102 protein-coding genes, 2 tRNA genes and 4 pseudogenes (2 of these 108 cut by a window edge) are annotated in these 115343 nt (G+C 46.2%); 53 read left to right on the top strand and 55 right to left on the bottom strand.

The features are described from left to right. Together kdsB and EE116_RS08580 are read left to right on the top strand one after the other, a co-directional pair. Nucleotides 1-93, top strand: partial view of a 3-deoxy-manno-octulosonate cytidylyltransferase gene (gene kdsB, locus EE116_RS08585; RefSeq protein WP_122874055.1) — the final stretch only. 627 nt of this gene lie to the left of the window's left edge; the window shows 93 of its 720 coding nt (coding positions 628-720); the start codon falls outside the window, past its left edge; its stop codon occupies nucleotides 91-93. Nucleotides 94-139: 46 nt separating this feature from the next. Then, nucleotides 140-505 carry a nitrous oxide-stimulated promoter family protein gene (locus tag EE116_RS08580; protein ID WP_122874054.1) on the top strand — a complete coding sequence of 122 codons (366 nt, stop codon included), beginning with the start codon at nucleotides 140-142 and terminating at the stop codon, nucleotides 503-505. Nucleotides 506-1227: 722 nt separating this feature from the next. Here the strand turns inward: EE116_RS08580 and EE116_RS08575 are convergent. The 6 genes from EE116_RS08575 to dsbD all read right to left on the bottom strand — a co-directional run bounded on the left by EE116_RS08575 (nucleotide 1228) and on the right by dsbD (nucleotide 9412). Continuing rightward, nucleotides 1228-3675, bottom strand: a complete 2448-nt coding sequence (locus EE116_RS08575) for a hypothetical protein (RefSeq protein WP_122874053.1) — start codon at nucleotides 3673-3675, stop codon at nucleotides 1228-1230. Between the two features lie 156 nt (nucleotides 3676-3831). After that, the gene (locus EE116_RS08570) at nucleotides 3832-4122 is read right to left on the bottom strand and encodes a hypothetical protein (RefSeq protein ID WP_122874052.1); all 291 of its coding nucleotides are present in this window, start codon (nucleotides 4120-4122) and stop codon (nucleotides 3832-3834) included. A 166-nt stretch (nucleotides 4123-4288) separates the two neighbouring features. Then, on the bottom strand, nucleotides 4289-5686 hold the full coding sequence (locus tag EE116_RS08565) for a hypothetical protein (RefSeq protein WP_122874051.1): 1398 nt from the start codon (nucleotides 5684-5686) through the stop codon (nucleotides 4289-4291). Nucleotides 5687-5848: 162 nt separating this feature from the next. Then, on the bottom strand, nucleotides 5849-7153 hold the full coding sequence (locus tag EE116_RS08560; RefSeq protein ID WP_122874050.1) for a tyrosine-type recombinase/integrase: 1305 nt from the start codon (nucleotides 7151-7153) through the stop codon (nucleotides 5849-5851). Nucleotides 7154-7366: 213 nt separating this feature from the next. Then, a tRNA-Gln gene (locus tag EE116_RS08555) sits at nucleotides 7367-7440 on the bottom strand. A gap of 91 nt (nucleotides 7441-7531) precedes the next feature. After that, nucleotides 7532-9412, bottom strand: coding sequence for a protein-disulfide reductase DsbD (dsbD, locus tag EE116_RS08550; protein ID WP_122874049.1), 1881 nt, complete (start codon nucleotides 9410-9412; stop codon nucleotides 7532-7534). 138 nt (nucleotides 9413-9550) lie between these two features. Between dsbD and ppk2 the strand changes: the two genes are divergently transcribed. Together ppk2 and EE116_RS08540 are read left to right on the top strand one after the other, a co-directional pair. Then, nucleotides 9551-10360 (top strand): polyphosphate kinase 2, encoded by an 810-nt coding sequence (gene ppk2 / locus EE116_RS08545; protein WP_002951386.1) that lies wholly within the window; start codon nucleotides 9551-9553, stop codon nucleotides 10358-10360. Nucleotides 10361-10378: 18 nt separating this feature from the next. Beyond that, on the top strand, nucleotides 10379-10558 hold the full coding sequence (locus EE116_RS08540) for a hypothetical protein (RefSeq protein ID WP_122874048.1): 180 nt from the start codon (nucleotides 10379-10381) through the stop codon (nucleotides 10556-10558). Between the two features lie 28 nt (nucleotides 10559-10586). Here EE116_RS08540 and EE116_RS08535 read toward each other — a convergent pair whose 3' ends face one another. The 13 genes and pseudogenes from EE116_RS08535 to ileS all read right to left on the bottom strand — a co-directional run bounded on the left by EE116_RS08535 (nucleotide 10587) and on the right by ileS (nucleotide 25687). Next, nucleotides 10587-11156 (bottom strand): hypothetical protein, encoded by a 570-nt coding sequence (locus tag EE116_RS08535; protein ID WP_122874047.1) that lies wholly within the window; start codon nucleotides 11154-11156, stop codon nucleotides 10587-10589. Nucleotide 11157: 1 nt separating this feature from the next. Further along, the gene (locus EE116_RS08530; protein ID WP_122874046.1) at nucleotides 11158-11439 is read right to left on the bottom strand and encodes a hypothetical protein; all 282 of its coding nucleotides are present in this window, start codon (nucleotides 11437-11439) and stop codon (nucleotides 11158-11160) included. Next, nucleotides 11384-12553, bottom strand: coding sequence for an MFS transporter (locus EE116_RS08525; protein WP_122874045.1), 1170 nt, complete (start codon nucleotides 12551-12553; stop codon nucleotides 11384-11386). The genes EE116_RS08530 and EE116_RS08525 overlap by 56 nt, the downstream gene beginning before the upstream one ends. A 258-nt stretch (nucleotides 12554-12811) precedes the next feature. Further along, a pseudogene (locus EE116_RS08520) lies at nucleotides 12812-14352 on the bottom strand (flavocytochrome c). A gap of 213 nt (nucleotides 14353-14565) precedes the next feature. Continuing rightward, on the bottom strand, nucleotides 14566-15237 hold the full coding sequence (locus tag EE116_RS08515) for a cytochrome c3 family protein (RefSeq protein ID WP_122874044.1): 672 nt from the start codon (nucleotides 15235-15237) through the stop codon (nucleotides 14566-14568). Next, entirely contained in the window at nucleotides 15234-15674 is a 441-nt protein-coding gene (locus EE116_RS08510; RefSeq protein ID WP_002947156.1) for a cytochrome c3 family protein, read from the bottom strand. The genes EE116_RS08515 and EE116_RS08510 overlap by 4 nt, the downstream gene beginning before the upstream one ends. Before the next feature lie 277 nt (nucleotides 15675-15951). Further along, a complete protein-coding gene (locus tag EE116_RS08505) occupies nucleotides 15952-17508 on the bottom strand; it encodes a flavocytochrome c (RefSeq protein WP_122874043.1) in 1557 nt (518 codons plus the stop codon). A 423-nt stretch (nucleotides 17509-17931) separates the two neighbouring features. Then, a pseudogene (locus tag EE116_RS08500) lies at nucleotides 17932-18743 on the bottom strand (carbon-nitrogen hydrolase family protein). Beyond that, nucleotides 18736-18930, bottom strand: coding sequence for an exodeoxyribonuclease VII small subunit (xseB, locus tag EE116_RS08495; RefSeq protein WP_122874042.1), 195 nt, complete (start codon nucleotides 18928-18930; stop codon nucleotides 18736-18738). Before xseB ends, EE116_RS08500 begins: the two are co-directional and overlap by 8 nt. Then, nucleotides 18923-20023: a homoserine O-acetyltransferase MetX gene (metX, locus tag EE116_RS08490; protein WP_122874041.1), complete on the bottom strand. Its 1101-nt coding sequence runs from the start codon at nucleotides 20021-20023 to the stop codon at nucleotides 18923-18925. The genes xseB and metX overlap by 8 nt, the downstream gene beginning before the upstream one ends. Then, the gene (gene guaB / locus EE116_RS08485; RefSeq protein WP_122874040.1) at nucleotides 20023-21471 is read right to left on the bottom strand and encodes an IMP dehydrogenase; all 1449 of its coding nucleotides are present in this window, start codon (nucleotides 21469-21471) and stop codon (nucleotides 20023-20025) included. The genes metX and guaB overlap by 1 nt, the downstream gene beginning before the upstream one ends. Nucleotides 21472-21475: 4 nt before the next feature. Next, nucleotides 21476-22834, bottom strand: a complete 1359-nt coding sequence (gene gatA, locus EE116_RS08480; protein ID WP_122874039.1) for an Asp-tRNA(Asn)/Glu-tRNA(Gln) amidotransferase subunit GatA — start codon at nucleotides 22832-22834, stop codon at nucleotides 21476-21478. Nucleotides 22835-22930: 96 nt separating this feature from the next. After that, nucleotides 22931-25687 carry an isoleucine--tRNA ligase gene (gene ileS / locus EE116_RS08475; protein WP_122874038.1) on the bottom strand — a complete coding sequence of 919 codons (2757 nt, stop codon included), beginning with the start codon at nucleotides 25685-25687 and terminating at the stop codon, nucleotides 22931-22933. Nucleotides 25688-25808: 121 nt separating this feature from the next. Between ileS and EE116_RS08470 the strand changes: the two genes are divergently transcribed. Next, entirely contained in the window at nucleotides 25809-26906 is a 1098-nt protein-coding gene (locus tag EE116_RS08470; protein ID WP_122874037.1) for a CinA family protein, read from the top strand. Between the two features lie 231 nt (nucleotides 26907-27137). Here the strand turns inward: EE116_RS08470 and EE116_RS08465 are convergent, their stop codons facing one another. Beyond that, entirely contained in the window at nucleotides 27138-27515 is a 378-nt protein-coding gene (locus EE116_RS08465) for a rhodanese-like domain-containing protein (RefSeq protein WP_122874036.1), read from the bottom strand. Nucleotides 27516-27704: 189 nt separating this feature from the next. On the opposite strand from EE116_RS08465, the pseudogene EE116_RS08460 reads away from it, so the two are divergent. The 4 genes and pseudogenes from EE116_RS08460 (at nucleotide 27705) to EE116_RS08450 (ending at nucleotide 31163) form a co-directional block, all read left to right on the top strand. After that, a pseudogene (locus tag EE116_RS08460) lies at nucleotides 27705-28678 on the top strand (Fe(3+) ABC transporter substrate-binding protein). Nucleotides 28679-28799: 121 nt separating this feature from the next. Then, the gene (locus tag EE116_RS13245) at nucleotides 28800-29579 is read left to right on the top strand and encodes an ABC transporter permease (protein ID WP_241091671.1); all 780 of its coding nucleotides are present in this window, start codon (nucleotides 28800-28802) and stop codon (nucleotides 29577-29579) included. Further along, a complete protein-coding gene (locus EE116_RS13240; RefSeq protein ID WP_241091670.1) occupies nucleotides 29555-30232 on the top strand; it encodes an ABC transporter permease in 678 nt (225 codons plus the stop codon). The genes EE116_RS13245 and EE116_RS13240 overlap by 25 nt, the downstream gene beginning before the upstream one ends. A 4-nt stretch (nucleotides 30233-30236) precedes the next feature. After that, nucleotides 30237-31163 (top strand): ABC transporter ATP-binding protein, encoded by a 927-nt coding sequence (locus EE116_RS08450; RefSeq protein ID WP_122874035.1) that lies wholly within the window; start codon nucleotides 30237-30239, stop codon nucleotides 31161-31163. A gap of 76 nt (nucleotides 31164-31239) precedes the next feature. Here the strand turns inward: EE116_RS08450 and EE116_RS08445 are convergent, their stop codons facing one another. Next, nucleotides 31240-31833 carry a hypothetical protein gene (locus tag EE116_RS08445; RefSeq protein WP_122874034.1) on the bottom strand — a complete coding sequence of 198 codons (594 nt, stop codon included), beginning with the start codon at nucleotides 31831-31833 and terminating at the stop codon, nucleotides 31240-31242. Nucleotides 31834-31912: 79 nt separating this feature from the next. After that, nucleotides 31913-32686: a hypothetical protein gene (locus EE116_RS08440; protein ID WP_163028048.1), complete on the bottom strand. Its 774-nt coding sequence runs from the start codon at nucleotides 32684-32686 to the stop codon at nucleotides 31913-31915. A gap of 100 nt (nucleotides 32687-32786) precedes the next feature. Here EE116_RS08440 and EE116_RS12480 point away from each other — a divergent pair, with 100 nt between their 5' ends. Further along, nucleotides 32787-32936, top strand: coding sequence for a hypothetical protein (locus tag EE116_RS12480; protein WP_163028047.1), 150 nt, complete (start codon nucleotides 32787-32789; stop codon nucleotides 32934-32936). Between the two features lie 580 nt (nucleotides 32937-33516). Here the strand turns inward: EE116_RS12480 and EE116_RS08435 are convergent. From EE116_RS08435 to rpoD, 5 genes are all read right to left on the bottom strand, one after another. Next, on the bottom strand, nucleotides 33517-34290 hold the full coding sequence (locus tag EE116_RS08435; protein WP_122874032.1) for an ABC transporter ATP-binding protein: 774 nt from the start codon (nucleotides 34288-34290) through the stop codon (nucleotides 33517-33519). Beyond that, a complete protein-coding gene (locus EE116_RS08430; RefSeq protein ID WP_122874031.1) occupies nucleotides 34274-35251 on the bottom strand; it encodes a FecCD family ABC transporter permease in 978 nt (325 codons plus the stop codon). Before EE116_RS08430 ends, EE116_RS08435 begins: the two co-directional genes overlap by 17 nt. Further along, on the bottom strand, nucleotides 35248-36282 hold the full coding sequence (locus EE116_RS08425) for an ABC transporter substrate-binding protein (RefSeq protein ID WP_122874030.1): 1035 nt from the start codon (nucleotides 36280-36282) through the stop codon (nucleotides 35248-35250). The genes EE116_RS08430 and EE116_RS08425 overlap by 4 nt, the downstream gene beginning before the upstream one ends. 575 nt (nucleotides 36283-36857) lie before the next feature. Beyond that, entirely contained in the window at nucleotides 36858-37208 is a 351-nt protein-coding gene (locus EE116_RS12815; RefSeq protein WP_241091669.1) for a hypothetical protein, read from the bottom strand. Nucleotides 37209-37281: 73 nt separating this feature from the next. After that, the gene (gene rpoD, locus EE116_RS08415) at nucleotides 37282-39165 is read right to left on the bottom strand and encodes an RNA polymerase sigma factor RpoD (protein ID WP_122874029.1); all 1884 of its coding nucleotides are present in this window, start codon (nucleotides 39163-39165) and stop codon (nucleotides 37282-37284) included. Between the two features lie 434 nt (nucleotides 39166-39599). Between rpoD and EE116_RS08410 the strand changes: the two genes are divergently transcribed. Together EE116_RS08410 and flgG are read left to right on the top strand one after the other, a co-directional pair. After that, entirely contained in the window at nucleotides 39600-40412 is an 813-nt protein-coding gene (locus EE116_RS08410) for a flagellar hook-basal body protein (RefSeq protein WP_122874028.1), read from the top strand. Nucleotides 40413-40996: 584 nt separating this feature from the next. After that, the gene (gene flgG / locus EE116_RS08400) at nucleotides 40997-41785 is read left to right on the top strand and encodes a flagellar basal-body rod protein FlgG (RefSeq protein ID WP_002948143.1); all 789 of its coding nucleotides are present in this window, start codon (nucleotides 40997-40999) and stop codon (nucleotides 41783-41785) included. A 269-nt stretch (nucleotides 41786-42054) separates the two neighbouring features. Here the strand turns inward: flgG and EE116_RS08395 are convergent, their stop codons facing one another. Continuing rightward, complete coding sequence (locus EE116_RS08395; RefSeq protein WP_122874026.1) at nucleotides 42055-42846, bottom strand: tetratricopeptide repeat protein; 792 nt, start codon at nucleotides 42844-42846, stop codon at nucleotides 42055-42057. Nucleotides 42847-43041: 195 nt separating this feature from the next. Here EE116_RS08395 and EE116_RS08390 point away from each other — a divergent pair, with 195 nt between their 5' ends. From EE116_RS08390 to EE116_RS08305, 18 genes and pseudogenes are all read left to right on the top strand, one after another. Next, nucleotides 43042-43704, top strand: a complete 663-nt coding sequence (locus EE116_RS08390) for an AzlC family ABC transporter permease (protein ID WP_122874025.1) — start codon at nucleotides 43042-43044, stop codon at nucleotides 43702-43704. Continuing rightward, entirely contained in the window at nucleotides 43701-44036 is a 336-nt protein-coding gene (locus EE116_RS08385) for an AzlD domain-containing protein (protein WP_122874024.1), read from the top strand. Before EE116_RS08390 ends, EE116_RS08385 begins: the two co-directional genes overlap by 4 nt. An 83-nt stretch (nucleotides 44037-44119) precedes the next feature. Beyond that, entirely contained in the window at nucleotides 44120-45166 is a 1047-nt protein-coding gene (locus EE116_RS08380; protein WP_122874023.1) for a type II asparaginase, read from the top strand. Between the two features lie 231 nt (nucleotides 45167-45397). Continuing rightward, a complete protein-coding gene (locus tag EE116_RS08375; protein WP_122874022.1) occupies nucleotides 45398-45895 on the top strand; it encodes a YfbM family protein in 498 nt (165 codons plus the stop codon). 333 nt (nucleotides 45896-46228) lie between these two features. Further along, entirely contained in the window at nucleotides 46229-46828 is a 600-nt protein-coding gene (locus tag EE116_RS08370; protein WP_122874021.1) for a LysE family translocator, read from the top strand. Between the two features lie 91 nt (nucleotides 46829-46919). After that, nucleotides 46920-47594, top strand: a complete 675-nt coding sequence (locus tag EE116_RS08365; RefSeq protein ID WP_122874020.1) for a response regulator transcription factor — start codon at nucleotides 46920-46922, stop codon at nucleotides 47592-47594. Nucleotides 47595-47611: 17 nt separating this feature from the next. After that, complete coding sequence (locus tag EE116_RS08360; RefSeq protein ID WP_122874469.1) at nucleotides 47612-48469, top strand: hypothetical protein; 858 nt, start codon at nucleotides 47612-47614, stop codon at nucleotides 48467-48469. After that, nucleotides 48450-49511 (top strand): sensor histidine kinase, encoded by a 1062-nt coding sequence (locus EE116_RS08355; RefSeq protein ID WP_122874019.1) that lies wholly within the window; start codon nucleotides 48450-48452, stop codon nucleotides 49509-49511. The genes EE116_RS08360 and EE116_RS08355 overlap by 20 nt, the downstream gene beginning before the upstream one ends. Before the next feature lie 663 nt (nucleotides 49512-50174). Then, nucleotides 50175-50657, top strand: coding sequence for a 3-isopropylmalate dehydratase small subunit (locus tag EE116_RS08350; protein ID WP_002952075.1), 483 nt, complete (start codon nucleotides 50175-50177; stop codon nucleotides 50655-50657). A 1-nt stretch (nucleotide 50658) separates the two neighbouring features. Beyond that, nucleotides 50659-51729, top strand: a complete 1071-nt coding sequence (gene leuB / locus EE116_RS08345; RefSeq protein WP_122874018.1) for a 3-isopropylmalate dehydrogenase — start codon at nucleotides 50659-50661, stop codon at nucleotides 51727-51729. Next, a complete protein-coding gene (locus EE116_RS08340) occupies nucleotides 51726-51971 on the top strand; it encodes a hypothetical protein (protein WP_122874017.1) in 246 nt (81 codons plus the stop codon). Before leuB ends, EE116_RS08340 begins: the two co-directional genes overlap by 4 nt. Then, nucleotides 51968-52489 carry a CiaD-like domain-containing protein gene (locus EE116_RS08335; protein WP_122874016.1) on the top strand — a complete coding sequence of 174 codons (522 nt, stop codon included), beginning with the start codon at nucleotides 51968-51970 and terminating at the stop codon, nucleotides 52487-52489. The genes EE116_RS08340 and EE116_RS08335 overlap by 4 nt, the downstream gene beginning before the upstream one ends. Beyond that, a complete protein-coding gene (locus EE116_RS08330) occupies nucleotides 52455-53591 on the top strand; it encodes a tRNA nucleotidyltransferase/poly(A) polymerase family protein (RefSeq protein WP_122874015.1) in 1137 nt (378 codons plus the stop codon). Before EE116_RS08335 ends, EE116_RS08330 begins: the two co-directional genes overlap by 35 nt. 250 nt (nucleotides 53592-53841) lie before the next feature. After that, the gene (locus tag EE116_RS08320; RefSeq protein WP_122874013.1) at nucleotides 53842-54321 is read left to right on the top strand and encodes a tRNA (cytidine(34)-2'-O)-methyltransferase; all 480 of its coding nucleotides are present in this window, start codon (nucleotides 53842-53844) and stop codon (nucleotides 54319-54321) included. Next, a complete protein-coding gene (locus EE116_RS08315; RefSeq protein ID WP_122874012.1) occupies nucleotides 54318-55655 on the top strand; it encodes an endonuclease/exonuclease/phosphatase family protein in 1338 nt (445 codons plus the stop codon). The genes EE116_RS08320 and EE116_RS08315 overlap by 4 nt, the downstream gene beginning before the upstream one ends. Further along, on the top strand, nucleotides 55642-55770 hold the full coding sequence (locus EE116_RS13060; RefSeq protein ID WP_277418948.1) for a hypothetical protein: 129 nt from the start codon (nucleotides 55642-55644) through the stop codon (nucleotides 55768-55770). Before EE116_RS08315 ends, EE116_RS13060 begins: the two co-directional genes overlap by 14 nt. Beyond that, entirely contained in the window at nucleotides 55767-57800 is a 2034-nt protein-coding gene (gene glyS, locus EE116_RS08310) for a glycine--tRNA ligase subunit beta (RefSeq protein WP_122874011.1), read from the top strand. The genes EE116_RS13060 and glyS overlap by 4 nt, the downstream gene beginning before the upstream one ends. Before the next feature lie 36 nt (nucleotides 57801-57836). Continuing rightward, nucleotides 57837-58094, top strand: a pseudogene (locus EE116_RS08305) (hypothetical protein); the annotation flags it as partial. 806 nt (nucleotides 58095-58900) lie between these two features. Here EE116_RS08305 and EE116_RS08300 read toward each other — a convergent pair. The 3 genes from EE116_RS08300 to EE116_RS08290 form a co-directional block, all read right to left on the bottom strand. Continuing rightward, nucleotides 58901-58987 (bottom strand) — tRNA-Leu (locus tag EE116_RS08300). A gap of 90 nt (nucleotides 58988-59077) precedes the next feature. Beyond that, nucleotides 59078-59380 (bottom strand): HU family DNA-binding protein, encoded by a 303-nt coding sequence (locus tag EE116_RS08295; protein WP_002948071.1) that lies wholly within the window; start codon nucleotides 59378-59380, stop codon nucleotides 59078-59080. Between the two features lie 120 nt (nucleotides 59381-59500). Further along, nucleotides 59501-60238 carry a YaaA family protein gene (locus tag EE116_RS08290; protein ID WP_122874010.1) on the bottom strand — a complete coding sequence of 246 codons (738 nt, stop codon included), beginning with the start codon at nucleotides 60236-60238 and terminating at the stop codon, nucleotides 59501-59503. Between the two features lie 120 nt (nucleotides 60239-60358). Between EE116_RS08290 and EE116_RS08285 the strand changes: the two genes are divergently transcribed. Then, nucleotides 60359-62605 carry a flagellin N-terminal helical domain-containing protein gene (locus EE116_RS08285; protein ID WP_122874009.1) on the top strand — a complete coding sequence of 749 codons (2247 nt, stop codon included), beginning with the start codon at nucleotides 60359-60361 and terminating at the stop codon, nucleotides 62603-62605. Nucleotides 62606-62783: 178 nt separating this feature from the next. Beyond that, the gene (locus tag EE116_RS08280; protein WP_122874008.1) at nucleotides 62784-64889 is read left to right on the top strand and encodes an FtsK/SpoIIIE family DNA translocase; all 2106 of its coding nucleotides are present in this window, start codon (nucleotides 62784-62786) and stop codon (nucleotides 64887-64889) included. Between the two features lie 392 nt (nucleotides 64890-65281). Here EE116_RS08280 and EE116_RS08270 read toward each other — a convergent pair whose 3' ends face one another. The 8 genes from EE116_RS08270 to glmU form a co-directional block, all read right to left on the bottom strand. Further along, the gene (locus EE116_RS08270) at nucleotides 65282-66226 is read right to left on the bottom strand and encodes a DUF3137 domain-containing protein (protein ID WP_122874006.1); all 945 of its coding nucleotides are present in this window, start codon (nucleotides 66224-66226) and stop codon (nucleotides 65282-65284) included. Beyond that, a complete protein-coding gene (gene truA, locus EE116_RS08265; protein WP_122874005.1) occupies nucleotides 66223-67206 on the bottom strand; it encodes a tRNA pseudouridine(38-40) synthase TruA in 984 nt (327 codons plus the stop codon). The genes EE116_RS08270 and truA overlap by 4 nt, the downstream gene beginning before the upstream one ends. Then, complete coding sequence (locus EE116_RS08260) at nucleotides 67207-68232, bottom strand: LptF/LptG family permease (RefSeq protein WP_122874004.1); 1026 nt, start codon at nucleotides 68230-68232, stop codon at nucleotides 67207-67209. It lies immediately after the preceding gene. Then, a complete protein-coding gene (locus EE116_RS08255) occupies nucleotides 68225-69046 on the bottom strand; it encodes a prepilin peptidase (protein WP_122874003.1) in 822 nt (273 codons plus the stop codon). Before EE116_RS08255 ends, EE116_RS08260 begins: the two co-directional genes overlap by 8 nt. Before the next feature lie 341 nt (nucleotides 69047-69387). Further along, nucleotides 69388-70089: a polyprenyl diphosphate synthase gene (gene uppS, locus EE116_RS08250; RefSeq protein WP_122874002.1), complete on the bottom strand. Its 702-nt coding sequence runs from the start codon at nucleotides 70087-70089 to the stop codon at nucleotides 69388-69390. Nucleotide 70090: 1 nt separating this feature from the next. Continuing rightward, on the bottom strand, nucleotides 70091-70771 hold the full coding sequence (locus EE116_RS08245) for a hypothetical protein (RefSeq protein ID WP_122874001.1): 681 nt from the start codon (nucleotides 70769-70771) through the stop codon (nucleotides 70091-70093). Then, nucleotides 70768-71943 (bottom strand): bifunctional phosphopantothenoylcysteine decarboxylase/phosphopantothenate--cysteine ligase CoaBC, encoded by a 1176-nt coding sequence (coaBC, locus tag EE116_RS08240; RefSeq protein WP_122874000.1) that lies wholly within the window; start codon nucleotides 71941-71943, stop codon nucleotides 70768-70770. The genes EE116_RS08245 and coaBC overlap by 4 nt, the downstream gene beginning before the upstream one ends. Before the next feature lies 1 nt (nucleotide 71944). After that, the gene (glmU, locus tag EE116_RS08235) at nucleotides 71945-73249 is read right to left on the bottom strand and encodes a bifunctional UDP-N-acetylglucosamine diphosphorylase/glucosamine-1-phosphate N-acetyltransferase GlmU (RefSeq protein ID WP_122874468.1); all 1305 of its coding nucleotides are present in this window, start codon (nucleotides 73247-73249) and stop codon (nucleotides 71945-71947) included. A gap of 147 nt (nucleotides 73250-73396) precedes the next feature. On the opposite strand from glmU, the gene EE116_RS08230 reads away from it, so the two are divergent. The 11 genes from EE116_RS08230 (at nucleotide 73397) to EE116_RS08185 (ending at nucleotide 87250) form a co-directional block, all read left to right on the top strand. Then, nucleotides 73397-74545, top strand: coding sequence for a PepSY-associated TM helix domain-containing protein (locus EE116_RS08230; RefSeq protein ID WP_122873999.1), 1149 nt, complete (start codon nucleotides 73397-73399; stop codon nucleotides 74543-74545). Between the two features lie 317 nt (nucleotides 74546-74862). Beyond that, on the top strand, nucleotides 74863-75630 hold the full coding sequence (locus EE116_RS08225; protein ID WP_009494312.1) for a motility protein A: 768 nt from the start codon (nucleotides 74863-74865) through the stop codon (nucleotides 75628-75630). Nucleotides 75631-75635: 5 nt separating this feature from the next. Then, a complete protein-coding gene (locus EE116_RS08220) occupies nucleotides 75636-76406 on the top strand; it encodes an OmpA/MotB family protein (protein ID WP_122873998.1) in 771 nt (256 codons plus the stop codon). Between the two features lie 11 nt (nucleotides 76407-76417). After that, nucleotides 76418-77149: a flagellar type III secretion system pore protein FliP gene (gene fliP, locus EE116_RS08215; protein WP_420886359.1), complete on the top strand. Its 732-nt coding sequence runs from the start codon at nucleotides 76418-76420 to the stop codon at nucleotides 77147-77149. A gap of 142 nt (nucleotides 77150-77291) precedes the next feature. Continuing rightward, nucleotides 77292-78608: a TolC family protein gene (locus EE116_RS08210; RefSeq protein ID WP_122873996.1), complete on the top strand. Its 1317-nt coding sequence runs from the start codon at nucleotides 77292-77294 to the stop codon at nucleotides 78606-78608. Further along, nucleotides 78605-79774, top strand: a complete 1170-nt coding sequence (locus tag EE116_RS08205; protein WP_122873995.1) for an efflux RND transporter periplasmic adaptor subunit — start codon at nucleotides 78605-78607, stop codon at nucleotides 79772-79774. The genes EE116_RS08210 and EE116_RS08205 overlap by 4 nt, the downstream gene beginning before the upstream one ends. Beyond that, nucleotides 79767-82787: an efflux RND transporter permease subunit gene (locus EE116_RS08200; protein ID WP_122873994.1), complete on the top strand. Its 3021-nt coding sequence runs from the start codon at nucleotides 79767-79769 to the stop codon at nucleotides 82785-82787. The genes EE116_RS08205 and EE116_RS08200 overlap by 8 nt, the downstream gene beginning before the upstream one ends. A gap of 315 nt (nucleotides 82788-83102) precedes the next feature. After that, nucleotides 83103-83795, top strand: a complete 693-nt coding sequence (locus EE116_RS12810; protein ID WP_241091668.1) for a PepSY-associated TM helix domain-containing protein — start codon at nucleotides 83103-83105, stop codon at nucleotides 83793-83795. Further along, complete coding sequence (locus EE116_RS12805) at nucleotides 83765-84199, top strand: PepSY-associated TM helix domain-containing protein (protein WP_241091667.1); 435 nt, start codon at nucleotides 83765-83767, stop codon at nucleotides 84197-84199. Before EE116_RS12810 ends, EE116_RS12805 begins: the two co-directional genes overlap by 31 nt. Further along, nucleotides 84196-86334, top strand: a complete 2139-nt coding sequence (locus tag EE116_RS08190; protein ID WP_122873993.1) for a TonB-dependent siderophore receptor — start codon at nucleotides 84196-84198, stop codon at nucleotides 86332-86334. Before EE116_RS12805 ends, EE116_RS08190 begins: the two co-directional genes overlap by 4 nt. Nucleotides 86335-86632: 298 nt before the next feature. Then, nucleotides 86633-87250, top strand: a complete 618-nt coding sequence (locus EE116_RS08185; RefSeq protein ID WP_122873992.1) for a tetratricopeptide repeat protein — start codon at nucleotides 86633-86635, stop codon at nucleotides 87248-87250. 148 nt (nucleotides 87251-87398) lie between these two features. On the opposite strand, the gene EE116_RS08180 is transcribed toward EE116_RS08185, so the two are convergent. From EE116_RS08180 to EE116_RS08165, 4 genes are all read right to left on the bottom strand, one after another. After that, entirely contained in the window at nucleotides 87399-88571 is a 1173-nt protein-coding gene (locus tag EE116_RS08180) for a sensor histidine kinase (protein ID WP_122873991.1), read from the bottom strand. Beyond that, nucleotides 88564-89226 (bottom strand): response regulator transcription factor, encoded by a 663-nt coding sequence (locus tag EE116_RS08175; RefSeq protein ID WP_122873990.1) that lies wholly within the window; start codon nucleotides 89224-89226, stop codon nucleotides 88564-88566. Before EE116_RS08175 ends, EE116_RS08180 begins: the two co-directional genes overlap by 8 nt. Next, on the bottom strand, nucleotides 89226-89471 hold the full coding sequence (locus tag EE116_RS08170; RefSeq protein WP_122873989.1) for a hypothetical protein: 246 nt from the start codon (nucleotides 89469-89471) through the stop codon (nucleotides 89226-89228). Before EE116_RS08170 ends, EE116_RS08175 begins: the two co-directional genes overlap by 1 nt. A gap of 64 nt (nucleotides 89472-89535) precedes the next feature. After that, on the bottom strand, nucleotides 89536-90447 hold the full coding sequence (locus tag EE116_RS08165; protein WP_122871381.1) for an AEC family transporter: 912 nt from the start codon (nucleotides 90445-90447) through the stop codon (nucleotides 89536-89538). A gap of 145 nt (nucleotides 90448-90592) precedes the next feature. Between EE116_RS08165 and EE116_RS08160 the strand changes: the two genes are divergently transcribed. The 3 genes from EE116_RS08160 to EE116_RS08150 are packed head-to-tail and all read left to right on the top strand — an operon-like array spanning nucleotide 90593 to nucleotide 95096. Then, the gene (locus EE116_RS08160) at nucleotides 90593-91804 is read left to right on the top strand and encodes an efflux RND transporter periplasmic adaptor subunit (protein ID WP_122873988.1); all 1212 of its coding nucleotides are present in this window, start codon (nucleotides 90593-90595) and stop codon (nucleotides 91802-91804) included. A gap of 18 nt (nucleotides 91805-91822) precedes the next feature. Next, nucleotides 91823-93751: a MacB family efflux pump subunit gene (locus EE116_RS08155; protein WP_163028062.1), complete on the top strand. Its 1929-nt coding sequence runs from the start codon at nucleotides 91823-91825 to the stop codon at nucleotides 93749-93751. A gap of 1 nt (nucleotide 93752) precedes the next feature. After that, the gene (locus EE116_RS08150) at nucleotides 93753-95096 is read left to right on the top strand and encodes a TolC family protein (protein ID WP_122873986.1); all 1344 of its coding nucleotides are present in this window, start codon (nucleotides 93753-93755) and stop codon (nucleotides 95094-95096) included. A gap of 110 nt (nucleotides 95097-95206) precedes the next feature. Here EE116_RS08150 and EE116_RS08145 read toward each other — a convergent pair whose 3' ends face one another. Together EE116_RS08145 and tgt are read right to left on the bottom strand one after the other, a co-directional pair. Next, on the bottom strand, nucleotides 95207-95899 hold the full coding sequence (locus EE116_RS08145; protein WP_122873985.1) for a CorA family divalent cation transporter: 693 nt from the start codon (nucleotides 95897-95899) through the stop codon (nucleotides 95207-95209). Between the two features lie 9 nt (nucleotides 95900-95908). Beyond that, entirely contained in the window at nucleotides 95909-97045 is a 1137-nt protein-coding gene (gene tgt, locus EE116_RS08140; RefSeq protein ID WP_122873984.1) for a tRNA guanosine(34) transglycosylase Tgt, read from the bottom strand. A gap of 35 nt (nucleotides 97046-97080) precedes the next feature. Here tgt and EE116_RS08135 point away from each other — a divergent pair, with 35 nt between their 5' ends. From EE116_RS08135 to EE116_RS08105, 7 genes are read left to right on the top strand one after another with little or no spacing between them, the layout of a single operon-like run. Beyond that, a complete protein-coding gene (locus tag EE116_RS08135) occupies nucleotides 97081-98484 on the top strand; it encodes a COG3400 family protein (RefSeq protein WP_122873983.1) in 1404 nt (467 codons plus the stop codon). Between the two features lie 33 nt (nucleotides 98485-98517). Continuing rightward, nucleotides 98518-99555 carry a 3-dehydroquinate synthase gene (gene aroB / locus EE116_RS08130; protein ID WP_163028046.1) on the top strand — a complete coding sequence of 346 codons (1038 nt, stop codon included), beginning with the start codon at nucleotides 98518-98520 and terminating at the stop codon, nucleotides 99553-99555. Then, a complete protein-coding gene (locus EE116_RS08125; RefSeq protein ID WP_122873981.1) occupies nucleotides 99552-101147 on the top strand; it encodes a mechanosensitive ion channel domain-containing protein in 1596 nt (531 codons plus the stop codon). The genes aroB and EE116_RS08125 overlap by 4 nt, the downstream gene beginning before the upstream one ends. Then, nucleotides 101137-102426: a tRNA (N(6)-L-threonylcarbamoyladenosine(37)-C(2))-methylthiotransferase MtaB gene (gene mtaB, locus EE116_RS08120; protein ID WP_122873980.1), complete on the top strand. Its 1290-nt coding sequence runs from the start codon at nucleotides 101137-101139 to the stop codon at nucleotides 102424-102426. Before EE116_RS08125 ends, mtaB begins: the two co-directional genes overlap by 11 nt. After that, nucleotides 102413-104080, top strand: coding sequence for an AAA family ATPase (locus EE116_RS08115; RefSeq protein ID WP_122873979.1), 1668 nt, complete (start codon nucleotides 102413-102415; stop codon nucleotides 104078-104080). Before mtaB ends, EE116_RS08115 begins: the two co-directional genes overlap by 14 nt. Before the next feature lie 15 nt (nucleotides 104081-104095). Further along, entirely contained in the window at nucleotides 104096-104635 is a 540-nt protein-coding gene (gene mog / locus EE116_RS08110) for a molybdopterin adenylyltransferase (protein WP_122873978.1), read from the top strand. 5 nt (nucleotides 104636-104640) lie between these two features. Beyond that, nucleotides 104641-105300, top strand: a complete 660-nt coding sequence (locus EE116_RS08105; RefSeq protein WP_122873977.1) for a nitrogen fixation protein NifR — start codon at nucleotides 104641-104643, stop codon at nucleotides 105298-105300. A 225-nt stretch (nucleotides 105301-105525) separates the two neighbouring features. Here EE116_RS08105 and EE116_RS08100 read toward each other — a convergent pair whose 3' ends face one another. The 10 genes from EE116_RS08100 to EE116_RS08060 all read right to left on the bottom strand — a co-directional run. Continuing rightward, entirely contained in the window at nucleotides 105526-106152 is a 627-nt protein-coding gene (locus EE116_RS08100) for a DedA family protein (RefSeq protein ID WP_122873976.1), read from the bottom strand. A 288-nt stretch (nucleotides 106153-106440) separates the two neighbouring features. Next, nucleotides 106441-107220, bottom strand: a complete 780-nt coding sequence (locus EE116_RS08095; protein ID WP_122873975.1) for a MetQ/NlpA family ABC transporter substrate-binding protein — start codon at nucleotides 107218-107220, stop codon at nucleotides 106441-106443. Between the two features lie 189 nt (nucleotides 107221-107409). After that, a complete protein-coding gene (locus EE116_RS08090; RefSeq protein ID WP_122873974.1) occupies nucleotides 107410-108189 on the bottom strand; it encodes a MetQ/NlpA family ABC transporter substrate-binding protein in 780 nt (259 codons plus the stop codon). Between the two features lie 152 nt (nucleotides 108190-108341). Continuing rightward, the gene (locus tag EE116_RS08085) at nucleotides 108342-109115 is read right to left on the bottom strand and encodes a MetQ/NlpA family ABC transporter substrate-binding protein (protein ID WP_122873973.1); all 774 of its coding nucleotides are present in this window, start codon (nucleotides 109113-109115) and stop codon (nucleotides 108342-108344) included. 257 nt (nucleotides 109116-109372) lie between these two features. Beyond that, nucleotides 109373-110047, bottom strand: a complete 675-nt coding sequence (locus EE116_RS08080) for a methionine ABC transporter permease (protein ID WP_039895157.1) — start codon at nucleotides 110045-110047, stop codon at nucleotides 109373-109375. Beyond that, nucleotides 110047-111003: a methionine ABC transporter ATP-binding protein gene (locus tag EE116_RS08075; RefSeq protein ID WP_122873972.1), complete on the bottom strand. Its 957-nt coding sequence runs from the start codon at nucleotides 111001-111003 to the stop codon at nucleotides 110047-110049. Before EE116_RS08075 ends, EE116_RS08080 begins: the two co-directional genes overlap by 1 nt. 43 nt (nucleotides 111004-111046) lie before the next feature. Continuing rightward, complete coding sequence (locus tag EE116_RS08070) at nucleotides 111047-112033, bottom strand: diaminopimelate dehydrogenase (RefSeq protein ID WP_122873971.1); 987 nt, start codon at nucleotides 112031-112033, stop codon at nucleotides 111047-111049. A gap of 59 nt (nucleotides 112034-112092) precedes the next feature. Continuing rightward, a complete protein-coding gene (locus EE116_RS12475; RefSeq protein ID WP_002952601.1) occupies nucleotides 112093-112236 on the bottom strand; it encodes a hypothetical protein in 144 nt (47 codons plus the stop codon). 41 nt (nucleotides 112237-112277) lie between these two features. Continuing rightward, on the bottom strand, nucleotides 112278-114899 hold the full coding sequence (locus EE116_RS08065; protein WP_122873970.1) for a valine--tRNA ligase: 2622 nt from the start codon (nucleotides 114897-114899) through the stop codon (nucleotides 112278-112280). A 130-nt stretch (nucleotides 114900-115029) separates the two neighbouring features. Beyond that, nucleotides 115030-115343 carry the 3' portion of an alpha-2-macroglobulin family protein gene (locus tag EE116_RS08060; protein WP_122873969.1) on the bottom strand. The gene runs 4852 nt beyond the window's last position, so 314 of the gene's 5166 nt are visible here — the last part of the coding sequence; its start codon lies beyond the right edge, outside the window — the gene reads right to left on this strand; its stop codon occupies nucleotides 115030-115032.

Here is a 115343-nt window from a genome sequence, read left to right as displayed (position 1 = left end):
CTCATGCTCGAAGTGCAAAGCGACAGCATCGGTATCGACTGCGAGGAGGATCTGCAAAGGGCGCGAGCGAAATTCGGAATTGAGGTAAATTAACGCCGCTAGCGCCGAAATTTGGTAAATTTGCCCAAAGGGAAAATGCATGACGAATGAGAAATTTACCGAGCAGGTTACGACTATGGCGAAATTTTTGCAGATTTACTGCGCTGATAAACACGCGCTAGAGCCGAAGCAACAGATAAATTTGGAGCTAATTTACAAGGGCGAAAACCTAAATCATAGCGTCCATACGCAGCTTTGCACCGAGTGCGAGCAGCTGTTTTTCTACGCTCACGAGCGTCTTTTGGCCTGTTCGCACGATATCAAGCCGAGCTGCCGCAAGTGCCCGCATCCGTGCTACGAAAAGCCTAGATGGACTCAGATGGCAAAGATAATGAGATATAGCGGCGTGAAGCTCGGCCTTGTAAAACTAAAAAAGATATTTACGTTTTCAAAAACGGCAGAGTAGGGCTCGCTAAAATAGCATGGTTAAATCCAAATTTGGTAAATGATTTGACCAAACATAGCTTCGATGCTATTTTAAAATTAACACAGAATAACTCGAAATTTTGAATTTTAGCTGGTATGCAGTGTAAATTTGCTAAAGTCAATAAGTGTTTAACAGGCTTTAATTAGTTTGGAGATTAAGTGGTTACCCTGAAAGGAAATAAACCCAAACGGCTTTCCGCGACTATTCGCAATCTCTAATATCGTCTTGTTTGGAATTATATCTAATTTTTTTGAAAATAGGGTAATTCTTAAGAGAATTTTTTGGTAAATTTTTGATTTTTGTCGTATTTTTGCGGCTTGATTTTGAAAATTTTAAAGGGTATGTATGAAAAGGTTGGGGATACCTAACCGCTTTTATTTCTTGAATATCTAACCGCTTTTATCTTTTGAATACCTAGCAGCCAATATCTTTAGAATCCCTGATAGCTTTTGTTTTTTATGGTGGGGGTATAGTCTATGCTCCGCAGGGTAGCGGTGGGGGCGGGCAAGCCCTCCCCCGTTCGCTACACCTCCTCCCCCGCCCGACTCACGTTTTTGGCGTGCGGGGGCTACCGCTGGTTAGTTTGTATAGTATACTTCGCGCGCACGCGTATGCGCGTATATATTCATCACTTATTAAGAAGCGCGACAAAAACCCGCGCGAAGCCCTAAATTTAGGGTCGCGCGCAGGTTTTAAAAACGTCAAATCATTCCCATTTCGTAGTCTTCTTTTTTCTTTTTTAGCCTCATTTGCCTCGCGTCCGCTTCTTGCTTGACGTTTTTCGCCTTTACGTCCTCAAACTTTTGTGAAGTTTCGCGTTCTGCTTGGCGTTTGCGTTCTAGCTCGCGTTCGCGGATTTTGCGGATTTCTTCAGCGTCGGCGGCGAGGTTCGGGCGTAGGGTTTGGACATAGGCGTCTAGCGTTAATTGTCTGTGCGGCGGCACGCCACTTTTTTCGTATTTTTCGATATTTTGAAGTATTTGGAGACTTAGCATTTTTTTATCCACTTCGCTATCTGCTTTTTTCCATCGCTCCAAGTCGTTTTCGATTTTCGTCCACGGGTCGCGGAAAATAGGCTCGGGTTCAGGCTCGGGCTCGACATATTTCGGGCGGTCGGGCTCGCGCGGGCGGCGCGGTTCGTAGTCGTCAAATCTGCGGCGCGGCTCGACTTGCGGCCTCGCGTAGCCGTATATGTTTAGATTGTCGTCTTTTTTCGCTATCGGCTCGGGCTCGGGTTTAGGCTCTTCGGGTTTAGGTTTAGCTTCGCTTTGCTCGCTACCGTCACTACGCTTGAGAGGCTCGATTTTAGGCTCTTCGCGGATAGGCTCGGGCTGTTTCAATTTTCCCTCGATGTCGTCAATAATGCTGAATGCGTCCTCGGGCTTTTGCTCTTCGCGCTGCTTTAGTTTTTGTTCGAGTTCGTTTATTTGCTCTAGGGCTACGTCAAGCTGTTTAGGCGTGATGATTTCCGCCGTTTTTCTAGCTGTTTTTTCTTGCTCTAGCTCGCGCTCTAGCTCCTTTTGTTTTTTGGCGTTTTTGTCCGTCAACTCCTCGATTTTTTCGTTTAGCTCTTTGATTTGCGCGGCTTGCTCGGCTATTTTTTCTTTGTCTAGCTCGGATTGTTTTTTGGCGTTTAATATGTCGTTATTTAGGTCTTTTACTTGCTGTCTAAGCGTTTTTAGCTCCTCTAGGCGGGCTTTGTTATCTGCTTCCTGCTCGGCGTATTCGCTTCGATTTGCGCCTTTTTCGCGGAGTAGGGCGCGTTCCGCTAAGTTCAGGATTCTGTTTTCTTCGTCCATCGCCTTTAGCTCGTCGCGGATTTTGCGGGCTTCTTCCGCGTATTCGCGCAGGGCTTGGCGCAGGTCGCGATTTTCGATTCTTTTTTGCGCGGCGGCGCTCTTTGCTATATCTGAAAATCGCCCCTCAATGAGCGCTTTAATGTCCTCGCGTATTTCGGCGTTCGGCGCGTGCTGTATCGCGTAATCGAAAAGCTCGTGTTGTTTATGCTCCGGGATTTGCTTTAAGATTCTGTAAATTTTGTCTTGAAGTTCGCTAGGGTTTTGGCCGCAGTCGTTCGCAATTATCGCGACGGCGCGGTTTAAATTTTCTCGGACTTTAAATATATCGACCTCGTTTTTAATTTTCTCGTCGTTTTCCCACGTTTTTTTAGCAATGAATACGGCGAGTTGCGTTACGCTCCCAAAAATATAAAAAATCGAGCGAATCGCGTCTTTTTGGGCTTCTAACAAGAAATTTCCTTGCGGGTTAGGCCAACCTGCAATATCATTTCCCATTTGAATAAACGCTAGGCGATATCTCCCCGATTCTCTAATTTGCTCCCAGTCTATTTTGTCGCTCATAAATTTTGCCCTACGCTCCCTAGCTTCCATAAACTCGGGCATTCGGCGCTCCCACTCCTCGCGGCGCGCCTCGCGTTCGGCTTGCTTGCGTTCCCACTCGGCTTGTTTTTCTTGCCACGCTTTGTTATTTGCCTCTAGTTTGGCTTCCCACTCTTTGTTAATTTTTGCTTCCGAACGTTTCATTTGTTTATAATCGCGCATATTTTTAAAGTGCCGCGCCCCCGTGATTTCGACCGGTTTTCCGCGTGTCATACCGAGTTCTTCCGCGACTATGTCTTGTATTTGGCGATAGATGTCTTTCCGCCCAAACAACAAGTAGGCCATTGACTTGCCCGTCTCGGGATTTTGCGTAAGCCACGTGGTTTGGGCGTGCACGTTCTGAATGAAGTCGCCCGTTTTTTCGTCCGTGTGCCCTTCGTCGCGGTGAATCGCGGTTTGAATCGGAATGAATCCCGTAATTTCTTGTATTCTTGCGTTCAATCTTTGGACGTCTTCGAGCGTGTGGCGTTCGCGCAGGTTCAGGGCGCTTTCCCAGAGTTTGTTGGACGCTTTCATATTCGTTCGCCGACCCGTGTTTTTTAAAAAATTTTCGTCGGCTTTTGCGCTTAATTCCTCAAACATTTGGCGTGCTTCTTCGGCGGTTTTGTCGCACTCGTTTTTTGCGCGCAATTCTTCGTGGCTGGTTTCGGGCAAAAAAGCTTCCCTAGAATTGTGAAAAAATGCTATCTGCTCGGCTTTCTTGAAATGAATGCTTGCTTCCGCGCCGTTATCTCTTATTTTTCGGGTCATTTTTATAGCTCCTTTTTTCGGGGGTTTTCTTTCATTTTTCGCTCCCTTGCGGGGCGGAAAATGCGGACTATGTAGCTTTAGCTACAAATAGTACGTACTATTGAAAGTAAACTTTCAACGTACGATTTTTACAGACCGCGAGGGTCTGTAAAAATATCAAGCAGTGTAGCTTCCGTATGGGGCTGGCTTTTCGGCTTCGGGGGGCGTAGTTTCTTGCGGTTCGGATTGCGGCGTTGAGAGCAGGCTCGTCGCGTCGCAAAGTAGTTGCAATTTTGCGTTAATTTCGGCTTTGATTTCTCGGTATTTTTTAAGCACTTTTTGCGCTTTTTCTACGTCATTTTCAGCCGATTTTATTTTGGCGTTTATAGTCTTGTCTTGGTTGAGTAGCGAGGCTAGCGTTCTGCGCGCTGCGTCGTTGCGTTTTTTGGCTTCGTTGTCTTGTAACATTTTTGTCTCCTTAAATTTTTTATTTGTTTACATATAATTATAGTGAGACGATGACTTATTTGTATGGGTTTAAACGACTTAGAAAACGGCTTAGACTGTGACTTGCCCGTAAATGGGCTATTTGTGCCCCTAAAAGGGCTAAATTTTTTTGCCTTTTGCCTCCTTTTTATGCGATTTCTAGCCGCTTGATAGCTTCGCGGCGTAGCTCGATTTCGCGGTCGATTGTTTCAATAGCGGCTGGGATATCTTCCACGCTCGAAAATGCCCGCCATTGCAGGCTAAATGCCCCGCGATACGAGCCTTTTTCGTATATTTTCATTAAATTTTCGCGCTCCCGTAACGCGTTTTCAAGCATATACCGCTCGCGGATTAGCGCCGTATTTTCGGGCGGCGGTTCGGATTTCGGCATTTCGAGAATGCCGCTAAAATCGCGGTTCAGGGCGTTTAGAGGGTCAAAGCCCACGTAGTCGTCGCAGCGTTCGGTTCGTCGCTCCGTCTTGCGTTTTTGCTCTGATTTCCACACGAGGGCTAGCGTGCGGATTGCGCGCTTTCCGCGGAGTTTCCGCGCTTTTCGCACTACTTGGCGCACGTCATTTTCAGACACATATATATTTCGCCCCGTCACGTGGTATTTTTCCCCGTCGGCCGCGCGCAAATAGACGTTCATTTCGGATTTAGGCGATTTTGAAAAAATCCTAACTTCGCCCGTCGACTCGTCTATCTCGCCGATTTGGATTTGCCGCGCAGCCTGCGTCTCCTTTTTTCGCGGCTTTTGCGTGCTTTTTTGAAACTCGGTTCGCTTCTTTTCGGCTTCGTCGGTAGAATAAAATACGAAGTCGTAGAGGTTGATGTCCTCGCTTCGGCTCAAATACGACGGCTTTTTCCCTAGCCGCCTAAAGGCGTAGTATTTTTCAATTTTAGTCATCATAGATTTGAGTTTTTTGCCCGTCTCGGCGTAGTTTTGCGCCATTAATTTGTTCCCGAGATGTCGCAGTTCCTTTTCCGTCTGCACGTCCTTGATAGCGTCGCAGCGGTAGCGTTTATCGCGCTCTGTTTGGCTGTATCGCGTTACTTTGGTTAGGTCGAATTTTACGGGCTTTTCGTTTTTATGGCTGTTTGCAAGCTGTTTCAATAGGTAGCTAATTTTCGGGTTTGCCGTGAGCGCGGCAGAGCCGTTTAGGTATTCCGCGAGTTTTTGACCCATAAACGTGCGAAGCGCTAGGGGCACAAACAAGACGGCGTGAATGTGGGGGCTTCCGTTTTCGTGCCTTTCAAAGACCCACGAGACAAATGCGGCTATGCCTAGGCCGTTTAGGAAAATTAGCAACTCGTTAAGCGCGCAGTTCAAGTGGCGGGCGAGCTCCTTGTTCGTTGCTCGGCCGCCTATGTAGCGAGGGAAATTTGTATTTTGAGAGGTCAAACATATCCCGATAGCGGTCATTTGGAGTTTTCTCAAAATAGGGGCGACCGAGATTTTTTTGAGCGCAACTGCTGGGGCGCTCTCGGTTCGCTCGCGGAGTTCTACGCTGTCGATGACTTCGATTGCGGGATTTATTGCGCTCATAGCTCTATCTCCCCGTCGTTAGGGCGCGTAGGGCTGTTTTGCAAGCTGTTTTTAAGCGTTTTTTGTATATAATTCGGCATTTGGTATCCTTTTAAAGGCTATTCCAATCTAAATCGTCTTTAGAAGCGAGTTTCCTCGCTTCTATCCCCTTATTTTCCCGCATCAAAACAACTTCGAGAGTATTTTTTCCGTGTAGTCGTATCTAGCCAACAAAAAGCCTTCCCACCACTCCGCCATTTTTCGCAGGTGCTTTTGGACTTCCCCGTCGGTATAATCCAAATGTGTATAACTTATGCCGACCTCGTCTTTTTCGCACTTTTGGTGCAAATACATTCGGATATATGCGAGGGGCAAGCCGTGTTCGTCGAATAGCTTTTTCGTCCACGTGGTCAGCGTGCCGCGCGCCCCGTGCGGCGTGATTTTGTCGTCGCTTACGCGTTTCACGTATTCGCGAAGCGCGTCTTTATTGATTGGGCGCGGCTTTCCCTCAAAATTTCGCCCTAAAAATACGATGTCGTCGTGCTTTCTGACGTTGGCGTTTACCGTGTTCTTATATGCAGCTAATATTCGAGCCATAGAGGGCGCGATAGGTAAGATTAGGTCTTGTCTTGAGTCTTCCGTTGCTTTTTCGCCCTTTAGCGCGCTTTTTGAATAGAAAAGGGTCGAAAAATCTTCATTGAAGTAGCCCCACCTTATCTCGCATACGCTTTCCAGCCTTAGCCCCGTATTAAACATTAGCAGCGTCGCTACTGCGCTTATTAGCGCAGTATCGGGGCAATTTGCAACGTTTTTCAGGAATGCGGCGACGTCTTCTTTCGTCGTCAAAATAGGGTGGTGCACGGCTGTTGCGGCGCGGTAGTGCTCGTAGTTTTTGTCGTAGTCGAGTTCCAACAGAGGGTTTTTCGTCTTTTTGATGAATTCTTTTTTTATCGCGTATTTGAAAACAATTTGGAATAATTGGTTTATCCTCTTAAGCATTTCTAGCGCGCCGCGCTCTTCGTATTCGCTATAGATTTTTCGCAAATCTGATACGTTAATTTCGTGTATCGGCTTTCTCGCAAGCGTTCGGTTTATGATGTTTAGGCGTTTTTTGTAATGCTGTATCGTCTTCTGTTTTAGGTTTTTCGCCTTGCCGTATGCCTCTATAGCCTTTTCGGCTACTTTGTAGAATTCTTCCTTAGCTTGGCGAGAGACGTATTCGTCGTTGACTATCTGTCGCTCGATTTCAAACGCCTTAAGCTCGGCTTGCGCGACCGTTATCAAGGGGAATTCGCCGACTGATATGTATCTTTGCCTATGATTTTTGAAGTAGCGGAGCTTAAATTTTTTAGTTCCATTTTTGAATACTTCAACGTAGAGTTTTCTCGTGTCAGGTATGCGGTAGCTTCGGGATATTCTCTCCGTCGGCGCGGGCAGGCTTTCAACGAAAGCGTCTTGTTTTGTCTTTGTCGGTGCAGTAGTTAGCATTTAATCTCCTTTTTAAGATATACTTTTTAATAATTATACCTGTGCGATAAAGAGATTTTAAATTTGTGATAGTAGCTTTTACAAAGCGACAACTATATCTAAAAAAGCAGCCTATATGCTAGGCTTCGGCCGGTATTGACTGTAAGTCGATATAACGAAGGCCGGCTTTTTTAGGCTATGACGTTTTGTGAGTTGAGGGGAAGGCTTGGCTTGTGGTTACCCTGAAAGGATTCGAACCTCTGTTAGCTGATCCAGAGTCAGCAGTTCTACCACTAAACTACAGGGTAACGATAGGCGAAATTATAGCGAGCGAAATTTAAATCAGCTTTAATTATCTAAAATTTTGAGGATAAAACCGCAAAAATCTCCGCACAAATTTCACAGCCCGAATTTTTCAAGATGAGCTAAAAACTTTTCGGGCGGATAAAATCCGATGAGTCGCGCGTTTTTTAGCTCGTCTTGCACGTCGCTACCTGCACGGAAAAATAGGATCGCAGGCGGCCCGATGAGTCCGAATTTTTTCATTATCTGTGCGTCGTCACTGCTATTTTTCGTTACGTCCACTCGCAAAAGAGTGAAATTATCTAGCTTTTTTAGCACGGCTTCGTCTTTAAAAGTAATCTCGTCAAGCTCGTTACAGCTAGCGCACCAAGTCGCATAAAAGTCGATTAGTACGGGCCTAGACGAGCTTTTTACCGCATTTTCTAGCTCGGTCAAATTTGAGATGGCGATAAAATTTGGCTCATTTTTACTCAAATTTACGCCTGCGCCGCCTGCATTTTTAAAACCTTCGAGCGGATTTAGCGCTGATTTAGCGCCCGAAAAGGAGCCTACGATCAGCAAGACGGAGTAGATAAAGGCTAATAGCGCCGCACCTTTTAGTAGTTTTTTGCCGCCGCTTTGCTCGCTACTTGTCGCATCAAAAGCTCCGAAAAATACGCTAGCAAACACGCCGATGACGCCGTAAAGCAGCAGCTCCACTCTAGTACCCATCACGCGCGCGCTCAGCCAAACCGCCATTATCAGCATGATAAAGCCAAAAATCGTCTTTATTTTATCCATCCATGCGCCCGGTCGCGGCAAAATTTTACCCGAGCTTGCTCCAATGAGCAGTAGCGGCACGCCCATGCCAAGCCCCATCGTAAAGAGCGCAAGCCCGCCAAACAGCGCGTTTCCGCTCTGCGCGATATAAAGCAGCGCGCCCGCAAGAGGTGCGGCGACGCAGGGGCTAGCGATGAGCGCGGATAAAAATCCCATCGCAAAAACGCCGATTATGCCGCCTTTGCTTTGGGCTTTTTTGCTAAGCGCGTTTTGCATAGCAAGGGGCATCTGAAGTTCGTAAAGCCCGAACATCGAAAGCGCGAGCGCGACGAAAACGAGGCTAAAACCGATCAGTACGGCCGGGGTTTGCAGCGCGCTTTGCACGCCCGAGCCAAAAACGCTAGCCGCCACGCCTGCTACCGCGTAGGCGCAGGCCATCGCAAAAACGTAGATAAGAGATAGGAAAAAGCCGCTCGTAGCGCGCGAGCTTTTGCTTTTGACGTTTTTAGCGTGCGGGTTACCGCTATCAAATTCGACTGAGTTTTCGTCTACCGCGCTTAAATTTACGGCGCCGTTTTTGCCGTCATGCGCGCTGCTAGCTTGTTTTGAGACGATGATAGATGATAGGATCGGGATCATCGGAAAGATACAAGGAGTGAGCGATAGTAGCAATCCGTAGCCAAAAAACGTAGCGAGCGAGAGGAGGAAATTTGCACTGCTAAGGCTTGCGGCGATGGAGTCTTGCTCAGAAAGCGGCGCTTGCGAGCCGGCAAATTCAGGCTCGGCGGCCTCTATTATCTGCGCGACGGAGTAGCCGGCAAGGCTCTTTTTGACGCCAAATTTGAGCACTTGCGGCTGATAACAGATGCCGTCTTTGGCGCAGCCTTGGTATTCGAGCTTTAGAGTGAAATTTTCGCTGCCGCTAAGCCCTTTTAGCAAATTTATCGGCACGAAAAGGCTAAATTTGCCCGTATAAACCTCGCGTTCGTCGTAAATTTCGGCCTTTGGAAAGTTTAGATGCGAGTTTAGATTTTTGTCGCCTAGGCTTGCCGCGAGACTGTCTTTATAGACGTGGATATTTGGCGCGGGGGCGAATCTAAACTCGACGTTTTGCTCGTCGGCGTGTGCGGTGAGACCGAAGGCTTCTTTAACGGGAAGCGGTTCGGCAAACATAGTGCAGCAAGTCAGAATCGCCGCAAAAATCATCCTAAAAATCATAATATTCCTTGAAATTTTTGTCGTATTTTACACAAGCTCCCATAAAGTCAGCGTTAAATGTTAAATTAAGAGGCGTATTTTAGCTAAATTTTAATTATTTGATAGTAACATTTTAAAAATACCAAAAGGAGGTTTAGAGTGAGTAAAAACGGCACGGATAGCGTGAAATTCGACTACGAGCACGAACTACGAAAACTACAAATCGAGCTTTTAAAATTTCAAAATCACGTAAAAGAGCAGGGTCTGCGAGTACTCATCATCATCGAGGGGCGCGACGCGGCGGGCAAGGGCGGCTCGATAAAGCGCCTAACCGAGCACCTAAATCCGCGCGGATGCCGCATCGTGGCGCTTGAAAAGCCAAGCGACGTCGAGCGCTCGCAGTGGTATTTCCAGCGTTACGTCGCACATTTGCCAAGCGCCGGCGAGATCGTGATCTTTGACCGTTCGTGGTACAACCGCGCTGGCGTCGAGCCTGTGATGGGCTTTTGCACGCAGGAGGAGCACAAGGAGTTTTTACGCGAGGTGCCTAAATTTGAGGAGATGATCAAAAACTCGGGCATCATTTTCTTTAAATTTTACCTCTCGGTTTCAAAAGAGGAGCAAAAAAAGCGCTTCAAAGAGCGCCTCACCGACCCGCTAAAGCAGTTTAAAATCTCCCCCGTGGATGAAAAAAGCCAGGAGCTCTGGGATCAGTACACCATCGCAAAATACTCGATGCTACTAGCTTCAAACACGCCGTTTTGCCCATGGACGATCATCGTCTCAGACAGTAAAAAGCAGGCTCGCATAAATCTTTTTAGATACATCCTAGCAAACGTCGAATACCCGAAAAAAATAGACGCCAAAAACTTTGAGTGCGACGAAGGTATCGTAAGGAGCGGCGAGGAGGAGATACGCCAGATGGAGGCAAACCTCAAAAACGAGAAGCTATCTAAGATGAACGGATAAGGCAAGTTTGGGTCAAATTTGACGTGCGGTGCGGCAAACGGCCTCGCGAGAATTTGCCTAAATTTGTCAAATTTGGCTCGGCTGTCAAATTTACACGCAGGCGGCCAAACCCGCGCCTTTTTGATACGAACGGCGGTAAAATCTATGCTTGTCTATTTTATAAAAATAAATTTGCGAGCGGCGCTATGGCAAATTTAACAAAGCCGGTCGGAGCTAAAAATTTAACTCAAATTTGCCAAATTTTAGGCGCTGGGCAGGTCAAATTTAAACCGCGCAGAGCCGTTACTCGCGCATTGTGGAGCACGCTGCCGATTTGCGCTTTTGCAAAAACCGCGATGTAGCCGGATAAAACCGAGAGTATAAACATGTAGGCATAAATTTTAAACAGCGGATTTTGCGTGACGCGCGCCAACCTAAAATTTAAAATCGTCCAAGAAATCGCCGACAAAGTAAATAATGTAAAAAATATAAGCATAAACTCGGCGCTATAAAATCTTTCCTTAAAATATGCCGTTGCCACCATAACAATCCAAAAAATCCAACTCGCATGAAATGGCCGCACGAGATTCGTCTCGCATAGAGGCTGAAGCGCTTTAAAAGCCGCATAAAAACAAGCGATTGTGCCTATAGACCCGAGTACCCAATGGTTTCTGTCCTGAAACTGCGGCGAAAAAACTACAATGTAAGACGACAAAATCGTAAGCGACATGCAAATAGCAGCTAAAAATCCTAAATTTCTTACGTTGTTTACTGTTTGGGCTCTATCTTTGGTCAAATTTTGTTCGTTTTTGTCCACTTTACTCCTCCTTTATCATAGTCCAGGCGTATAGATAAAACGCAGTCGGCAGCACGTAGAGTATCGCGATGGCTAGCGCTGCAAACAGTATGGAAAAGACTGCCGTAAAATAGCCCGTAGATAGCATCATCTGCAGTGCAAAGGCGATAATAAAGCTAGCGATAGCGAAAAATACGTAAGTCTTAAAAAGAGTGTTTTCCGTAATCTTTGCAAGGCTGAAATTTAACTTAGCCCAAAGGACGGCTAGATAGACGGTGATAGCTAGTATAAACAGTCCCGCCAATCCGGCACCGATCGCGGCGGGTCGGTCTTCTACGCCGCGTATAAAGCCAAACGCTATACCGACTACTGTAAATACGATAGATACAAAAAATCATCTGCTTATAGGTACTAAGTACGTCGGTGTCGTAGATCTCCTCTAGCTTTTTGAGCGCATACCACATATAAACGGCTGCGGCAAGAAAAAGCACGAAATTTACCGAGCCTTCAAGCATTTTTATCAGCTGCTCTTGCGACTCGCCGTGCGGCCGCGTAAATATCAGATAAAGCTTGGTAAAAAACGATACGGCAACGGTCGCTAGCATAAGCCGGCACGAGATGATACCCTGCTTTTTGACTGCTTTTAGCGTTTCTCGTTCGTAAGAATTTTCATGCGCTTTTTCTTTTTGGGGCGGAATTTTATCTGTTTGATTTTGATCTGCGTCAAATTTGAGCTCCGTCGTTTGCTCGTCTTGGGTTCTAAAATCCGGTTCGTTTGTGCTTTGGGCACTTAAATTTGACCTATCGCCGAGCTGGTTGGTCAAATTTATCTCGATTTCATTTTGCTCGTTTGAGAAATTTTCCACACTGATCCACGCCGCGAGCAAGACGCCAGAAGTCGCTAGATCAAAAAGCGCATTTGCGAGAGGTTCAAATTTGACGATAGAGGCAATGAGAGCTGGCGAGAGGGCCTCTAGCAAGCCATAAATAAAGTTTGCGCCCAGGCTAGCGGCAAGCATCCACGCATAAACGTTAAAAAGCGCGCAGCCCGAGGCCTTTGCGAGCTTGAGATTTATGACGACCCATACGATAGAGACGGCAAATACTGCAAGCGGAATGATGACGCGGGAGATGAGGCTGAGATAATTTTTATCAAAAACGTAGAGCGCGACCGTGCAGAGGATCACTGCTAAAAAGCCGTTGTAGGCGTATTTAAAGATAGTAAAGACGTTTGCGTTTGACAGCTCCTGCGCGCGGATGAGTGCGTAGTGGAAAAACGTAAGCGCAAATAGCCACGCTAGCGTGCGAACGATCCAAAACACACTCTGATCGCTCGCTAGAAAACTCGCGCTCGCACACAGGATGCAAACTGCGCCGAGGATACCTTGGGTTCTTGCTTTATTAAAATTTCTATTCATTTTTCTCTTTCGGCGGTTTTGGTTTTAAATTTGCAAAATTTGATGCTCAAATTTGATGACATATAAAAGAGAAAATATACATAAATTTGTTTTAAACGGTTATTAAATTTAAGCAGATAAAGTGCTTTAAAATCAGTACGCTTGCGTAAGAATACTAGAGTAAATTTGTAAATTTTGGTCTTTGGCGCGAAGCTTTAAATAGGCGGGTTTGTCAGCGAAAAGGGGAGCTTTTGCCTCCCCTTCGTGTTAAACTAGAAGTTAAATATTTTCTCCTGCTATCATACCAAACGTTAGGCAGTCTAGTATCGCGCAGCTACCAAGCCTGCTAGCTCCGTGCGTACCGCCCGTAACCTCGCCCGCGGCATATAGTCCGGCGATCGGCTCATCGTCGATATTTAGGACTTGCGCTTTGGTGTTGATCTTTACGCCGCCCATGGTGTGGTGCAGCTTCGGAGCGCCGCGCATAGCGTAAAACGGCGGTTTTGAGACCGTGATGCCGTCGGTTAGCTTCATCGGTTTACCGAAGTCCTCGTCGACACCCGATGCCACAAAGCCGTTGTAGCGCTCGGCGGTCTTAGTTAGCTCGCCCGCAGGCATTTTATAAAACGCCGCTAGCTCCTCAAGGGTGTCGAATTTTTGATGACGCCGCTATTCATCGGATTTTCGAGGTCGCTCGGCACTAGTTTTGCCGCGGCTACGGAGTCGCAGAGGTTGATCGGGTAGCTGTTTGCTTTGGCGTCGATGATTTTAAACATCGCGTCGGCTCTGATTTTGCGATCGGCTAGCTCGTTCATATAGCGTTTGCCGGTTTTTGGATCTACGGAAAATCCATAGCGGAAGCTCGCTTGGGCTGCAAATTTGCTTGTGATGCCGTTACCCTTTTCGTCCGGGCATTTGTACGGGATGTACTGGATCCAGCCGACTTGCACCGGTAGTGCGCCTACCTTAAACGCTGAGATGAGCGCGCCTGCAGTAGCTCCAGGGTGGTTTGTGGTGTCAAATTCCGGCACGGCGCGAGGGTCTTGGAGCTTTCTAAAAAATTTATCGCTGCAAAATCCGCCGCTAGCTAGCACGACGCCTTTTTTAGCCTTGATAAATCTCTTATCGCCGCCTTTATTTTCGCGGTCGTCGCTAAATAAATCCTTATCGAATTTATAATTTTCTCTCACGGCTACGCCTACGACGCGGCCGCTATCGTCCGTTACGAAATCGTCGAATTTCGTGCGAGTACGAAGCTCGCAACCTTCTGATTTTTTAAAGGATTCTACGAGAGGCTGCACGATGCCAGAGCCGCTAGTGTTTTCGGTGTAGTACGTTCTAGGTACGCTATGACCGCCCTCTAGGATGAGCTTGTCTAGGTATTTTGCGCCGTGTTTTACTGTAAAGTTAAACGTATCTACGGCGCGGTCAGCTAGCACTTCAAGTAGCTCGACGTGATTTAGCCCAAGACCCGCCTTTACGCAGTCGGCGATGAAAATTTCTTTTGAGTCTTTAACGCCGTTTTTCTTTTGTAGTTCGCTGCCTGGTACGGCAAAAATTCCGCCGTTTACGACGCTGTTTCCGCCAACGCGACCCATTTTTTCTAGGATTAGTACTTTGTTTCCGCGTTCGCTCGCTTTGATACCCGCTGCAAGACCCGCAAAGCCGCTGCCGATGATGACGACGTCCCACTCCTCGTCAAATTTTACGTCTTTTGCGCTTACCGCGGCGTCTGCATTTACTGCTCCTAATGCAAGAGCTCCGGCGCCTGCTAAGCTCATTTTGAGCATGTCGCGTCTTGAAACGTTACTTTTTGCCATGATTCTCTTCTTGAAATTTAGATATTAAATTACGAATTTTATATATACATAAGTATTTAATAAAAATTTGATTTTGTATTGGAAATTGTACTGCAATATGGCGTAAATTAAACTTAAATTTGAGATGGTTTTATTAGATTACTTTAAATTTTTTATTATATTTTAATAAGATAGTCTGATTTTATACAGACTATCTTAAATTTTATAATTAATTTACTTAGTCGCGTTTTTATCCGCTTTATCTTCAGCCTTTACCTCTTTGGGCCCCACATAATCCTCCCCGAAATATGCCTTCTTTATCTCTTCTTTTTTGATTGCGGCTTTCTTTTCGTAGATTTTGTATTCAGGCTTCCAGTAGTTTAGCATATTGTTTAGCCCGCTGTGGCCTACCTCGGCGTGACAGCTAGCGCAGGTTAGTTGCTTATCCGTATTTAGCAAGCTTTGATAGTGAGCGTGCATCTTTTGAGCTTGGGCTGAGGTTAGCTTATTATCCACCAAATTCGTATGGCAGCTAACGCAACCGTTATCAAATACGAAGTGCTCTCTTTTCTCTCTGTTTTTATGCCAGTCTATAGCCTCAGGGTCTTTAAAGAAATGAATATATCCCTCCATCAATCCGTTTTTAGCTTTAACTAGGACGTATTTAGCTAGGTTGTCGTGAGGTATGTGGCAGTCTACGCATTTAGCCCTTACTCCGCTTTTGCCTTTGCCGCTATGTACGTCGTTACTATAAGCTATAACCATAGGATCCATCTCGTGACACACTACGCAAAACTTCTCTCCGCTAGTTTCTTCTAGGGCGTAATGCACGGGAAGTACGACTAAAAACCCTATAATGCCGCTTACTAATATAATAAGCGCTAGTACTTTCTTTGAAATTTTCATGGCGTTACCCCCATCCATTGCGGAACTTCGTGTTCGTGGCACTCCGTGCACATATTGGTTGATTTTTTATGCTCGTTGTGGCACTCGTCGCAGTATAGCGTAGGGCCGTCGTGAACCGAGTTGTGAGGATTTGCTTTTAGCAGATCCATGTATTCTAGTCTTTTAGCTATCTTTTTCTTGTCGCCGTGACAGGACAAACAGCCTTTATCGCCGATAGATTTAAATTTACTAGCGTCGTTTCCTTGTCCTTCGTGACAATCAAGACAGGTGAAGCTTAGTTTTTCGTGATGAGGCTTTAAAGGGTGTTTGGCTCGCAGCTCGTCGGTGACGTTAAGATCGACTAAAGACGTTATCTTTGCGCTTGGGGCTCCTGCGCTAAATGCAAAAGAGCATAGTAGCATAGATGCGCACAAGGCGAGAAACGCTTTGTGTTTCATGCGAATTCCTTTCGGATGTCAAATTTACAAATTTAACTGCAAATTCGGCTTTAAATTTAAAAGTATCGCAGGCTGAATTCTCGAATTTAATCTTAAATTTAACCTGCGATACTAAAGAAGATTTGCAAGTATTTCGAGGCGATTTTTGGGGTTGCGCGGCTAAAATTTTGCACAGGCTAGACTTCTGCTTGCAGTTGCGAGCAACGCGAAGCAAAAATTAGTCTGCCAAGCAAAATTTTAGCAAGCTCCGCAAAAAGCGTCCGAAAGACGCCGCAAATTAGCCTATATTCTCTCCCGCTATCATACCAAACGTTAAGCAGTCGGCTATCGCTACGCTACCTAAGCGGCTGGCTCCGTGTACGCCGCCCGTGATCTCGCCTGCGGCAAATAATCTTGGGATAGGCATCTCTGTTTGTAGAGAGATGACCTGAGCTTTGGTATTGATATCGATACCGCCCATAGTGTGGTGAAGTTTTGGCGTACCGCGCATAGCGTAGAAAGGTGGTTTAGAGATATCTACGCCGTTTGTAGTGGTTTTATCCATAGGTTTGCCAAAGTCTTCGTCCTTGCCTGATTTAACGAAGCTGTTATATCTCTCGACGGTCTTTTTTAGCTCTGCAGCAGGGATTTTATAAGCTGCGGCTAGTTCGTCTAGGGTTTCAAATTTCTTTAGTACGCCGGACTCTAGCGGTTTGGTGTAGTGTTCAGGTATGACCATGTTTTTTACACCCTCAGAGTCGCAGAAGTTGATCGGATAGATATCGGCTTTTGCGTCGATTACTTTAAACATAGCTTGAGAGCGAGTGCGGCGGTCTGCTAGCTCGTTCATATAGCGTTTGCCGGTTCTTGGATCGACTGAGATACCGTAGCGGAAGCTTCCGTTTACGTTAAACATAGAGCCAACGCCAAAGCCTTTTTCATCAGGGCATGCCCATGGACCAAACTGTATCCAGCTTAGCTGAACAGGTGTAGCGCCGATCCTAAACGCCTCTTTCATAGCGCCGGCTGTTGCGCCCGGATGGTTTGTGCTATCCGTAGTAGGCAGGATAGACGGGTCTTGAACCTGTCTAAAGAATACGTCGCGGCAAAATCCTCCCGCAGCTAGTACTACGCCTTTTTTAGCTTTTATAACTTTTTTAGTTCCCGTAGTGTTTTCGGCATCGTCTTTTTGGCTCTTTGGATCAAATTTATAATCCTCTCTGATGATCACGCCGTCTACGCCGCCGTCCTCGCCTAGGACGAATTCGTCAAATTTAGCCCTTTGTCTTAGCTCGCAGCCTTGTAGGTTTTTAAAGTATTCTACCATCGGCTGAACGATGCCCGATCCTGAGCCGTTAGCTGTTTGAAGCGATCTAGGTACGCTGTGTCCGCCTGCGTGAGTAACTTTATCTATGTATTTAGCGCCGCATTTTAGAGTTAGTTTATATGCGTCTTGAGCACGAGTAGCGATGGTGTCGATGAGATCTACGTGGTTTAGGCCGCGGCCTGCTTTTAGGCAGTCTTTGATAAATAGCTCGTTGCTATCTTTGATGCCTTCGGCTTTTTGTTTGTCGCTGTTTGGAACGGCAAATATACCGCCGTTAATAACGGAGTTACCGCCGACGCGTCCCATTTTTTCTAGGATTAGGACTTTATTGCCCTTTTCGGCTGCGGTGATACCAGCTGCTAGTCCTGCAAAACCGGAACCAACGATAACTACGTCCCACTCCTCGTCAAATTTGACGTCCTTAGTGTTAACGGCTGCTTGCGCATTTACTCCGCCTAGAGCTAAAGCTCCGGCACCTACCATACTTAACTTAACAAAATCTCTTCTTGAAACGTTTGAGTTTTTCATAGCTTCTCCTTAAATTTACTTAGCTATTACCTGTAAATCTTTAATTTACGACTCTACTCTAAATACCTTTATTACTATTGGCGTCTTTGGGCGTCCTCCTTGGATTAAATTTATTTTAGCTAGTGTTATTATAGGACTTAACTTTAAAGAATAAGCTTAAATGAAGGTGTAATTTATAATTTATTAGTAATATTAAAGGATATATTTGGCTTGAGAGTAGCGGCGTTACCGGGCTAGGGATGGTGAAAAATAAAATTCAAATTTACAGGATTAAATTTGAATTGTGACGTTAAATTTGGAGGTAGAGAGCGGCGGTTGGATGGTAAATTTAAATTTGAGGAGGGTTAAATTTAAATTAATCGGCAAAAATTTGCAGATGAAACGGCGGCAAATTTGACCATATTTACCGCCTGAAAGCTAAATTTAGCCTAGTCTTTTATGTAAAATTTGAGAAAATCCCCATAGATGTCTGGCCTTCGCGAGCTCGGTTTTTTCGAGTTTTGCTACCATCATCTCTTCGTTTTTTCCTAGGCGCGAAACCACCTCGCCAAACGGGCTAATCAGCATCGAATCTCCGTAAAAGCTCCACTGCTCGCCGCTTGCGGCCTTGTGGTTGCCGACTCGGTTTACGCGCAGGACATAGACGTTGTTCGTAAAGGCGCGGGTTTTTAGCAGCTCCTCCCAGCGCGACTCGCTAAAAAACGTGCATGCGGTGGGAACTACGACGGCATCGACTTTCTTGTGCGCCATATACGCCCATGCCGCGTCAAAATGCGCCTCAAAGCCAAACATCACGCCGATTTTAAATTTTTCGTAGCTAAAGACGGGCAAATTTAGCTCGCCTTCAGCCTTGTTGGCAAAAATTTAGCCTCGTTCCAGTGCGGGTAGGGCATCAGGATCTGCTGCTCGTAAAAGCGCGACGACGCGGGGCTAAATCTCGCCACGACCTTGGCGAAGCCTTTGCCTTTGGGTAGTACGAGCGGGGCTAGGATTTCTAGATTGTATTTTTGCGCCATCGCGGCAAGCGCGTGTTTTTTGCGCTCGCTTTGCTCTTTGATGAGGCTTTTTGGCATGAGCTCAAGCTCTTTAAAAAAGCTGTTTAGCACGTACTCGCCGAGCACCACGAGCCTGGCTCCCTCATCGGCGCAAATCCTAAAATAATAATCCAGCCGCGACTCGCTCATTGGCTGGGTCGGCAGCTGCAGGGCGCAAACGGCCGCGGTCGCGTTATTCATCGTCTGCATCCTTTACCACTAGCTTTGCGTTTTGCAGGATCTCACCTGCTTCCTCGAGTAGCTTTTTGCCCTCTTTATGCAGCTTGACGCTTTGCTCTAGGCTTAAATTTTCATCGCCGAGCTGTTTTAAAATTTCATTTGCTTTGGCGAGTTTGCTTTCAAAATCCTCGCTTAAATTTTCACTCATCTAAAACCTTTTTTATGATTTTTTCAAATTTATCTACCTCGACCAAAAACGCGTCGTGGCCGTAGTCGCTGTCTATCTCGTGGTAGTTGCACGCCTTGCCGATGCTGTGCAGCGTCTCGTGCATCTGCCGCATACAGCTTGGTGGAAATAGCATATCGCCGCTAAATGCTATAAGCGTAACATTGGCGCAAATAGGCAAAAGGGCATGCGCGAGATCGTCGTAGTGGCGCGTGCAGTCAAAGATATTCATCATCTTTACGATGTAAAGGTAGCTCAGCGGATCAAAGCGCTTTGGAAAGCTGTGGCCGTTGTACTCCATGTAGCGATCGACCTGAAACCGCCCCGTAAGCTCGTAAAGGCCGTCGGTTTCTACGTAGTTGCGGCCAAATTTGGAGTCCATGGAGCTAGGCGAGAGAAAGCTGATGTGTCCGGCCATACGTCCTAGCGCCATGCCGGTTAGCCCCTGCGCGGCGATGTCGTTTTCGTCGTATTGACCGTCTTTGAAACCCGGATCGCGCAGGATGCCCTCGATCGCGATTTTGTTAAACGCGATCGCCCAGGCTTTGCTCTGATATGTGCTGGCTAGGATGATGACGTTTTTGGTAAAATTTGGAAACTCGATCGCAAAACAAAGCGCCTGCATACCGCCTAGGCTGCCACCCACGACCGCATGCGCGCTCTCTATGCCTAAGTGCTCAAAAAGCCTCATCTGCGCCTTTACGACGTCGCTGATAGTAAGCACCGGAAAGCGCAAACGATACTGCTTGCCCGTACTTTTTTCGATACTTAGTGGATTTGTCGAGCCAAAATTCGAGCCGAGGATATTTACGCAGATGACGAAAAATTTGCTCGTATCTATACCCTTGCTCTCGCCTACTAGCGCGTCCCACCAGCCGAATTTCTGCTCATTTTCGTATCTTCCTGCGGCATGGTGGCTACCCGTTAGCGCGTGACAGACGACTATGACGTTGCTTTTATCCTCGTTTAGCTCGCCGTAGGTTTCGTAAGCGAGCTCAAATTCGGGTAAAATTCGGCCGCTCTCCAGATAGAGCGGCTCGTCAAATTTTACTTTGCCGGTTTTTAAATTTAGCACTAATTGACTTTGTAGTTAGGGGCTTCTTGCGTGATTACTACGTCGTGGACGTGGCTCTCTTTTAGTCCAGCGCTAGTAATCTCGACAAACTGGGCTTTTTCCTGAAGAGTCTTGATATCTTTTGAGCCCATATAGCCCATCGCACTTCGTAGGCCGCCAATTAGCTGATGTACGACCTCTTTTATACTGCCTGCAAACGGTACGCGGCCCTCGATGCCTTCAGGCACGAGTTTATCTTGAGCGGTGCCTTCTTGGAAATACCTATCGCTGCTGCCTTTCGTCATCGCGCCGATACTTCCCATGCCGCGGTAGACTTTGTACTGGCGTCCTTGGAATGTTATCACCTCGCCAGGAGTCTCCTCGCAGCCCGCTAGCAAGCTACCTGCCATCACGCAGCTAGCGCCTGCGGCCAGGGCTTTGGCTACGTCGCCCGAGTACTTTAGTCCGCCGTCTGCGATAACAGGGATGCCGTATTTTGCAGCTTCGGCTGAGCAGCTATCGACGGCGAAAATTTGAGGTACGCCAACGCCCGCTACCACGCGAGTGGTGCAGATAGAGCCCGGTCCTATGCCTACCTTTATGCCGTCTGCGCCTGCTTCGGCTAGGTCTTTGACGGCGGCAGGATTTGCGATATTTCCCGCGACGACGTCCACTTTTAGCTCGGCTTTAACCTGTCTTAGTGTATCTAGTACGCCTTTTGAGTGACCGTGAGCGGAGTCTATGACGATGACGTCAACGCCGGCTTCTGCTAGGGCTTTTGCCCTATCCATTTGCCCTACTCCGATGGCTGCTGCTACGCGGAGTCTGCCGTAGGCGTCTTTGTTTGCGTTTGGATACTCTTTGCGTTTTTTTAGATCTTTTATGGTTATGAGGCCCTCTAGGTGGCCGTCTTTATCGACGATAGGCAGCTTTTCTACGCGGTTTTGAGAGAAAATTTTCTCCGCGTCGTCTAGCGTGCAGCCCTTTGGAGCTGTGATTAGCGGAGCTTTGGTCATCCTATCTTTCACGAGGACGCTTCTATCGTTTTCAAATCTCAAATCGCGGTTGGTTAGGATTCCTATTAGTTTATTTTCCTCGTCTACGACCGGAACGCCCGAGATATGCAGATCCGCCATCATATCAAGCGCGGAGCCTACGCTAGCGTTTGGCGAGATGGAGATAGGATCGATGATCACGCCGCTTTCGCTTTTTTTTACGCGGCGGACCTCTTTGACCTGACTTTGTATGTCCATGTTTTTATGTATGACGCCGATACCGCCCAGGCGCGCCATCATGATCGCCGCGCGGTGCTCGGTGACGGTGTCCATCGCAGCCGATACGATCGGGATATTTAGCTCCACGTTTCTGCTAAAGCGCGTTTTTATATCGACTTGTTTAGGCAAAATTTCGGAGTACTGCGGGACGAGCAAAACGTCGTCAAAGGTGAGAGCCTTCGTAACTATCTTCATGCGTTTATCCTTTTATAGAGTTTTCTAAACTGAGCGCGCCTTCTAGCAGCGTTTTTTCATCCCACGCCTTTGCGATGAGCTGGGCTGAGACGTTTAGGCCGTCTGCGTCCTTGGCTACCGGAACCGATATGGCAGGCAGGCCGGCTAAATTTACGCTGATCGTATAGATGTCTGATAGATAGGAGTCTAGCGGGTTTTTTAGCTCGCCGAATTTATACGCCGTGCTAGGGGCGACCGGCATCAAAATGAGGTCGCATTCGCTCAAAATTTGCTCGTACTTAGCCTTAGTGTAAGCGCGAGCTTTTTGCGCTTTGATGTAGTATGCGTCGTAGTAGCCGCTGCTAAGTACGAAAGTGCCGAGTAAAATTCGCTTTTTTACCTCTTCGCCGAACCCTTCCGAGCGCGAGTTGATGTAGAGTTCTTTTAAATTTTTAGCTTCGGCTCTGCGTCCGTATCTTATGCCGTCAAAGCGGCTGAGATTTGCGCTGGCTTCGGCCGTGGCGATGATGTAGTAGGTCGCGATGTCGCATTTTGAGTTTTCTAAATTTTTATAGATTATTTTGTGGCCTGCGGCTTTTAAAATATCGACCGCCTTTAAAAGCGCTTTTTTGGTCTCTTCCGAGGCTTCGTTTATGTAGTTTTCGATGACGCAGATCGTGAGTTTTTTATCCGCGTTTAGCTTGTCTGCTACGCTTTCAAATTCTATATCCGCGCTCGTGCTGTCTTTGTCGTCGTGTCCTGCGATGATGTCGTACAGGATCGCGGCGTCCTCGACGTTTTGCGTTATTGGGCCGATCTGATCTAGCGAGCTAGAGTATGAGCCCAGGCCGTAGCGGCTCACGCGTCCGTAGGTCGGCTTTAGTCCCACGCAACCGCAAAATGCCGCAGGCTGGCGTATCGAGCCGCCCGTATCGCTTCCTAGGGCAGCCACGGCTAGTCCCGCGCCTACTGCGGCAGCCGAGCCGCCAGAGCTACCGCCTGCGACTCTTTCGCGGTTTAGCGGATTTAGCGTTTTGCCGTAGTAGCTGTTTTCGGTCGTATTTCCCATGGCAAATTCGTCCATATTCGTACGGCCAAACGGCGCCAAGCCTGCTGCTAGTAGTTTTTCTATAACCGTCGCGTTATAAGGCGCGATGTAGCCTTGTAAAATTTTAGACGCGCTTGTTACGCTCCAGCCTTTTACCTGGATGTTGTCTTTGATAGCGATCGGCACGCCCGCGCCCAGTTTGTCAAGCGGCAAATTTGCCAACTGCTCGACGTAAGCGCCAAGCTCCCTGTCCGCGAAAATTTTCTTTTCCAGCTCGTTTCTAAGCTCGGCTATCTCGCCGGCGCTTAGCTTTAGAGCCTTTTTTAAAGTTATCATTTTTTATCCTTAAATTTTATTACCGCTACGATACCCGCGGCTGTGACCGCGAGGATGGCCGCGATAGTTGCCGCGACGAACCAAGCGGAGATGGGCTCAGACATTTTTTAGTACCTTTTCGCATCTCGGGCATGTCTCGCCGTCGTGCTTAGCGGTAAATTTCCAACATCTCGGGCATTTGTGTCGCATCGATAAAACTAGTTTAAATTTATCGTTTCCGACGTCAAATTCGGCTAGGCTGTCGCTGCCGTCTAGGCTCTGAACGTCGCTAACCATATACCAGTCGCTGATCTCGTTTATGTCTTCGCTTAGGATCAAATTTGAGCTGGTTTGCAGCACTAGCTCGAGGGTCGATTTTATCTTTTTGTCTTTTTTGAGTACGTCGATTAGCTCGAAAAACTTCTCGCGGCTAGCAACTAGTAGCTCGTCGTCTACGTTGAACTCAAACTCTAGCGGCGCGTACTCTAGATCAAAGGCGTCCGCCGCGCCGTTTTTGATGATCTCGGGCGCATAGTCCATCACCTCGTCCACGGTGTACGTGAGTGTCGGAGCGATAAGCGGTAGGAGCGCTCTGGTGATTAGCGCCATCGCGCTTTGAGCCGAGCGGCGAGTGTCGCTGTCTTTGGCGTCGCAGTATAGGCGGTCTTTGCAGATATCAAGATATATGCCGCTTAAATCCGCGCTTAGGAAGTTCATTAGCAGGCTAAAGCCCTTTGAAAAGTCGTAATTTCTAAACGCCGTTTCGGCCTCGTCGAATGCTTTTTTCGCGCGGCTTAGTATCCAGCGGTCTAGGATGTTGAAATTTGACGTTTCGATATCTTCAAGGTCGTTTACGTTGGCTAGTAGAAATCTTATCGTATTGCGTATTTTTCGGTACTGTTCACTTACTTGTTTTAGGATGTTTTCGCTGATTTTTAGGTCGCTGGAGTAGTCGCTAAGCGCAACCCAAAGGCGTAAAATTTCTACGCCGTAGGTTTTAGCGACGTCCGCCGGAGCCACGACGTTGCCCTTGCTTTTACTCATTTTTTGACCGTTTTCATCGACGGTAAAGCCGTGCGTGAGCACGCTTCTATACGGCGCTCTTCCTTGCGCGGCGCAGCTTAGCAGTAGCGAGCTTTGGAACCAGCCTCTGTGCTGATCGCTGCCCTCTAGATACATATCGGACGGATAGCTGCCCGCATCGTAGTCACCGCTTTTTAGCACCGCAGCCCACGTCGAGCCGCTGTCAAACCAGACGTCTAGGATATCCATCACTTTTTCTAAATTTTGCGGATCGTATTTACAGTTTGCTGGTAAGAGATCCTTAATCTCGCTATCCCACCACGCGTCCGCGCCTTTTTGCTCAAATATCGCCGCGACGTTATCTAAAATTTCATCGTCAAATATCGGCTCTTTGGTATCCTTATGCCTAAAAAACGCTATCGGCACGCCCCAGTCGCGTTGGCGCGAGATGCACCAGTCGGGACGATTTTCTATCATCGAGCCTATCCTTTTTACGCCGCTTGCAGGGTAAAATTTGACGTTTTCAAGCTCTTTTAGCGCGACTTCTCGTAGCGTTTTGCCCTCGATTTTTGGCTCGTCCATGGCGATAAACCACTGCTTGGTAGCGCGGTAGATGACCGGCTTGTGCGTTCTCCAGCAAAATGGATATGAGTGGACAAATTTGCTAACTTTTAGCAAATTTGAGCCTAAAAGCTCTAAAATTTTCTCGTTTGTTTTAAAGATATGCATGCCGATTAGCTCGTCCGCTATGCCATCTGGAAATAACTTTTTCGCCTTTAGCGTCTCGTCGTATAGGCCGCCTTCATCGACGGGCATGATGACTTCGATGCCGTATTTTAGGCTCACGTGGTAGTCGTCCTCGCCGTGTCCCGGAGCTGTGTGAACTAGGCCCGTACCGCCGTCCATCGTTACGTGATCGCCTAGGATAAACAGCGATTTTCTGCCGTTTAGCGGATTAACCGCGTACAGGTTTTCAAGCTCGGCAGCGGCAAATTCTTTTAAAATTTCGCCCTTAGTTAGTCCTTCTTTTTCCAGCTCGCCTAGCATCTCTTTGGCAAATATCAAATTTTCAGCCGTCAAAACGTAAATTTCATTTGGATTTAGCGAGATGGCTTGGTTTGCCGGCAGCGTCCAAGGCGTAGTCGTCCAGATAACCGCGTGGGCGTCTTTTGCTCCTATTTTCGCCGCGGCTTCTTCGCCTAGCTTAAACGCGACGTAGATGCTGTAGTCCTCTTTGTCCTCGTACTCAACCTCTGCCTCGGCTAGAGCGCTTCTAGCCGCCCAGCTCCAGTACACCGGCTTGCTTCGCTCGATCAAAAGTCCGCGTTTAGCAACCTTGCAAAGCGTTTTGTAAATCTCGGCTTCAAATTTAAATTTCATCGTCAGATACGGATCGTCCCAGTCGCTGGCGACGCCTAGCTGTTTAAAGCTCTCCTTTTGCACGTCGATAAACTCTCTGGCGTGCTCGCGGCAAAGCTCGCGGATTTGCGTTTTGCTGAGGCTTTTTTTCTTATCGCCCAGTTTTACCTCGACTTGCTGCTCGATCGGTAGTCCGTGGCAGTCCCAGCCCGGCGTAAATCTCACGTTTTCGCCGAAGAAATAGTGCGTTTTTGCGATGATGTCTTTTAGGGTTTTGTTTAGCGCGTGTCCGATGTGGATGTTGCCGTTGGCGTATGGAGGGCCGTCGTGCAGAGTGAAGCTTTTAGCGGCTTTTTGTCTTTTAGCTTTCATTTTTTCGTAGATTTTTCTATCGTCAAACCACGATTTTAAGCGTTTGGGTTCGTTTTCCGGCAGGTTGCCGCGCATGGGAAATTCGGTGTTTGGAAGCAATAATGTATCTTTGTAATCCATAGGTTCGCCTTGAAGTAAAAAATTGGTAGATTTTATCCAAACGGCGATTAAATGCTACTGAAAAAACGCTATTTTAAGCTAAATTTATGTAAGATGTTTTCGGTTTTTAAAGGAGAAAACAGTGAAAAACGCACTACTGATCATCGGCGAAGATATCGGCGTAAACGCGCCTTTTTTAGATTATATTTTTTGCGCTTACAAGCGGCATTTCGGCGAGCTGGGCGAGTTTAGGTTCGTTAGCAAAAGCGACAAGGAATTGCCGTTTATCATCGAGCATCTTTGCGCGCGTTCGGACAGTCTTTGTATCTACGCGTCGAGTCAAAACTGCTCCGTCGCGGCTAAAATTTTAGCTACGTTAAGCGGCGATATTTTGGAGCTAAAATCCCCGCAAATGCTAGCTCCGAGTAGGGCTGAAAAATTTAGCGACGACGGCTTTTTGATCAAACTAAATCAAACTTACGTAAATTTACTAAAGGCCGACGCGAACCAAAAACTGCCTGCCATAGATATCAAAACGCAGCGAGATTTCGGCTATTTTCACCTGGTTGATATCGACGAGGAGAGTGCGAAAATCCTGCTCGAACCGCTGGCAAAAACTTACGAAGTGCAGATTTATTCGTCTCAAATTTTGTCGAATTTGGCGTTAATCAGAGTAGAGGCGAACAAATTCGGCCAAACTAGCGGCTTTATAAACGGCGCGAAAAATCTCTTTTCGGGCAAATTTTTTGAAGGCGAAGACGTCGCGGCTCACGTAGCGCGCGTACTTACGTCAAGCGGGCTGAAGCTTACCTTTGCCGAGTCTTGCACTGCGGGGCTTGCCGCGGCAAAATTCGGCGCTTTTGCGGGGGTTTCTGCGGCATTTAACGGCTCGCTAGTAACCTACGCAAATAAGATGAAGCGCGACTGGCTAGGCGTTAGCGATGAGATTTTACAAGCATACGGCGCGGTGAGCGAGCAGTGCGTGATGGCGATGCTAAAAGGCGCTCTAAAGGCGAGCGAATCGGATTTTTCTCTAGCTATCAGCGGTATTGCGGGGCCTGACGGCGGTAGCGATGCAAAGCCCGTGGGGACGGTATTTGTAGGAGCTTACGCAAAGGACGGCGAGCGTATCATCGAGAGGCTAAATTTAAACGGAGATCGCAACTACATAAGAGAGCAAAGCGCGCTGGCTGCGTATGTTTGCTTGCTAAAGCTAAAGCCGAAGCTGTTTTTGGCGTAAATTTTGGTCAAATTTGGTGAAAAATTTGCGTCCACTTAAAATTTAAAGCGGATACGCTTTTGTTCTATTAAATTTTGTAAGAAACGGTGGCGGTTTTTGCGTTAAGTGCGGCGGCGAGTTTAAATTTACCGTCGCCTTACGCGCGAGTGGAGCACAAATCAGCTCCGCCAAGCTTAAAATTTAGCGCAAATTTAAGCCTGACGGACGAAATTTATAAAGTAAAACCGCGGATTATTTTTGATACGGCACGGTTTCGTAGCCTTGATTTATGAGGCTGCCCATGCCGCCGTCAAGATTTATTATATTTAGCTCCGGCGAATCTATCATCATCGCTGCCGCAGCGCTTCTGCGTCCGCTTCTGCATATTAGCGCGACGGGTTTTTTTAGATCGACATTGGCTTTTAGCTCGTTCAAAAACCCTTCTTTATCGGTTGCGTTAAAAGTGATAGTCTTTGCACCCTTTATCACGCCCGTTTCCATCCATTCAGCAGGCGTCCTGATATCAACGATTTGCTCGTAGTTTTTGATCGCCTCGGGACTAACTTGAATCGTAGAAATTTCCGCAAAAGCCATTGCAGCAGCCGCTCCTAAAAGTAAAATTTTTCTCATTTTCTCTCCTTAAATTTGACGGCGTGAATATTAGCACTCAATTTTAAATATTTTGTCATTCTAAAATCACTCCGGCATAAATTTTTCTTTTTTAATAATTAATATTACTTTCATAGGACAAACGCTATAATCGCAAATCCATATCAATACAAAGGATAAAAATGAAAAAAAAGTTTTTTCGCGCTTAGCTTGCTTTCAAGCTTTTTGTTTGCCGCGGAGGTAAATATCTACTCTGCGCGCCACTACGACGCCGACAGCGAGCTTTATAAGCTTTTTGAACAAAAGACGGGCTTAAGGTAAACGCCACGCAGGCAAAAGCCGGCGAGCTAATCAAAAAGCTCGAAGTAGAGGGCGATAGCTCTGCGGCGGATATCTTTATCACCGCAGACGCGGGAAATTTCTACACCGCAAAGACTAAAGGCGTCTTGCAATCGGTCAAATCTGAAACTCTGGAAAAAATCGTACCGGAGCAGTATAGAGATAACGACGGTCAGTGGTTTGCTATCTCAAAACGCGCTAGAGTCATCGTTTACGATAAAAGAGACTTCGATCCTAAAGGCATTAAGGACTACGAGGATTTGGCAAAACCGGAGCTAAAAGGCAAGCTCCTAATCAGAAGCGCGACGGCTCCGTATAGCAAGTCGCTGCTAGCTGCTATCATCGAGGCTGACGGCAAAGACGCGGCGGCTAAATGGGCGGAAGGTACGCTAAAAAATCTAGCCCGCGATCCAAAAGGCGGCGATAGGGATCAGGCTAAGGCTATCTACGCAGGCGAGGGCGACGTAGCGGTTATGAACACCTACTATATAGGCCTCATGCTAACCTCTCCGAAAGCCGAAGACGTAGAGGCTGCGAAAAATTTGGGCATAATTTTCCCAAATCAGGACAACCGCGGTACGCACGTAAATATCAGCGGCATCGCGCTAACAAAAGCTGCTAAAAATAAAGAAAACGCAGTTAAATTTATGGAGTTTATGGTGAGCCCTGAGGCGCAAAAGATACTTGCGGGTATAAATTTCGAGTATCCGATCAACGCAGAGGTCGAGCCTAGCGACATCGTAAAGGGCTTTGGTAAATTTAAAGAAGACTCCACTCCGCTTTATAAAAGCGTGCAAAACACGAACGAGGCTATTAAAATTTACGACGTAGCCGGCTGGAAATAATGAAAGTAAAATTCGGGGCGATCTTTATCGCCCTTGTCGTTTTGATCCCCATTTTTAGCATATTTTTCGAGATCGCTTTAGGCGACTACTCCTTGCTCGAGCATTTTTTAAGTATCTTTTTGTGAGGTATATCCAAGGTACTTTTGCCGTTGCGGCGGGCGTTTTGGCGCTTAGTCTGGTTATCGCCGTGGTTTCGGCGTGGCTGGTGGCGAACTACCGCTTCGCGCTCTCAAATTTCTTTGAATATGCCCTCATCCTTCCGTTTGCGATTCCTGCTTATATATTTAGCTTTTGCTACGTCGGGATTATGGATTACGGCGGATATTTTCATCAAATTTTCGGCTTCAGGCTAGAGTTTATGAATATCTACGGAGCGATTTTCGTGCTGTCGTTGTCGCTTTATCCATACATCTACATGTTTGCCAAAACCTCGTTTAAAACGCAGTCCGCAGCGATTTACGACGTTTGTAAAATTTACAAGCTCCCCGGCCTTGCCGTGTTTTTTAGGGTTGCCATATTTCTCTCGCGTCCGGCGATCGTGGGCGGAGCGATGCTGGTGCTCATGGAGACGCTTAGCGACTACGGCACGGCTGCATATTACGGCGTAGAGACATTTAGCGCGGGCATTTTTAAGCTATGGTTTGATATGGGCGACTCGTACTCCGCGTCCGTGCTAGCGGGGCTTTTGATGATGTTCGTCTTTGTTTTGATGATATTTGAGCACATTAATAAAAACTCTAAAAAATACAGCTTCTCCACACACGACACCTCCAAATTTACGCAAAAAAAGAGCTTGGCAAATTCGGCTCGGCGGCGGCGTTTTTATGGTGCACGAGCGTGTTTTGCCTGGCGTTTGCCTTTCCTTTTACCTGGCTTTTGTACTGGAGTATTCACGAGCTAGATAGCTTTAAATTCGAGTTCGTGCAGATGGCTTTAAATTCGCTTCTGATGGCTGCGGGTGCGGCGATACTCATCACGGCGATTAGCTTTTTTCTCGTTTTTGCGACGAGGCTTATAAAAAACAAAGCGCTAAACGCCTTTTTGCTAAAATCCGTCTCGCTAGGCTACGCGCTACCGAGTGCTAGTATCGGGCTTTGCGTGATGATAGTTTTTGGCTACATTGACCGAAATTTCGGCACGCATCTACTTTCGTCCAGTTTTGTAGTGCTGATTTTCGGATACGTCGTGAGGTTTTTGGCGACCTCGATATATGCCGTCGAGAGCGGATATGCTAAAATCCCGGCAAATATCGACGATGCCGTGCTTTTGCTAAACGGCTCGCGGTTAAATTTGTTTTTCAAAGTTCATTTTCCGCTACTTCGCCACTTTTTCTTTCTCTCGCTCATCGTCGTTTTTATCGACATCATTAAGGAACTGCCGCTTAGTCTAATTTTGCGGCCTTTGGGCTTTGAGACGCTTAGTATCAGGGCGTTTTTTTATACTGCCGACGAGCGGCTTTATGCTGCGGCCCTGCCGTCGTTTCTCATAGTTTCGATGTCGCTAGTCGCCGTCCTTTGGCTCGAGATAATCTCCAGAAAAAAACAAGAAAGATAAAAATATGGCTGAAATTTTAAAAATCGTAAATTTAAACAAGAAATTTGGAAATTTAGAGGTTTTAAAGGATGTAAATTTAAGCCTTAACGAGGGCGAAATTTTAAGCATTTTAGGCGATAGCGGTTGCGGCAAAAGCACGCTTTTGCGTATAATCGCCGGGCTTGAGACGCCAAGCGGCGGGCAAATTTGCGTCAAAGATGGCTGCGGCACGGCGATGATGTTTCAGAGCTACGCACTTTTTCCGCATTTAAGCGTTTGCAAAAACGTGGAATTTGCGCTGTGGCGGCTGCCTAGCGCCGAGCGAGCACAAAGGAGCGCGCATCTGCTGGAGAAATTTAAAATCTCCGATCTAAAAGACAAAACTCCCGATCAAATTTCGGGCGGTCAAGCGCAAAGGACGGCCTTTGCCAGAGCCGTAGCAAACCGCGAAAAGTTGCTTTTGCTCGACGAACCCTTCGCTAATCTAGATCGCAACCTAAAAAGCGTGCTAAGAGGCGAGCTAAAACAGATGATAAAGGCAAACGGCATCAGCGCGGTCATGGTGACGCACGACAAAGAGGACGCCTTTTTGCTAAGCGACAAAATAGCGCTGATAAAAGGCGGCAAGGTTTTGGCTTTCGGCGCGCCTAGGGAGCTATATTTTAGCCCAGCTTCTTACGAGATAGCCTGCTTTTTGGGCGATATGAATTTGATTGACGAGCGGGATGCGCAAAATTTGCCGGCTGAATTTAGATCGTGGCTGGAGGGGAGAAAATTTATGTTTCGCCCGGAGCTAATCATAAGCAGCGAAAAATACGAAGCAGACGTAGCGGAAGCAAAATTTTTAGGCGCATTTTACGAACTAAATTTGGACTTTTGCGGAGTCAAATTTAAAGCCGTAGTTAGCTCAAATTTGCAGATTTGCGATGAATTTAAATTTGATTTGGCTTAAATTTGGACGGGCTTAGTATAGTCGCGCCATTTTTAACGTCTAAATTTGCCTGAAACGCAAATTTGACGAACTCGGCTTAGTCTTGATTGCGATTTTCGACGTAATCCACTCTCGACCAGGCAAGCACGTAGATAAACCCTAACGCCAGGTAGATACCAAGCACCGCAAGCTCGATAGAGTAGGGGTCGCGCAGGGCTTTGGTCAGTAAAAGCTTTAGCGCCGCAGCGATAAAAGTGCCGATCACGCAAAGTACCGCGTAGCCTGAAAATAGGGCGTTTTGCGTGACGGCGCCGAGTTTAAAATTTATCTTTATCCAAAGCAAAAAGGCAAGCACCGCCACGGCGCAAATGACGAAAAATAGGATCTTGTGCGTGCTAGCGGGAACGTAGTTCGCGCCAAAACTTAGCAAAATCATCGCGCTGCTAATAGCTATAAAAATGCGATAAAGCTTAAACACGCCTCCGCCTGCAAGTTCGTTTACCTTTGATATCGCGCCGTAAAGGCAGATAACGGAGACAAACAACATCGCTACGCGCGCGCTCGTTGCGATATCAAAGAGGCTTTTGGGTAAAACCATCTCTTGCGAGAGCAAATTTAAAATAACCAAAATCCCCGACGTCATACCAAGCGCTCTTGCCGTACTTATGCGCCTTATGAAGTTTTCTTGCACATTTTGCCTTTTATTAATTTAATAAAAATTTTACACAAACAAGCTTAAAATTTTTATTAAATTTGGTCCAACCTAGGCTTTAAATTTGCTTTAAAGGAAGCTTAAATTTAATCCAAGCGAGCAGATATATGAAAATCGGCGCAAAGTATAAAATTAGCGATGCAGTGAAGCTGTATCTGTGGGTGATGAACGCAAACTCGAAGCTAAACATCATCAGCGCGTTAAAGGCCGCTAGTGTAAGCACGCAAATGATTTGCGCTACGACGTAAAGTATAAAATATAAATTTTTACCCAAACGGCTTAATTTAACGTTTATGACGATCCAAAAAATAAACGCCGCAAGCGCGCAAATGCCGAATTTTACGGCTAAAGCTCTATCTACGTTGACTTCGGGCAATCTAGCGTAAAACGCCATCAAAATCAAGATAACGACGCACGCCAAAAAAGCCAAATAAAATTTAAAAACATTGCTTTCAAAGATCGCTCCTATGCCTTTGATCGCGATCCAGCCGCAGACGAAAGAGGCAATCTGGATGCAAACTAGCAGCACCAAAAACGCTGTCGCAAGGCTATCCGTAATGCTTGAAGCGGAGTTTAAAGCTACGGTTAAAATAGAAACCGCAAGCCAAAGCACGCTTGAGACGATACCGTAAAATTTGATGCGAGCCGGGTCATAAAATTTGACGCGATCGACGCTTTCTTGCGCTAACTTTTGCGAGCTAATATCACCAAGTTTATAAAAAGCGGCCGCTAAAAACGCGTAGCCGATGCATTTAAAATTGTCCCAATATAAAACATAGTAATAATCCAACACATCTTTATAGTCTTTAAAATCAAACCTTTCAAGTATCAATATTGCTGCTTGGAGGGCAAATATGGTGCAGTATCCCCAAAATAGATTATTCGCTACCTTTGTAAATTTAAACATAGCTAAAATTAGAAATATGGCGGGAATGCAAAGCGTCCAGCTCGTGAAACTAGATATCAATAAAACCAGAGAAAATAAAAACTCTGTAAATTTGCCGACTCTTGCATCAAAATCATCCGCAAATATCGTCACTATAAAGAGCGCAAAGAAGTTTAAAAGCAAAATGATGCCGTAAGTCGCGGCAAATAGCGTAAAACGTTTACATATTTTGACGCCGCCCGCATACAAAGTAATACATCTGAAAGCCGCGTATATCGGGGCTAGCGAGGCTATCTCGCAGATCACTTTAAGGACTCTAATATCAAAGTAAGAATGCAAAAAGGAGATTTCCGTCCTACCGAAAAGAATAATAGATACCACCGTTAGCGCAGAAGCCCAAATACCAAGCCTTCTGGCCTCTGCTGGCGTTGTAGGCATTTGAGAAATGGCATTTAAGACAGAGTTTAAAATTTTTCAAATTTTTCCTTCTAAATTTTGATTTGTTTGAGTCGAATTCGGCTGATTTTTGTGGTTAAATTTGCTTATTGTTAAATCATTATTTTAACTTTTTAGCAAGAAATTTGAGCTTAAATTTAGGACGATTTTACGAGGTTTGGCGGCTTAAATTTAAAATCAGACAATGTTTGGAGTTAAATTTGCGGTAAATTTGATTATCCAAATTTTGACGCTAAATTTTGGATAATCGTCGTTTTTTGTAAATTTATCGTCGTATCTATCGTCAGTGGTTAAATTTAAAACCAAAAGAGCGCGGGCATTTATCTCACCTGTGCGCTGAAAATTTGCGTGATGCTGCTTATCTGCTCGCCGGCAACGTCAAATTTCGCCGTTTTCATCCGCACGCGGTAAAGCGCGTTTAAATTTTCCTCGTTCAAAATCTTGGCACTAAACCCATAAACGTAGCTAAGATCGTCTTTTAAAATAAGCGTGCGGTCCGCCACCGCAAGGGCGTGGTTTGGCTGATGCGTGGTAAAAACGATGCTGGCGCTACTTTTTTGCTTCAAATTTACGATGAGGCTTAGCACGCGGTCTTGGTTTTTGATATCAAGCGCGCTGGCAGGCTCGTCTAAAAATAAAATTTCGCTCTTGCTCGCGATCGCTCTGGCAAAGAGCACGAGCTGCTTTTGGCCGCCCGAGAGCGAGTTGAAGCGCTTGTTTTTTAGGTGCGAAATTTCAAGGCTCTCAAGCGCGTCCAGGCAGATCTGCACGTCGCGTTTGCTCGGCTTTGAAAATAGCGAAATATCGCGCACGCGCCCCATCGCTACGATGTCCTGCACGCTGTAATCAAACGCCACGCTAAAGCTTTGCGGCAAAAAGCCAAATTTCGCCTGCGTAAAAAGCTGCCCCTCTTTGAAACCCAAAATGCCCATCATGCACGACATCAGCGTGCTTTTGCCCTGACCATTTAGCCCCAAGATCGCTAAAATTTGACCGCGCTCAATCTCAAAGCTTAAATTTCTAAAAAGAAATTTGCCCTCTTCGTAGAAAAATCCCGCGTCCTTGATCGCGAGCAAACTACCTTCTGTTCGCATCGGCGCTCCTTTTTAGGAGGATGGCGAATATCGGGCTGCCGATGAGCGCGGAGATGATGCTAAGCGGCACTTCGCTAGAGCTGATCGAGCGCGATACGTCGTCGATGGCGAGCATAAAAACGGCTCCCGCGACGAAGCAAGCGGGCATGGAGCGCAAGTGGTCGCTGCCAAATATCATCCTAGCGACATGCGGCACTACAAGCCCGATCCAGCCGATGTTTCCGCTGACGCTGACCTGCGCGGCGACTAGCAGCGTGCAGACGACGAGGATGACTGAGCGTAGCCGTACGATATTTACGCCCAGCACCTTTAGATCGCCGTCTTCGAGGCTGAGTAGGTTAAACCGCCACCGCATCGCGATGAGTGCCGCGACGCAGGGCGCGGAAACGGCGGTGAGCATGATGAGCTTGTCGTAGTCTGCGCGCACGAAGCTGCCAAGCAGCCAGTAGATGATGTTTGGCAGCACGTCCTCGTTGTCGGCTAGATACTGCACAAGGCTCGTTAGCGCGGCAAAAACGCCGTTTATGACGATGCCTGCTAGGATGAGCGAAAAGACATCGCTGCGAGAGACGAATTTAGCGATAAAATAGAGCATAAAAAGCGCTGTGAGACCGAAAAAGAAGGCAAAAGCCACGATAAAATAGGAGCCAAAGCCAAGCATGATGCAAAGCGCTCCGCCGAATGCCGCCGCGGTGCTAACGCCCACGATGTGCGGGCCTACGAGCGGGTTTTTAAACACCGCCTGAAGCGCGAGACCGCTAAGCGCCAGTATCCCGCCGCAAAGGCTCGAAAGTAGGGCGCGCGGGATGCGGATATCAAGCACCACGCTCTTTGCCGTCTCATCGGCAGAGGAGCTGAGTAAAATTTTACCCGTCTCCTCTAGGCTCACAGGATACTGCCCGATGCCAAGCGATACCGCAAATAGCAGGACCCAGATCAGCAGCAGGGCGGAAAATTTCATTTATAGCTCGTGCGGTAGAATTTTTGATAAAATTCCTCTACTTTTTTGTTAAACTCAGCCTCGTCAAAGTGCTTCGGATAGAGTTTCATCGCTAGCCACCACTCGCCAAGCGCCATGGCTTCGGCAGTCGGATAGCCCCACGCTTTGGCGTATTCGGGCATCATGTAAATTTTACCCTCTTTGACTGCGCTTAAATTTGCAAGCTGCGGGTTGGATTTAAGCTCGGCGGGCACCTGAGGGTAGCGATCCTGCACGAAGATCATCTGCGGCGCCCATGCTAAAACTTGCTCTGCAGATACCTGCTTGTAGCCCTTGATCCTCTGCGCCGCGACGTTTTGCGCGCCGGCTCGCATAAACATTATGCCCGTGTATTTGCCGCTGCCGTAGGTCGTGAGATCTGGATTTGCCATGTAAATTTTAGGTCTCTTATCCACGATGAAGTCGCTAAATTTAGCCTTTAGCTGCTCTTGTGAGGTTTTAACAAAGCTTATGAGCTCGGCGGCCTCTTTCTCGCGGTTTGCGACCTTGCCAAGAAGCTCTATGCCGTCGTAAAAGCCCTCGGTGTAGGCCGCCTCGTCGTCTTTGAAGGTCGGATTTAGCTTGCCTTTATCGGCGGCGTCGCTGCGCTGAAAGCTAACGGCGACGACGGGGATTTTGAGCTCCGTCATCTTGTCGATGCATTCTTGCGGGATGTAGTTCGTGACGATCACGACGTCGGGCTTTAGCCTAAGTACCGCTTCGTAGTTGATGACCTTTAGATCGCCCGGTGTGGGCATATCTTTGAGGCTCGGGGCTAGGCGGATGTAGTTTTTACCGAGCGACTTTTCCCATGACTCCTGCACGCCGACGACCTTATCTAGCGCGTTTAGCTCATTGAGCGCGTTTAGGCTTTGGTGCTGAAGCACGACTATGCGCTTAACTTCGTCCGGTAGCGTGACGTCGCGGCCTAGCTGATCGGTTATGACTCGATCGGCAAAAAGCGAACTCGCGCACAGCGCAAGGGCTAGCGCGAAAGAGTGAAATTTGCTCATGTTTTTTCCTTAAGTTTTTAAATTATATTTATTTATTGGCTTAAAATTGGTATTTTTAACCCATAAATAAATAGTAGTATATTACAAAAATGGTGATGAATTTATTATAAATTTGCAGGTTTTGTTTTGCGGGTAAAATTGAGGGGCGGCATTGGTGTAGTTTTTGATAAATTTAGCGAAACGGCAAGCGTGGTAGCTGCGATGAAATTTGAAATTTATAAATTTTAAGACTACGCAAGAGCGATGTTTTTGATTTTAGTCCAAGTCGCTAGTTCGCAAAGTTGGATCAAGATCGCTATCGTAAGCAGTGCATATGGAGTTACTGAACCTTTAAGTGGCGAAATATAGATAAGCTAAAGCGCTGTGCGTATAAAGGCTAAGCTGGCGCAGAAGTAGAAAAATTTACTTTGCATATATTTGCCGAGTGGGTAATACGACGTGCCAAGCATAAACCAAAAGTAGATAGTTAGAATAGAGTCTATAGTAAGAAATATCGTAAGAGGAGTGCCTTGCGTATTTAAAAAATTATTTGCGACTGCTCCGATTATGGCATAAGCATTGTCAACAAAAGAGCCTCAAATCTGTGCCGCGGCATACTCTACCGCACCAAATCCGACTTGACTTACCGAATACAATGCCATAGATAGCCATAAAATCGATAGTAGCGCCGCCGTGACTAACGCGGAGAAGGTTTTGGTAAAAAGTTTGCTTGCGGAGAGTTTGGAGATTTGTCTAGCGGCAAGAAGCCTAAAAATCATCGACGCAAGAAAGACAAGGCAAATAAAAAATATGGCGGTCAAGAAACCAGCCAGCGAAACGCGGCTGCAAAATTCGCACAAAATCCAAATAGACATACAGTCGCCGATTAGTAAAATATTAGAAGCTATGCCGCGGAATTTTATCTCAGCTAGGAGTTGCTGATCCATCTTTGCTTTTGGATTTTTCTTTAAATTTGATAGTTGGTTTTTGCGTTAATCTGTTGAAAAAGGAGGGCTAAATTTAGCCCTCGATGTAGTTTTTGAGTTTTCTACCGACTTTTGGGTGTTTTAGTTTTTTGATAGCAGAGCTTTCGATCTGGCGTACGCGCTCGCGGGTTACGTTTAGCTCCTTGCCGATCTCTTCTAGCGTGCGGTCGCTCTCGTCGTCGAGCAGGCCGAACCTCATCCTGATGACGGCTTTTTCGCGCTCGTTTAGCTGGTCTAGGACTTCGTCAATCTGCTCTTTGAGGTCGTTTTTTAGGATGTGATCCATAGGGCTTAGAGAGCTTCTGTCCTCGACGAAATCTCCAAATTTACCGTCGTCTTCGTTGCCGATAGGGGCTTCTAGACTGATAGGCTCTTTTGTGATTTTGATGACCTGTTTTATCTTGTCCGCGCTTAGTCCGACCTCGGCTGCGATTACGTTTATATCCGGCTCTTTGCCTTCTTCTTGTAGGTATTTTCGGTTGATTTTGTTGATACGGTTTATCGTTTCTATCATATGGATAGGTATGCGTATAGTGCGGGCTTGATCGGCGATAGCACGGCTAATAGCCTGACGTATCCACCACGTCGCATAGGTCGAAAATTTATACCCTTTTTTATATTCAAATTTATCGACCGCTTTCATTAGCCCGATATTACCCTCTTGAATCAAGTCTAAAAACGGCAAACCGCGGTTCGTGTAGCGCTTGGCGATGCTTACGACTAGGCGTAAATTTGATTTTGCCATCCTAGCTTTTGCTTCGTCGGATATCTTTTTGCCGCGTTTGATCTGCTCTAAAATTTCCTTTAAAAGTACTGGATCGAGGTTAAATCCGCTCTTGCTCGCTTCCTTGGTCGCAAATAGCTTTTTGATCTCCACGTAGGTTGATACCATCGTAGCCTCGGGCACTCGCGCGATTATATCTTCTTTGCTGAGCTTGATGATATCTTTTAGGATCGACTTGTGATTTTTCTTTAGCTCGTCGCTAAACATAGGTAGCTTATACTCGAGTCTTTTGAGTTCTCTATCAAATTCATCGTCGCTCTTTAGCGCTGTTTCCATAGACTTTACGATCTCGGTTATGAGCTTACTAGTAGGCCCTAAATCCATTAGCTTGTCTTTTAAAATTTTCTTTTTAAACGCAAGCGTTATCTTTGCTAAAAACTCATCATCAGTCTCTACTTCGTTTTGTTTATTTGCAGTTTTTAGCCACTCTTTTTTGGCCTTTTCGAGCGCTTTAAAACTCTCGATCACTTTTTCAGCTCGTTTGTCGTCTTTTTTATTGTGTTTTTTTGGCTTGGCTTCTTTCTCTTCGCCTTCCTCGACATCATCCTCGACTTCTTCGTTTTCCTCCTCTTCTTCGACCTCTTCGCTACCTTCCTCACCTTCGTCGTCAAAGCTTCTAAAAAGCTCTTTTACGCGGCGTTCGCGGTTTATAAGCGGCTCTTTGTAGTCAAGAATAAAATCGATAAGGTATGGTACCGAGCAAAACGCGTCGATGATGATATCTTCGCCAAGCTCGATTTTTTTGCTGATTTCTACTTCTTCCTCTTTGGTTAGTAGTGCGATTTGACCCATTTCGCGTAGGTACATACGCACGGGACTATCCGAGCGCGACCACTCGAGCAGATCGGTTTCGCTGGCGAGGTCAAATTCTTCTTCCAGATTGTCGTCGGCTAGTTTGGCCAGCTCCTCGCGGCGCTTTTTAGCATCTTCGATGTTGCGCATTTTTGCGATTTCAGCCGAGGTTATGAGCTGGACTTTATTTTCTTTTGCCAGCGATTCCAGTTTTTTTGCTATCGCTGCCGTCGGCGCTTTGTCTAGAAATTTAACAAGTTTTTCGTAAGTGATATAGCCTTTGGCATTTTCTTTGAAAAGCTCTTCTATGAGCGACAATGCCTCTTTTTTTGCGGTACTCATTTGGGATTCCTTCTTTTTGTAGAAAACGAGGATTATACCCAAACTTCTTTAAATATTAATAAAAATACGATTATTCGGGCACTTTTAAGTAGGCTAAATTTACTGAAAATTTTATTAAATTTAATTTGGAACGAAAGTTGCTACTTAACACTCAATAAAGCAAGCGGAAGTAGCTTGTGACGCAGACGAGGCGGATTTTTGCGAGGCGAGGGCGCGTATATATGATACGTAACCGAAGCTGAGCAAAAAACCAACGAAGTATGCGCTCAAGATACGCGCATAAATTTAATGAAATAGGCGAAGTATCGTGAGATGGATTTGAATGTGTTTGCTAAAATTTTGCGTAGGCTAGGCGGAGTGGCCTGCCGAGCTAAATTTTAGCAAACACATTCAAAGACGCTCACGAGACGAGTCGCCAAAATAAGGAAAAGTAAATGAACAACGGCTACTACCAAGCAACCGGCGCCATGGTGACGCAGTTTAACCGCCTAGACGTCATCGCAAACAACCTTGCCAACATAAATACTATCGGTTTTAAGCGCGACGACGTTGTAGTGGGTGATTTTGAGAGGATTTTTAAAGAGTACCGCGACGAGTTACCGATAGAAAATCACACGAAGGACGCGGCCAAATTTCTAAACAGAACTATCGATAGAGTGCCGCAAATTTCGGAGCAATACGTGGATTTTAGCCAGGGCGGACTTAAATTTTCAAACAACGACCTTGACTTTGCAATGAAGCGAGAGGATCTATTTTTCCTAGTTGAGGTAAAGCCCGGCGACGTGCGCCTAACTAAAAACGGCTCGTTTAATCTCGACGAGGACGGATTTTTGGTAACCAAAGAGGGCTACAAGGTGCTGCCGAGCGATTATTTTACGAATAATTTTCAAGGTATCCAAATCCCGCAGGGCGAGCGATTTTCCGCAGATAAAAACGGCAATCTCTACTCAAACGAGGAGCCGCTAGCTAGACTTTATATCGCGCAGCCAAAAGAGATACGAAATCTAACTAAAGAGGGCGATAATCTCTATGTTTTGCCGAATTTAAAGGAGCTTGAAGACGTGGGTGGCGAGATAGACGCGGTCGCGTGGAAATACACTCAAATCTCCAACGTAAATGCCGTGACCGAGATGGTCGGACTCATCGAGACGCAGCGCTTTGTCGAGATGTATCAAAAGGTGATGACGAGCCATATGGATGATCTAAATCAGGAAGCTATAAGTAAGCTTGCTAACATGAAAGTCTAAATTTAGCGTTATCTCTTTGACGTATTTGCGAGAGATTTAATTTTTACTAGCGGCGACAGGCTACGTGCCTAGTCTCGTTCGTAAAAATTTGCACAACTCGCAAATCCGCTCAAAGATATTTCCGCTAAGGTTTTTAAATTTTAATAAACATAAATCGCTATATATTAAAAACCCTGCCGCTAATATAAATTCAAAATACTTCCACCAAAATATTTTCAAATTTTCCCAAATTTGCAAATTTGGAACGTCTTTTGCTAAATAGTTAAGAAATGCGAGAAATCGCGCTGAATTTGTAAATTTTAGACGCTCGCCAGGCATAAAAACAGTCGGCGACGGTTTTATGCAAAAGCGTAAAATTTAAGACTGCAAATTTGGAATATTTTTTGCAAATTAAACAAATTAACAAATTAAAGATAAGGCGCTCAAAGCTAAGGTAATGACTAAGCGGAAGCGATTTGCGGATTAGACGAGGTAGGTTTTATTTTGACAAGGGAGCATACTGAGCGTATGTGACCGAAGTCAAAATAAAACACAACGACGTATAAAACCAAAGCGCGACGCGCCTGTAGAAAGAGGAAAATGAAATGATGAGGTCTATTTATTCCGCCGCCACCGGCATGATCGCCCAACAAACCCAGATCGACGTTACGTCGCACAATATCGCAAACGTAAACACTATCGGCTATAAGAAAAACCGCGCCGAGTTTGCCGATCTGATGTATCAGGTCATGGAGTATGCAGGCACGGCAACTAGTGCCACGACAAAAAGCCCGACGGGTATCGAGGTTGGTCTAGGTGCGCGTCCGACGGCGATAACGAAGATATTTTCGCAAGGTTATTTTAAAGAAACGAGCAACAATCTCGATATGGTTATCGCGGGTAACGGCTTTTTCCAGGTGCAGCTTCCGGACGGTACGACGGCGTACACTAGAAACGGCGCCTTTAAACTAGATAGCGAGGGTACGATCGTAAACTCCGACGGCTACGTGCTCCAGCCTCAGATGACTATCCCGGCCGACGCCACGCAGGTTTCGGTGGGTACCGACGGCACCGTCTCAGTATTGCAACCGGGCAACACCGAGATGACGCAGGTAGGCCGTATCGAGCTAGCAAATTTTATCAACCCTGCAGGCCTACACTCCATGGGCGACAACCTCTATCTGCCGACTGGCTCTAGCGGCGAGGTCGTAGTCGGTACGGCGGGTCTTGACGGTCTGGGTACGATCAGGCAGGGATTCGTCGAGATGAGTAACGTGCAACTGGTCGAAGAGATGACCGACCTCATCACGGGTCAGCGCGCGTACGAAGCAAACTCAAAGGCGATCACAACGAGCGACGATATGCTCTCGATCGTAAATAGCCTAAAGAGATAGCCCTAACATAGGTTAAATTTAGCCGCCTAGTCTGAGATTTGCTTTGTAAATTTGACGGAGCGGGCGGCTTTTTAAATTTTGCCCGCTTTTGCCGTTTTTTGGCGGGCTGGGGCTAAATTTAGGCCAAATTTAGCGGTTTTTACGCTGCGACTAGCGAAAGCTAAATTTGAGTAAAATTTAGGCTAAATATTGCGGACGCCGCGGTTTTTGTTTGCGAGGCGCAAAGGCGGCTAAATTTATCTTGATTTACCGCCTTTTAGCATCCTATCTCACCATCCTTGCTCGTTTAGTTTTTTATACCAATCACAACCGCCTTGCTCTCCCATGTCGCAAGCCTTACCGAAATACTCTTTTGCCCTTCTTTTATCTTGCCTTACTCCTTGGCCGTTAAGATATAAAACTCCTAGATTATAGCAGCCGTCTACATGTCCAATATCACAAGCCTTAGAGTATAGCTCTCTAGCTTTTTTATAGTCTTGCTTTACGCCTTGTCCACTAGAGTATAAATTCCCAAGATTATAGCAACCCATCGCATTTTTCATATCACAAGCCTTAGAGTATAGCTCTCTAGCTTTTTTATAGTCTTGCTTTACGCCATTACCTTCATTATATAAAACCCCGAGATTATAGCAGCCCATCGCATCTCCTATATCACAAGCTTTAGAAAATAGCTCACTAGCTTTTTTATGGTTCTGCTTTATACCTTTACCGTCGTTATATAAGAGTCCAAGAGCTTCGCAAGCGTTTGCATCTCTCATATCGCAAGCTTTAGAGTATAGTTCGCTAGCTTTTTTGTAGTCTTGTTTTACGTCTTGGCCTGTCTCATATGCAAAACCTAAAGCACTGCACATTATTGCTCCTCCCAAATCGCAAGCTTTAAAAAATAGTTCTCTAGCTTTTTTGTAGTCTTGTTCTAAGCCTTGACCTTTTTCATATAAAAGCCCGACAGCTGCGCAACTTTTTGCATTTCCACTATCGCAAGCTTTTTGTAGCACCTCTATATTATCGCCCGCTGCAAACAAAACCATCCCGCAGGCTACTGTTATGACTATTTTTTTCATGCTTTTGCTCCTATAAAAAATTTAACGCTATTTTATAAGATTTATTATTAAAATGCGGATAATTTTATACTAAACGCTAAATTTAGTCTGGTTAAATTTGCCCACAGCGTGTTGGCTCAAATTTGCTCAAATCGCCGCCTTTATCCAAATTTATTAAAATTTTAGCTATCATCGCGCTTTTATTAAGGAAAATTTTTGCATTTTAGTTACGTTTTTAAGCTTAGCGTTCCGATATTTATGGGCTATTTTCCCCTCGGCGTCGCTTTTGGGATACTGGCTAAAAGCATGGGCGTTAGCGCATTTATCGCCATCGCTCTTAGCACGCTAGCATACGGCGGCGCGGCGCAGTTTATGATGCTCTCGCTTTTTAGCGCGGGCACGGGGCTTTTAGAGGTTTTTATCGTGAGCTACCTCGTAAATTTACGTCATACTTTTTACGGACTCGCACTTTTAAAAGAGTACAAAGATCTCAAATTTCGCCTTTTTAATATCGCGACTCTCACGGACGAAACTTTTGCGATATTTAAGGCGCTCAAAATCACGGACGCGGCGGAGCGTAGCTATGTTTTTACGCGTTTAAATTTGCTCTCGTGGTTTTACTGGGCGGCGGGTACGGCGGTCGGATGCCTAGCCGGCGAGCTTATTAGGGTCGATACGAGCGGGCTTGAGTTTAGCTTGACGGCGCTTTTTATCGTGATTGTGATGGAGATGTTTAAAAACGATAAGAACTATAAAGTGCTGGGTGCTGCGTCCTTGTTTGGAGTCGCCGGCGTAGCGCTCATGCCTGCTAAAGCGATGCTGGTAGGCTCGATGGCGCTTTGCTTTATTTTTATTTTAGTTTTTAAGGATAAGCTTTGATAGGCGTGAGTTCTAGCGAGTGGATGATATTCGCCGCCGTTTTGCTAAGCGCGTTTGCGACCTTTTTGACGCGTGCCGCGCCGTTTTACGTCATCAAAAACTATAAACCGCGTCCGTGGCTAACGGCCGTGGAGCGACACATGGGACTGATGATAATGGTCGTCTTGGTGTGCTACGGGCTAAAGGACATCAAATTTGACGTTTATCCGTACGGACTAAACGAAGCACTAGCCGTTTTTAGCGCGGTTTTAATTCATCTGAAATTTAAAAATACCCTGCTTAGTATCGCGGCTTCGACGGCGATATATATGACGCTTATTAGGATTATTTAACTGAAAATAAAAATTAATAATTAATAATAAATTTAAGCAATAAACGCTAAAATCCTCGTAACATCTCAATACAAGGAGCAAACATGCGTTTTGCAGTAAAGGCGGTGATTTTCATGCTTTTAGGAGCGACTTTGGCTTTTGCAAAGCCTACTATTTACATTTTAGCCACGGGCGGCACGATAGCTGGCAGCGGCTCTGGAGCTCTTGATACGAGCTATACCTCAGGAACCGTTACGGTCGATAAACTGATCGCTGCGGTACCCGATATCAACAAGATAGCGACCATCAAAGGCGAGCAGATCTCAAACATCGGCTCTCAGGAGATGAACAACGAAGTTTGGTTTAAGCTCGCAAACAGAGTAAACGAGCTGCTAACTAGCGGCAAGGCCGACGGCGTCGTCATCACGCACGGAACGGATACGATGGAGGAGACTGCGTATTTTCTAAATTTAGTCGTCAAAAGCGATAAACCTATCGTTATGGTGGGCGCTATGAGAAACAGCGGCTCGCTAAGCGCGGACGGCCCTCTAAATATCTTTAACGCCGTAAACGTCGCGATGAGTAAAGAAGCCGCAGGCAAGGGCGTAGTAGTCGTGATGAACGACGAGATCCACGCGGCTAGAGAGGTGACTAAAACCAACACTACCGCGGTCGATACATTTAAATCTCCAAACAGCGGCAAGATCGGTACCGTGTTTTACGGCAACGTCAAATTTTACATGAATCCGGTTCGTAAACACACCGTAAATTCGGCATTTGACATCACGAAGATCAAAGAGCTTCCAAGAGTAGATATCATCTACAGCCACTCAAACGACAACCCTGACTTCGTAAACGTAGCCGTGAAAAACGGAGCCAAAGGCATCATAAATGCCGGCATGGGTAACGGAAATCCATTCCCAAGCGCGCTTGAGGCTTTAGGCGAAGCGGTCAAAGCTGGCATAGTAGTCGTGCGCGACTCCCGCGTAGGTAGCGGCGAAACCACGCTAAACGGTGAGGTGGACGACGGTAAATACGGCTTTTTAGCTAGCGACAACCTAAACGCGCAAAAAGCTAGAGTGCTTTTGATGCTTGCGCTTACGCAGACTACGGATAAGGCAAAGATACAGGAGCTTTTCTTAACTCACTAAAATTTGAGTTTGAGCGGATATCTCGCGATATTTGCACTTATTTAATATTACGGCGGATTTGTTAAATTTATAGTCCGCCGTCTCTTTTGTAAATTTCCTTTTTCGGCGGCTTTTGCTGCGACGAATTTATCTTAAATTTGCGTTTAAAATTTACGCGCTAAACGGCGATTTGCAAGCGTAAATTTTAGCTATCGTTCGGTATAATTTTTGTTTTAAATTTAAGGAGCGAAAATGGGAATGAGCGCGCACTACTACGCCTATATGCAAGACGTTATCGAGGCGATCAAAAACGGTGGCGGCGACGATGTCGAGGCGCTGGGCGAATACGACCTGGATAAAATGTGGGACGCTATGCATAAAACGCTAACTGGCAAAAATATGTTTGAAGCGATGAGCGCGGGTGAGATTTTTGCTACGCCAAACCCGCTTAGTTGGGCGATTTTCGGACGCGGCATGGCGGGCGAGGAGGGGAGCGAGGCGGTATCTTACGTGGACGCAGACGACGTAAAAGCCGTAGCTAAAGCGATGCAGAGTACCGACATTGGCGCGCTTTTGGCAAACGTAAATTTTACAGATTTCGGCGAGGCTGGCACCTATCCCGAGATATGGGAGTATGAGAGCGAATTTGAAGATATCAAAGCCGAGCTAAAAGAGCATTTTAACGGGCTTTTGAGCTTTTATCAAAATGCCGCCGACAAGGGGCTTGGCGTGCTAATCGTAATAGCGTAAATTTACGGCAAATCCCGTTAGGCGCTTGGCTACGGCGGAGCCGCTTTTGGGATAAATTTAAACTCGCATCTATAAAGTTAAATTTGCGGAGCGTAAATTTACGAGGCTATTTGCTAAATTTGCACTCCGCCGTTCTAAAAAGTGCAAACAAATTTCGCCGCCAAATCCGCTAAATTTACGTACCCGCGCATAACAAATCAAATTTCCGCCTCGATCCAAAAACAAAAACGACTACTGAAGTAAAATTTACTAAATTTCCGCCGCACGCCCGCCGTTTTTTATCTTAAATTTATTAAATTTGATTTACTATTTCTTCAAAATTTAAGGCCCACTATGAACTACCTGCTTTTTATCGTTACATTTTTTCCGATTAGCCTGATGCCCGGTATCAACATGGCCTACGCGATGAGTATCGGCATGAGTCTGGGCTACGTGCGCGCGCTACCGATGATGGCAGGACAGCTCACATCTTTAGCATTCGTGGGGATTTGCTGTATGCTAGGCGTTGGCGCAGTTTTGGCGCATTATAGTTTCGCGTTTAAGGTTTTAAACGTCATCGCAGGACTTTATCTACTATATCTTGGCGCTATGCTGTTTTTTAGCAAAGGGCAGCTTAGTATAACGATGGTATCGCAGCTGCCGAGCAAAAAGCAGATGTTTATAAACGGCGCCGTAGTCTGCATCTCAAACCCAAAGACATGGATTTTTCTATCGGCTTTGCTGCCGACTTTTTTGGACGCGAACGATCCTTTTAGCTTGCCTCGTATATTTTCTATCACCGTTATGCTCGTTTTTATCGAGTTTTGCTCGCTTAGCATCTATGCTCTTGGCGGTGCGATACTAAAGAAATTTTTGCAAACCCGCCTGCGACTTTTGGAGATTTTTACAGCCGTTATCATCTGCGCTATCGGCGTTTTGATGATGCTTCGCTAAATTTACCAGCCCATTTCTAGTTAAATTTGATAAAATAGGACAAAAATTATCGCCTTGCCCGTTAAATTTGGGGCAAATTTAAGGAAAATAAATGTTTAAAATTTTAGTCGCCGAGGATGACGAAAATTTAAATAAAATAATCTGCCTAAAGCTCGCTCAGGAGGGCTTTTCGCCGCTTGCGGCTTTTGACGGAGAGCAGGCTATAAAGCTGCTAGAGAGCGAGCGTGCCGACCTTGTGATCACCGATATCATGATGCCAGGGCTTAGCGGATATGAGCTAACCAAGCAAATCAAGCTGCTAGACGAGTCGCTGCCGGTGCTCATGATAACGGCAAAAAGCGGCATGGAGGGTATGGAGAAGGGCTTTGTCACGGGGGCGGACGACTACATGAGCAAGCCCGTAAATTTAAAGGAAATGACGCTACGCATAAACGCGCTTTTGCGCCGAGCCAAAATCGCTAGCGGCAAGCGGCTGAGGTTTAAAAACTCAGAGCTTGACTATGCGGCCCTTAGCCTAAAAATCGGCGGCGAGGTCGTGGAGCTCGCGCCAAAGGAGTTTTATCTACTCTTTTTACTACTCTCAAACCCGGGCAAAATTTTCACTCGACTAGAAATCATGCAAGAAATCTGGGGCTACGACACGGATAGCGACGAGCGCGCGGTCGATACGCACGTAAAAAAGCTACGCCGCAAGCTAGAAGGCTGCACGGACTTTGAGATAGCTACGGTGCGCGGTATCGGCTATAAGGGCGAAATTTACGAGTGAGGGGCGGGGAAGATAAAGTGAAAATTTTAAAAGCTATTTTAGCGGCGGTATCGGCGGTTTGCTATCTAAACTCGGCCGTTTTACCGCAAAGCGACTGGAGCAAAAAGGATCTAAAAGGCGAGGTCAAAAGCATGACGGCTACGGAGTACGAATACTCTATAGACGGCTACGGCGCACTAGAAAATACGCGCGTAAAGCGGACGGAGTTTAATGAAAACGGCTATATAGTGCAAGAAACCGAGCACATAAACGGCGTACCAAACGGCTCGGTTTTGTTTGAATACGGCAAAGACGGGCTAATCCGCAAAAAATATCAAGATAGCGCCGTTTATCTCTACGAATACGAATTTGACGGCGAAAATTTAGTCTCGACGGCCAAAGAGCAGCACGTGGAGGATAGATTTTACCCGCGCACGGAGAAAATTACCTACGGCAAGGACGGCAAAATGATCGCTCGGGCGGCGTATTCCGGCGGGACGCTAGTGACGGACGATAGCTATATCTACGACGAAAATGGCGTTTTAACGCGGATAGAAAATAATATGGAGCCGCGCCACGGCATAGAGATAAGCTTCGAGCGCAAGCCAAACGGCGAATACGAAAAAATCACGCAAGCCCCGAACTCAAAATGGGTTTATTACTACGCCGCAAACGGCGACGAGATGGAGTATACGTCGGTAAATTACTTCGGCTCTGAGGCAAAAATCGGGCAAATCTTGCAGTTTAAGGATATAAGCAGGGACGAGCGGGGAAATTTGACGCGTAAAACCTCGGTCAAATTTAAGCCCGCGGACAAATACTACGAAAACGGCGACATAAAAGAGATCGGTCTATATAAAAAAACGGAAATAAAATATGAATACTACGCAAAATAAGAAAAAATACCTAATCAGCTTAAAAACATACACGGCGGCGATGTTTATCTTCGTCTTTTGCGTGCTTTGCGTCGCGGCGTCGGCGGCGATCATAGCTTACGAGCGGATATTTGAGATGAAGCTTGGGATGTTTTGGGGCATTATCAGCTTTTGCGCGATCGTGATGGGCGCGGGTGGAGCGATATTTTATGCCGTAACGGCGTATTTTTTGAGATACGTCGAGAGCTTTAGACTAGCAGCCGGTAAGATCGCTAGAGGCGACTTTGCCGTTAGGGTCGCGCGCAAAAACTGCAAGCGCGGCGCGGATAGCGAATACCTGCACGAGCTAGACGAGCTGGCGGCAAATATAAATTTGACCGCGGCGGCGCTGGAAAAAATGGACTACATGCAAAAGGATTTCATTTCAAACGTCTCGCACGAGCTAAAAACGCCTCTAAGCGTCATCAGCGGCTACTGCGAGATCGCACAGGACGAGACGGACGAGGCGCGCAGAAACGAGTATCTAGACCTCATAAAAGAGCAGGCAGGCGCGCTAAGCAGGCTGTGCGAGGATATGCTGCTGCTCTCGCGGCTAGATAGCCAGGCGGGCGTAAATTTAGACGAAAACGTGCGCGTAGACGAGCAGCTACGAAAGGCTACGGCAATGCTGATGCAAAAGTACGATGGGCGTGAGTTTGATCTGGATCTAGCCGCCGTAACTGTGCGAAGCAACGCCTCGATGCTAGCGCAAATTTGGCTAAATTTGATGGATAACGCGCTAAAGTACTCGGCTGCGGACGTCGGCGTGAGCTGCTGCGAAGAGGGCGGCGGGCTTGTCGTGCGCATTAGCGACGAGGGGGCGGGCATCGAGGCAAAAAAGCTAGAAAAAATCTACGATAAATTTTATCAATGCGAGGAGTCGCACAAGGGCAAAGGTAGCGGCCTGGGGCTATCTATCGTGCGTCGTATCGTTCATCTTTTAGGCGGCGAGATAAGCTACGAAAGCGAGCCAGGACGCGGCACGACCGTGAGTGTGAAAATCCCAAACGCACGTAAAATTTGAGAAAACCGCGGCTAAATTTGATTAAATTTGCGCTTTTTAGCGGGCGAATTTAGCTATCGGGGATGGTGGGGCACGCGGCAAATTTGACTTGCGGGAGCGAAATTTGACGAAAAAATTAATTTGACGCGAGCGACGAAACCGAATTTGCCGTAAATTTGATGGAATAAGCGAAAATCTCAAGCGAAATTTTAAAAAGTCATACAAAGGACATATTGAGGACACAAAAGGTCATTATAATTCTCCAAAAATAAAGGAGAAAAAGATGAAAGATTCTGCAGTAACTCACGTAACTATGGCTATCGGAGCCGTGCTTTGGGGCTATCTAACGGCAGCGGTGGTTTTATTTTAACGGTTAACAAAACGTAAAAACAAAAAATCTACGGACGAGTATCCTAGCGATATCTCGTCCTTCCTCCAAATCAAATTTAACCGCGATCCCGCCGCTCTGAAACCCGGCTTTTCTAGTCGCTCAAAATTTATGCGGTTTATTAAATTCCCTGCTCGGCGAGCTTGTTTTTATATAAAATTTAAAATTTGACTCACAAGCGGAAGCGCTGAAATTTAATCTTAAATTTAGACGTTCTAACCGCTAGGTGCCGAGTTTTGATTGTTTATTTAGCTTCTTTTGGATAAAATCGCCCAAATTTAATCTTAAGGCGAATCATGAAACAAGCAAAAGTCTGGAAATTCGGCGACAATATCGACACCGACATCATCATAGCCGCGCGCTATCTCAACACCTCCGACGAGAAAATCTTGGCCACTCACATCATGGAGGACGCCGATCCTGAGTTTAGCAAAAAAATCTCTGCGGGCGACGTCATCGTAGCGGGCGAAAATTTCGGCTGCGGCAGCTCGCGCGAGCACGCTCCTTTGGCGCTTAAGGCTGCTGGCATAGGAGCCGTGATAGCTAAGAGTTTTGCTAGAATTTTTTATAGAAACAGCTTTAACACAGGGCTTTTGATACTAGAAATCAAAGAAACAGACGAGATAAACGCAGGCGACGAACTAAAAATCGACGTGGATAACGGCGCGGTCGTAAATTTAACGAGCGGCAAAGAGTATAAATTTAGCCCGATACCGCCATTTATGCAAGAGCTTTTAAAAAGCGGCGGCCTCATAGAATACGCAAAAACAAGGATATAAAATGGCTAAAATTTATAATATCGCAGTGATAAAAGGCGACGGCATCGGCCCTGAGATAGTTGACGAGGCGATAAAGGCGCTAGATGCGGCTAGCGCGGAGTTTGGTTTAGAGCTTAGCTATAACTATTACTTGATGGGCGGCGCAGCGATCGACGTGTTTGGCGAGCCTTTGCCTAGCGAGACGCTAAACGGCGCGCTAAACTCGGACGCGGTGCTTTTTGGCGCCATAGGCGGGCCTAAATGGGACGGCGTGCCGCGCCATCTACGCCCTGAAAGCGGACTTTTGAAGCTGCGAAAAGAGCTTGGCGCGTATGCAAATTTGCGCCCTGCGATGATATTTGACGAGCTGGTGGACGCTAGCACGCTAAAGCCATCAGTCCTTCAGGGTGTCGATTTTATCGTGGTTCGCGAGCTAACCGGCGGGATATACTTCGGTCAGCCGCGCGAGAAAAAAGAAAACAGCGCCTACAACACTATGACCTACACGAGCGAGGAGATCGAGCGCATCGCGAAGGTCGGGTTTGAAACCGCGATGAAGCGCAAAAAACGCGTCTGCATGGTCGATAAGGCAAACGTACTAGAGACCAGTCAGCTCTGGCGCGAAGTTACGAGCGAGGTAGCAAAGAGCTATCCGGAGGTAAATTTGGAGTTTATGTACGTCGATAACGCGGCGATGCAGCTCGTGCGCGCGCCTAGCAAATTTGACGTGATTTTGACGGAAAATCTCTTCGGCGATATCCTAAGCGACGAAGCTAGCATGGTGTGCGGCTCGATAGGGCTCCTGCCAAGCGCCAGCATCGGAGGCAAGGTAGGCATCTACGAGCCTATCCACGGTAGCGCGCCTGATATCGCGGGGCAGGGCATCGCAAACCCGGTCGCTACTATACTAAGCGCTGCGATGATGCTTAGGTATTCATTTGGCGAAAACGAGGCGGCAAAAGCGATCGAAAACGCCGTAAAAGCGGCTCTCGCACAAGGATATAGGACGAAGGATATAGCGGAGTTTGGCGCTAAAGAAATTTGCTCTACGAGCGAGATGGGCGGCATCATCGCCTCGCTAATAAAAAAATGAAAAATACTATCACAGAAGCCCTAATCTACGAGGCTCAAGGTCTAAAAGACGATGCGCTGATAGTTTATAAAAACATCCTAAAGCGCGAGCCGACAAACGCCGCTGCGATCGCCGCGATAAGGCGTCTAAGCGGCCTTAGCAGGAAAAAAACGGGCGTAAACGAGCAGATGCGAGACTTTTTCATCAAAATGAAAACCGACGAAGAAATAACCGAATTTAAAAGGTGGCTGATAAAACTATGAAACTAGAAGAAATAGCGAAAATGGCGATAGACGAGGTGGCGATGGAGCTAGAGCGAATGGACGCCGCGCGCGAAAAACAGGACGTATTGCAAGAGACAAACGAAACTAAAGACGGGATAAATTTAACAAATACGCCCGTATCAAGCGGCGACGTAAATTTGACCAATGCCGCGGGCCTTGCAAATTTAGTCGGCGAGATAAGCGTAGCGGACGAGGCTAGCGAGTTTGAGGCGGCTTTGGATAGTGCGGGAAATTCGCAAAAAACGGCGGCGAAATTTGACGCCGTCCAGGAGTCCGACCTGACCGCCGCGCCGCAAAAAGCCTTTGAGGTCGAGGTTGCGAATTTTACGGGCGAGGAGATATTTCTAAAAAACCTAAAAGAGCGCATTTTGGTGCTTTTTGAAGGGCTAAACGCGACCAGCGAGGAAAACCTAAAAGACAGGCTCTCGCTAACGCTTAAATTTTTAGAATTCGTGCTGGCAAATGTCGAAAATCGGCTCGAAAATTTGCAAAAATAAAAATCTAAAATGGCTGCGAGATTTTCTAGCACCCTACACCAAGCGCGCGTATATCGTCGGGGGCTGCGTTCGCGACGCGATGCTCGGTAAAAAAATCTCCGACTTTGACGTTGAAATTTACGGTATCGACCCGGCTAAATTTGACGCGCTGATGGCGCAAATCGGCGCTTACGGCGTGGGCAAAAACTACTTCGTTTATAAATTTAAAAATTTCGACCTTTCTTTGCCGCGAACCGAAAACAAAACCGGCGAGGGGCATAAAGCATTTGAGGTCGCCTATGCGGACGACGAGCGCGCGGCGTCTTTGCGCCGAGACTTTACCGTAAACGCGATGATGATAAATATCTTTGACGGCTCGTTTTTGGACTTTTACGGCGGCGAGAGCGACCTAAAGCGAGGCATCTTGCGCCATATCGACGATGAAAAATTCGCCGAAGATAGCCTGCGGGTACTACGGGCAGTGCAGTTTAGCGCGCGGCTAAATTTCCGTATCGCGCGCGAGAGTTTGGGGCTGATGAAGCGCCTAAGTATCTCAGATCTTAGCCGCGAGCGCATAAACGGCGAGCTGATGAAACTTTTTGGCGCTAAATTTCAAGAGGTTGGCTTTTTGTATCTTTATAAACTAGGTCTTCTTGGTAAAATTTTCGGGTTAAATTTGAGCCGAGCCGAGGCGGCGAAATTTGCCGCAAAACTAAAAAGCGCAGTCAAATTTCTGCCCAAACAAAACGGCAAAAAAGACGAGCGCGAGTTTTTGTATCTTTTTAACGGCTTTTTTAGCATTAAAAATTTTTACGACTTAGGACTTCCTAAAAGCTTTGAAGCTTGCGTCAAAGAGCCGTTTTTTGCGGGTCGCCCGAGCGACAAATACTTGTTAAAAATCGCCATTGATAAACCGCTAAAAAGCTGGCTCGGGCTAAACTCGCCGAGCCTCATAAAAAGAGCCAAAAATTTAGGCGTTTATGAAGCTAAATTTGAGCCCGCTATCGACACTACGGGGATTTTAAAGCAAGGCTTTAAAGGCGCTGCAATAGGCGCTGAAATAAGGCGCAGGCAGGACTTGGCGATAGATAATTTTTTAAACGAAAAGTCAAGCCGCGCTTAAAAATTAACCTAGTTAAAAGCGCAAATTGGCTAAAATCAAGCCCTATTTTAAAGAGGCGAAAGTGAAAAAAAACTCAATTATAAATTTTCAAAATAAAAAAAAGCCGTCGCGATGCGATTGCGACGATATTTTTAAACACTACTTAAAAAATAATTTTTTAAAATTTACAAGTCTTGCAAAAAGCTCAAATTTACGCGGCCCTGCAAGCGCTTTTGCGCCTTTTAAAATGTGTGCTAAGGCGACTATTTAAATGTTTAACATCGTCCTCGTTCATCCTCAAATCCCACAAAATACGGGCTCGATCGGCCGCATGTGCGTAAATGCAAACCTTAAGCTACATATAATCAAGCCGACCGTTTTTGACATCAGCGAAAAGGCCGTTAGGCGCGCGGGACTTGATTATTGGGCGCTGCTAAATCCGGTGATCTGGGAGAATTTGGACGAGTTTTTGCACGCAAACGCCCAGTTCGAGGATAGGTTTTTTTACGCGACGACGAAGGCGCATAAATTTTACTTTGAAGCGGAGTTTAAAAAGGGCGACTTTTTGTTTTTCGGCGGCGAAAGTACGGGCCTGCCTATGGAGCTGATGGAGCGAAATTTCTCAAACGCGATCAAAATCCCGATGGGCGAGCAGGGCAGAAGCTTAAATTTAGCCACGAGCGCGGGCATCATCGCCTATGAGGCTATCAGGCAAAATTTCGCCCAGTCAGGACTTGGAAGCGCGCTATGAAATTTACTGCAAATAGGCTCTTTGCGCTCTTTTTTGCGGCTCTGTTTTTCGCCGTTTTTGCGGCGGGCGCCGAGCTAAAGATCGCCACGTTTAACGCACAAAATTTATTTGACGCCAAAAACGACGGCAGCGAGTATAAGGATTTCGTCGTCGGGAAATCGGAATGGAACGAAAAAAAGGCAAGCGCCAAATTTAAAGCTGTAAGCGCAAAGATAAAAGAGCTAAACGCTGATATCATCGCGCTTCAAGAGATCGAAAACGAGCAAATTTTAAAAGAGCTGATGAAGGAGGCGGGATATAAATATTTTGCCTTTTCAAAAGGTAAAAACGGTCCCGTGGGACTAGCCGTGCTGTCTCGCATAAAGCCTGAAAAAACGCAAATTGTCAGCGTACCAAACGTTAAAACCAGAGATATTTTAAAGCTTGATTTTGAAGCTGATGGGCAAAAATTTAGCCTTTTAAATTTGCATTTTCCTGCGAGAAAAAACCCTCTAAAGCAGCGAAAAACGGCTTTTATCACGCTAAAATCAGCCTTAGTAGATACCCAAAAGGTCGTGGTTTTGGGCGATTTTAACGCGCCATATGGAGATAAAGAGCTGTTGGGCGATTTTGAAACTAGTAAAAATTTAGCCAATCTCTGGGCGTTTTTGCCAAAGCACGAGCGCTACTCGCACACTAGCCTAAACGCGCTTGATCACGTCCTGCTCTCAAAGGACGCGCTTAGCCAAAATTACGTTTTAAACAGCTTTAAGGTTGAGCGAGACGGAGCGCAAATTTCGGATCATTTCGCGCTGGTTTTTAGGCTAAATTTTCATAAAAACGCTAAAAATACGCTGCAACATATAGCCGAGGCGCGGGTCGGCGAGCTATCAAAGAAGTCAAATTTGCCAGTTTTGTTAAAACGCGCTACGGTCGTGCAAAAGGACAAAAAAGGCTTCACGCTAGCGCAGGATAAGCGCGGCATCTACGTTTACGAGCCAAAAAACGACGCAAAGCCCGGCTGGGTCATGGACGTAGCGGTAAACAGCCTAGATGAATTTAAGGGAAATCTTGAGATCAGCTCGCATTATGCGGTGAAAATTTATGATGAAACGCAAGATCCGCGTGAGCAGATGCTGGATGCTAAAAACCTAAAGCAAGCCCGCCCCGGCGACATGTTTAGCCGTATCGGCGGCGAAGTGCGAAACGGCAGACTCTACACGCCGTACGGAGATATTAAAATTTACGGCGCAAAGGGCAAACCGCGCAACGAAAAAGAGGCGGTTTTCACCTCTGTTCGCGTCGTGAACTATAAAAACGAACCCCAAATTTGGATAGAAAATGAAGATAATTGACGCATTGGTGCTGGGCGCATTCGTGCTTTTTATGATATTTTTGATGCGCGGATTCGTCACGCAGACGCTTGAGAGAAGCAAAAGAAGACAAAATTTAAAAAAGGATAAAAAATGAGCGAAACAAAAGAACTGATCGTGGAGATCGGCGTCGAGGAGCTGCCGGCGATCCCGTTTTTAAAAGAGTGCGGCAACGTCGCGGCGAAATGGCGCGAGACGCTAGCGCAAAACGGCCTGGATAGCGAGTGCGAGTTTTATTACACGCCGCGCAGGATCGCGTTTTATCACCCTAAATTTGCGGTGCGTCAGGAGGATGGTTTTAGCGAGTTTATCGGCGCGCCGAGGCAAGTCGCGCAAAAAGACGGCGCATGGACGCCTGCCGCGCTAAGCTTTGCTAAAAAATGCGGCATCGCAGAGTCCGAGCTAAAATTTGAAACCGTCGGCGGCAAAGAGGTGCTCTACTACAAAAAACCCGTCGTGGGTAAGCCAAGCGCGGAGCTTCTGGGAGATATGATCGAGAAGTTTTTGCTGAGCTTAAATTTTGGCAAATCTATGCGCTGGGGCGAGGGTAAATTTGAGTTTATCCGCCCGGTACGCTCGTTTTTGTGCCTGCTTGGAGACAAGGTTGTTAAATTTAATAAATTTGACGTGGAAAGCGGCGATAGTATTTTCATGCATAGAAGCGTAAGCTACGATAAATTTGCCGTTAAAAATGCAAAAGATTATTTCGCCGCGATGCCTAAAATCGGCGTAATCCTCGATCAAAACGCGCGCCGAGAGAAAATTTTGAGCGAGTTTAAACAGATCGAGGCTAAAAACGGCGTAATGGTCGAGGTGGACGAGGCGCTGCTAGACGAGGTCGTATCGATCACCGAGCATCCGACTGCGCTGCTTGGCGGCTTTGAGCGGGAATTTTTGGAGGTGCCTAGCGAGGTCATCATCACCTCGATGAAGGAAAATCAGAGGTATTTTCCCGTTTTTGAGGGCGGCAAGCTCGCTAATCGCTTCGTAGTCGTTAGCAACGCCATCTCGCCAGAGCCAGCGCTCATCGTGAAAGGCAACGAAAAGGTTTTGCGCGCGAGACTTAGCGACGCGATGTTTTTCTGGCGTAGCGACCTGGCGCATGAGTTCGGCCCGGAAAAGCTAAAAAATATCACCTATCTAAAGGAACTCGGCAGTACTTATGAAAAGAGCGTGCGCGAGCTGGGCGTCGCAAAACGACTAGCCAAAATCTGCGCCGATCGTCTAAAAGCGTGCGCGGGAGAGGGCTACGAGGCGCTACTAGAGCGCGCCGTGATGCTAAGCAAGGCCGATCTAACCACGCAGATGGTGTATGAATTTACCGAGCTTCAAGGCGTGATGGGCGGCTACTACGCGGCGGCAAAGGGCGAAAATGAAAACGTCGTAACCGCGATCAAGGAGCAGTATCTGCCAAGCGGCGAGGCTAGCGCGCTACCTAGCACTATTTTTAGCTCCGTCGTCGCGCTCGCGATCAAGCTCGAGACGCTAATCGGGCTCTTTAGCGCGGGCAAGATCCCAAGCGGCAACAAGGACCCGTATGCACTGCGCCGCGCGGCTAACGGCGTCATCAAGATCATCCAAAGCGAAAATCTAAACCTTGATATAGCGGCGTTTTTGCGCGAGACGGCGGAGGGCTACGCTAAATTTGACGTCGAGGCGCTGATAGGATTTATATTTGATAGGCTTTATACATTTTTTGACGTGAACCCGTCCGTCATAAAGGCCTGCCTAGCTAGCAAAAAAGGCGACGTGCTTGCGCAGTGCGAGGCGATCGAGGCTCTAGGCGCGATCTGCGCGGCAGAGGACTTTAGACAAAATTTCAGCACGTTTAAGCGTCTAGCAAACATTATCAAGGATGAAAATTTCGGCGCGGTAGACGAGGCGAAATTTGAAAACGAGAGCGAGAAAAAGCTAAACGACGCCTTTAAGGCTGCGGTAAAAGCCGGCGGCCCATACAGCGAACGCCTAAAAAATCTTTTCGGTCTAAAAGCCGCGATAGACGAGTTTTTCGACAACGTAATGATAAACGCCGAGGACGAGCTTGTGCGTAAAAACCGCCTTGCGCTCGTGGGGCAAATTTACGCGGAATTCCTCAAGATCGCCGATATAAAAGAGATAAGCCTATAAACATTAGAAGCGGTGATACCGCTTCTAAACTCGGCTATACTCCGGCTTGGTGTCGGAGCTAGCGGTCTAGGGTATTTTTTATGAAACAAAGGCGCATGTGAGGTAGATAGCGGAACTCTAGCTATCATGAATAACGCCCTCATACCTGCAGCCATCATCGTAAATTTAGTATTTTGGCATAAAGATGCGGATATACTAAGACTATGCCTAGGCGGCGCGGTGATTTATATCTCGCTACTCATTCATAATAAAATCATTACACACTACGAGCGAGTAATCGTAGCGGCAAAATAGTCAAAATTTGACGTAAAATTTAGCTAAATTAAAACTAGTGTGACGTTTAAGCTTGCTATTATAGCAGTTGTTTAGTGGTTTGATTTGCAACTGTAAATCCATATTCTTTAATTTAAAAAATAGAATTTAAGGAGTTTGGAGATTATTATGAAATAGCCTTAAAGCTTGTAAAAGAGTTTTAGGGCTCTAGAACTCTAGCCTTAAATTTTCTCTCTTTTCTGAAATATTTAAAATACACGTAAATACAAAATAGCGGGATAGAAATATACCAAAAAGCGCAAATAGCAAGAAAAAGAAGTCCGAAAAACATAAAAGCAAAATAGAATACGACGCCGATAAATAAATCGTTCATTTGAACGTCTCCGCTGTATAAATTTGCATCTAAATTTTAATAATATAAAGATAAAAAAGGGCTGAAAAATGATTAAAAACTGCACTATACGCGGAGGCCGACGCGCCGACGTGTGCTTTAGGTGGGTGAGGGGGTGAAATCCCTCGTCGCAAGGGCGGGCTTCACTCGTCCGCGAAGTTAAAAGGAGCGTGGCGGGATGGTAAAAAATGCAACTATAACCTTTGGAATAAACCTAAAGTTATGTAAACAATTTTGACGACAATCAAACATACATAAAATGGTTTTACGGTAGTTAAAATAAAATAGCATATGTGTCATGCTTTACTAAAAGCACAAAAATTACACTTTACCAGCTGGTAGTTGGTTTGGAATATTCTATTTTATTTTTTAAAGATACTTTTTAAACATTTTATATGTCAAGAATAGTGTATCTTTGGATATTTGTGATTTTATATGGTGCCCGAGGTCGGACTCGAACCGACACAAGGTTGCCCTTACCAGATTTTGAGTCTGGCGCGTCTACCGGTTTCACCACTCGGGCTAATTAAAGAAGTGAAATTTTACCTTGAAAGATATAAAAAAGAGATTAAAAAACATGAAAGCCCAATCTTGAGCTTTCATGAAAGGGTGATTATTTCTTTTTGCCTTTTTTGCCTGCGCCTGCTACTACTGCTTCTTTTAATTTTTTGCCTACTTTAAATTTAACCGCTTTGCTAGCAGGAACATCTATAACTTTCGTAGTTCCCGGTACTCTTGCTTTTCTAGCGGCTCTTTCGGCAGTAGCGAATGTACCAAAGCCTATAAAGCTAATGCTATCGCCGTTTTTAAGAACCTCTTCGATAGTCTCTAGTGCGGCATCAACTACCTTTAGAGAATCTTTTTTAGAAAGACCGGCCTTGTCGGCAACAGCTTGAATAAAATCAGCTTTTTTCATAGAACCATCCTTAATAAGAAGTGATATGCGGGCATTTTACAACGTTTTTATAAAAAATACAATAGTTTTTAGCCGAAAATTTAACGATTTTTACGCGAATTTGACGAAAAAGCTCGAATTTTAGACTATTTGCACCAAAAACTCGCTTTTTAGTTTAGTTTTTTTGATATCTATGAGTCGCAAATTTTCTATATCCATTTTGCAAAGTTCGCTAAAGTTTTTTACCCCGTTTTGCGCTACTTGCCTCAAAACTATCCCGCGATAAGCTTTGGCGTAGTGACTGACGACTTTGCCGTTTTTTAGAAATTTAAATGTCGCAAACGGTTTTTGTATGCGGTAAAATTTCTCGTAAAACTCGGCTCTAAGGTCTAAAATATCGTCATCTCTTAGCCACTCATCTATCTCGTCGCTAAAATTTTGCCTATAAAATTTCTCCAAATTTAGCCCGTTTATGCGCTCGCCTTGTTTTAGTTTGTATTCGGGTAGTGTATCCGCCGCCGTCACAGGGCCGAATAAATTTGAAAAAATCAGCGTATTTTTATCTATAAATTTCTGCGCCGCGCTATCAAGGCTGCGGTAGTCAAGGTGCTTGTAGGCTACTCCGTCATATCGCAGGATGGCTTTTACCGCGCCTTTTTTAAATAAGCTTTCGCGCAAGCTCGGTTCATCGATCAAATTTTTAACTCCAAAAAGTTTTGAGATTTTTTCAATAGTAGCCGTTTGCAAAAAATCATCGTAAATTTTTAAAATTTCGCACCGCTTTTCATATAAATCAGGAAAAACAAAGTCACCCCTATCTATAAATTTATTTGGACTAACGGCGGTTTTTGCTTCGCTTGGCGAAAAGAGTATTTTCATTTGTTCTCCTTAAATTTGGCAAAATCATATCTAAAACTAAATAAATTTTGAAATTTGACGATATAACGAGTGGAACTTTATTTGCTTGCAAGAGCTCAATTAAATTTAAGGAAAAATGCGATGAGAATGACAAATCAGCTGATGAAATTTACGAATAACTACGACTATCAGACCAATATGAAAGCGCTTTACAAGCTAAACACGCAAATTTCAAGCGGTCTAAAAATCCAAAATTCTTTCGAGGATAGTAGCGTCTATAACGACGGCATGAGGCTTGCTTATGAGGTTGCGACGCTTGAGCAAGTGCAAACGGCGACTTCAAAAGCGCAGCACTTTTCAAAAAATACCGATAAGGCTTTGGGTGAATTTAAGCAGCAGCTTGAGACTTTTAAAACAAAGCTGGTTCAAGGCGCCAATGAAATCCATTCGCAAACTTCGCGCGAAGCCATCGCAAACGACCTTCAAGGTATCAAAAATCACCTAGTAAATATCGCAAACACCTCGATAAACGGACAGTTTTTATTTTCTGGAAGCGCGATAAATACAAAACCTATAAACGGCGATACAAACGAGTATTTCGGCAATGCGCAAACTATGAAAGCTGTAGGCGGAGCTCAGGTAAATTTGACCTACAACCAAAACGGCCATGAGCTATTTTTGGGCAAGGACGGCGACTATAATAAAAAAGTCACCTCCAACACGATGTTAAAAGCTCAAAATTTAGACGACAGAAACAAGACCGTTTATATCGATAGCGAGCATAAAATGCGCGATTTAATCGGTTTTAAATATGTAAAAGACGAAAAAACTCTAACCAATCAAGACTTTACCGGAACCGGCGTTAGGCAGTTTCAGGATACGACCTTTTTCTTGCAGGGTAAAAAGCCAAACGGCACTAGCTTTACGAGTAAATTTAAGATGACTTCGGACGCTTCGATAAACGACCTGCTAGAAAAAATAGGCACCGAATACGGCAACACTCCGACTAATAAAGTCGTCGAAGTAACGATAAATAACCAGGGTCAAATCAACGTAAAAGACCTAAGCAAGGGCAATCAGGTTATTGATTTTCACATGATAGCGGCGACGAAAAAAGTGGCAAACGCGGATGCTCTAGCTGGCGGTATAGCTGGAGCTTCTAGCGCGTTTGACACTGTAGATAGCCTAACTAGCGGCGCAAACCCGCTCGAAGCCATGGTGCAGGCAAACCCAGACGACTATGAAATCACGGAATTTGTTAAAAGTAAATACGAAGACCTAGACGGCGCCGTTACAAATGCCTACGACTACGACAAGATAAACTTTAAACAAGAGGGCAGAAACTTAATAGGCACCGTATCGCAAGTAGAGCGCGGTAGCGGTAAATTTGCCGACGATAACACGACACTAAGCCAAGTCGTGGGCTCAAAAGAGCTATATCCCGGCGAAAGAGACAAATACGACATGAATGATCAAGCCTTAAAAATGCAGATCAAATCTAAAAGTGGCGGAGATTATAAAGTGGACGTGATTTTCGGTAGCGCCGTACCGCCTGCAACATCAGGTAATGCTCAGGTAAGCATAACAAGACCGGATGGCACCACATACACTACCGAGGTTTGGGATAGTTTTTACAACGACACTACAAACCCGCCGACCACCGAGGGTAGAGAAACGCAGTCAAAAAATATGACTTTTAGGCAGCTAAACGACATCATCGGTATGGTAGCTAGTGACAATGTTCCTGCGGGCGCCGGCGGTAGTGCCCAGGCTGATTATGTCGCCTACAAACAAGCTATCTCAAAATCGCAAGGCAGCGTAGAGGCAAATATGGATCACCGCGGCCGCATAAAAGTAACCGACAAGCAAAACGCCGTCACGCCGATAAAAGTCGGAATTTACGACGAGGTAAATTCTGATCAATTTTACGGAGATAGCACCGGCACGACGCCTGCAACCACGCAAGGAGAGGGTTCGCTATGGAACTTTTCGGCAAACAACGGTATCGAAATAGATAGCCCGAGCGTGGATATTTTTGATGACCTGGATAGGATGATAGAGGCTGTAAGAAGCGGTCAATACCGCGCTGATAGTGAGAGTGAGCATCCGCGAAACTCCGGTATCCAGGGCGCGATCGAGAGACTGGATCATATCGCCGATCACGTAAACAAAATCCACACTAAAGTTGGAAATCAAACCAATACGCTAATACAAACCAATACGCACGCTAGCGTTATGGAGGTAAACGTAAAAACCGTCAAGGCCGATATCACAAACGCAGACTACGGCGAGACCTATATGAACCTCATGCAAAAAATGATGTCGTATCAGGCGATGTTGCAGTCTGTGGCTAAGATAAACCAGCTTTCGTTATTAAACTATATGTAAAAACTCGCTATAATCTACCGTTTTATTAAAGTTTCGTTATCAAAGCGGGCGGAGCGAAAATGGGGCCAAATTTGATAAATTCGGCTCTAAAATTCGCTCTCCCGTAAATTTAAATTTACTCAATTTAAAAGGACGCACCATTTTAAGAGAATCGGTTTTAGTCGTAGTCGTTTGTTTTTTGATATTTTTCGGGATCGCCACTATCGCGCCTGCGGCAAATTTCGTCGGGAGCTTCGGCAACGCGATCGGGCTTTGGAACTTCAAGCTTTTTGGCTTTATAGCTTACGTTTATCCTTTTATTTTTATATTTTTCGCATATTATATTTACAAATACTTTAACGGCTTTAATGCCGAATTTGTCCAGACGGCGCTCGGAGCGACGCTGCTGTTTTTGGCGTTTTTGATGTTTCAATCAGGCGCGGACGCTAACTACGGCGGACTAGTCGCAAACACCGTAAACGAAGCGCTAAAAGACGTTGCCGGCGTGATAGGCATGTGGGTATTTATCTTGATGCTTTTTGTGTTGAGTTTTGGTCTCATTGCGCAAGATAACATCATAGCTATCCTAAAAAAGGCTTTTGTAGAACCTAGCGCCAATGAAGATAAATTTGAAAACCTAGCCGAGATTAAGCAAAAATCGCAAAAAAAACCTAGACAAATCAAAAAGCCTAAAGCTCAAAGCGAGTCAAATTTGAGCGAGGAAAACGGTGAAGAGCTAGAGGACGAAGACGAGCCGAATTATGAAGACGATGCGCAGGATGAAAGCGAGTCAAATTTAGAAGAAAAAAGTACTACTATAAACGGCGTCGAAATTTTAAATGAAGTTGCCGAAAATAAAAAACTGCTCGAACAAATGGAAAAAGGCAAGGTCGAAAAACCTAAGGATTTTGCGTTGCCGCCGCTTAAATTTTTAGCCGATCCGCCTAAGAGATCAAATAGCGTAAACGAAGCCGAAATCGATCAAAAGATCTCCGATCTACTCGATAAACTGCGCAAATTTAAAATAGACGGCGACGTCGTGCGAACGTACACGGGGCCGATTGTTACGACGTTTGAGTTTCGTCAGGCGCCGCATATCAAGGTGAGTAAAATTTTAACCCTGCAAGACGACCTCGCGATGGCTCTACGCGCGCAGACTATCCGCATTCAGGCTCCGATACCTGGCAAAGACGTCGTGGGTATCGAGGTGCCGAACCAAAACATCGAAACCGTCTATCTAAAGGAAATTTTAGATAGCGAAGTTTTTAAAAACTCGAGCAGTCCGCTGACTATCGCGCTAGGCAAGGATATCGTCGGCGCGCCCTTTGTCACCGATCTAAAAAAGCTCCCACATCTGCTAATCGCGGGCACGACGGGATCTGGCAAGAGCGTGGGCATAAACGCGATGCTACTAAGTCTGCTATATCGCAACAGCCCGCAGACGCTGCGCCTGATGATGATAGATCCAAAAATGCTGGAATTTAGTATCTATAACGACATCCCGCACCTGCTAACTCCCGTCATCACGCAGGCTAAGCAGGCCATCACCGCGCTCTCAAACATGGTCGCCGAGATGGAGCGTCGCTATCAGATCATGAGCCATACGCGCACCAAAAATATCGAAAGCTACAACGAAAAGATGAAAGAGGAGGGCGGCGAGCAGTTCCCGTATATCGTCGTGATCATCGACGAGCTAGCCGATCTCATGATGACTAGCGGCAAGGACGTGGAGCTATACATCGGACGCCTGGCGCAGATGGCGCGCGCTAGCGGCATACATCTCATCGTAGCCACCCAACGCCCGAGTGTAGACGTCGTGACGGGGCTCATAAAGGCAAATCTGCCTAGCCGCATCAGCTACCGAGTCGGTCAGCGCATCGATAGTAAGGTGATCCTGGATCAAATGGGCGCGGAGAGCTTGCTAGGACGCGGCGATATGCTATTTACGCCTCCTGGAAGCCCGGGCGTCATCAGGCTGCATGCGCCGTTTGCTAGCGAAAAGGAGATCGATACGATCGTAAATTTCTTAAAAGCACAGCAAGAGGTGGTCTACGACGAGAGATTTTTAGCCGAGGAGGGCGCTAGCGGCGGTGGTGGAGCAGGCTCCGGCGCGGTAGCGGGCGAGCTAGACGAGCTCTACGAAGAGGCTAAAGAGATCGTGCTAAGCGAGCAAAAAACCTCGATCAGCTACCTCCAAAGACGCCTAAAAATCGGCTACAACCGCGCCGCTACGATTATAGAACAGATGGAACAAATGGGCGTGCTAAGTCCGATGAACGCAAAAGGGCAGCGGGATATTTTGTAAATTTGGCTCAAATTTGCGAGCGAATTTAGGATATGCTTTTTAGGTCGGTATCGGGTAAATTTGATTTTTTGCGGCTAGGAGTCTAGCTGTGCTTGACATAATGAAATTTGATCCGCTTGAAATCAAATTTAAGCCAAATTTTATGCTATATCCCAGTATCGTGGTTTTACTTAAATTTTACCTACCGAATTTGCGTCGCTACGCTTGTTTATCTAAATTATTTTGCCAAATTTTCTTTTATTGGAGCCGCTTCGTCAGTATAGGTTTTTTATAGCAGTCTTAAATTTTGGCCGATAGAGGCTGTTTGCCAAACTATATAATTAGATTTACAGACCAAATCTGGATAATTTTGTAAGCCAGTAGTTAGCTAAATTTGCCACTGGAAAGCAAAATCATTTATAAACATCAAGGCTCAAATTTAGCTCGTCGATTATGCGCAGCAGTTGCGAGATCTCATCTTTTATGGCCTGCGCATCAGAAAGGCTTAGCGGCGGGTCTAATAGTGAACTTTCAAAACGGTTTTTTGCACCGTTTAAAAAGAGATAGAATTTATTGTCCATAAACGCCGCGCTTAGCGATACGGCACTGTCAAAACCCTGCTTAACCTCGCGTAGGCGTTGCATAAAACCGGGGCTTAAAAGATAGCGCGCTTCTATTTTGTCGTCGGTAAATACGCGAAATTCGTTGTTAAACTCCGTATCATCAAGCATCTCTTTTTCGCCAGATATTTTCGTATTTAGCACCTTTTTGTCGGCTAGTATCGTTTGTCCTTTGAAATTTTTATAAAACTCGCAGACTAGTACTGTACCGTTAAAGTCCATGTATTCGTCGTATATGACTTTGCTTACTCTCAAAAGCGCCAGATAAGGGTTTTTTGAGCCGTTTGAGTCATATGTTTTTTCTACTTTTATAGCCTCGCTTAATTGAAATTTGACATTAGCGTAAGTACCGCTTATTTGGTCTTCGCCGTAAAAATTTACGCGACTGTATATTCCGCTTTTATAAAATTCGTTTGCGGTGATGCCTTTTTGAGGCTCGTATGTAAAATTGCTATCTATATCGGCAATTACCGTGCTAACAAAAACATTTTTGTAGAAGCTTCTATACTCTTCCAGCGTTTTTTCTACTTTTGGAATCCTCGGCGTGACGTATATTGGGATGACTGCAAATAAAAGAAAGAATATTTCAAAGCGTCGCTCCATAATAATAAAAATTAGTATTGGTGCGACAAATGTCGTTATAGTCATAAATGTAGCGTATTTTTTGACTATTTTTTTACACTCATTTTGCTTTTGCGTTACGGCGGCGATGGCTTCTTTTATTTTTGGATTTATCATTCGTAAAAAACTCGGTTTAGATAAAGGCCGTTTGGCGGTGCGGGAATACGCGTGAGCGGCTTTTGCTCGTAGATAGCCTGGCGTAAAAGCTTTTTTGCTTTTAGGAAATTTTCGTCTCGGCAGCTACTTTCGGCTTCGTTTAAATTTGAGTTTTTAGCGTCAAATTTTGAGGCGACGCACTCGGCGTGTTCGGCTGTCAAATTTGCGTTTTTTTCAAATTTGACTAAATTTATGCTTTCGTGGCTTTTTGTCAGGACATTATCGCGGCTTTTTTTGTTTAAATTTGTGTCCAAATTTACCGCCTCGGCGCGCTCAAATTTAAACTCATGCGTCTGCATTTGTCTAAATTTACCGCTTTTGGCAAGCTCGAGCGCCTTTAAAACGCTAGCGACCATGAGGCGAACCTGGGCGCGCAAAAAGCCGTTTGCTTTAAAGATGATAATCGTTCGTTCGCCGCGCTCGTAGCAAAAGGCCTTTGAAACGCGCCGCACCGGGCTTTTGATATCGCTACCAAGCTTCATAAACGCGCTAAAATCGTGCTCGCCGACAAAAAGCGCAAGCAGTTCGTTTGCTAAATTTAGGTCAAATTTGGGTAAAAAAGTCTCGTAAGACGACAAAAAAGGCGAAAACTCGCCGTGATTAATCACGTATCGATATGCACGTGCCGTGGCGTCGTATCGCGGATGAAAGTCGTCTTTAACGCGGATTATAAATTTGACGTGAATAGCCGGATGGGCGTGGCGGTTAATGAGAGCTTTTAGGCGCGCAAAGTCCTTAAAATGCTCGCCGCACTCCACGCAGGCGACTTGATTGTTTGCGTGCACTCCCTTGTCTGTGCGCGAGCTGGAGATTATTTTGCTAAAGATCCCTACATGCGCTAGGGCTACGCCCAGAGCGTCCTCAACGCCATTTTCGTGCGGCTGGGTCTGCGAGCCCTGAAATTTCGACCCGTCGTAGCTAAAAACGAGTTTAAGACGCACTTAGTATCTTTTTAAAATTTTAGCCCTAAAGCTAAAAATCGAGGCAATGAAAAATAACAAAAATATCGCCGCAATCGCGATAAAAACGCGCGAACTAAAGAGCATAATGAGCGTAAAATATCCAAACAGCACGCCAAATATCCCAAAATACACAAAGCCTTTTTCGTAGCGGTAAGTCACGATACCAAGGCTCAAGGCAAAAAGCGTCGTCGCTAGCGGGAAAAGCGCGATGAGAACGTAGGTTGCGAAGTCTTTGGCGCGCTTTTTATCTTCGCTCATTGCCTGCCAATACTGCACAAACGACTTCGTCTGCGCGACGCTGTCCTCTTGGGCGGTGCTGATTTTCATCGTGCCAAAGTCGGTTTTATGCCACGAGGCGTCTCTTATATCGTAAATTTTACCCTCCGATAGCGTAAACTCAAGCACAGCGTTGTTGTTTGTTAGGCGAGCGTTTTTGGCTAGAACGAACCTATGCGCGCCTTCTTTTGGCGAATAAAGCGTCACACCCTCGTAAAGCGTACCGTTTTCATCGTGTTTTTCGTTTTGGATAAAGACCATCCAGTCGGAAAATTTTTGTCCGAATTCGGTCGTTTTTAAATTTAGCTTGGCGACGGTTTTTTTGTATGAGACGAAATTCGCGTTTAGCTCCGCAGCCGTAGGGATCAGCACTATCGCGGTAACGATGAGAAAGGCTGAAACCGCGCCGCTAACGATGAGGAAAAATTTAGCGATCCTAACGGGCGAATATCCGAGCGTAAAAAGCACGATACTCTCGTTTTCGCGAGAAAGCCTGAAAAACATAAGCGCAAGCGATGCAAAAAACGCGATCGGCACGGTAAAAAGCAGTACTCTAGGCAACATAAACATATAAAGTTTAAAAAGCTCTAAAAACGAGATCTCGATATAGGAGGTGATGCGCGCGATCTGGATAAAAAACACGATCGACATAATGAGAAAAAGCGTCGCAAACAGCGATGCAAACGTGCTTAGGAAGTTTGAAAAAAGATAGCGCGCCGTCCTATCCATAAATCAGCCCCAAGATGTAGATAAACCAATCCTTAAACGCATAAACTATAAGCGTAGCAAGGCTCAAAAATGGCACGAAAGGCAGCTCATATCCGCGCTTTCGCACGATGACGTATGCAGGCAGCGTAAGTAGCGCCGAGACATAGATCGCCATGAGGCCAAGCTTGATACCTAAGATCGCACCCATAACGCCCGCGATAAAGATGTCCGCAGAGCCCATGGCTTCGCGCTTGAGAGCTAGGCTAACGACAGCGCGCAGTAGCCAAAAGGCAAACATAAAAATCGCAGCGTTTATAAACGAATCAAAGGCGCGCAAAAGCTCATCAGAGTCAAAAGAGGCGGGGAGATTAAAACCGTAAAGTAGCGAAAATGCAACGCTGGCAAAAAGCAGCGGATCGGGAACAGCCTTGTAACGAAAGTCGATCAGGCTAAGCGCTAGCAGCAAGATAAAGCAGATACCAAGCATCGCCGCCTTAAAAATCGCGGTGTAAAAGCCGTCCGTAAGAGGCTCAAGTCCGTGCGTCTCAACGCAATACGTAAGCACGCAAAGCAGGCCGCTAGCAAGCTCAACTAGAGGATACTGAAAGCTGATTTTTTCGCCGCAAAACGCGCACTTGCCGCGTAAAAACAGCCACGCAAAAATCGGGACGTTATGATATGGCTTTAGCGGAGTTTTACAGCTTTGGCAGTGAGAGGCGGGGAAATTTATGCTCTCTCCGCGCGGCATGCGGTAGATCAGGACGTTGCTAAAGCTGCCGACTACGGCGCCCAAGATAAAAAATAATAAAATAAAAAATACAACGGCGAAAATCATAACTCTCCTAATTTAATTTATAATGCATTTGGCTGCTTGCGATTATTTTTGAGCTAGCGGCGACGTTTTTAAGCAATGTTTGCGCAAATTTGCCGCGCTGTTTTTAGCTAAAATTTGACTAGTTTTAGCGCCGCAAAAAGCATAAAACACAAAATTTAAAGGCGATTTTAGCGAAATATTGCCTTGAATGATTTTAAATTTAAAGATTTCGGTTCAAAATTTATGGAAAACGGCGTTGCGGCAGGGCTTTTATTTGTCAAATTTAAAGTCACTTTTTCGGCGAGCGAATCAAATAAAACGACGCAAATTTAAAAGATAGCAGCAGTCAAAAACACCAAATTTTAAAGTCCGCCAAACCTTCTATCTTTTTTCTTAAATTTGGCCGCTATCTGAGCCAGCTCCTCGCGCGTAAAATCTGGCCAAAGCGTGGGCGTAAAGGCAAATTCGGCATATGAGGCCTGCCAAAGCATAAAATTTGATAGCCTCTGCTCGCCGCCCGTGCGTACGAGAAGGTCGATGGGCGCGGGCTCATCAAGGCACTCTTGCAAACTATCTTCGCTCAAATTTAAAGCTAGATTTTGGGCGTCAAATTCGCCTCCGTTTTTTTCGCAAAATCTCCTAAAGGCTCTTAAAATTTCATCTTTTGCGCCGTAGTTTAGGGCTAAATTTAACTTTAACCGCGAGTTTTGAGCGGTCGCGTTTTTGATCTCCTTAATCTCGTTTTTTAGCTTATCGCTTAGCGGGCTTTCGTCGCCGATAACGTTAAATTTGATGCCGTTTTTGATAAAACTATCGCGTTTTGATAGTAAAAACTTATGTAAAAGCTCCATCAAAAACGCCACTTCGCTCTTTGGGCGCTTCCAGTTTTCGGTGCTAAATGCATAAAGGCTCAGCACCGCCACGCCCTCGTCGATGCAAAACTCGCACATCTGCTCCACGACGTTTGCGCCCGTTTCGTGCCCTTTGGTACGTAGCAAACCGCGGCTTTTGGCCCATCTGCCATTGCCGTCCATGATGATGGCGAGGTGATTTAGCTTGTTCATTTTAGCCCTTAAAATCTATTATTTTTCCGCTTGGATCAAAGAAAGCGGCGATGTTTTGAGTCGTTTGCGCTTCGCAGCTAAACTCGTCTCGCAAGAGCCTAGCAACCTTGTCAAACGGCGTTTGGGCGCTGATTATCCTGGCGCCTTTTAGCGTAAAAATAATCGGAGCGAAATTTGAAAAAATAAGGTAAATTTGACTCGTTTTAGCGCCGTCAAATTTCATCTGAAAAACGCCTTTTACGCCGTTATAGACAAACGAAATGTTAATTATACTTTTTTGCAGCGCAAGCAGCATTTGAGTTAGATTTTCAAACGACTCCCGCGAGTCTTCCGCGCTAAGACCGTTAAATATATATTCATAAAACCAGTTTAGATCGGGCTCGCTTATCAGCCTTTCTATTAGCGCGAGCCCGTCGGGCGCGGCGTAGGCTAAATTTGGCTTTTTAAAGAGATTTCTTATCACGATATTTTCGGTGCCGCTTGCGATCTCGCCCCAGTATTCGCCGTCCACGTCGAGGCTTTTCATGCTTTTTGTGCTTAGGATTTTGTTGCCCATTTTGAGATTGTATCGATTGTAACCCGTCTTTTCGGCGACCTTGATACTGATGGGCAGGCTCGCGTTTAGAGCCGTGCCCGCGCCGCTGCTTGCGATTTTTTGCACTCGTGAGACGGGATTTATCATAGCTTGGTTGCTAAATTTACGATTTGCCGCGCCGCGTCATCTTTAGATGTTAGCGCGATATTTTGCGCGTCACGGCGCGTAATAAAGGTTATTTGCGTGCTATCAGAGCCGAAATTTATATCGCCGCCCAGCACGTTTAGGCAAACGGCGTCGAGGCTCTTTTTCTTAAGCATATTTTTTGCGTTTTGCATAGCGTTTGCGGCGTCCATTTCCATTTTAAAGCCGATTTTTTTAACATTTTTAAAATTCGCGAAAGAGCCCAAAATGTCATCGTTTTGAGCGAGCTCCAGCGTCCAAATTTCGCCTAAGTTTTGCTTTTTTAGCTTGCCTTCAAATTTGGTTTTTGGAGTGTAGTCGCTAACCGCAGCCGCCATCGCAAGCAAATTTGCGTCCGTCAAATTTACGCGTAGTAGCTCTTTTAGCTCCGCCGAGCTTTGAAATTTGAGCGTTTTATAAGGAGCGTTTGCTGTTTCAAAGCTAGCTATCAGCGTCACGTCCGCACCCGCGTAGTAAAACGCATCGGCAAGCGCTTTTGCCATCTTGCCGCTAGATAGATTCGTCACGGCTCTTACGTCGTCGATTTTTTCGCTCGTAGCGCCGCCCGTTACGACCACCTTTTGTCCTTTAAATTTGGGCTCAGCGAGCATCCTTTTGGTTTCGTAGATGATCGTAGATACGTCTGCCAGCGCGCCTTTGCCCGTGTCGCCGCATGCTAGTGTTTTTTCTACCGGTTCGATAAATCTCGCGCCGTTTGCGGCTAGAAACTCGAAATTTTTGCGCGTAGAGAAGTGATTTATCATTTTGTCGTTGGCTGCGGGCGCAATGAGTAGGGGAGCCGGGCTAGCGATCAGAGTCTGCATAAAGACGTTATCGCAAATGCCGCTTGCAAGCTTGTTTATCGTATTTACGCTCGCGGGCGCGATAAGGATGAGATCGGTTTTGGCGTAGGCGATGTGATTTAGCCCATCCTGCCAACTCTCCGTGCGCGAGGTTAAAATTTTATGCTCGCACAGCGCTTCAAAGCCGGCTTCAGAGCAAAATTTAAGAGCCCCTTCGCTAAGCATAACGCGCACGTCCGCACCCTCTTTTTTTAGCGCGGATAAAATTTCATAAGCCTTATAAAACGCGATACTGCCGCAAACCGCGAGCAAAATTTTTTTATTTTTTAGCATTTTAGTCGCTTTTCGTATCGTTAAAAAATTTATAAAAAAAGCCTTCTTTATTTACCTGTTTCGTGCGGCTGATGGCTAGCGCGCCGCTTGGTACGTCGCTAGTTACGGTGCTTCCTGCGGCGATTAACACGTCGTCGCCGACTTTTACGGGAGCTATGAGCTGCGTGTCCGAGCCGATAAAGACGTTTTTGCCGATAATCGTTTTATGCTTGGCTTTGCCGTCGTAGTTGCACGTGATCGTGCCGCAGCCTACGTTTGAGCCAGGGCCTATCTCGCAGTCGCCCAGATAGCTTAGGTGGCCCGCCTTGACGCCGTTTAGCCTGGCTGCTTTTAGCTCGACGAAATTTCCGATGTGAGTGTTTTTGATTTCGCATTTTGGGCGCAGGTGCGCTAGAGGGCCGACGTCCGAGTCCTCGACGACGGAGTTTTCTACGACCGAGCCGCTTTTGATGACGGAGTTTTTGATGACGCATTCGCCGATGACGCTTACGTTTTCTTCGATGACGCATTCGCCTTCAAATTTTGCTCTAGAGTCGATGTAAATGCTATTTGGTAGCCGCATTAGCACGCCGCTTTTCATCAAATTTTTCTTGATTTCGTCCTGCATCAAATTTTGGGCGATACTTAGCTGAAATTTATCGTTTATACCCATGAAATTTTGCTCTTCGACGCTGATAGCCCAGCACTTTAGACCGCGCTCGTTTGCTATTTTTATCGCGTCGGTTAGGTAAAATTCTTTCTGCGAGTTTTCGTTGCCGATGAGAGGCAAAATCTCGCGTAAAACTTCGCTTTTAAAGCAGTAGCAGCCGGCGTTTGCGCTTTTTATCATTTTTTGCGTCTCGGTTGCGTCTTTTTGCTCGACGATGGCCTCTACTTTGCCGTTATTTATGATCACGCGGCCGTAGCCGTAGGGGTCTGCCGCCTCAAAAACGCTTAGCGCAACGTCTGAGTTTCCCGCGCTTAGGCGGATTAGGTCGTTTGTTTTGATAAGCGGCATATCTCCGCACAAAATCAGCGTTTTTTCGCTATTTAACGGTATGTTTTTTAGCGCGCCCGCAGTGCCCGGGAACTCTTTTAAATTTTGTTCGTAAATTTTAGTTTGAGGGAAAATTTCTTTGATTTTAGCTTCCACTAGCTCTTTTTGATAGCTCAAAACCACGCTCACGTCGCTACTGATCTCATAAGCCTTGCGCAAAATATGGATAATCATCGGCTCTCCGCAAAGCTCGAAAAGCACCTTTGGTTTGGTTGATTTCATCCTTGTGCCAAGCCCCGCGGCAAGCACCACTACGCCGATATCGCTCATCTTTTTTCCTTGTTTAAATTTGAGCGATTTTATCTCAAATTTGCTAAATGCGCGATTAATGCTTTTTGGACTTAACAATTTCTTAAGCATTAACTAATATAATCACGGCCTTTGAATATAATCAAAATCAAATTTAAAGGATATAACTTGCTTTCATTTTTAAAAAAGGCTTTAAGAAGAAATCAGTTTTTGTTTAATCTCCACCTGATTTTATCGATTATTTTTGCCGTTCCGCTACTCATTATCGGCGTTACTGGCGCGATTTTGTCGTATCAGCATGAGCTTGATGATCTTATAAATTTAAACGCTCCCAAAGTACAAAAAACGGGCGAAATGCTAAGCGTAGAAAAAATCCTGCAAAGCTTTAGCGAGCAAACGGGCGTTAAACAGCCGGCAAGGCTCGTGCTACCCAAAAGCGAAAACGAAGCGGTCAAAATTTATGCTAGCAATAGCGATACCTATCTGGTCGATCCGTACACCGCGCAGATCATCGGCAAGGACTATGGAGTGGCCTTTGTTCGCACCGTAATGTCGCTACACCGAAATTTAGGTTTTGCGCTAACTGGCAATAAAACCGCTGGCGAGGTCGGTAAGCAGATTGTAGGCGCTAGTACGGTCGCGATGATAGTGCTCGTGATAAGCGGCGTTTGGTTGCATTTTCCAAGGATAAAACGCAAATTTGCCGAGGCGATAAAGCCGAATTTTAAACTCAAAAAATACGCCCTTTTTCACAACCTGCACACGAGTTTAGGCGCCTTAAGCGCGGTGATTTATCTCGTCATCTGTCTAACGGGGCTCATGTGGTCGTACCGCTGGTATAACGGCGCGGTGACTGAGCTTTTCGTTAGCGCGCAAAATTTGCCTAAAGAGGCCGAGCGCAAAGAGGGCGCGCCCGCAAAAACAGAGGGAAAAAAGAGCGCCGAGTATAAATTTAGCGATGTGCAGAGGGCTTACGAGATATTCAGATCAAGCGGCATAGAGTATAAAGAATTTAGCCTGATGCTAGCGGCCGGAGATAAGATAAACGTCAGATACTACGAACCTGACGCGCCTAGCACCGCTCGTCCGAAAATGACCTCCGTAAACGTAAAAGAGGGCAAGATGGCGGAGCAAAAACAAACCGAGGGCATAACTGTAGGCATGGTAAAGAGCACGAACTATCAGCTGCATACGGGGTATTTTTTCGGGATTGCGGGTAAAATTTTGTGGTCGGTAGTTTCGCTTTTGATGGCGCTTTTTATATTTAGTGGCTTTTATATGACGGCAAAAAGGGCGTTTAAGTCAAAAAGGGCTTAGCTAAATTTGCCTTTTGCTAATCATTGATAGCGTGCGAGCGATAAATTCGTCAAATTTACGCTCGCGGCAAGACGCTATCTCTTGCTCTCGTTTAAAATTTTGCTTCGTTTTTTTTAATCAAATCTTAGTACAAAACTAGAGTTTAAATTTGGGTGAGAAAAGTACCGAAAAATCGAAATTCGACCAAAAACACAAAATTTAAAAAAATTTACCCCAATTTGGAACGCCTTTTGCAAAAAGCTAATCTAAGTTTAACTGTTTTTTCAACTAAAAAAAACTAAAATACAAACTAAAATTTTTAAATAGAAAGTTGCAAGATGGATTTAGGTAGCCTCGTCGGTTGGATAGTTATTATGGTTCTTTTGCTAGGTTCCATGCAGATGGGCGTCGGAATCGGAGCTTACATCGATATTCCCTCTGTTTTGATTGTTTTTGGCGGTACGATTTGCGCGCTGATGATCGGCTTTAAGATGGAGCAGATAAAAAAGCTAGGCACGTTTTACGGCATCGCGGTAAAACCAAAAACCTACAATCTCCCAGAAATCGTAAAAAAAATGGTCGAGTACTCCACGAAAGCTCGCCGCGACGGTATCTTGGCGCTTGAAAGCGATGCAAATAACGAAACTGATCCGTTTCTAAAAAAAGGCCTATCTATGGCGGTTGATGGCAACGAACCGGACGCCATCAGGACGCTGCTTGAGATAGATATGGAGCAGTCTAGCTCTAGACACGGCGATAATATCAAAATTTTCGAACAAATCGCGGGCTTTGCGGGCTCGATGGGTATGATCGGTACGCTCATCGGTCTGGTCGCGATGCTCATGAACATGTCAGATCCCTCGGCTATCGGTCCATCTATGGCGGTTGCGCTCATTACGACGCTTTACGGCGCGATGATAGGAAATATTCTGGGCTCGCCCGTGGCAAACATCCTAAGTATCCGCGACAAGGACGAAGGCACGGCAAAGGTGCTGATGCTAGAGGGTATAATGGCGATCCAAGCCGGCGACAACCCTAGGACGCTCGAGATGAAGCTACTATCGTTTTTACCGCCTAAAGACCGCGTCAGTCAGTTTGATAAGTAGAAAAAATGGCTAAAAAGTTAATCGATCCGGGCGACTGCCCCAAATGCTTACCCGAGTGGCTCGCGGCGTTTGGCGACTTGATGTCGCTGTTGCTTTGCTTTTTCGTACTGCTTCTTTCTATGAGTACGATGGACGCGAAAAAGCTAGAAGCAGCGATCGGCTCGCTAAGCGGGGCTTTGGGCGTGCTTGAGGGCGGCACGAAACCGGACGTCAGCGCCGAACAAAACCAAGACGACCACGCCACCTCAAACAAAGAGCGCACTGGCGTGAAATCAAATTTCGAACAAACCCTGCGCTCTATCAACGAGCTTTTGCATGCTAGCGGCTCGCCCGAGGTTACGTTTGAGGAGAGCGAGAGCGGATTTGTGATCAGGCTACCTGCAAATTTACTCTTTGCAAAAGATAGCGCCCAGCTGCAAAATGATGATGCGCTGCTATTTTTAAAACGTATCGCGATGGTGATAGCCAAGCTACCGCCTGACGTCGTAGCAAACGTGATCGGACACACCGACAGCGAGCAGCCGGGGTCTGCCGAGTTTAAAGACAACTGGCAGCTATCGTCGGCTAGAGCTATCAGCGTGGTTAGCGAGCTCATCAAAGACGGCGTCGATCCTAAAAAGCTAACCGCGTCTGCAAAGGCCGAATTTGAGCCGTTTGCGACGAATTTTACCGAGCAGGGCAGGGAGAAAAATCGCAGGGTCGAGATCCACTTCGTTTCGTTAAATTTAGACGACAAAGCCAAAACACAAAAAAGCATACTGGATGCGCAGGAGTAAATTTGAAAAAACTGACGTTTTTGCTGTTTTTTATCTTTGCGGCGGTCGCGATCGGCGAGGATAACGTCACGATCCCGACCGTAAATCTCAGCCTAAGCGCGCCTACTACGCCCACTCAGTTAGTTAGCTCGCTAAACGTCTTACTTGTCCTAACCGTCCTCACGCTCGCTCCTTCGCTAGTTTTTATGATGACCAGCTTTTTGCGGCTCATTATCGTTTTTTCGTTTTTGCGCCAGGCGATGGGTACGCAGCAGATGCCGCCGTCTACGGTGCTTATTAGCCTTGCTATGGTGCTTACGTTTTTTATCATGGAGCCTGTGGGCAAGCAAGCCTACGAAGCGGGCGTGCAGCCGTATCTAAGCGAGCAAATCGGCTACCAAGAAGCCTTTGAGCGCGGCGTGAAGCCGTTTCGCGAGTTTATGATAAAAAATACGCGCGAGAAGGATCTGGCGCTGTTTTTGCGTATCAGAAATATGCCAAACCCGCAAAGTTTAGACGATATCCCGCTCACGGTCGTGATGAGTGCGTTTATGATCAGCGAGATGAAAACGGCGTTTGAGATAGCCTTTTTGCTTTATCTGCCGTTTTTGGTCATCGATATGGTCGTTAGCTCCGTGCTCATGGCGATGGGTATGATGATGCTGCCGCCGACGATGATTTCACTGCCTTTTAAGCTACTTATTTTCGTGCTCGTCGACGGGTGGAATTTGCTCGTCATGAATCTCGTTAAAAGCTTTCATTAGGTTTTTTGTCGCTATAATCTTAAAAATGCTCCGCGCGCCGCTTAAATTTCCATTTTATTTTACCTACGGCGCCAGATTTCAGACGGCGCAAACCCGCTCAGATTTAGCCCGCGCCGCCCAGAGCTAATAGGAAAGGGTTTAGATGAAAAAAATTTATATATTTTTGAGTTTTTGCGTTTTTTTAATCGGTTCGGAGGTTAAATTTGAAGGGAATTTGCCCGAGCTGATTTTGGCCGCTCAGAGCTCAAATTTAGCTCAAATCTCAAACTACGAACCGCAAAAAGCGCAGCTGCAAAAAGACGCCGTAAAAAGTGCATATATGCCAAGTCTCACGGTTGACGGCGGATACAGCTTTTTAAGCGGCGACATAAACGTCCTGCGCCCGCAAAGAGCCGCCACGGCAAGAGCGATTTTGGAGCTTGCCGTTTATGACGGCGGTAAAAGAGAAGCCCTGCTAAGCTCGCTTTCGCACATTAGCGCGGCTGAAATTTTAAAAAACGAGGAGTATCAAAACCTGCTTGCGTTTAACGCAACTAAGCTTTATTTTGGCTTTTTGTCGCTGAGCGAGCTCGCGCTGGCAAAAGAGGGCGAGATAAACTATCTAAAAAACGCGCTAAATAGGCTGGAAAAATACTACCGCGCGGGGCTTAGCGACGAGAGCGAGTATGAAGCGATAAATGCTAGATACGCCATGGCGCTCGCCGAACGCCTCGAGATCTCGCAAAATCAAAATGAGATAAAAAATCAAATTTATGCGCTAACGGGCAGAGATATCGAGCCTGTGGCGGGCTCTAGGATCGCGTTTGCAGACGACGACTCCGCGCCGCAAAAAAGCGAAAAGCCCGAGCTTGAGGCGCTTAGTCTAAATTTCGCCGCGGCTCTTGAGGACGAAAAGATAACCGCGTCCGAGACTAACCCGCAAATTTTCATCAAAAACACCTACACCTTTATGCGCACGCATTACGATAGAAACTTGCTGCCCGCGCAGTATCGAAGCGTGCTGGAGCCGTATTTTGACGACTTTTTTAAGCCAAATTTAAATACAAACGAGCTGATTTTGGGCTTTAGCTGGAAGGCGTTTGATTTTGGCGCAAACAAAAAGCGGCGCGAGATAAAGCGCATTAGCGCGCTGCAAGCGAAGTTAAATCTGGATCAAAAGCGCTTGCAAAACGAGCTAAATTTGACGAATATCAAAAACGACCTAAAGACGCTCGAGCAAAAGATAGCCGCGGGCGAAAGCGCGGTAAATTCGGCGCAAACCTCGCTAAAAGCCGTCAGCAAAAAGTACGAGGCTGGACTGCTTGGGTACGTCGAGTTTTTAAACGCGACCGCGCAGAGCTTTAGCGCAGGCAGCGCGCTGGAGCTAAGCAAGAGTAAATTTGAGATCAAAAAGGCGGAGTATCTGTATGAACGCGGCGGCAAGATCGCCGAAAATATCGAAAAAACGGAGCGCAAATGAATAAAATTTTACTTTTTTTACTGAGCGCGGCGGTTGCGCTTTGCGCGCAGGATAAAATTTACGCGAGCTTTGACGTCGCAGCGGCAAAAGACGCGCAGCTCGCGCTAAAAGCCGTCGGTATCGTAAAGACCGTAAACGTAGAAATCGGCTCCGAGGTAAAGCGCGGCGACGTGCTACTAGAGCTTGAAAACGAGAGCGAAAAGCTAGCCGTAAAGCTCGCGCAAAACGACCTAGAAAGCGCGCAGACGGCAAAAGCCCACGCAAAAAGCGTGCTAGATAAATTTAAGCTCGTTCAAAGCGTGAGCTCGAAGCAGGCTTTTGAAAATGCGGAATTTGATTTTAAAAACGCTGCGCTAGCCGAAAACAGAGCTCATCTGGCGTTAAATTTGGCGCAAAAGCGGCTAGAAGACACGCGACTACTAGCACCTTTTGACGGGACGATCTCAGGCAAGAGCATCGAGGTCGGCGAGGGTGTCGGCGGCGTAGCGCAAAAGCTGATGTCGATTTTTTCCTATCCGGACGTCAAGCTCAAGCTCAGCTTTGATGAGAAATTTAAAGACCGCGTGAAAATCGGTAGCGAATTTATCTATAAACTAGACGGCCAAATCGAGGAAAGACGCGGCGAGATCAGCCTCATCTACCCGACTATCGATACGAAAAACGGCAAAATTTACGCCGAAGTGCAGGTGCAAAATTTGACGCCGGGGCTTTTTGGCGAGGGGTATATCGTCTCTAGCGCTCAAGACGGGGATGCAACGAGCGATAAAAATGCCGCCGAGCCTAAAAACAAGGACGAAAATAAAACATTTGGGCTTAAATTTGAAGGTTTGAAAAGCGGCGGTCATGCCGCTGCTGGCGCGAAATTTGACGATAAAAAAGTCAGCCTTGACGCGGCTAGGTTTTTAAATTTGAGGGCGCAAACGAAAAGCGAGATAAATTTAAACTCAAATTTGGATTGCGGCGTTAAATTTGAGTTCGCCGCGAAAAATGCAAATTTGGCGGGCGCGTTAAATTTGTCGCATAAACAAAGCGGCACAAATTTAAACGCGGAATTTGGCGTGGCGCAAATTTTACTCGCCGATAAATGCCAAGCGCTTTTTGCGGAGCAGAGCGGACGGGTAAATTCGCCGCAAAGGCCCGTTTTAGCGAAGGCGCGAAATGTATAAGCTAGCCATAAATCGCCCGATTACGACGCTGATGTTTTTCGTCGCGCTCGTATTTTTCGGCGCGATGTCGCTTCTTAAGATGCCGGTAAATCTCTTCCCCGAGGTCGTCATCCCGCTGGTTAAGATCACGACCTATGCGCCCGGCGACATGAGCCTCATCGAGAGCAGGGTCACTAAAAAGATCGAGGACGAGGTCTCTACGATAGACGGTATCAAAAAGATCAGGTCGTATACATTTAACAACCTCAGCATCGTTTTGATTGAGTTTAATCTCAAGAAAAACATCGACGTCGCCGCGAACGACGTGCGCGACAAGGTTGCAAAGGCAAAGCTGGACGTCCAGCCCGAGATAGAGAAAATTAGTAGCGATAGCGGCAAGGTGGCGAGCTTTTTCGTTAGCCGCAAGGACGAAAATTTAACCGCGCTCATGCAAACGGTAAAAGACGAAGCAAAGCCGTTTTTGCAGCGCGTAAAAGGCGTAGGCAAGGTCGATGACAAGGGCTTTTTGGAGCCTGAGATTAAAATTTACCTAGATCCGTTTAAGCTCGATAAATACGCTCTAACCGCAGCCTCGGTCATAAATATAATTAAATCGCAAAATTTAAAAGCGCCTTTAGGAAAGCTCGAAAACAGCGAATTTGAGATATTTTTAAAGAGCGAATTTGACGCTAAAAGCGTTCAGGAGCTAGAGGAAATTCGCCTGCAAAAGGACGTGTTTTTAAAAGACGTCGCGCGTGTGGAGCTATCTCATCACGACACCGACGCCGTAGCGATGTATAACGGCAAGCGCGGAGTGCTGCTCGACGCTATAAAAGTAAGCGGCGCAAACACTATCGAGACGGTAAACGCGCTTAAGGCTAAAACGGACGAACTAGCGGCGAGACTAGGCGCAAACTACGAAGTGGAGAGGGTTTATGAAAAGAGCGAAAGCATCCTAAAGCACATAAATCAGGTCAAATTTGACATGATGCTAGGCGTCGCGCTCACGGTCGTCATCGTCTTTTTCTTTTTGCGAAGCTTTAGCGCGACTATCATCGCCGCTCTTGCGATCCCGGCTAGTATCGTGGGGACGTTTTTTATCATCGACGTTTTGGGCTTTGATCTAAACCGCCTCACGCTGCTGGCTCTCACGCTTGGTATAGGTATATTTATCGACGATGCGATCGTGGTCGTGGAAAATATCTCCAAAAAGATGCAAGAAGGCGAGAGCAACCCGCTAAAAGCTAGCTTTGAGGGCGTACGCGAGATCGCATTTAGCGTGCTTAGCATTAGCGCGGTGCTGCTTTGCGTGTTTGTGCCGATTGCTTTTATGGAGGGCATCATCGGGCAGTATTTTAACTCCTTCGGTATGAGCGTGAGCGGCGGTATCGTGGTGTCGTTTTTGGTTTGCATTATGCTGATACCTAGCCTTGCGGCGAGATTTTTAGGCAAGGGCGAGAGTAAATTTTACCGCGTGACGGAGCCATTCTTTGAGGCGCTCGAGAGCGGTTATGAGCGGCTTTTGAAGCTTATTTTGAGGTTTAAAACTGCGTTTGTTATACTCACTTTGGGCGTGCTGGCCCTTTGTATGAGCCTAGCCGGTAAGGTTGGCATGGACTTTTTGCCCGTCGAGGATGAGGGGCAGTTTGAGATATTTTTAAAAGCAAGCCCGGGTATCTCGGTCGAAGCTATGAGCGCGAGAGCTAGCGAGGTCGTGCGCGAGGTAGATAGCGATCCGCGCGTCGAGTATTCGTATATGATCGCTGGCTACACGGACTCAAAGGACGCGTACAAGGCTAAAATTTACGTCCGCTTAAAGGGCTTTGAGTCGCGAAAAGAGCGCCAAACGCAGATAATGGACGAGTATAGAAAAAAGCTTAAATTTGACGACCTCTCGGTAAAAGTTCTGCAGATACCATACGTCGATACAGGCAGCGACAGCGAGCCCGTACAGCTAACGATCACGGGCGATAGCCTAGAAAAGCTAGACGAAATCCTGCCAAAAGCCATAGCCATGGTGCGCGCGATAGAGGGCACGACGGACGTGGGCAGCGATAACGAGGACAAGATAAACGAGCTACAAATCAGCGTAAATAAAGACAAAGCCAAACGCCTAAGCGTCGATCCTAGCGCGGTCGCGCAGGTGATATACGCGTCCTTTGGGCAAAATAGGCTTGGTAGTTTTGATAACGGCGACGCGCAGTACGATATGATACTGAGATTTGACGACGAGTACCGCAAGGACGCGCAGGCGCTGCAAAAACTAAAGATCAAAAACGCCCACGGCGAGAGCATAAGCCTAAGCGCGGTGGCGGAGTTTAAGACGAGCAAGACCTTTTCCGTGATAAACCGCTTTAACAAACAGCGTCAGATCAGGATAGTCGCAAACGTGGATAACGTCCCGCTGGGTGCCGTGCAAAAGGGTATCGACGAAAATATCGGTCAAATTTTGCCCGCAGGCTACGACTACGTGATGACGGGCTTTATCGAGATGATGAACGACACGAACGCGGCCTTTGTCTTTACGATCAGCCTTAGCGTCGTGCTCATCTATATGATCCTAGCCGCTCTTTACGAGAGTTTTATTTTGCCGCTCATCATCATGATCTCGATGCCGCTTGCCTTTGGCGGCGTGGCGGTCGGGCTGTATCTTAGTGGTAACTCCTTTAGCTTGTTTGTCATGGTCGGCGCGATATTGCTTTTTGGTATGGTGGGTAAAAACGCGATTTTGGTCGTGGATTTCGCCAACCGCTACGCAAACGAGGGCGTGGAGCTAAACGAAGCCATCGTGCGCGCGGGAGTTAAGAGGCTACGAGCGATACTGATGACTACTTTTGCGATGATATTTGCGATGCTGCCGCTAGCGCTTAGCAGGGGTGCGGGATACGAGGGCAACTCCCCGATGGCGATCTCGGTGATCTCGGGGCTTATTAGCTCGACGCTGCTAACGCTACTTGTGGTGCCGGCACTCTTTGGCGCGGTGTATAAGATAGATAAATTTGTGAGTAAAATTTATAAAAGAGAGGAAATTTAGGGCTTAAATTTAAGCTTGCTTTAGGCGAGACCTGCATCAAATTTGCGCTTGACGTTTGCTCTACCGTTGGGCGCAAATTTTGTTTAAACTAAAAAGCTGATTTTGCTTTGAGACCACATTAAATTGATTTCCGTAATTTAACGTAACAAATTTGTCGTTTTTCATTCGTCTGCCTCTGCTAAACCCTGTTTTTAAATATTTAACGCAAAATATAGATTCCTTATTTATTTGATAATGGTTTTAGAAATTATTAATTTTTAAAATGCTAAAATCCGCGCCGATTTAGAGTAAATTTTAAAAGGGCAAATTTTAAACGTGAATATATTTGACAAAAAGACGATGTATAAAATTCATACCTATATTTCGCTGATATTTTGCATTCCTTTAGTTGTCACTTGTTTTACCGGTTCGGTTTTGGTTTATAAAGATGAGATAAATAATTTATTAATGCCTGGCGTCATATATGTCGCAAAAAATAGCGACGAAAACGAGCAAAAAAGTAGATTAAAATTTGACGAACTAAGAGAAAAAATAGAAAAAGAGTATCCGCATCACGAGATCGTAGGCTGGAATATCGACGCAGATCCCCAAAAAACGGACAAAATTTGGCTGTTAAAGCACGGAGTGGGCGAAAAAGAGTGGGCGTGCGTGTATCTGGACGCTTTTAGCGGAGAGATAAAAAGCGACCTCGTGCCGCATGATAGCGGATTTATCGGCGTTATAACCGAGCTTCACGAAAATTTGCTTCTTGAAAAAAGCGGTCAAATTTTGCTTGGGCTAACGGCGATTTTTGCTTTTATTATTTCGATCAGCGGCTTTATCGTTTACCGAAATTTTTGGACGAATTTACTGCGCCTTCGGTTTGCGAGAATGGCGGTTTTTATGAGCGATTCGCACAAATTTATCGGCGTTTTTTCTACGCCCGTTATCTTTGCAGTCGCGCTTAGCGGGCCTGGTGGGAGCTTAGGTTTATGTTTATGCCGCCTTTTGATAATTCTAAATTCGTAATCGGTCCGCAAATTTACGATAAAAATATCTCTATCGACGCTCTCGTGCAAAGAGCGCCCTCGGATATGCCCGGATTTGAGACGCACTACGTTAGTTTTCCGTTTTATGATGGCGCAAATATCACGCTCTACGGGCAAAAACCGAGTCAAGGTTTCCTTCATAGCCAGTACTCAAGCACCGTTTCTTACGATAAAAACAGCGCAAATTTAATCGATGTAAAAGATATCGAGCTAGCAAGCAAAACGGATAAATTTTTATCGACGTTTAGGCGAGCTCACTACGGCGATTATAACGCCGCGACTAAATTTTTCTGGTTTTTATGCGGCTTGGCACCGTTAGCGCTTAGCGTTTCGGGCATTTATTTATGGATAAAAAGATCAAATTTTAAAAGGAGAAAAAGATGAGAAATAAAATTTTGCTTTCGGTTGCGGCTATAAATTTGCTCGCGTCCGTTCAAATTTTAGCTGCTCAAAACGGCGAGAACGCAGCCGGCAAAGAGACGCTTGATGCCGTGGAGGTAACGAGCGAGCAAAGGCGCGACGACGTAAAATACAATGCTAAAGAGCTTGTAAAAAGCACCACAAGGCTAGACCTCACCTCGCGCCAAACGCCCCAGTCGCTAACCGTCATCACCGAGGCTAGACTAAAGGATCAAAACATCAACGACTATCAGGTGCTTTTGAGAAATATCCCGGGCGTCACGCTTAGCAAGTGGGACGAGCGCGTATATCCTACAGCAAGAGGCTTTAAGATAGATTATTATTTGCTTGATTCGATGCCAAGCTTTGGCGGATTTAGCCTAGGCGCAAACGATATGAGCTTGCTACCATATGAACGCGTCGAAGTCGTAAAGGGCGCAAACGGCCTGCTAGCGGGTGCAGGCAATCCGGCGGCTAGTTTAAATTTTATCCGAAAAAGAGCAAATTCTAAAGAATTTACGGGAAATTTCAAACTAAGCGCGGGCTCGTACGATAGATACGGCGTATCGGGCGACGTGCAAACACCCGTGACTGCTGACGGCAGCGTGCGGGCTAGAGCGTCGTTTATGCATGAAAAGTCGCATTCGTATATGGACTACTATAACCGTAAAAACACCGCTATCTACGGCGTTGTTGATGCGGATATCATGGATAGCTCGTGGCTAAGCCTAGGCGCTTTTTATCAGGAGCTAAAGCGCCACGGCATACGCTGGGGAGGAATGCCGGCATTTTACAAAAACGACGCTAGGCGCGAGTTTAGCAAAAATGAAATTTTCTCTCAGCCTTGGACTAGGTGGGATATCAAGACTTTTGACGTTTATGCCGATTTTAGGCACTATTTTGAAAACGAAGCCAGCCTAAATCTCTCCTACTCCTTCCGCCGCGCAAATACGGACTCAAATCTACTCTACTACGGCGGCAAGGTAAATTTAGACGGTACGGGCGATGTTAGCGGACTTAGCGTCTATGCAAACAAACGCGAAGAAAATATCCATAACATAGACGCCTACGTAAACGTGCCGTACGAAGCGTTTGACTTGTCTCACGAGGCTGTTTTCGGCGCTATGTATAACAACTATAAAAAAAGCTCCGATAGCGTCAGTAGCTACTGGAATAGCCGCACGACTCCGGCGGGCTTAGCCTATGCGGCGCGTACTAGGATAGACTTTAAAAACCTGCACCTAGACGATCCAAATCTACCTTACGCCGATCAAAACAACGCCGATAAGACGGTGCAAAAGGCCGTATATTTGGCTAATAAATTTTCAATCACGGACGAGCTGAAGTTTTTGCTGGGAGCTAGGATGAGCTACTATAAGTACCGCATAACAGGCGGCAACGGCAATAGAAACTTTACGCAAGAAATCACTCCGTATCTAGGCATCACGTATGATATCGGCGAAAATCACACTCTTTATGCTAGCTACACGAGTATCTTTAAACCTCAAACCGTAAAGGATATAGAAGGCAAATATCTAGATCCGATCCAAGGCAAGGACTATGAGCTGGGCATAAAGGGCGATTATTTTGACGGAGCGCTTTCGGCCTCTTTTGGCGTATTTAAGGTCGTGCAAGATAAACTAGGCGCAAAAACCGGACAAAAGATCCCAGGCACTACGACCGACGCGTATGAAGCTAAAAAAGGCGTAACGAGTAAGGGCTTTGAAGTGGACGTAAACGGCGAGATAAATCAAAATTTAAGCCTAGGTCTTGGGCTTACTCACTTTAACGCCAATGACGCAGACGGTAAGAAATTTGACACCGAAAGCTCGCGCACTACGGCAAATCTGTTTGCTAAATACACTATAGCGGACTTTAGAGCGGGTGCGGGAGTGCAGTATAAAAGTAAAATTTACGTCGGTAGCGGCGCAAATGAAATCACGCAAAAGGCCTACACGCTGGCAAATTTGATGTTTGGTTACAAGATAAGTAAAAATTTCGACATCCAGCTAAATATCGACAACGTATTTAATAAAAAATACTTCGAGGGCATCGGAAACAACAGGATGGTTTACGGCGATCCGCGAACGTTTAATCTAGGTTTTACGTATAGTTTTTAAGCCCTTTAGATTTTTTGCCACGTAGCTTGGTTTGCTAATGCGGTTATCCAGATTATAAATTCGGCGCTTTTTGTCGGTATTAAACCCATAAATTTACGAGTTATGATAGGCGCCGAATTTAGATATAAAACTATGGGTAAATTCGCCTTAATACGCTAAAAATGTCCTTTTAACGAGCGATAAATTTGTTACAAATTTGGCTCCGTTTGGTTACTGCCAAGGATTTTAAAGTTTATTTTAAGCGTTATTTTGGCGAGCGTAAGGTAAGATTAAGGCAAAATTTTCTTAAGGCTAAATTTTGAAACGCGCTTTTTTTCAAGCTATCTCGCACATTGCCGTTTTTGCGCTGGTTGCGGCGTTTGCTAGTGGTTGCGCCGCGCCGAAAAAGGCAACCCCAGCACCGCCAAAGCCCGTTGCGCAGTCTGAAATAAAAAACATCTGCGACGGCAAAACCCCAAAAGAGTGCAACGATACGGGCGTAAAATTTGAAAACAGTAAAGACTACGAGCGTGCAAAACTCTGCTATCAAAAAGCCTGCGACGATAACGAGGGTATCGCCTGTTCAAATCTAGGTTCGCTGCACCAAAAGCTAAAAAGCAAAGAGGAGAGCGAGATCTTGACGATATTTGCAAAGTCCTGCACGCTCGGCAACAAATACGGTTGCTACAATGCGGCTAACTTCTACCGCCTCGGACGCGGTACGGAGCATGATTTTGCCGCAGCGCGCAAGCTTTATGAGAAGTCGTGCCTAAAACTAAATCATGCTCAAAGCTGTTCAAATCTCGGCGGTATGTATCAGTTTTCGCTAGGCGTCAAAACCGCCGATTCTAAAACCGCAAAAAAATTTTACGAAATGGGTTGCGAGATGGGCGATGAGATAGGATGCAGGAACCTTTCGCTTATTGGAGACGAGTAAAATTTATTTACACTTTCTTGATTTTACCGCCAAATTTGACGATTCTACAACTATCCTAATCAAAATTTGACTGAGAGTGTTTGTGATTTGAGCCAAATTTGCCAGTTTGGAGAAAAGTACCGCCGCTTTTATGACGCAAAATCTAAATTTAAGACTTCCACCTAAGCGTAAAGGTTGTTTCTTTGCCAGGTTCGCTTTCGCAGGCTACGGATATGGCGTTGTTTTCGCAGGCTCTTTTGACTAAATTTAGCCCGATGCCAAAGCCGCCTTGGTCTTTATTAAACCGTGTGTATCGCTCGAAAATTTTATCTTGTTGCTCTTTGCTTAGCCCCTCGCCGCTATTTGAGATTTTTAGCTCGCCGTCTTGCAAACTAACCACGACGTAGCCGCCTTGGTTTGCGTATTTTACGGCGTTGCTTAGTAGGTTATCCACCGCACGTTTTAGCTCATAGCCATTTGCATTTATGAGAGCGTCTTTTAAATTTAGCCTTAAATCAAGCCCTCGTTTAGCAAAAAACGGAGCAAAAAATTCGAGTCGCTCGTTTAAAATATCTCTAAAATTTAGCTCCTCTTTTGGTGCGGAGCTTGAGGCGCCAAAGGATAAATACGTAAGGTCCTCATAGGTACGGCTTAGCGTTTTGGCAGCGGTTTGGATGTTATTTAGGCGTTTTAGATTTCTCTGGCTTAGGCTACTTTTATCTGCCGTTTCGATGCTCATAAGTATGACGCTAAGGGGCGCGTTTATCTCGTGAGTAGAGTCTTTTATAAAGCGATTTAGCGCGGCGATCTTGGCGTGTAGCGGCGCTAGCGCGGTCTTTGCTAGATAAAAGGCGATTATCATGATAACGCCTAAAACGATAAGCAAATTTAGCGCCGTACGCAGCCGTAGCAAATTTAGCTCGCTTGTGACGTCCTTACTGCTTAGCGCGATTTTTGCCGTCGATAGCTCGTCCGCGCCGCCTTCGTCCATGTTTTGTAGCGCCTCAAATATCGCTATCTTGCCGTCTGCCGCGACCGCGCTGCTTTGGGCTGCGTCAAATTTAGCGCAGCCCGCCTCGCCGTATAAAATTTGACCGCTTTTAGCTACGATGCAGGCTTTGACGTCTTTTTCGGCGGTAAAGCTTTTTACTGCGCCAAGCCCGTACATGCGCGCTTTCATGTAGATACCCATCTTGATCTCTTTTAGGTTTTTTACCTCGTTTGAGACGAGGGCTTCTTTTTTCATTTTATAGTCGTTCGTAAAAAAATACCCCAAAAATAGGGTGCTAGTGATGAGATAAAGCGAGAGGATTTTAGCTATAACGGCGGAGCGCTCAGACATAGATATAGCCGTCGCCGCGCCTATTTATGATCGCGTCCTTGCCTAAAATGCGGCGTAAGTTTTTAACGTAAACCCGTAGGCTCAGCTCGCTGGGTTCCTCGTCGTAGTTCCAAATTTTATCAAATATCGTCTCCTTGCTCAGCAGTGCGTTTTTATTTTCCAAAAATAACGCCAAAAGCTCGCTTTCTTTGTTTGAGAGGTTTACGATTTGCCCGTTTTGCCGGAGCGTTTTGGAGCTTGGATAAAATTTATATCCGTCGTTAAGCTCGATAAATTCGTCATTTACGTGAGAAAATTTGCGCTTGATTAAAATTTGAATACGAAGCAAAAGCTCTTTTAGCTCGTACGGCTTTTTAAGGTAGTCGTCGCAGCCGCTTTTGTAGCCGATCTCTAGGTCTTGCAGCGCGTTTAGCGAGGTGGTAAAGATCGCAGGCGTGTCGTCGCCAAGCCGCCTAAGTTCGCGCAAAAGGGAGAAACCGTCGCCTTTAGGTAGCTTGACGTCGAGGATGAGGATATCAAAATTTCGCTCGTAGGCGGTATCTAGAGCTGCTTTAGCATCGGCGCGAACGGTCACGTCGTAGCCTTGTTCGCTCAGATACTCGCTGATGAGTTCGCTTAGCGTCTCATCGTCCTCTACGAGCAAAATTTGCGTCATTACATCTTATCCTTTTTCATATCCTTCATGTCATCTTTCTTTTTACTCATATCGTCTTTCATCTCTTTCATGTCGCCCTTCATTTCGTCCTTTTTTATCATCATATCGTCTTTTTTCTCCATCATGGCGTCCTTCTTTTCCATCATGGTATCTTTTTTCTCCATCATATCGCCTTTCATCTCGGCGGCAAAGATAGAACCTGTAACAAACAACGCGCTAAGCGCAACTAAAGCTAACTTTTTCATAGCATCTCCTTTAAGAAAATTTATGATGGAAGTTTAGCCAAGAAACGTGAAACGAGCGTGAAATTTAAGCCATCAAACTAAAAACGTATGATAAAAGCGGCAGGCTAATAAAGCTAAACGCCACTCCCACGGCCACGGCGGCGACTGCTAGCTGGCTATCAAGCTCTGCCTTCATGATCATCGCGCTTGCTAGCACCATCGGCGGCATGGCGCACTGCAGGATGCCTATCATCCAAATTTGACCGAAATTTACGCTAAAAACTATCGTGACTAATATAAAAATAAAAGGCGCTAGCAACATCTTGCCTGCGATTACCACTGCAGTTGATTTATAGCAGCTCTTGATACTGCGAAATCCAAGTCCGATGCCGATCGCAAAAAGAGCTACCGGAACGACGCTTTGCGCAAAAAGCGTAAGTGCGTCAAATAGCACCTTTGGAAGCGGAACGCCGCGAAGCAAAAAGCCTAAGATGAGCGCGACGAAAGGAGGAAATTTGACTACTTTCATCACGTTTTGCACGAGCGAAACCTTTGCCGGAGCGCCGAAAGCCAGGATAAAAGGCCCAAAAATGCTAATCGGGATCGAGGTGGCTAACTGATCGTAAAAGATAACTTCGTTCATCGCGTCCTCGCCGAAAAAGCCTTTGATGATAGGCATACCCATAAATACGGTATTTCCGAACATCCCAAGCAGTACGGCGCTCACGGTCGTGGCTTTGTTAAATTTTAAAAATCTGCACGCCAAAAATATCGCCGCAGCGCCCAGCATCGAACAAGCAAAGCCCGTGGCGATGACGTTGATAAGCGTAGTGTCGATGTTTACGTGGTAAATTTTGTCGAAAATCAGCGCCGGAAGCGCGAAGCAAAGCGCGTAGTTTATGAATACGGAGGCGTTTTTTTGCTCGAAGACTTTAAATTTTTTCGCCCCGTAGCCCGAAGCGATAATGATAAAAATGGATAATAATTGCGTAAACATTTGCATAATCCGAGTTATAAATTTTAAAAAACCGATTATACGGCGGCTCGCATTAAAGAAAAATAAAATTTAATTGAATTACTTAACATCGCCTTAACGCATTTTTGTATATAATCTCGCGTTAAATTTAAAAAAGCGAGAAATAATGAAAAAACTTATCAAATTTATCGCAGTTTTAGCCGTGCTGGCAGGGGTTGGTTACTATTTTTACGATAAAAATTTTAACGTCCCGCAAGGCGATCAGTTTATCACCTCAAAAGCCGTTCGCGGCGAACTCGTAAAAAGTATCGAAAGCAACGGCGAGATCTACGCTACCGAGCTAATCGACGTGGGCGCACAGGTCGGCGGTCAGATCAAAAAACTATACGTCAAACTTGGCGACGTCGTAAAGGCGGGCGATATGATCGCTGAAATCGACTCGGCGACCCAGCAAAATAACGTAGATACCAAAAAAGCCCAGCTTGGAATTTACGAAGCGAAGTTAAATTCAGCCAAAGTCGCGCTTGAGATTTCAAAGACCAAATTTAAGCGCGAGCAAGAGCTTTTCGCCAAAAATGCAACCTCGAAAGAGGAGTTTGAAAACGCTAAAAATACCCTAGCCGCAAACGAAGCTTCGCTAAAAGAGATCGAGGCGCAAATCGTGCAGGCTAAAATCTCTCTAAACACCGCTCAGATAGATCTTGGCTACACTAAAATCACCGCTCCAAAAGGCGGCGTCGTGGTCTCCGTGCAAGTCGAGGAGGGGCAAACCGTAAACTCAAACCAAACCACGCCAACCATCGTAAATATCGCCGATCTAAGCAAAGTTCAGCTAAAAATGGAGATCGCTGAGGGCGACATCACGAAGATAAAAGTAGGCTCAAGGGTCGAGTACTCGATACTCTCCGAGCCGAATCGTAAATTTCACGCGCGTATTAGCTCGATAGACCCGGGCCTAACCACGCTAAGCAACGGCAAATACACCACTACCACAAGCTCCGGCTCGACCGCCTCAAGCTCGAGTAGTTCGGCGATTTACTACTACGCCAAGGCTATCGTGGATAATGCCGATGGCACGCTAAGGATCGGTATGACCACGCAAAATACCATCATCCTAGATAGCGCTAAAGACGCCGTCATAGTGCCCTCAATAGCGGTCAAAAATGAAGAGGGCAAAAGCGTAGTCTACGTGCTAAAAAGAGACAAAAACGGGCTAGAAACAGCGGAGCGAAGAGAGGTGCAAACGGGACTAATCGATAGCCTAAAAACTCAAATTTTAAGCGGAGTAGAGGAGGGCGAGGAGGTCGTAACGAAGCAAAATTCGGCGGCTGAAATCAGCGAAATGCTCGAAAAAGAAAAAAGAAGAATGAAGTTCTAAGGCGACGTCTTGAAAAATTTGATAGAACTTAAAAATTTAAGCAAGAAATTTAAACTCGGCGATAACGTATTTGACGCGCTAAAGGACGTAAATTTAACCATAAAAAAGGGCGAGTTTATCGCTATCATCGGTCAAAGCGGCTCGGGAAAATCTACGCTCATGAACATCCTTGGCTGCCTAGACAACCCAAGCGGCGGGCAGTATCTGCTAGAAGAGCGCGACATATCTAAATTTGAAGGCGACGAGCTAGCGCGTCTGCGCAGAGAAAAATTCGGCTTTATATTTCAGCGCTATAACCTTCTATCTACTCTAACTACGCTGCAAAACGTGGCTTTGCCTAGCGTGTATGCGGGTGTTTCTAAAAAAGAGCGCGAGAAAAAGGCCGGCGAGCTTTTAGAAGGTTTGGGGCTTGGCAAAAAGCTGCAAAATTTGCCTAGCAAACTTAGCGGCGGGCAGCAACAGCGAGTCTCGATCGCTAGAGCGCTCATAAACGGCGGCGAGATCATCCTAGCAGACGAGCCTACTGGCGCGCTAGATAGCAAAAGCGGCCTCATGGTGATGGAAATTTTAACGAATTTGCACAAACAAGGTCACACTATCATCATCGTCACGCACGACCCAAATATAGCCGCATACGCAAACCGCGTCATCGAGATAAAAGACGGTAAAATTTTGAGCGATACGGTAAAAAGCGAGGAAATTTTCGCATCCGAAAAACCGTCGCCGAAGCAAAAAAATATCTTTAGCTTTTATAAAGATCAGTTTATCGAGAGCTTTAAAATGTCGATAAACGCGATACTTAGCCACAAACTTCGCTCGGCGCTAACGATGCTTGGCATCATCATCGGCATCACTTCGGTTATCTGCGTCGTAGCGCTTGGGCAGGGCTCGCAAGAGCAGATCCTCTCGGATATCCGCGGTATCGGAACGAACACGATCGATATCCTAAACGGCAAGGGTTTTGGCGATATGCGCTCGGAGCGGGTGAAAAATTTGACCGTTAGCGACGCGGCAATGCTATCTAAGCAAGACTATCTAGATAGCGTCACGCCAAACGCCTCTGCTAGCGGCACGCTCACCTACGGTAACAAATCAGCCTCGGCTACGATTAGGGGCGGCAGCGAGGAGAGCCTAAACGTCATGGGCTACAAGGTCGAGGCCGGGCGGGTATTTACCGCCCAAGAGGTCGCAGAGTCGGCGTCTGTAATCGTGATAGATCAGCCAACTAGAGAGCAGTTTTTCGCAGACGAAGATCCGTTAGGCAAGACCGTGCTTTTTAACAAACGCCCCTTTAAAATCATCGGCGTAGTGGCAAAAAACGACAATATGTTCGCAGACTCCAGCACTCTGCGCACGTTTTCTACATATACCGCGGTTATAAACAAACTAACGGGCGATAGGCATCTATCATCTATCACGGTTAAGGTAAAAGATAACGTAAACGCGCAAATCGCCGAGCAGAGTTTAACTGAAATTTTAACCGCAAAGCACGGCAAAAAAGACTTTTTCACCAGAAACTCCGACACGATCAAAAAAACGATCGAGGAGACTACTAGAACCATGACGCTACTGATCTCTTGTATCGCTTTTATCTCGCTGCTAGTGGGCGGTATCGGCGTGATGAACATCATGCTAGTCTCCGTAACCGAGCGCACCAAGGAAATCGGCATCAGGATGGCGATCGGCGCGCGTCAAGGAAATATCCTCGAGCAGTTTTTGATCGAGGCGGTGCTACTGTGTCTCATCGGCGGACTAATCGGCGTCGGGACAGCATTTGGCATCGGCTATCTAGCGGAAAATTTCGCGCCCGGCGTCAAGATGATATTTTCGCAGACTTCTATCGTGGTAGCGCTTGTGGTTTCTAGCGCGATAGGCGTGATATTTGGCTACATGCCGGCTCGCAGCGCCTCAAAACTAAATCCGATCGACGCTCTAACAAGGGAATAAAATGAAAAAAATCTCCATAATCCTAGCCGCCTTTTTGCTCGGCGGCTGCGCTGTAACGCAGATAAACGAAAACTACGAGCAAATTTTGTTAAAAGAGGACGCAAGCGCCGATATAAAAATAAACCGCGAGTGGTGGACGGGCTACGGCGAAGCGCGCCTAAACGAGCTAATCGGCCTTGCGCTAAAAAATAATATCGATCTGGCAAAATCAGCCATCGCGGTAAATAAAGCCCTAGCTCAAGCAGGCGTCTTGCAGGCTGATCTCGTGCCTAGCTTTAACGCAAATTTGGGCGCGGAAACGGGTAAAAATATAAAAACGGGCGGTAGCTGGAGCGAGAGCTATAAAAGCGGCATCTCGCTAAGCTACGAGATCGATCTGTGGCGCAAGCTCGCAAACTCCGCAGACTCCGCCATGTGGGAGGCAAATGCGACTAAATACGACCTAGAGGCCGCCAGAATCGCGCTCATTAACTCCGTCGCGGACGCGTATTTTGAAGCAAAATATCAAAAAGAGAGCATAAATCTATACGAAAAGACGCTAAAAAACTACGAAGAGCTAGAAGCTATCGTAAAGGCTAAATTTGAGCTCGGCAAAGAAGAAGAGCTAAGCCTAAAGCAAATAAAAAGCTCGGTAATCTCGGCTAAAAATAGAATTTTAAACGCGAGCAAGAGTCTTGACGAGGCGGAAAAAACGCTAAGAAATCTGCTAAACGTTAGGCCCGAGTTTGATTTAAATTTGAGCGGAAATTTTAGCGATATCCAGCCGCAGGGCGTAAATTTAAACGTGCCGATTTACGTTATCGGTGCGCGTCCTGATTTGCAAGCCGCGATTTCGCGTATCAAAGAGGCGCTTTTAGGGGTTAAGGTTAGCGAAAAAAACTTCTATCCAAGCATCACGGTAGGCGCAGGGCTTAGCGGTAGCGGAGATAGCGTGAGCGAGGGGCTTAAGCTAAATTTCTTAAGCGGAAATATCGCGATAAATTTGCCGTTTTTAAACTACTCTAAGCTTAAATCAAAGCTAAAAATCTCCGAGCTAGAGTTTGAGACGATGAAGCTAAACTACGCGCAGACGCTAACTACCGCGCTAAACGAGATCGACGCTGGCTATAAAAACCTGCAAAAAGATGAAGCGGTTTTGCGAAATTTAAACGAAAATTTGCGAAATCTAAGCTCTATCAGCGACATATATAAACTCAAATACGACTACGGCAAAACCGAGCTAAAAAACTATCTGGAGGCGCAAAATTCGCTGCTTGAAGGCTGGACCAGCCTACTTGCGCAAAAATATAAAATTTTGCAAGACGAAATCGGTATCTATAAAGCGGCGGCGGGAAAAGCGGAGTAAATTTGATTATGTCTTGCGCCTGATTTGCGGTTTTGGCTTGGAGTGCGTTAAATTTGCGGCGAATTTGACGGCTAGTTAAATTTAGCTAGCCGTCAAATGACCTTGCAAATTTACTCGCGCCGTTTGCCTAGAAAATAAAATAGCCCCGCTAGCGTCGCAAAAAGTGCAAGCATAGATCCAGCGACGATCGCCGTGCCGTTTTGAAAGCCGTTTAAAAACATCCCGTTCGTATTCATCCCGAAAAATCCCGTGATAAAATTTAGCGGCAAAAATAGCGCCGAAAGTAGCGTCAGGATATAGATGTTTCGGTTGATTTTGTCGTTTTTTAGGCTCTGTATATGCGCGTAGATATCGTCTATCCTAGCGGCGTTTTCGCAGGCTGCATTTTTTAGCACGCCGGCTTCGTAGACGTAGTTTTTGAGCTGTTTTTTAAGCCCCGGTCTTTCGTTTTGACAGATCGCCAGAGCCTCGTAAAAGTGCGAAATTTTGTTTTGAAATTTGCGTATTTCGTATTTTAAGACCGCGTGCTTTTTGATAAATTTAGTAAAATCCCTCTTGCCCGCGTAGATTTTCTCGTAGCTTTCAAGCTGGGCGGAGTGCTCGGCGATCTTGGCGCGAAACTCGCTCGTTATCTTTTTTACTACGCGGATAAACTCATCCGCGCCGCTCTGGTTGCCGTCCTGTGCATAAATTTTGTCATCTTTAAAGATAAATTTATAGTTTTGTTCGCTACCGTCCGTGACGAGATAGACGTACTCGCACTCCTCGTCGTAAAAGTACCCCGAGATATCGCGCTCGCTCACGGTTTTGCCTTATATGCTCGGCGCGTCTTTGCCGTGTTTAGCATAAAAATTTCGCCTAAATTTTTCAAATTCGCCCGCCATTATCGCTTCTCTCATCTGCCGCATCAAATTTAGATAATAATGCAAGTTATGCAAGCTCGCTAGTCGGAAAAACGTCAGCTCGCCGGCGCGGTATAGGTGGCTAAGATATGCGCGCGAGTAGTTTTGGCACGCGTAGCAGTCACACTGGGGATCTATCGGAGCGCGGTCGGTTGCAAATCTCGCGGACTTGATATTTATCTTGCCAAAACTCGTAAATAGCGTGCCGTTGCGCGCATTGCGCGTCGGCATCACGCAGTCAAACATATCCACGCCGCGAGCCACGTTTTCTACGAGGTCTTCGGGGGTGCCTACACCCATGAGATAGCGCGGACGCGCCGCGTCGATGTAGGGCATCACGGCCTGCACGGTATCGTACATTTCTTGGTTGCTTTCGCCTACGCTAAGCCCCCCGATGGCAAGCCCGTCAAAGGGCATCTCGCATAGAGCCTCGGCACAAAATTTACGCGCCGCCTCGTCCGTGCCGCCTTGGATTATGCCGAATATATTTTGCGAGAGCCCTTCGCCGTTATTTTGCTTAAATTTATGATAATCTATCGCCTCTCGCGCCCATTTTATCGTGCGTTTTATGCTTAGCTCCACGCGCTTTTTTTCGGCGGGAAGTGCTACTAGATCATCTAGGATCATCATGATGTCGGAGTTTAGGTCGTACTGGGTATCTAGCACCGAGCGCGGCGTAAAATAGTGCGCGCTGCCGTCGATGTGGCTTTTAAATTTGATGCCGTTTTCGTCCGGTTTTGAGATTTTGCTTAGCGAAAAGGCCTGAAAACCGCCGCTATCGGTTAAAAACGAGCGGTTAAATTTAGTAAAGCCGTGTAGGCCGCCGAGCTCTTTTACGACCTTGCTGCTAGGACGCAAGTAGAGGTGATAGGTGTTGCCTAGGATGATTTGGGCATCTAAAATCTGCATCATATCCACCGCGTCTAGGCTCTTTACGGCGCCGACGGTACCAACTGGCATAAACACGGGCGTTTTTATCGTCGAGTGAGCGGTGATTAGCGTGCCCGCGCGCGCCGTACCGTCCGTTTTATCTATACTAAAAGTCATTTTGATATAATAGTCCCTTTAAATTTGGAGTTTTAATGAAAAATATCTTGATAGTTGCGGACGGCATTGTAGCGAAACATTTCTTAGAAAGACTATTCGTAAGCAGAAGCAGCACGCATAACTACGTAGTTATCGCTTGCGGAGACGAGGATTACTCGGACGTAAATTTAGAAAATTTTACCTTTTACCGCTTTGATCCCACGAGCCTTGATAGACTGAGGCAAGTAGCCAGCGGTTATTTCAGCCAGTTTATGATAATGCTAAAAGACGGCTTTGATACGGTCAGCGTCTATAACAACCTGCGTCAAATCAGCAAAAAAACGGAAATTTTGATGCTGGATCTGTGGGGGCTAGGCGGGTTAGAGGACGACTCGCACCTAACGGTCTTGGACGCGCGAGCGGTGCTAACGGCTAGGCTCATGGACTTTTTACCGGATATTCCCGTAGTAGCCGACAACCTAGGCCTTGGCAAGGGCGAGATAATGGAAGTAAAGGTGCCCATAGGCAGCTCCTTTATGTACCGTCATATCAGCTCGATAACGCAGAAAAAATGGCGCATAGCGATGATTTATCGCGGTTCAAATTTCATGATCGCAAAGCCAAATTTAATGATCCTGCCGGGTGACGTTTTGCTAATAGTGGGCGAACCAAGCGTGCTTTTAAGCGTATTTAGAAGCGTAAAAAAAGAAACGGGGCAGTTTCCAAACCCGTTTGGGCATAATATTTATCTGTTTTTAGACATGAAAAAGATGGGCGAAAAGCTGTGCATAAGGCTGCTTGAGCAGAGTCTAAAACTGCACGAAAAGCTAAACAACAGGCGCCTTTTCGTCAAGGTCGTAAATCCTGCGCTAAATTTAGCCTACGAAAGGCTAAAGTCCGTAAACGACGAGATGGCGACAGTGATGTTTGATTATTTCGGAGGCGGAGTAGGGCAGATAAAAGACGATGTTTTTAAAAACGACGTCGGGCTAGTGGTGACGGACAATAAATTTTTCTCCGCGCACAAAAGGCTGCTTTTCGAGCTAAAAAAACCAGTCGCCGCCATCGGTAAAAGCGACATCGACGAGATCAAAAAGGGTGTGGTGCTAAGTAGCGGTTTTGGCGATGAGATAGAGAGCCAATCGGCCGTCATCATGGACTGCTGCTCGCAGCTTGATATGCCTATCACCCTTTATCACTTCGGCCGAAACGGCGCAGACGAGGAGATGGAGGAGCATTTTGATAGCTTGGCTAAGATTTTCGGGCGTAAGATCGAGGTTGTGGAGGATAAAAACTCAAATCCGATTTTAAGGCTAAAAAAAGAGCGAAATTTGCTCCAGTTCGTGCCGTTTACGAAAAAGATCAGTAAAAAAGACGCGTTTGCGGCGTTTTCAAATGACATGAACCGTTTGTACTCGCGCCTTAGCGATAATTATCAAATTTTTATACCGATAAATTAGGCTATTTTGGATAAAATAAAAGCGGAGAATAAGATGAAAATAGATATAAAATTTGACGGCAAGCCCGGTTACGGCGTCTATATAAACGAGCTAAACAAGCTTAAATTTGACGCTAAAGTCGCTATCGTAACCAACGCAAAAGTAGGCGGGCTTTATCTGCAAAATTTACTCTCGCGCATCGACTGTCCGCAAAAATTTATCATCAGCGTCCCGGACGGCGAAGAGTATAAAAATATGCAAACTATCGAGGCGATTTTAGAGCAGCTTTTCGTTAGCCGCCTCGACCGAAGCAGCGTTATCATCGCGCTTGGCGGCGGAGTGGTGAGCGATATGGCGGGCTTTGCGGCGAGCATTTTTGAGCGCGGGATCAAATTTATAAACATCCCGACTACTCTGCTAGCGCAAGTGGATGCTAGCGTGGGCGGAAAAACGGGCGTAAATAACAAATTCGGCAAAAATCTAATCGGCTCGTTTTATCAACCAAGCGCCGTTTACTGTGAAACGGGATTTTTAAAGACGCTTGAAAAGCGCGAATTTGCAGCAGGCCTTGCAGAGGCCGTAAAGATGGCTATAACCTTTGATGAAAAGCTATTTTCGTGGATGGAGGACGCAAATTTGACGGATGAAGCGAATTTGCAAAATTTGATCTACCGCTGCGTGCAGATAAAGGCCGCCGCCGTAGAGGCCGACGAGCGCGAAAAAGGCGTTCGCGCGGTGCTAAACTACGGCCATACCTTCGCTCACGTGATAGAAAACGAAACGAGCTATAAAAAATATCTACACGGCGAAGCGGTAGCGATCGGTATGAATATGGCTAACGCACTAGCGGTGAAGCTAGGCCTTATGAGCGAGGGGCAAAAGGCGCGCGTGGCGGAGCTTTTGGTTAAATTCGGCCTGCCGATAAGCTACAAGGTGCCAAATGCAAGCAGCTTTTACGAGGCGTTTTTTCTTGATAAAAAGGCGGAAAACTCCGCGATCAAATTTATCCTGCCGCGAGGTATCGGCGCATACGAGATACGAAAAGACGTGCCGCGCGAGCTCGTAATGGACGTTTTAAGAGAGTTTGAATGAGAAAAATTTTATTTATTTTATTTTTTGCGATCTTTGCTTATTCGCTTGATGATATTCCTAGCGAATTTAACGCAACCAAAGAAGCCCAGTTATCCGAGCTAAACGCGTCTTTGTCGTTTATCGAGGATGAGCTAGCCGATAATATCTGGGCGACTCGCTACTCAAACTACAACACCTTTCAAAAGCTAAGCGCGGAGCTCGATGAAATCGAAGCGGCAATAAAAAAACAGGCTAAAAATACTGAAAAAGTACTCGAACTACAAAAAAAGCAAAGCACGCTAAAAGAGCAGATCGAGCTTTTAAGGGAGTTTCAAAAAGCGCCGTTTTCTAGCATGATAACGGCTCCCGAGATAGAAATTTTACAAAAGATAACCAATCCCGTCGCCGTGATCTCGGGCTTTTCGCACATAAAGCAGCTAAGAAGCGAAAAGGACGAGTATAAACGCCGACTAGACGGGCTTTCTAAGACGACCGACGAGCTAGCTAGAAAAGAGCAAATTTTAACTCAGATCGTAAATTTGAGCGACGATGCGCGCTTTCAAGCCGAGCTTGCCGAGGCTAGACAGGAACTAGCGGAATTTAACGCCGCCGCCGACATCGCAAAGACCACATACGGCGTATACGAAAAGCGCGTAAACGAGGCGATAAACCGCACTAGCGAGGATATCAAGGCGCAGATGAAAAAGGCGCTAGATATCGGTATATTTATCGTTGTCGTTATCGGGCTTTCGTTTTTGTTCAAATTTATCATCAAAAAGACGATCACCGACAATGAGCGCCTCTATACGGCGAATAAATTTATAAACCTCGTAAACATCACGCTCATCATCATGATTTTGCTTTTTGCCTATATCGAAAACGTAACCTATCTTGTCACGGTGCTGGGCTTTGCGTCTGCGGGTATCGCGATTGCGATGAAAGATATGTTCATGAGTATGCTCGGCTGGACGGTGGTGGTTTTTGGCGGTAGCTTCCACGTCGGCGACCGCATCAAGGTGCGCAAGGACGGAGAGGACGTCGTGGGCGACATCATCGATATCTCGCTGCTTAGGATGACTATTTACGAGGACGTCACGATCGTCACGGTAAACTCAAACCGCAGGGCGGGGCGCATTATATTCGTACCGAACAACTATATCTTCACCGATCTGATTGCAAACTACTCGCACCACGGCATGAAGACCGTCTGGGACGGCATCGACGTGGTTTGTAGCTTTGATTCTAACCACAAAAAAGCCGCCCACATCATCAAGGATATCGCGCGAAAATACTCCAAAGGCTACACCGAGATCGCCAAAAAGCAAATGAGCAAGCTGCGAAACCAATACAGTATAAAAAACCCGAACGTCGAGCCGCGCGTGTTTACCTTTATCGAGCCTTACGGTGTGAAAATTTCGGTCTGGTATATGGCAAACACATTTGCCACGCTATCTTTGCGAAGCACGATAAGTGCGGAGATAATGGAAGCCATCGCTAGCCACGACGACATCGTGATCGCCTATCCGACGCAGACTTTATACATGGATAGACGCGTAAAAGCAGGCGAGTCAAAGCCGATGGGCGAAGGCGGCGAGGAGAAGCATGAAGCCTAACTCAAATTTGACCCAGCAAGAGCCGCGCCGAGAGAAGGTGTATTTTAAAACCTTCGGCTGCCGCACGAACATCTACGACACCGAGCTGATGAAAAGTTACGTCAAAGACTACGATATCGTTAGCGACGAAAACGAAGCCGACATCGTAGTGGTAAACTCCTGCACGGTCACAAACTCCGCCGATAGCGGCGCTCGCAGCTACATAAACGGCATAAAAAAACGCGGCGCTAGAGTGATACTAACGGGCTGCGGCGCGGTGAGCAAGGGTAAGGAGCTGTTTAACAAAAGCGCGGTTTTTGGCGTGATAGGCGCGAGTAAAAAAGAGGATATAAACGCGCTGCTAAAGTCGCAAGATCCGTTTTTCGAGCTGGGAAATTTAAAAAGTATCGACAAAAATATCGTAACCAACTACGAAAATCATACCAAAGCCTTTATCAAAATCCAAGAGGGTTGCGACTTTGCGTGTAGCTACTGCATCATCCCGGCCGTTCGCGGCAAAGCGCGCAGTATGGACGAGGAGGCGATTTTACGCGAGGCTAAAATTTTAGCCTACAACGGTTACAACGAGTTAGTGCTAACGGGCACAAACATCGGCAGCTACGGCAAGGATACGGGCTCAAGCCTGGGCCGCTTGCTAGGACGGCTCGGTAAAATAGGCGGCATAAAGCGCATAAGGCTTGGTAGTATCGAACCAAGCCAGATAGACGAGAGCTTTCGCGAGATTTTAAAAGAGAGCTGGCTGGAGCGGCACCTGCACATCGCGCTTCAGCATACGAGTGAGGCGATGCTACGTATCATGCGGCGGCGAAATCAAGCCTTTAGGGATTTGGAGCTGTTTTTGGAGCTTAGTGAGATAGGCTTTGCGCTAGGAACCGACTACATCGTTGGGCATCCTGGCGAGAGCGAAGAAATTTGGAGCGAGGCGCTGGTAAATTTTAAAAAATTTCCGCTCACGCATCTACACTGCTTTGCTTATTCACCGCGCACGGGCACGCACTCGGCGGATATGAAAGTGGACGTTAGCGGCGACGTGGCGAAGGCTAGGCTTAAAATTTTAAAACAAATCGTAGCGGAAAATAATTTTAAATTTAGGCAAGAACATGCCAGAAAAGGCGGGAGCCTAAATGTTTTGGTCGAGCAGCTAAACTGCGAATTTTACGAAGGCTTCGATCAGTTTTATAACAAAGTAAAAATCAAAACGGATAAGCAAATTTTAAAAGAGTGGGCGGTCATAGACAAATTTGAAGTAAAAAGCGAGGGCGACTATGCACAAATTTAAGCTAAATAAACAAAAGATTATCGTGATTTTGACGGCTATTTTGGCGGTTTTGCTAGCCGTTGCGGTAGGTAGAAGTCAGCCAAAAAGCATAATGTACGAAAGCTACGAAAAGCTGCTAGAAGGCGACATGATCGCAAGCGCGACCGTAAACGGCGGCGAGCTAGAGCTCACGACTAAGGGTGGCAACAAATATATCATCGTAAAAGATGGCGTGGACATGCGCGCTCTGGTGCAAAAAGTGCCCGTCGATCTAAAAAAAGAGACGCCCGTACTGGATGAAATTTTAGCCGTGCTGGCGCTGCTTGTTATCTGTTTTGCGGGGCTTGCGATTTATGCGAGGTTTAAAAAACAAAAGCTTGCCGCTCAAAACGAAAATCAAAAAGCAAACGTCTACGAGTACGACAATATTGCCACTAGCTCGGTGGCTCCTGCTATCTCAAACGTCAAATTTAGCGACGTGGCGGGCATAAAAGACGTCAAATTTGAGCTAAGCGAGATCGTAGATTTTCTAAAAGATCCCGTAAAATATAAAAAATTCGGCATCAAAATGCCAAAAGGCGTGCTGATGGTGGGGCCTCCAGGCGTGGGTAAAACGCTAGTGGCAAAGGCCGTCGCGGGCGAGGCGGGAGTGCCGTTTTTTTACCAAAGTGGCGCGAGTTTTGTGCAAATTTACGTCGGTATGGGCGCAAAACGCGTGCATGAGCTGTTTTTAAAGGCTAAAGCGTATGCGCCGTCCATCATCTTTATCGATGAGATCGACGCCGTGGGCAAGGTGCGCGGCGGCAACCGAAACGACGAGCGCGAGGCCACGCTAAATCAGCTACTGACCGAGATGGACGGCTTTGAGGATAACTCTGGCGTCATCGTGATCGCCGCGACCAACCGCATCGAGATGATAGACGAGGCACTGCTACGTTCGGGACGATTTGATAGGCGCATTTTTCTTTCGATGCCTGATTTTAGCGATAGGGTCGAGATTTTAAAATCCTATCTAAAAGACAAAAACACGAGCGTAGATGCGCAAGACGTGGCGCGCATTAGCGTCGGTTTTAGCGGGGCGGCGCTTTCTACGCTGGTAAACGAAGCTGCGATAAATGCGCTAAGACGCGGCGGCGAGATGATAGAGTTTAGCGATTTTGAAAGCGTTTTAAACAAAGTCTTGCTCGGTAAAAAGAGGATTTTAAGCTACAACGACGAGGAAAAGCGCATCCAAGCGCTCTATCAGGGTGCAAAGGCTTTGGCGGCGTATTGGTTCGGGATAGAATTTGAAAAAATTTCTCTCGTCGAGGAGCAGTTTATGCGTCCTGAGCGAGAGATAGAGTCGCGCTCACAGATGTTTGCGCGTATCAAGGTCTGTTTGGCAGGCATGAGCGCGCTAAAGATGGTCAAAGACGATACTTTTTCAAACTCGGGCACCGACATCCAAAAAGCTCGCGAGATCGCGCAAAATATGGTCTTTGAGTACGGTATGGGGCGCGCTTTGATACCAAATGCGGCGGATACCGAGGAGCTACTGCAAGAGGCATATGCCGAGGTCGGGACGTTTTTAGCAGGCATGAAGGCGCAGCTAGAGCGCATCAGCGAGCATATCGAGATTTCTGAGAGTATCGATAAAGACGCGCTAGGTAGGATAATCAAAGAGTTTTACAACTAAATTTAAGGAGAAAAAATGAAAGCAAAAATAGGCATATTGACGCTGAGCGACCGCGCTAGCGAGGGCAAATACGACGATTTGTCGGGCGCGGCGATAAAAGAGGTCTTAGACGGCTGGATAACGAGCGAGCGTGAGTATTTTTACGAAGTGATCCCTGATGAGATTGAACTTATAAAAGAGCGTCTAAAACACATGATAGACGTTCTGGGCTGCGATTTAGTGCTAACTACGGGCGGCACGGGACCTGCTCCTCGCGACGTGACGCCGGAAGCTACCGAGGCCGTATGCGAAAAGATGATGCCCGGCTTTGGCGAGCTAATGAGAACGGCTAGCCTAAAATACGTCCCCACAGCGATCCTGTCGCGCCAAACGGCTGGTATCAGAGGACACGCGCTCATCGTAAATTTACCCGGCCAGCCAAAGGCGATCAAAGAGTGCCTAGAGCCGGTATTTCCGGCGATTCCGTACTGTATCGATCTCATCGGCGGCGCATTTATCGAGACCGATGAGAGCGTGATGAAGGTATTTCGTCCGAAACAAAAGAAAATTTCGTAATCTACGTGCTAAACTTTTTTGAAAATATAAATTTAAAGGCTACGAGGCTGCTTGAGGGCTATTATTCGCTCTTTTGCGGCCTTTTTACGCTTTGCATCGGCGTTTACGCGCTCGGACTAGTTTTTGGTGCAGAGTGGCTTTTGCTTGCCGCTAGCGCTTGTATCTATGCGTGTTTCGTCCTACTTGCGTTTCGTTCGCTTTTTTGGTTCGTCTTGAGCCTGATTTTCTCGCCCGTTTTTGCTATCGTAGTACGCGAGCGTTATGACGAAAATTTGCTTTTAGACGCCGTTTTTGCGCTTATTTGGATATTTTGCTGGTTGTTTTTGTCGCTAGCCGTGAGTGAAAATATCTCAAAACTCGGCAACGAAATCGTATCTAAAATTTTACGCATCGCTGCGCTTTTTGCCGTGATCGGCGTTTACTACGTCAGTATCGAAAATAGCCTAAATTTACAAGCTATTTTAAAAGATACCGTTACGCTTCGCATCGTGCTTATCGCCATAAATATCTACATGTTTCCTTCCCTTGTCACGCTTTTGGCGCTTGATTTGCGCGGGTATTATTTGAAAAACAAAGACGCAAAAAGGGCTAAATTTTCATTTTTTAATTTCACTAAAGAAGCTTTAAAAGTAATCAAATTTATTGCCTTAAGGCGTAAAATTTAAACACATAAACTTTTTATACAGTCTCTAAAAACGCTATTTTTTGTAAATTTGAGGGATAGAAAACCGCTCTGCTGCTTTTGATTGGTAGCGGCGAAGTTAAATTTTAGTAAAACTCTGGATACTTTTTGGCGCGGCGATGGCTTGCGGTTAAATTTGATAAAGTAGACCTCGCAACGTAAAGCCGTAATTTAAATTTCGGCTTTACTTGCTGGCTTGCTCGGTGGCTTATTCTAGCTCTCGTGCGCCGATTTTTGATTTTTTACTTAGGCGTTTTACGTAAACGATATAAAGCGCTGTCAGTAGGCCGACTGCGGCGAGTAGGGCGACTACGATGTGGCTAAATGCGCTCTTGTCGTAGTTTTTGCCTAGATACCAGCCCACTGCAAGCAGTATGGCGACCCAGATGCCCGCACCAAGAGTCGTGTAGAGACTAAATTTAAAAAGATTCATTTTAGCAAGGCCCGCAGGCAGGCTGATGTATTGGCGAATGCCCGGGATCAGGCGGCAGTTAAAAGTCGAAATCTCGCCGTGCCTTTTGAAAAACGCCTCAAATTTACGCATTTTTACCTTTGTAATGCCGACGTATTTGCCGTATTTTAGTACGAGCTCGCGCCCAAAAAAGTAACACAAATAGTAGTTAAACACGGCTCCTGCGAGGCTGCCCGCCGTGCCTGCGCACCACGCTAGCACTAGGCTCATCTGTCCTTGGTGCGCGAGGTAGCCCGCGGGTATCATCGCCACTTCGCTTGGAAACGGAAAAAACGAACTCTCTAAAAACATCATCAAAAATATGCCCGCATATCCCCACTCGCCGACGGTTTGGACGATAAAATTTATAAAATCGCCTAGCATTTTTCTCCTTAAATTTAAAATTATGATTTTAGCAAACTACGGTAAATTTTAGCTTTATACAGCTGCAAAACAAATTTTGACGGCGCGAGGGGCGTGCGCGAGATAGGATTAATTTTTGCGTTTATTTGGTTGGTTTTAAGATGGATAAATCGGCGCGTAGCGGTTAAATTTGATTTGTAAATTTAACCGCGTCCGATTGAGAGTCAAATTTGACTCAAATTTTATCGGCCGACTTTTAAATCGGCCAAAAAAGCTTTCGGCCTGCGTCAAAGCGCAAGCTGTGCGTAATCAAAATACCGGCAGTATCGCTCCGTCATATCTTTTTAGGATAAACTCTTTCGTCTCGGGGCTGGTTGCGGCTTTAACGAGAGCCTTGATTTTCGGGCTGTTTTCATTGCCCGCTTTGACCGCGATGATGTTGGCGTACGGGCTTTCCGTACCTTCGATAGCTAGCGAGTCTTTTTTAGGATTCATACCGATATCAAGGACAAAGTTTGTGCTGATGGCGGCTAGATCGACTTCGTCCAGAGTGCGGGGTATCTGCGCGCCCTCAAGCTCGACGAAATTTAGGCGCTTTGGATTTTTCACGATGTCTTTTGGCGTGGCGAGCTCGGCGCTCTTATCTAGCTCTATGAGGTCGGCTTTTTGCAGGATGTTTAGAGCGCGGTTGCCGTTAGTCGGATCGTAGGCGATCGCGACTTTAGCGCCGTCTTTTAGCTCGCTTAGGTTTTTTATCTTTTTAGAGTAAAAGCCAAGCGGCTCGAGATGTATCGCTGCGGCGGTTATCAAGGTCGTGCCCTTGGTTTCATTGTGATTTTTTAGATACGGCCAGTGCTGAAAGAAATTCGCGTCCAAATCTCCGTCTTGCGTCGCTAAATTCGGGATCGAGTAGTCGTTTATCTCTTTGATGACTAGATCGTAGCCCTCTTTAGCTAGGACGGGTTTGATAAACTCCATGATTTCTGCGTGAGGTACCGGAGAGACGGCTACTACGATAGTGTGATCTTTGTCTGCTGCATAGAGGTTAAAGGCTAGCGCCAAACTTGCTAAAATTTTAAAAACTTTCATTATATTTTCCTTTTTTATTTTAAAAAACGGCGCTAAAAAGGTAAAAGCTTTTACGCCGTTTTGTTTTTGGAGATTTTTCTCGACTATTTTCGGTTTTTCAAATTTGAGCCGTAAAATTTACGCAAAATACGCCTGTTGCGATTTTAAATACTAAATTTTACGATGGCAAATCGCTCAAATTTGATGCGATCAGAAGCTCGGTATCACCGCGCCTTGGTAGCGCTTTACGATAAAGTCTTTAACCTCTGGAGTTAGTATCGCTTTATCTAGAGCTTTGATTTTTGGGCTGTTTTCGTTGCCCGCTTTGGTCGCTACGTAGTTGGTGTACGGGCTATCTTTATCCTCGAGGATTAGCGCGTCTTTGGTCGGTTTGAGGCCAACGTCTAGGGCGTAGTTCACGTTGATAAAGGCTAGTGCGACGTCATCTAAAGAGCGTGGCGTCTGTGCGGACTCCATCTCTTTAAATTTGAGATTTTTCGGGTTTTCCGTGATATCTAGCGGGGATTTGTATTCGCTCTCTTTAGCCTTTACGATGCCGGCTTTTTCTAGCAAATTTATCGAGCGCGTCGAGTCTGCGGCGTTGTTTGAGATGGCGATGATATCGCCGTTTTTTAGCTCGTCTAGGCTTTTTATCTTTTTAGAATACGCCCCCATAGGCTCGACGTGTACGCCCACGGTCGGCACGATGTGAGTGCCTTTGTCTTTGTTAAACGACTTCATATACGGAAGGCCCTGGAAGTAGTTGGCGTCGAGTTCGCCGTTTTCGACGGCGAGGTTTGGTATCACATAGTCATTAAAGATTTTGACTTCGAGCTTGTAGCCTTCTTTTTCTAGGATCGGCTTTACGACCTCTTCTAAAATCTCGGCGTGAGGCACGGGAGATGCGCCTACAGTGATTGTTTTGTCGCTATTTGCAGCGTATAGGCCGCTAGCTAGAAGCGCGCCAAGAAGTATTTTTGAAAATTGCATTATCATTCCTTTTTTTGATAAAAAACGGCGCTAAAAAGGTAAAAGCTTTTACGCCGTTTTATTTTAAGAGCGGTCTCTAAACTAAATTTGGATTCGTCGTTTTGCTAAATTTGCCCGCGCCGCTAAATTTGAGCGGGCGGGGCTAAATTTGATTAAAACGTCGGGATTATCGCGCCTTTATATTTTTCCTCGATAAATTTCTTTACCTCCGGGCTCGTGACGGCTTTGTCTAGAGCTTTGATTTTCGGGCTGTTTTCGTTGCCGACTTTGACCACGACGTAGTTGGTGTACGGGCTATCTTTGCTCTCAAGCACGAGTGCGTCTTTGGTCGGGTTTAGGTTGGCGTTTAGAGCGTAGTTCGTGTTGATAACGGCGATGGCGACGTCATCTAGCGTACGAGGAACTTGAGCGGTCTCGATCTCTTCAAATTTTAGCTTTTTTGGGTTTTCCGTGATATCAAGCGGAGTTTTTAGGGGGTTGTCGTTTAGCTTTATAAGACCTGCGCTAGCTAGCACGTCAAGCGCGCGGCTCTCGTTTGTCGGGTCGTTTGGTATCGCTACGGTGCTGCCGTCTTTTAGCTCTTTGATATCTTTTATCTTTTTAGAGTAAACGCCCATAGGCTCGAGGTGAACACCAACTGTTTTAACTAGATGAGTGCCTTTGTTTTTGTTAAATTCCTCAAGATACGGCAGGTGCTGGAAGTAGTTAGCGTCTAGATCGCCGTCCTCGGTGGCTAAATTTGGAGTAGAGTAGTCGTTAAATTCTTTGATCTCAAGAGTAAAGCCGTCTTTTGCTAGGATTGGTTTTACGACTTCCAAAATTTCGGCATGCGGAACCGGCGTAGCGCCTACGACGATTTTCTCGGCGGCATTTGCGGCGACCGTTAGGCTTAGAGCGACTAGAGAGTATTTGAGTAGATTTTTCATTTTATATCCTTTTTAAAATTTGGCTAGCATTTAAAAAAAGGATATGAGCGGAGGCTTAAATTTCTTTTTAAATGCTTAGCGAAACTAAGCGCTTAAAAAGAAATTTTGCGCTTAGCGTTAGTCTTTCGACGACTTAAGTTCAGTGAAGCGACGCATTTCGCACATATCTGATTTCATTTTCTATCCTTTCTTTGTAAAATTAATTTCGGGATTTTATGCAAAAAAAGTTTAAAAGAAAATAAAATCAGACATAGAAATCATTTCTTTGTGATCTTATAAATAAAATTTCCTAATGATTGGAAAATTTGAACCATTATGATTAAAATCACGACGGTATAAAGCATGATATCCGGGCGAAATCTCTGATAGCCGTAGTTTATCGCAACAGATCCCAGTCCGCCGCCACCGACCGCCCCCGCCATCGCCGAAAAGCCGATGATAACGATAAGCGTGAGCGTGATAGAAGCCACGATGCCGGGCAGCGCCTCTACGAACATCACCTTAAAAATAATCTGAAAATTTGAGCTACCAAAGCTTCTGGCAGCCTCGATGATGCCTTTATCGACCTCTTTTAGCGCGCTCTCGATCAGCCTAGCGATAAACGGTGCTGCGCCGATAGTAAGCGGAACGATAGCCGCGCTAGTGCCGATACTGGTGCCTACGATCAGGCGCGTGAGCGGGAAAAGCACGATGATGAGGATAATAAAAGGAAAGCTTCTTAGCGTATTTACCGTGATATCAAGCGCGATAAATAGCGGTTTGTTTGGCTTTAGGCCGTCTTGCGCCGAAAGAACGAGCAAGATAGCGGGCACCAGGCCTATGAGAAACGCTAAAAGCGTAGAAACTACGCTCATATAGAGCGTCTCGCCGATAGCCGGGAGCAAAATGCGCTCGAAAACGTCGGGAAATTTAGAAAAATCTATGCCAAACATCACGCCACCTCCCATAATACGCCGCTTTGCTTGATGTACTCGGTCACGCGCGCTTCGTCTTTAGGATCGACGTTTATAACGAGTGAGCCAAGCACGTTTTCGTTTAGCTTTTCAAGCTTGCCCCAGACGATGTTAAAGTCGATATTTAGCGTGCGCGCCATATGCGTGATGACGCTGTTTTGTGCGACTTCTTTTGGGAAAAATAGCCTGATATTTACGCCCTCGCTCGGCAAAATTTCATCCTCGCCGAGGAATTCCTTCATCTTTTCATCTGGCTTTAAAAATAGCTCCTCGATCGTGCCACTGCCGATTATCTTGCCGCTTTCTAGCAGCACTGCGCGGCGCGCGATGCTTTTTACGACCTCCATCTCGTGCGTAACTAAAACGACGCTGATATTTAGCGTTTGATTGATCTGTTTTAAAAGCTCGAGTATCGAATTCGTCGTATTTGGATCAAGCGCCGAGGTAGCCTCGTCGGAGAGTAAAATTTTTGGACTTAGCGCAAGGGCGCGGGCGATGGCGACGCGCTGCTTTTGTCCGCCGCTTAGCTCGCCGGGGTAGCTTGTGGCTTTGTTTGCAAGGCCGACTAGCTCTAGCAGCTCGCTCACTCTTTTTTTGATATCGCCGTCTGAGTAACTCCAAAATTTAAGCGGAGTAGCGATGTTTTCAAACGCCGTTTTCCTCGCCATCAGCGCGAAGTGCTGAAATATCATCCCCACATCTCGCCTAAGTTCTCTTAGCTCTCTGTCTTTTAGCGCCGAGATTTCTTTGTCAAATACCTTTAGGCTGCCGCCTTGATAGTCCTCTAGGCCGTTTATGCAGCGAAGCAGGGTAGATTTACCCGCGCCGCTGTGGCCTACGATGGCGAAAATTTCGCCTTTTTTTACGGTTAGGCTGACGCCGTCTATGATCTGCGTCGCTCCGTAAAATTTCTTTAAATTTTCTATTTTTATCACTCAAATTTCCTCATTCATAATTCCGCCGAAGCGCTACTAAAATTTATAAAATTTCGCGCCTTAGCTCGTCTGCGCTCTTTGGCGAAAGAAGAGCCGGAGCGATGTCAAATACGCTAAGCGCGCCGCACTCGCCCTTTTGCGCCAAACGATACGCCGCGCGCGCGTAGGCTACGAGCACGCTTGCGGTAAATTCGGGATTTGAATCAAGCTTTAGCAAAAACTCGATCAAGTGTTTATTTTCTCCGCGCTCGCCAGTCGCTCCGCTTCGCAGGACGAATCCTCCGTGAGGGATGCCGCCGTGCTCTTTTTTAAGCGTCGCAAGATCGATAAAATGCACGCTCGTGTCGTAGTCGGCGAAGTAGTTTGGCATCGTTTTTATCTCTTTTTCTATGCGCGCTTTATCGGCGCCGTCCTCGGCTACGACGTAGCACTCGCGCAGGTGCTTTTCGCGCGTGCTAAGTTTCGGGTTTTCGCCAGCGCGAACTCGTTCCAAGGCGCTTTCTATCGGCACGGTGTATTGGCGCGCATCCACGACGCCCTCGATTCTGCGGATAGCGTCGGAGTGGCCTTGGCTCACGCCTTTACCCCAAAACGTATAACTGCTGCCGTTTTCCAGCACGCTCTCGCCAAATAGTCTATTTAGCGAAAACAGCCCCGGATCCCAGCCTACGGCGATGATGCCTACATTTCCGCCCGCTTTGGCTGCGGCGTCTACGGCAGCGAAGTGCTCAGGGATTTTTGCGTGCGTATCGAAGCTATCTACGACATTGAAATTTAGCGCAAATTCTGGCGTCTGAGTCGGTAGATCCGTCGCGCTACCGCCGCAAAGAACTAAAACATCAAATTTACCCTTGTGCGATAAAATTTCATCCGCGCTAAACACCGGCGCACCGCATGTTTTTACTTCGCTTGGATTTCTGCGGCTAAAAACTGCTGTTAATTCTAAATCCTTGCTATTTCTAGCGGCAAGCTCTACGCCGCGACCTAAATTTCCATATCCTAAAACCGCTATTTTTATTTTTTTGCTCATTTTTTTATCCTTTAAATTTTAAAATTTAGCGAGCAAAACGGCTCGCTGCTGATGAAATTTCACTTCATCAGCAAATAATAAATCACGTATATCCAACTTAAAAATCCGTGAATTATCGCCCACAATATGCTTTTGTTGGCTCCCCATGATAGTGCGACGGCTATGACTGTGCCTAAAGTAAATCCACCGATGCTGCCTTTCATTTTTTCTCCTTTATTTAAAATTTAAAAATTTAGCGAGCAACTCACTCGCCGAATACCTTTAGTTCGTCGCATACCTTGGCGAATTTCTCCTGCGCGCTTTGCAGTCCTTCACGGTTGGCTTCGACTACGGCTTGCGGAGCGGAGGCTACGAATTTCTCGTTATTTAGCATACTTGAGAGCTTTGCTATCTCTTTTTCTAGTTTAGTTTTTTGCGACCGCAGTCGCATGATCACCGCGCTCATATCCACGCCTTCAAGCGGCACGAACGCCTCTAAATTTTCGCTCACGTCGCGCGCGGCGTTTTCGATTTTATCGTCGCAAAACTCGATCTGTTCGCACTTAGCTAGCAGCGAGATGTAGTTTGTCGCCTCGGTCAAATTTTCGTTTCCGTTTAGCTTGATGAAAGCTTTTGGGATTTTTGAGTTGCCTTGCTCGATGGTCGCCTTTGCGCGGCGGATAGCTACTATCGCCTCGATCACTAGCTCAAAGGTCTTTTCTATCTGTAAATCGCGCTCTTTAGCCTGCGGATACGCCTCTATCATGATTGAGCTTGCGTTTTCTAAATTTGAGCCGCTAAGTTCGTGGAAAAGGTACTCGGAGATGAACGGCATAAACGGGCTAAGTAGCCTCATAGCCTCTTTAAATATCGCTCCAAGCTCTTTTACGCTGCCCTTATCGGCTTTGCTAAGCTCGATGCCCCAGTCGCAAAACTCGTCCCATAAAAATTTATAAATCGCGTTTGCCGCGTCATTAAAGCGGTAGGCGTCTATGTTTTCTCGCACCTCGCGCACGCACTTGTTAAAGCGGCTTAGCATGTATTTGCCAAGCTTCGTTTCGATTTTGGCGTCGCTTAAATTTGCAAATTTAGACTCGTTTAGCAGCAGATATTTGCTCGCGTTGTAAAGCTTGTTCGTAAAATTTCGCACGAGCTTCATCTTTTCGTCGCTTAGCTTGATGTCGCGTCCCTGTACGGCTAGCAGCGCAAGCGTAAAGCGTAGGACGTCGGCGCTGTATTCATCGATGCTAACGAGCGGATCGATGACGTTGCCTAGACTCTTGCTCATTTTTCTGCCTTGCTCGTCTTTAACCAGAGCGTGCAGATAAATATCGTCAAACGGCAGCTTGCCTAGCGCGTTTTCGCCCTGAAACATCATCCTAGCCACCCAGAAAAACAAAATATCAAATCCGGTAATTAGCAGGTTGTTTGGGTAAAATTCGGCCAAATCGCCGTCAAACCATTTCTCGTTTTTTAGCTCCTCGCCGTTGCCCCAGCCAAGCGTGCTAAACGGCCAAAGCCCCGAGCTAAACCAGGTATCTAGGACGTCTGGGTCTTGATGGAAATTTGCGCTTTTGCATTTTGGACACTGCGTCGGATCGCCTTCGTCTGCCCACTCGTGTCCGCACGCGTCACAGTAAAATACCGGGATCTGATGCCCCCACCATAGCTGGCGCGAGATACACCAGTCGCGAAGCTCGCGCATCCAGGCGTTAAAGCTGTTTATCCAGTGAGCCGGGTAAAATTTGGCTAATCCTTCGCCGACCTTTGCGATCGCGTCGTCTGCGATCTGTTTTTTGACGAACCACTGCTTTGAGATGTATGGCTCGACGACGTTTTTGCAGCGGTAGCAGTAGCCGACTTGATTTTCGTAGTCTTCGATCTTTTCGACGTTTCCTAGCTTTTCTAGTTCTGCTACGATTACGTCTCTGGCCTCTAGTCGCTCAAGTCCCTTAAACTGCGCGCACTGCTCGTTTAGGATGCCTTTTTCGTCAAAAACGGTGATAAACTCTAGATCATGCCTTTTGCCGACTTCGTAGTCGTTAGTGTCGTGCGCGGGAGTGACTTTAACAAGACCTGTTCCAAACTCCATATCGACGTGCTCGTCGGCGATGATCTTTATCTCGCGACCGATTATCGGCAGGATGACTTTTTTACCGATCAAATTTTTATAACGTTCGTCGCTTGGGTTTACCATTACCGCGGTATCGCCGAAGTAGGTCTCCGGCCTTGTCGTTGCCACAACGATAAATTTATCTTGTTCTCCCGCAAGGTAGTATCTCAAATGATAAAGCTTGCCTTTGTTTTCTTTATGCTCGACCTCGATGTCAGAAAGAGCACCATCGTGCGTACACCAGTTTATCATGTAGTTTTCGCGCACAATTAAGCCTTTTTCGTAGAGATTTACGAATGCCTTTTTGACCGCTATTCTTAGTCCCTCATCCATCGTAAATCTTTGGCGCGACCATGCAGGAGAAACGCCTAGTTTACGCATCTGGTGAACGATCATACCGCCGCTTTTTTCTTTCCACTCCCAGACTTTTTCTACGAATTTTTCGCGTCCGAGCTCCTCTTTTTTGATGCCTTGGGCTAGGAGCTGCTTTTCAACGACGTTTTGCGTGGCGATACCGGCGTGATCAAGGCCCGGCTGCCACAGCGTTTTGTGGCCGTCCATTCTTTTGTAGCGCGTCATTATGTCTTGCAGGGTAAAGGTTAGCGCGTGCCCGATGTGAAGCGAGCCAGTTACGTTTGGAGGCGGCATCATGATGCAAAATTTACGTCCGTCTTTGCGGATGTTTTTGTTTGCGTCTATCTCGAAATATCCGCGTTCTTCCCAAATTTTATAAAATTTATCTTCTACTTCTTTTGCGTCGTAAAATTCCGCCATATTTTATCCTTAATAATTGTTTAAAAAATGTCGGATTTTACTACAAATTTGCTAATAGTATGTTTAAAATAGGTTGTTTTTAAGAATAGGCAAAGAAAGCGAAGCGGCTAAAAAACCGCTTCGCAAAGGATCATTTGACGATAAATTCGTGCTGAGCTAGATCGTAGTCGCTCATACTCTCGTCGTACATGTTTTCCGTGATGACCGCAGGTAGCATGCACTTGCCGCTCATAACGACTCGAAGAGGCGTATAAAGCACGTGCGCATCCTTGCTGGCACTCAAACTATAAAAGCTCAAAACTCTGTCGTCCTCGATGTTTTGATGCTCGAGAGTTAAAGAGTTTTTCGTAGCTTCAGTTCTTACGTTTGGTACGATATTTTCGTTTACTACCTCAAGGCAAGGGCTGATCGTTTCGTTTATCACGCCGTTTCTGATAAACTCAT

It is taken from the genome of Campylobacter showae (assembly GCF_900573985.1).
In the GTDB taxonomy this organism is placed as follows: Bacteria; Campylobacterota; Campylobacteria; order Campylobacterales; family Campylobacteraceae; genus Campylobacter_A; species Campylobacter_A showae_E.
Note: the sequence above shows the minus strand (reverse complement) of the source record. Positions and strands in the feature narration are given on the sequence as shown.

Coding starts and splice junctions, on each gene's coding strand:
- EE116_RS08580 (WP_122874054.1), top strand. CDS start 140: ATGACGAATGAGAAATTTACCGAGCAGGTTACGACTATGGCGAAATTT.
- EE116_RS08575 (WP_122874053.1), bottom strand. CDS start 3,675: ATGACCCGAAAAATAAGAGATAACGGCGCGGAAGCAAGCATTCATTTC.
- EE116_RS08570 (WP_122874052.1), bottom strand. CDS start 4,122: ATGTTACAAGACAACGAAGCCAAAAAACGCAACGACGCAGCGCGCAGA.
- EE116_RS08565 (WP_122874051.1), bottom strand. CDS start 5,686: ATGAGCGCAATAAATCCCGCAATCGAAGTCATCGACAGCGTAGAACTC.
- EE116_RS08560 (WP_122874050.1), bottom strand. CDS start 7,153: ATGCTAACTACTGCACCGACAAAGACAAAACAAGACGCTTTCGTTGAA.
- dsbD (WP_122874049.1), bottom strand. CDS start 9,412: ATGATTTTTAGGATGATTTTTGCGGCGATTCTGACTTGCTGCACTATG.
- EE116_RS08525 (WP_122874045.1), bottom strand. CDS start 12,553: ATGAATAGAAATTTTAATAAAGCAAGAACCCAAGGTATCCTCGGCGCA.
- EE116_RS08515 (WP_122874044.1), bottom strand. CDS start 15,237: ATGAAAATTTCAAAGAAAGTACTAGCGCTTATTATATTAGTAAGCGGC.
- EE116_RS08510 (WP_002947156.1), bottom strand. CDS start 15,674: ATGAAACACAAAGCGTTTCTCGCCTTGTGCGCATCTATGCTACTATGC.
- EE116_RS08505 (WP_122874043.1), bottom strand. CDS start 17,508: ATGAAAAACTCAAACGTTTCAAGAAGAGATTTTGTTAAGTTAAGTATG.
- xseB (WP_122874042.1), bottom strand. CDS start 18,930: ATGAGTGAAAATTTAAGCGAGGATTTTGAAAGCAAACTCGCCAAAGCA.
- guaB (WP_122874040.1), bottom strand. CDS start 21,471: ATGAAGATAGTTACGAAGGCTCTCACCTTTGACGACGTTTTGCTCGTC.
- gatA (WP_122874039.1), bottom strand. CDS start 22,834: ATGATAACTTTAAAAAAGGCTCTAAAGCTAAGCGCCGGCGAGATAGCC.
- ileS (WP_122874038.1), bottom strand. CDS start 25,687: ATGGATTACAAAGATACATTATTGCTTCCAAACACCGAATTTCCCATG.
- EE116_RS08465 (WP_122874036.1), bottom strand. CDS start 27,515: ATGAGAAAAATTTTACTTTTAGGAGCGGCTGCTGCAATGGCTTTTGCG.
- EE116_RS08450 (WP_122874035.1), top strand. CDS start 30,237: ATGGCTGAAATTTTAAAAATCGTAAATTTAAACAAGAAATTTGGAAAT.
- EE116_RS12480 (WP_163028047.1), top strand. CDS start 32,787: ATGCAAAGCGTCCAGCTCGTGAAACTAGATATCAATAAAACCAGAGAA.
- EE116_RS08435 (WP_122874032.1), bottom strand. CDS start 34,290: ATGCGAACAGAAGGTAGTTTGCTCGCGATCAAGGACGCGGGATTTTTC.
- EE116_RS08430 (WP_122874031.1), bottom strand. CDS start 35,251: ATGAAATTTTCCGCCCTGCTGCTGATCTGGGTCCTGCTATTTGCGGTA.
- EE116_RS08425 (WP_122874030.1), bottom strand. CDS start 36,282: ATGAGCAAATTTCACTCTTTCGCGCTAGCCCTTGCGCTGTGCGCGAGT.
- EE116_RS12815 (WP_241091669.1), bottom strand. CDS start 37,208: ATGGATCAGCAACTCCTAGCTGAGATAAAATTCCGCGGCATAGCTTCT.
- rpoD (WP_122874029.1), bottom strand. CDS start 39,165: ATGAGTACCGCAAAAAAAGAGGCATTGTCGCTCATAGAAGAGCTTTTC.
- EE116_RS08410 (WP_122874028.1), top strand. CDS start 39,600: ATGAACAACGGCTACTACCAAGCAACCGGCGCCATGGTGACGCAGTTT.
- flgG (WP_002948143.1), top strand. CDS start 40,997: ATGATGAGGTCTATTTATTCCGCCGCCACCGGCATGATCGCCCAACAA.
- EE116_RS08395 (WP_122874026.1), bottom strand. CDS start 42,846: ATGAAAAAAATAGTCATAACAGTAGCCTGCGGGATGGTTTTGTTTGCA.
- EE116_RS08380 (WP_122874023.1), top strand. CDS start 44,120: ATGCGTTTTGCAGTAAAGGCGGTGATTTTCATGCTTTTAGGAGCGACT.
- EE116_RS08375 (WP_122874022.1), top strand. CDS start 45,398: ATGGGAATGAGCGCGCACTACTACGCCTATATGCAAGACGTTATCGAG.
- EE116_RS08370 (WP_122874021.1), top strand. CDS start 46,229: ATGAACTACCTGCTTTTTATCGTTACATTTTTTCCGATTAGCCTGATG.
- EE116_RS08365 (WP_122874020.1), top strand. CDS start 46,920: ATGTTTAAAATTTTAGTCGCCGAGGATGACGAAAATTTAAATAAAATA.
- EE116_RS08355 (WP_122874019.1), top strand. CDS start 48,450: ATGAATACTACGCAAAATAAGAAAAAATACCTAATCAGCTTAAAAACA.
- EE116_RS08350 (WP_002952075.1), top strand. CDS start 50,175: ATGAAACAAGCAAAAGTCTGGAAATTCGGCGACAATATCGACACCGAC.
- leuB (WP_122874018.1), top strand. CDS start 50,659: ATGGCTAAAATTTATAATATCGCAGTGATAAAAGGCGACGGCATCGGC.
- EE116_RS08340 (WP_122874017.1), top strand. CDS start 51,726: ATGAAAAATACTATCACAGAAGCCCTAATCTACGAGGCTCAAGGTCTA.
- EE116_RS08335 (WP_122874016.1), top strand. CDS start 51,968: ATGAAACTAGAAGAAATAGCGAAAATGGCGATAGACGAGGTGGCGATG.
- EE116_RS08330 (WP_122874015.1), top strand. CDS start 52,455: ATGTCGAAAATCGGCTCGAAAATTTGCAAAAATAAAAATCTAAAATGG.
- EE116_RS08320 (WP_122874013.1), top strand. CDS start 53,842: ATGTTTAACATCGTCCTCGTTCATCCTCAAATCCCACAAAATACGGGC.
- EE116_RS08315 (WP_122874012.1), top strand. CDS start 54,318: ATGAAATTTACTGCAAATAGGCTCTTTGCGCTCTTTTTTGCGGCTCTG.
- EE116_RS13060 (WP_277418948.1), top strand. CDS start 55,642: ATGAAGATAATTGACGCATTGGTGCTGGGCGCATTCGTGCTTTTTATG.
- glyS (WP_122874011.1), top strand. CDS start 55,767: ATGAGCGAAACAAAAGAACTGATCGTGGAGATCGGCGTCGAGGAGCTG.
- EE116_RS08295 (WP_002948071.1), bottom strand. CDS start 59,380: ATGAAAAAAGCTGATTTTATTCAAGCTGTTGCCGACAAGGCCGGTCTT.
- EE116_RS08290 (WP_122874010.1), bottom strand. CDS start 60,238: ATGAAAATACTCTTTTCGCCAAGCGAAGCAAAAACCGCCGTTAGTCCA.
- EE116_RS08285 (WP_122874009.1), top strand. CDS start 60,359: ATGAGAATGACAAATCAGCTGATGAAATTTACGAATAACTACGACTAT.
- EE116_RS08270 (WP_122874006.1), bottom strand. CDS start 66,226: ATGATAAATCCAAAAATAAAAGAAGCCATCGCCGCCGTAACGCAAAAG.
- EE116_RS08260 (WP_122874004.1), bottom strand. CDS start 68,232: ATGGATAGGACGGCGCGCTATCTTTTTTCAAACTTCCTAAGCACGTTT.
- EE116_RS08255 (WP_122874003.1), bottom strand. CDS start 69,046: ATGATTTTCGCCGTTGTATTTTTTATTTTATTATTTTTTATCTTGGGC.
- uppS (WP_122874002.1), bottom strand. CDS start 70,089: ATGAACAAGCTAAATCACCTCGCCATCATCATGGACGGCAATGGCAGA.
- EE116_RS08245 (WP_122874001.1), bottom strand. CDS start 70,771: ATGATAAATCCCGTCTCACGAGTGCAAAAAATCGCAAGCAGCGGCGCG.
- coaBC (WP_122874000.1), bottom strand. CDS start 71,943: ATGCTAAAAAATAAAAAAATTTTGCTCGCGGTTTGCGGCAGTATCGCG.
- glmU (WP_122874468.1), bottom strand. CDS start 73,249: ATGAGCGATATCGGCGTAGTGGTGCTTGCCGCGGGGCTTGGCACAAGG.
- EE116_RS08225 (WP_009494312.1), top strand. CDS start 74,863: ATGGATTTAGGTAGCCTCGTCGGTTGGATAGTTATTATGGTTCTTTTG.
- EE116_RS08220 (WP_122873998.1), top strand. CDS start 75,636: ATGGCTAAAAAGTTAATCGATCCGGGCGACTGCCCCAAATGCTTACCC.
- EE116_RS08210 (WP_122873996.1), top strand. CDS start 77,292: ATGAAAAAAATTTATATATTTTTGAGTTTTTGCGTTTTTTTAATCGGT.
- EE116_RS08205 (WP_122873995.1), top strand. CDS start 78,605: ATGAATAAAATTTTACTTTTTTTACTGAGCGCGGCGGTTGCGCTTTGC.
- EE116_RS08200 (WP_122873994.1), top strand. CDS start 79,767: ATGTATAAGCTAGCCATAAATCGCCCGATTACGACGCTGATGTTTTTC.
- EE116_RS12805 (WP_241091667.1), top strand. CDS start 83,765: ATGCCGCCTTTTGATAATTCTAAATTCGTAATCGGTCCGCAAATTTAC.
- EE116_RS08190 (WP_122873993.1), top strand. CDS start 84,196: ATGAGAAATAAAATTTTGCTTTCGGTTGCGGCTATAAATTTGCTCGCG.
- EE116_RS08180 (WP_122873991.1), bottom strand. CDS start 88,571: ATGTCTGAGCGCTCCGCCGTTATAGCTAAAATCCTCTCGCTTTATCTC.
- EE116_RS08175 (WP_122873990.1), bottom strand. CDS start 89,226: ATGACGCAAATTTTGCTCGTAGAGGACGATGAGACGCTAAGCGAACTC.
- EE116_RS08170 (WP_122873989.1), bottom strand. CDS start 89,471: ATGAAAAAGTTAGCTTTAGTTGCGCTTAGCGCGTTGTTTGTTACAGGT.
- EE116_RS08165 (WP_122871381.1), bottom strand. CDS start 90,447: ATGTTTACGCAATTATTATCCATTTTTATCATTATCGCTTCGGGCTAC.
- EE116_RS08160 (WP_122873988.1), top strand. CDS start 90,593: ATGAAAAAACTTATCAAATTTATCGCAGTTTTAGCCGTGCTGGCAGGG.
- EE116_RS08150 (WP_122873986.1), top strand. CDS start 93,753: ATGAAAAAAATCTCCATAATCCTAGCCGCCTTTTTGCTCGGCGGCTGC.
- tgt (WP_122873984.1), bottom strand. CDS start 97,045: ATGACTTTTAGTATAGATAAAACGGACGGTACGGCGCGCGCGGGCACG.
- EE116_RS08135 (WP_122873983.1), top strand. CDS start 97,081: ATGAAAAATATCTTGATAGTTGCGGACGGCATTGTAGCGAAACATTTC.
- aroB (WP_163028046.1), top strand. CDS start 98,518: ATGAAAATAGATATAAAATTTGACGGCAAGCCCGGTTACGGCGTCTAT.
- EE116_RS08125 (WP_122873981.1), top strand. CDS start 99,552: ATGAGAAAAATTTTATTTATTTTATTTTTTGCGATCTTTGCTTATTCG.
- mtaB (WP_122873980.1), top strand. CDS start 101,137: ATGAAGCCTAACTCAAATTTGACCCAGCAAGAGCCGCGCCGAGAGAAG.
- EE116_RS08115 (WP_122873979.1), top strand. CDS start 102,413: ATGCACAAATTTAAGCTAAATAAACAAAAGATTATCGTGATTTTGACG.
- mog (WP_122873978.1), top strand. CDS start 104,096: ATGAAAGCAAAAATAGGCATATTGACGCTGAGCGACCGCGCTAGCGAG.
- EE116_RS08100 (WP_122873976.1), bottom strand. CDS start 106,152: ATGCTAGGCGATTTTATAAATTTTATCGTCCAAACCGTCGGCGAGTGG.
- EE116_RS08095 (WP_122873975.1), bottom strand. CDS start 107,220: ATGAAAGTTTTTAAAATTTTAGCAAGTTTGGCGCTAGCCTTTAACCTC.
- EE116_RS08090 (WP_122873974.1), bottom strand. CDS start 108,189: ATGCAATTTTCAAAAATACTTCTTGGCGCGCTTCTAGCTAGCGGCCTA.
- EE116_RS08085 (WP_122873973.1), bottom strand. CDS start 109,115: ATGAAAAATCTACTCAAATACTCTCTAGTCGCTCTAAGCCTAACGGTC.
- EE116_RS08080 (WP_039895157.1), bottom strand. CDS start 110,047: ATGTTTGGCATAGATTTTTCTAAATTTCCCGACGTTTTCGAGCGCATT.
- EE116_RS08070 (WP_122873971.1), bottom strand. CDS start 112,033: ATGAGCAAAAAAATAAAAATAGCGGTTTTAGGATATGGAAATTTAGGT.
- EE116_RS12475 (WP_002952601.1), bottom strand. CDS start 112,236: ATGAAAGGCAGCATCGGTGGATTTACTTTAGGCACAGTCATAGCCGTC.
- EE116_RS08065 (WP_122873970.1), bottom strand. CDS start 114,899: ATGGCGGAATTTTACGACGCAAAAGAAGTAGAAGATAAATTTTATAAA.